At 67.2% G+C, this 115,343-nt stretch carries 95 protein-coding genes, 1 pseudogene and 1 riboswitch (1 of these 97 running past the window's edge); of the genes and pseudogenes, 42 read left to right on the top strand and 54 right to left on the bottom strand.

The window, feature by feature from the left end; genetic code table 11:
* From BIU82_RS12350 to BIU82_RS12320, 8 genes are all read left to right on the top strand, one after another.
* On the top strand, window positions 1-304 hold the 3' end of the coding sequence (locus BIU82_RS12350) for a DUF6596 domain-containing protein (protein WP_070349758.1). 1,031 nt of this gene lie to the left of the window's left edge; the window shows 304 of its 1,335 coding nt (coding positions 1,032-1,335); its start codon lies off the left edge, out of view; it ends in the stop codon at window positions 302-304.
* Window positions 301-732 carry a pyrimidine dimer DNA glycosylase/endonuclease V gene (locus tag BIU82_RS12345; protein ID WP_070349757.1) on the top strand — a complete coding sequence of 144 codons (432 nt, stop codon included), beginning with the start codon at window positions 301-303 and terminating at the stop codon, window positions 730-732. Before BIU82_RS12350 ends, BIU82_RS12345 begins: the two co-directional genes overlap by 4 nt.
* Window positions 733-848: 116 nt before the next feature.
* Window positions 849-1,004 (top strand): hypothetical protein, encoded by a 156-nt coding sequence (locus tag BIU82_RS19905; protein WP_171906539.1) that lies wholly within the window; start codon window positions 849-851, stop codon window positions 1,002-1,004.
* A gap of 360 nt (window positions 1,005-1,364) precedes the next feature.
* A complete protein-coding gene (locus BIU82_RS12340) occupies window positions 1,365-2,999 on the top strand; it encodes an ATP-binding cassette domain-containing protein (RefSeq protein WP_070349756.1) in 1,635 nt (544 codons plus the stop codon).
* A 48-nt stretch (window positions 3,000-3,047) separates the two neighbouring features.
* Complete coding sequence (locus tag BIU82_RS12335; protein ID WP_070349755.1) at window positions 3,048-3,716, top strand: ATP-binding cassette domain-containing protein; 669 nt, start codon at window positions 3,048-3,050, stop codon at window positions 3,714-3,716.
* The gene (locus BIU82_RS12330) at window positions 3,713-4,411 is read left to right on the top strand and encodes an ATP-binding cassette domain-containing protein (protein WP_070349754.1); all 699 of its coding nucleotides are present in this window, start codon (window positions 3,713-3,715) and stop codon (window positions 4,409-4,411) included. The genes BIU82_RS12335 and BIU82_RS12330 overlap by 4 nt, the downstream gene beginning before the upstream one ends.
* Window positions 4,412-4,497: 86 nt before the next feature.
* Entirely contained in the window at window positions 4,498-6,021 is a 1,524-nt protein-coding gene (locus BIU82_RS12325; protein ID WP_139146609.1) for an ABC transporter substrate-binding protein, read from the top strand.
* Window positions 6,008-7,801, top strand: a complete 1,794-nt coding sequence (locus BIU82_RS12320) for an ABC transporter permease subunit (RefSeq protein WP_070349752.1) — start codon at window positions 6,008-6,010, stop codon at window positions 7,799-7,801. The genes BIU82_RS12325 and BIU82_RS12320 overlap by 14 nt, the downstream gene beginning before the upstream one ends.
* Here the strand turns inward: BIU82_RS12320 and BIU82_RS12315 are convergent.
* Both BIU82_RS12315 and BIU82_RS12310 read right to left on the bottom strand, forming a co-directional pair.
* Complete coding sequence (locus BIU82_RS12315) at window positions 7,798-8,550, bottom strand: glycosidase (RefSeq protein WP_070349751.1); 753 nt, start codon at window positions 8,548-8,550, stop codon at window positions 7,798-7,800. The two genes, BIU82_RS12320 and BIU82_RS12315, sit on opposite strands and share 4 nt — an antisense overlap.
* 133 nt (window positions 8,551-8,683) lie before the next feature.
* A complete protein-coding gene (locus BIU82_RS12310; protein ID WP_070349750.1) occupies window positions 8,684-9,697 on the bottom strand; it encodes an adenosine deaminase in 1,014 nt (337 codons plus the stop codon).
* Window positions 9,698-9,785: 88 nt separating this feature from the next.
* Between BIU82_RS12310 and BIU82_RS12305 the strand changes: the two genes are divergently transcribed.
* From BIU82_RS12305 to BIU82_RS12295, 3 genes are all read left to right on the top strand, one after another.
* Window positions 9,786-11,354 carry an HNH endonuclease signature motif containing protein gene (locus tag BIU82_RS12305; protein WP_083292312.1) on the top strand — a complete coding sequence of 523 codons (1,569 nt, stop codon included), beginning with the start codon at window positions 9,786-9,788 and terminating at the stop codon, window positions 11,352-11,354.
* A gap of 349 nt (window positions 11,355-11,703) precedes the next feature.
* The gene (locus BIU82_RS12300; protein ID WP_070349749.1) at window positions 11,704-12,363 is read left to right on the top strand and encodes a transglycosylase family protein; all 660 of its coding nucleotides are present in this window, start codon (window positions 11,704-11,706) and stop codon (window positions 12,361-12,363) included.
* A gap of 76 nt (window positions 12,364-12,439) precedes the next feature.
* Complete coding sequence (locus BIU82_RS12295; protein ID WP_070349748.1) at window positions 12,440-13,327, top strand: MSMEG_6728 family protein; 888 nt, start codon at window positions 12,440-12,442, stop codon at window positions 13,325-13,327.
* An 18-nt stretch (window positions 13,328-13,345) separates the two neighbouring features.
* Here the strand turns inward: BIU82_RS12295 and BIU82_RS12290 are convergent, their stop codons facing one another.
* From BIU82_RS12290 to BIU82_RS12280, 3 genes are all read right to left on the bottom strand, one after another.
* Window positions 13,346-15,109, bottom strand: a complete 1,764-nt coding sequence (locus BIU82_RS12290) for a gamma-glutamyltransferase (RefSeq protein WP_171906546.1) — start codon at window positions 15,107-15,109, stop codon at window positions 13,346-13,348.
* Window positions 15,110-15,357: 248 nt separating this feature from the next.
* Window positions 15,358-16,752, bottom strand: a complete 1,395-nt coding sequence (locus tag BIU82_RS12285) for an OFA family MFS transporter (protein WP_070349746.1) — start codon at window positions 16,750-16,752, stop codon at window positions 15,358-15,360.
* A gap of 126 nt (window positions 16,753-16,878) precedes the next feature.
* Window positions 16,879-19,296, bottom strand: a complete 2,418-nt coding sequence (locus BIU82_RS12280) for a Tex family protein (RefSeq protein WP_070349929.1) — start codon at window positions 19,294-19,296, stop codon at window positions 16,879-16,881.
* A gap of 81 nt (window positions 19,297-19,377) precedes the next feature.
* Between BIU82_RS12280 and BIU82_RS12275 the strand changes: the two genes are divergently transcribed.
* Window positions 19,378-19,674 (top strand): hypothetical protein, encoded by a 297-nt coding sequence (locus BIU82_RS12275; protein ID WP_070349745.1) that lies wholly within the window; start codon window positions 19,378-19,380, stop codon window positions 19,672-19,674.
* Between the two features lie 22 nt (window positions 19,675-19,696).
* Here BIU82_RS12275 and BIU82_RS12270 read toward each other — a convergent pair whose 3' ends face one another.
* Window positions 19,697-20,134 (bottom strand): CBS domain-containing protein, encoded by a 438-nt coding sequence (locus tag BIU82_RS12270; protein WP_070349744.1) that lies wholly within the window; start codon window positions 20,132-20,134, stop codon window positions 19,697-19,699.
* Between the two features lie 358 nt (window positions 20,135-20,492).
* Here BIU82_RS12270 and BIU82_RS12265 point away from each other — a divergent pair, with 358 nt between their 5' ends.
* The gene (locus tag BIU82_RS12265; protein ID WP_070349743.1) at window positions 20,493-22,838 is read left to right on the top strand and encodes a hypothetical protein; all 2,346 of its coding nucleotides are present in this window, start codon (window positions 20,493-20,495) and stop codon (window positions 22,836-22,838) included.
* Window positions 22,839-22,926: 88 nt separating this feature from the next.
* On the top strand, window positions 22,927-26,517 hold the full coding sequence (locus tag BIU82_RS12260) for a TM0106 family RecB-like putative nuclease (RefSeq protein ID WP_070349742.1): 3,591 nt from the start codon (window positions 22,927-22,929) through the stop codon (window positions 26,515-26,517).
* Here BIU82_RS12260 and BIU82_RS12255 read toward each other — a convergent pair.
* From BIU82_RS12255 to BIU82_RS12245, 3 genes are all read right to left on the bottom strand, one after another.
* Window positions 26,514-27,593, bottom strand: a complete 1,080-nt coding sequence (locus BIU82_RS12255; protein WP_070349741.1) for an alkene reductase — start codon at window positions 27,591-27,593, stop codon at window positions 26,514-26,516. The two genes, BIU82_RS12260 and BIU82_RS12255, sit on opposite strands and share 4 nt — an antisense overlap.
* A 184-nt stretch (window positions 27,594-27,777) precedes the next feature.
* Window positions 27,778-28,833, bottom strand: a complete 1,056-nt coding sequence (locus BIU82_RS12250; protein ID WP_070349740.1) for a 2,3-butanediol dehydrogenase — start codon at window positions 28,831-28,833, stop codon at window positions 27,778-27,780.
* Window positions 28,834-28,847: 14 nt separating this feature from the next.
* Window positions 28,848-30,638, bottom strand: a complete 1,791-nt coding sequence (locus BIU82_RS12245) for an NAD(P)/FAD-dependent oxidoreductase (RefSeq protein ID WP_070349739.1) — start codon at window positions 30,636-30,638, stop codon at window positions 28,848-28,850.
* Between the two features lie 153 nt (window positions 30,639-30,791).
* On the opposite strand from BIU82_RS12245, the gene BIU82_RS12240 reads away from it, so the two are divergent.
* Window positions 30,792-32,120, top strand: coding sequence for a helix-turn-helix domain-containing protein (locus BIU82_RS12240; protein WP_070349738.1), 1,329 nt, complete (start codon window positions 30,792-30,794; stop codon window positions 32,118-32,120).
* Between the two features lie 28 nt (window positions 32,121-32,148).
* Here BIU82_RS12240 and BIU82_RS12235 read toward each other — a convergent pair whose 3' ends face one another.
* Window positions 32,149-33,888: a hypothetical protein gene (locus BIU82_RS12235; RefSeq protein WP_070349737.1), complete on the bottom strand. Its 1,740-nt coding sequence runs from the start codon at window positions 33,886-33,888 to the stop codon at window positions 32,149-32,151.
* A gap of 202 nt (window positions 33,889-34,090) precedes the next feature.
* On the opposite strand from BIU82_RS12235, the gene bioB reads away from it, so the two are divergent.
* Window positions 34,091-35,083, top strand: coding sequence for a biotin synthase BioB (bioB, locus tag BIU82_RS12230; protein WP_070349736.1), 993 nt, complete (start codon window positions 34,091-34,093; stop codon window positions 35,081-35,083).
* A 257-nt stretch (window positions 35,084-35,340) separates the two neighbouring features.
* On the opposite strand, the gene BIU82_RS12225 is transcribed toward bioB, so the two are convergent.
* A complete protein-coding gene (locus BIU82_RS12225) occupies window positions 35,341-35,829 on the bottom strand; it encodes an SRPBCC family protein (RefSeq protein ID WP_070349735.1) in 489 nt (162 codons plus the stop codon).
* 107 nt (window positions 35,830-35,936) lie between these two features.
* On the opposite strand from BIU82_RS12225, the gene BIU82_RS12220 reads away from it, so the two are divergent.
* Together BIU82_RS12220 and BIU82_RS12215 are read left to right on the top strand one after the other, a co-directional pair.
* Entirely contained in the window at window positions 35,937-36,485 is a 549-nt protein-coding gene (locus BIU82_RS12220) for an ABC-F family ATP-binding cassette domain-containing protein (RefSeq protein WP_070349734.1), read from the top strand.
* Window positions 36,486-36,505: 20 nt separating this feature from the next.
* On the top strand, window positions 36,506-36,937 hold the full coding sequence (locus tag BIU82_RS12215) for a very short patch repair endonuclease (protein WP_070349733.1): 432 nt from the start codon (window positions 36,506-36,508) through the stop codon (window positions 36,935-36,937).
* A 6-nt stretch (window positions 36,938-36,943) separates the two neighbouring features.
* On the opposite strand, the gene BIU82_RS12210 is transcribed toward BIU82_RS12215, so the two are convergent.
* The 4 genes from BIU82_RS12210 to BIU82_RS12195 are packed head-to-tail and all read right to left on the bottom strand — an operon-like array spanning window position 36,944 to window position 39,213.
* Window positions 36,944-37,453 carry a hypothetical protein gene (locus BIU82_RS12210; protein ID WP_070349732.1) on the bottom strand — a complete coding sequence of 170 codons (510 nt, stop codon included), beginning with the start codon at window positions 37,451-37,453 and terminating at the stop codon, window positions 36,944-36,946.
* Window positions 37,450-38,016 (bottom strand): signal peptidase I, encoded by a 567-nt coding sequence (locus tag BIU82_RS12205; RefSeq protein ID WP_070349731.1) that lies wholly within the window; start codon window positions 38,014-38,016, stop codon window positions 37,450-37,452. The genes BIU82_RS12210 and BIU82_RS12205 overlap by 4 nt, the downstream gene beginning before the upstream one ends.
* A gap of 7 nt (window positions 38,017-38,023) precedes the next feature.
* Complete coding sequence (locus tag BIU82_RS12200; RefSeq protein ID WP_070349730.1) at window positions 38,024-38,638, bottom strand: hypothetical protein; 615 nt, start codon at window positions 38,636-38,638, stop codon at window positions 38,024-38,026.
* Window positions 38,639-38,685: 47 nt separating this feature from the next.
* Window positions 38,686-39,213, bottom strand: a complete 528-nt coding sequence (locus BIU82_RS12195) for an alternate-type signal peptide domain-containing protein (protein ID WP_070349729.1) — start codon at window positions 39,211-39,213, stop codon at window positions 38,686-38,688.
* A 154-nt stretch (window positions 39,214-39,367) separates the two neighbouring features.
* On the opposite strand from BIU82_RS12195, the pseudogene BIU82_RS20310 reads away from it, so the two are divergent.
* Window positions 39,368-39,730, top strand: a pseudogene (locus BIU82_RS20310) (Hpt domain-containing protein); the annotation flags it as partial.
* Window positions 39,731-39,848: 118 nt separating this feature from the next.
* Here BIU82_RS20310 and BIU82_RS12190 read toward each other — a convergent pair.
* Window positions 39,849-40,589, bottom strand: a complete 741-nt coding sequence (locus tag BIU82_RS12190) for a response regulator transcription factor (RefSeq protein ID WP_070349728.1) — start codon at window positions 40,587-40,589, stop codon at window positions 39,849-39,851.
* Window positions 40,590-40,686: 97 nt separating this feature from the next.
* Between BIU82_RS12190 and BIU82_RS12185 the strand changes: the two genes are divergently transcribed.
* Window positions 40,687-42,357 (top strand): PAS domain-containing sensor histidine kinase, encoded by a 1,671-nt coding sequence (locus tag BIU82_RS12185; protein WP_070349727.1) that lies wholly within the window; start codon window positions 40,687-40,689, stop codon window positions 42,355-42,357.
* Here BIU82_RS12185 and BIU82_RS12180 read toward each other — a convergent pair.
* From BIU82_RS12180 to BIU82_RS12170, 3 genes are all read right to left on the bottom strand, one after another.
* Complete coding sequence (locus BIU82_RS12180) at window positions 42,335-42,580, bottom strand: hypothetical protein (protein ID WP_070349928.1); 246 nt, start codon at window positions 42,578-42,580, stop codon at window positions 42,335-42,337. The two genes, BIU82_RS12185 and BIU82_RS12180, sit on opposite strands and share 23 nt — an antisense overlap.
* A gap of 122 nt (window positions 42,581-42,702) precedes the next feature.
* Window positions 42,703-43,893, bottom strand: coding sequence for a restriction endonuclease (locus tag BIU82_RS12175; protein ID WP_070349927.1), 1,191 nt, complete (start codon window positions 43,891-43,893; stop codon window positions 42,703-42,705).
* Window positions 43,894-44,014: 121 nt separating this feature from the next.
* Complete coding sequence (locus BIU82_RS12170) at window positions 44,015-46,246, bottom strand: AAA family ATPase (protein ID WP_070349726.1); 2,232 nt, start codon at window positions 46,244-46,246, stop codon at window positions 44,015-44,017.
* 209 nt (window positions 46,247-46,455) lie between these two features.
* On the opposite strand from BIU82_RS12170, the gene BIU82_RS12165 reads away from it, so the two are divergent.
* Complete coding sequence (locus BIU82_RS12165) at window positions 46,456-46,947, top strand: GNAT family N-acetyltransferase (protein WP_070349725.1); 492 nt, start codon at window positions 46,456-46,458, stop codon at window positions 46,945-46,947.
* Here the strand turns inward: BIU82_RS12165 and BIU82_RS12160 are convergent.
* The 10 genes from BIU82_RS12160 to BIU82_RS12115 all read right to left on the bottom strand — a co-directional run bounded on the left by BIU82_RS12160 (window position 46,944) and on the right by BIU82_RS12115 (window position 59,681).
* Entirely contained in the window at window positions 46,944-47,690 is a 747-nt protein-coding gene (locus BIU82_RS12160) for a copper homeostasis protein CutC (protein WP_070349724.1), read from the bottom strand. The genes BIU82_RS12165 and BIU82_RS12160 overlap by 4 nt on opposite strands.
* A 68-nt stretch (window positions 47,691-47,758) precedes the next feature.
* Window positions 47,759-48,178, bottom strand: a complete 420-nt coding sequence (locus tag BIU82_RS12155; RefSeq protein WP_070349926.1) for a thioesterase family protein — start codon at window positions 48,176-48,178, stop codon at window positions 47,759-47,761.
* A gap of 107 nt (window positions 48,179-48,285) precedes the next feature.
* Window positions 48,286-50,301 carry an ABC transporter ATP-binding protein gene (locus BIU82_RS12150; protein ID WP_070349723.1) on the bottom strand — a complete coding sequence of 672 codons (2,016 nt, stop codon included), beginning with the start codon at window positions 50,299-50,301 and terminating at the stop codon, window positions 48,286-48,288.
* Window positions 50,298-52,031: an ABC transporter ATP-binding protein gene (locus BIU82_RS12145; RefSeq protein ID WP_070349722.1), complete on the bottom strand. Its 1,734-nt coding sequence runs from the start codon at window positions 52,029-52,031 to the stop codon at window positions 50,298-50,300. The genes BIU82_RS12150 and BIU82_RS12145 overlap by 4 nt, the downstream gene beginning before the upstream one ends.
* A gap of 206 nt (window positions 52,032-52,237) precedes the next feature.
* On the bottom strand, window positions 52,238-54,262 hold the full coding sequence (locus BIU82_RS12140; RefSeq protein ID WP_070349925.1) for an MDR family MFS transporter: 2,025 nt from the start codon (window positions 54,260-54,262) through the stop codon (window positions 52,238-52,240).
* 40 nt (window positions 54,263-54,302) lie between these two features.
* The gene (locus BIU82_RS12135; protein WP_070349721.1) at window positions 54,303-54,836 is read right to left on the bottom strand and encodes a MarR family transcriptional regulator; all 534 of its coding nucleotides are present in this window, start codon (window positions 54,834-54,836) and stop codon (window positions 54,303-54,305) included.
* Window positions 54,837-55,010: 174 nt separating this feature from the next.
* Window positions 55,011-56,711, bottom strand: coding sequence for a thiamine pyrophosphate-binding protein (locus tag BIU82_RS12130; RefSeq protein ID WP_070349924.1), 1,701 nt, complete (start codon window positions 56,709-56,711; stop codon window positions 55,011-55,013).
* A gap of 5 nt (window positions 56,712-56,716) precedes the next feature.
* Window positions 56,717-57,781: an agmatinase gene (speB, locus tag BIU82_RS12125; protein ID WP_070349720.1), complete on the bottom strand. Its 1,065-nt coding sequence runs from the start codon at window positions 57,779-57,781 to the stop codon at window positions 56,717-56,719.
* A gap of 345 nt (window positions 57,782-58,126) precedes the next feature.
* Entirely contained in the window at window positions 58,127-58,858 is a 732-nt protein-coding gene (locus BIU82_RS12120) for a hypothetical protein (protein WP_070349719.1), read from the bottom strand.
* 67 nt (window positions 58,859-58,925) lie between these two features.
* Entirely contained in the window at window positions 58,926-59,681 is a 756-nt protein-coding gene (locus tag BIU82_RS12115; protein ID WP_070349718.1) for a hypothetical protein, read from the bottom strand.
* A gap of 265 nt (window positions 59,682-59,946) precedes the next feature.
* Between BIU82_RS12115 and BIU82_RS12110 the strand changes: the two genes are divergently transcribed.
* Window positions 59,947-61,926: an APC family permease gene (locus BIU82_RS12110; protein WP_070349717.1), complete on the top strand. Its 1,980-nt coding sequence runs from the start codon at window positions 59,947-59,949 to the stop codon at window positions 61,924-61,926.
* A gap of 9 nt (window positions 61,927-61,935) precedes the next feature.
* Here BIU82_RS12110 and BIU82_RS12105 read toward each other — a convergent pair whose 3' ends face one another.
* Window positions 61,936-62,511, bottom strand: a complete 576-nt coding sequence (locus BIU82_RS12105) for a helix-turn-helix domain-containing protein (RefSeq protein ID WP_070349716.1) — start codon at window positions 62,509-62,511, stop codon at window positions 61,936-61,938.
* A gap of 218 nt (window positions 62,512-62,729) precedes the next feature.
* On the opposite strand from BIU82_RS12105, the gene BIU82_RS12100 reads away from it, so the two are divergent.
* Window positions 62,730-64,247 (top strand): sodium:solute symporter, encoded by a 1,518-nt coding sequence (locus tag BIU82_RS12100; protein ID WP_070349715.1) that lies wholly within the window; start codon window positions 62,730-62,732, stop codon window positions 64,245-64,247.
* Window positions 64,248-64,367: 120 nt separating this feature from the next.
* Window positions 64,368-64,487: riboswitch (SAM riboswitch) on the top strand.
* Window positions 64,488-64,502: 15 nt separating this feature from the next.
* Window positions 64,503-64,808 carry a hypothetical protein gene (locus tag BIU82_RS12095; RefSeq protein ID WP_070349714.1) on the top strand — a complete coding sequence of 102 codons (306 nt, stop codon included), beginning with the start codon at window positions 64,503-64,505 and terminating at the stop codon, window positions 64,806-64,808.
* Between the two features lie 6 nt (window positions 64,809-64,814).
* On the opposite strand, the gene BIU82_RS12090 is transcribed toward BIU82_RS12095, so the two are convergent.
* The gene (locus BIU82_RS12090; RefSeq protein WP_070349713.1) at window positions 64,815-65,003 is read right to left on the bottom strand and encodes a hypothetical protein; all 189 of its coding nucleotides are present in this window, start codon (window positions 65,001-65,003) and stop codon (window positions 64,815-64,817) included.
* A 233-nt stretch (window positions 65,004-65,236) separates the two neighbouring features.
* Between BIU82_RS12090 and BIU82_RS12085 the strand changes: the two genes are divergently transcribed.
* Window positions 65,237-66,352 (top strand): VIT1/CCC1 transporter family protein, encoded by a 1,116-nt coding sequence (locus BIU82_RS12085; protein ID WP_253182765.1) that lies wholly within the window; start codon window positions 65,237-65,239, stop codon window positions 66,350-66,352.
* A gap of 39 nt (window positions 66,353-66,391) precedes the next feature.
* Window positions 66,392-67,345, top strand: a complete 954-nt coding sequence (locus BIU82_RS12080) for a matrixin family metalloprotease (RefSeq protein ID WP_083292309.1) — start codon at window positions 66,392-66,394, stop codon at window positions 67,343-67,345.
* A gap of 115 nt (window positions 67,346-67,460) precedes the next feature.
* Here BIU82_RS12080 and purU (BIU82_RS12075) read toward each other — a convergent pair whose 3' ends face one another.
* From purU (BIU82_RS12075) to glyA, 6 genes are read right to left on the bottom strand one after another with little or no spacing between them, the layout of a single operon-like run.
* Window positions 67,461-68,360 carry a formyltetrahydrofolate deformylase gene (gene purU / locus BIU82_RS12075; RefSeq protein ID WP_070349711.1) on the bottom strand — a complete coding sequence of 300 codons (900 nt, stop codon included), beginning with the start codon at window positions 68,358-68,360 and terminating at the stop codon, window positions 67,461-67,463.
* A complete protein-coding gene (locus BIU82_RS12070) occupies window positions 68,360-68,998 on the bottom strand; it encodes a sarcosine oxidase subunit gamma family protein (protein WP_070349710.1) in 639 nt (212 codons plus the stop codon). The genes purU (BIU82_RS12075) and BIU82_RS12070 overlap by 1 nt, the downstream gene beginning before the upstream one ends.
* Complete coding sequence (locus tag BIU82_RS12065; protein WP_070349709.1) at window positions 68,991-71,936, bottom strand: 2Fe-2S iron-sulfur cluster-binding protein; 2,946 nt, start codon at window positions 71,934-71,936, stop codon at window positions 68,991-68,993. Before BIU82_RS12065 ends, BIU82_RS12070 begins: the two co-directional genes overlap by 8 nt.
* The gene (locus tag BIU82_RS12060; protein ID WP_070349708.1) at window positions 71,933-72,253 is read right to left on the bottom strand and encodes a sarcosine oxidase subunit delta; all 321 of its coding nucleotides are present in this window, start codon (window positions 72,251-72,253) and stop codon (window positions 71,933-71,935) included. Before BIU82_RS12060 ends, BIU82_RS12065 begins: the two co-directional genes overlap by 4 nt.
* Window positions 72,254-72,282: 29 nt before the next feature.
* The gene (locus tag BIU82_RS12055) at window positions 72,283-73,515 is read right to left on the bottom strand and encodes a sarcosine oxidase subunit beta family protein (protein ID WP_253182764.1); all 1,233 of its coding nucleotides are present in this window, start codon (window positions 73,513-73,515) and stop codon (window positions 72,283-72,285) included.
* Window positions 73,512-74,855, bottom strand: coding sequence for a serine hydroxymethyltransferase (gene glyA / locus BIU82_RS12050; RefSeq protein WP_070349707.1), 1,344 nt, complete (start codon window positions 74,853-74,855; stop codon window positions 73,512-73,514). Before glyA ends, BIU82_RS12055 begins: the two co-directional genes overlap by 4 nt.
* A gap of 152 nt (window positions 74,856-75,007) precedes the next feature.
* Between glyA and BIU82_RS12045 the strand changes: the two genes are divergently transcribed.
* Window positions 75,008-75,679 (top strand): GntR family transcriptional regulator, encoded by a 672-nt coding sequence (locus BIU82_RS12045; RefSeq protein ID WP_070349706.1) that lies wholly within the window; start codon window positions 75,008-75,010, stop codon window positions 75,677-75,679.
* Between the two features lie 75 nt (window positions 75,680-75,754).
* Here BIU82_RS12045 and BIU82_RS12040 read toward each other — a convergent pair whose 3' ends face one another.
* Entirely contained in the window at window positions 75,755-76,303 is a 549-nt protein-coding gene (locus BIU82_RS12040) for a hypothetical protein (RefSeq protein ID WP_070349921.1), read from the bottom strand.
* Between the two features lie 179 nt (window positions 76,304-76,482).
* Between BIU82_RS12040 and BIU82_RS12035 the strand changes: the two genes are divergently transcribed.
* Together BIU82_RS12035 and BIU82_RS12030 are read left to right on the top strand one after the other, a co-directional pair.
* On the top strand, window positions 76,483-77,067 hold the full coding sequence (locus tag BIU82_RS12035; protein WP_070349705.1) for a GNAT family N-acetyltransferase: 585 nt from the start codon (window positions 76,483-76,485) through the stop codon (window positions 77,065-77,067).
* Window positions 77,068-77,185: 118 nt separating this feature from the next.
* A complete protein-coding gene (locus BIU82_RS12030; protein WP_070349704.1) occupies window positions 77,186-77,995 on the top strand; it encodes an IclR family transcriptional regulator in 810 nt (269 codons plus the stop codon).
* 51 nt (window positions 77,996-78,046) lie between these two features.
* Here the strand turns inward: BIU82_RS12030 and BIU82_RS12025 are convergent, their stop codons facing one another.
* On the bottom strand, window positions 78,047-78,982 hold the full coding sequence (locus BIU82_RS12025) for a LysR family transcriptional regulator (protein WP_070349703.1): 936 nt from the start codon (window positions 78,980-78,982) through the stop codon (window positions 78,047-78,049).
* A 159-nt stretch (window positions 78,983-79,141) separates the two neighbouring features.
* On the opposite strand from BIU82_RS12025, the gene BIU82_RS12020 reads away from it, so the two are divergent.
* From BIU82_RS12020 to BIU82_RS11995, 6 genes are all read left to right on the top strand, one after another.
* Window positions 79,142-80,446: an aromatic ring-hydroxylating dioxygenase subunit alpha gene (locus BIU82_RS12020; protein ID WP_070349702.1), complete on the top strand. Its 1,305-nt coding sequence runs from the start codon at window positions 79,142-79,144 to the stop codon at window positions 80,444-80,446.
* The gene (locus tag BIU82_RS12015; protein WP_070349701.1) at window positions 80,443-81,852 is read left to right on the top strand and encodes a ferredoxin reductase; all 1,410 of its coding nucleotides are present in this window, start codon (window positions 80,443-80,445) and stop codon (window positions 81,850-81,852) included. The genes BIU82_RS12020 and BIU82_RS12015 overlap by 4 nt, the downstream gene beginning before the upstream one ends.
* Before the next feature lie 467 nt (window positions 81,853-82,319).
* Window positions 82,320-84,254 carry a BCCT family transporter gene (locus tag BIU82_RS12010; RefSeq protein WP_070349700.1) on the top strand — a complete coding sequence of 645 codons (1,935 nt, stop codon included), beginning with the start codon at window positions 82,320-82,322 and terminating at the stop codon, window positions 84,252-84,254.
* A 3-nt stretch (window positions 84,255-84,257) separates the two neighbouring features.
* Entirely contained in the window at window positions 84,258-85,187 is a 930-nt protein-coding gene (purU, locus tag BIU82_RS12005; protein ID WP_074466435.1) for a formyltetrahydrofolate deformylase, read from the top strand.
* A 33-nt stretch (window positions 85,188-85,220) separates the two neighbouring features.
* Complete coding sequence (locus tag BIU82_RS12000) at window positions 85,221-87,728, top strand: FAD-dependent oxidoreductase (protein ID WP_070349699.1); 2,508 nt, start codon at window positions 85,221-85,223, stop codon at window positions 87,726-87,728.
* A gap of 87 nt (window positions 87,729-87,815) precedes the next feature.
* Window positions 87,816-88,856 carry an NAD(P)-dependent alcohol dehydrogenase gene (locus BIU82_RS11995; RefSeq protein ID WP_070349698.1) on the top strand — a complete coding sequence of 347 codons (1,041 nt, stop codon included), beginning with the start codon at window positions 87,816-87,818 and terminating at the stop codon, window positions 88,854-88,856.
* 106 nt (window positions 88,857-88,962) lie between these two features.
* Here the strand turns inward: BIU82_RS11995 and BIU82_RS11990 are convergent, their stop codons facing one another.
* Window positions 88,963-89,451, bottom strand: coding sequence for a hypothetical protein (locus BIU82_RS11990; protein WP_139146597.1), 489 nt, complete (start codon window positions 89,449-89,451; stop codon window positions 88,963-88,965).
* A gap of 187 nt (window positions 89,452-89,638) precedes the next feature.
* Complete coding sequence (locus BIU82_RS11985) at window positions 89,639-90,526, bottom strand: LysR family transcriptional regulator (protein WP_070349696.1); 888 nt, start codon at window positions 90,524-90,526, stop codon at window positions 89,639-89,641.
* Window positions 90,527-90,612: 86 nt separating this feature from the next.
* Here BIU82_RS11985 and BIU82_RS11980 point away from each other — a divergent pair, with 86 nt between their 5' ends.
* Window positions 90,613-91,479, top strand: coding sequence for an EamA family transporter (locus BIU82_RS11980; protein WP_070349919.1), 867 nt, complete (start codon window positions 90,613-90,615; stop codon window positions 91,477-91,479).
* A gap of 77 nt (window positions 91,480-91,556) precedes the next feature.
* On the opposite strand, the gene BIU82_RS11975 is transcribed toward BIU82_RS11980, so the two are convergent.
* The 7 genes from BIU82_RS11975 to BIU82_RS11945 all read right to left on the bottom strand — a co-directional run bounded on the left by BIU82_RS11975 (window position 91,557) and on the right by BIU82_RS11945 (window position 101,713).
* Window positions 91,557-93,863 carry an FdhF/YdeP family oxidoreductase gene (locus tag BIU82_RS11975; RefSeq protein ID WP_070349695.1) on the bottom strand — a complete coding sequence of 769 codons (2,307 nt, stop codon included), beginning with the start codon at window positions 93,861-93,863 and terminating at the stop codon, window positions 91,557-91,559.
* 76 nt (window positions 93,864-93,939) lie between these two features.
* A complete protein-coding gene (locus BIU82_RS11970) occupies window positions 93,940-94,557 on the bottom strand; it encodes an MBL fold metallo-hydrolase (RefSeq protein ID WP_070349694.1) in 618 nt (205 codons plus the stop codon).
* Window positions 94,557-95,642, bottom strand: a complete 1,086-nt coding sequence (locus BIU82_RS11965) for an S-(hydroxymethyl)mycothiol dehydrogenase (RefSeq protein WP_070349693.1) — start codon at window positions 95,640-95,642, stop codon at window positions 94,557-94,559. The genes BIU82_RS11970 and BIU82_RS11965 overlap by 1 nt, the downstream gene beginning before the upstream one ends.
* A gap of 192 nt (window positions 95,643-95,834) precedes the next feature.
* Window positions 95,835-97,397, bottom strand: coding sequence for an APC family permease (locus BIU82_RS11960; RefSeq protein WP_139146608.1), 1,563 nt, complete (start codon window positions 97,395-97,397; stop codon window positions 95,835-95,837).
* A gap of 198 nt (window positions 97,398-97,595) precedes the next feature.
* Complete coding sequence (locus BIU82_RS11955) at window positions 97,596-99,101, bottom strand: aldehyde dehydrogenase family protein (protein ID WP_070349691.1); 1,506 nt, start codon at window positions 99,099-99,101, stop codon at window positions 97,596-97,598.
* A 4-nt stretch (window positions 99,102-99,105) separates the two neighbouring features.
* Complete coding sequence (betA, locus tag BIU82_RS11950) at window positions 99,106-100,809, bottom strand: choline dehydrogenase (protein ID WP_070349690.1); 1,704 nt, start codon at window positions 100,807-100,809, stop codon at window positions 99,106-99,108.
* A gap of 319 nt (window positions 100,810-101,128) precedes the next feature.
* Window positions 101,129-101,713 carry a TetR/AcrR family transcriptional regulator gene (locus BIU82_RS11945; RefSeq protein WP_070349689.1) on the bottom strand — a complete coding sequence of 195 codons (585 nt, stop codon included), beginning with the start codon at window positions 101,711-101,713 and terminating at the stop codon, window positions 101,129-101,131.
* A 301-nt stretch (window positions 101,714-102,014) separates the two neighbouring features.
* Between BIU82_RS11945 and BIU82_RS11940 the strand changes: the two genes are divergently transcribed.
* From BIU82_RS11940 to BIU82_RS11930, 3 genes are read left to right on the top strand one after another with little or no spacing between them, the layout of a single operon-like run.
* The gene (locus BIU82_RS11940) at window positions 102,015-103,064 is read left to right on the top strand and encodes a glycine betaine/L-proline ABC transporter ATP-binding protein (protein WP_070349688.1); all 1,050 of its coding nucleotides are present in this window, start codon (window positions 102,015-102,017) and stop codon (window positions 103,062-103,064) included.
* Window positions 103,061-105,112 (top strand): ABC transporter permease subunit, encoded by a 2,052-nt coding sequence (locus tag BIU82_RS11935; RefSeq protein WP_070349687.1) that lies wholly within the window; start codon window positions 103,061-103,063, stop codon window positions 105,110-105,112. Before BIU82_RS11940 ends, BIU82_RS11935 begins: the two co-directional genes overlap by 4 nt.
* 2 nt (window positions 105,113-105,114) lie before the next feature.
* Window positions 105,115-106,089: an ABC transporter substrate-binding protein gene (locus BIU82_RS11930; protein WP_070349686.1), complete on the top strand. Its 975-nt coding sequence runs from the start codon at window positions 105,115-105,117 to the stop codon at window positions 106,087-106,089.
* Between the two features lie 88 nt (window positions 106,090-106,177).
* On the opposite strand, the gene BIU82_RS11925 is transcribed toward BIU82_RS11930, so the two are convergent.
* A complete protein-coding gene (locus BIU82_RS11925) occupies window positions 106,178-107,323 on the bottom strand; it encodes an LOG family protein (RefSeq protein ID WP_070349685.1) in 1,146 nt (381 codons plus the stop codon).
* Between the two features lie 61 nt (window positions 107,324-107,384).
* On the opposite strand from BIU82_RS11925, the gene BIU82_RS11920 reads away from it, so the two are divergent.
* A complete protein-coding gene (locus BIU82_RS11920; RefSeq protein WP_070349684.1) occupies window positions 107,385-108,161 on the top strand; it encodes a gamma-glutamyl-gamma-aminobutyrate hydrolase family protein in 777 nt (258 codons plus the stop codon).
* On the opposite strand, the gene BIU82_RS11915 is transcribed toward BIU82_RS11920, so the two are convergent.
* The 3 genes from BIU82_RS11915 to BIU82_RS11905 all read right to left on the bottom strand — a co-directional run bounded on the left by BIU82_RS11915 (window position 108,158) and on the right by BIU82_RS11905 (window position 111,165).
* The gene (locus BIU82_RS11915; protein WP_070349918.1) at window positions 108,158-109,141 is read right to left on the bottom strand and encodes a Gfo/Idh/MocA family oxidoreductase; all 984 of its coding nucleotides are present in this window, start codon (window positions 109,139-109,141) and stop codon (window positions 108,158-108,160) included. The two genes, BIU82_RS11920 and BIU82_RS11915, sit on opposite strands and share 4 nt — an antisense overlap.
* Window positions 109,142-109,300: 159 nt before the next feature.
* On the bottom strand, window positions 109,301-110,068 hold the full coding sequence (locus tag BIU82_RS11910; protein ID WP_070349683.1) for a TIM barrel protein: 768 nt from the start codon (window positions 110,066-110,068) through the stop codon (window positions 109,301-109,303).
* A complete protein-coding gene (locus tag BIU82_RS11905) occupies window positions 110,065-111,165 on the bottom strand; it encodes a Gfo/Idh/MocA family oxidoreductase (protein ID WP_070349682.1) in 1,101 nt (366 codons plus the stop codon). The genes BIU82_RS11910 and BIU82_RS11905 overlap by 4 nt, the downstream gene beginning before the upstream one ends.
* Window positions 111,166-111,335: 170 nt before the next feature.
* Between BIU82_RS11905 and BIU82_RS11900 the strand changes: the two genes are divergently transcribed.
* Window positions 111,336-112,313, top strand: a complete 978-nt coding sequence (locus BIU82_RS11900) for a LacI family DNA-binding transcriptional regulator (protein WP_070349681.1) — start codon at window positions 111,336-111,338, stop codon at window positions 112,311-112,313.
* 15 nt (window positions 112,314-112,328) lie between these two features.
* Here BIU82_RS11900 and BIU82_RS11895 read toward each other — a convergent pair whose 3' ends face one another.
* Both BIU82_RS11895 and BIU82_RS11890 read right to left on the bottom strand, forming a co-directional pair.
* Window positions 112,329-113,330 (bottom strand): sugar phosphate isomerase/epimerase, encoded by a 1,002-nt coding sequence (locus BIU82_RS11895; RefSeq protein ID WP_070349680.1) that lies wholly within the window; start codon window positions 113,328-113,330, stop codon window positions 112,329-112,331.
* 10 nt (window positions 113,331-113,340) lie between these two features.
* Window positions 113,341-114,528, bottom strand: a complete 1,188-nt coding sequence (locus BIU82_RS11890) for a Gfo/Idh/MocA family oxidoreductase (protein ID WP_083292307.1) — start codon at window positions 114,526-114,528, stop codon at window positions 113,341-113,343.
* Window positions 114,529-114,634: 106 nt separating this feature from the next.
* Between BIU82_RS11890 and BIU82_RS11885 the strand changes: the two genes are divergently transcribed.
* Window positions 114,635-115,343: MFS transporter (locus BIU82_RS11885; RefSeq protein ID WP_253182763.1), on the top strand; the 709-nt coding region annotated here is incomplete at its 3' end.

The following is a 115,343-nucleotide window of genomic DNA, read 5'->3' as shown; positions in this document are numbered from 1 at the left end:
GTACGCGGCACTGAACCGGGTGGCACCAACGTTGGGTTCGCAGATTGCGGAGGCCGTGGTGCTCGGCCGGCTCGACGGACCCCTGGCAGGACTCAGGCGCCTGGATGAGCTGGCCGCAGCCCGCCGCTCTGACTGCGAGCGCTTCCAGCCGTACTTCGCGGCCCGGGCCGAGCTCCTGGCATCCGCGGACGAACCGCTCGAGGCCGCAGAGTACCTCCGCACGGCCATCAGCCTGAGTACGGAGCAACGGGTCCGGGAGTATCTGCGCGCTAAGCTGCACAGCATGACCGAAAGCGCATCATGAGGATCTGGTCCCTGCATCCGCGCCAGCTGGACCGGGCCGGGCTCGTCGCCTGCTGGCGCGAAACCCTCCTCGCGCAGGCGGTGCTCGCCGGCCGCACCAAGGGCTACCAAAACCACCCACAGCTCGTGAGGTTCCGTGCGGATGCGGAGCCGCTGGCCGCCGTCGGCTCCTATCTCAGCGGAGTGGCCGCGGAGGCGGCTGCGCGCGGCTACAACTTCGACGCCGGCAGGATCATCGAACCCGGCGCGTTCAGCCGGCGCATCCCGGTCACGCAAGGCCAGCTCGACTACGAATGGCAGCACCTCGGCGCCAAGCTGCAGCGCCGCAGCCCCGAGGACGCCGTGCGCTGGTCCGAAACGGAACCGGCACCGCACCCGCTGTTCTTCGTGGTGGACGGCCCGGTGGAGGACTGGGAACGGGTGCGGTAAGAGCCGGCCTCGAAAAATGTCCGGCCTCACCGCTACGCTGCCTCCATGATTCACATGCTTCCTCCTGAGCTATCCCGCCCATCCGGGCGGGTGTTGTTCCGGAGAAGGAAGCTGCCATGGCACATTCACCTCACCGCCGCAATAAGGGCTGCGGACTTTGCAAGCCCCATCAGTGGAAAGGACAGGGCAAGGCCCGTCGCTCTCCGTGGGCCGTCAACCGCAAGATCGGACGCAAGCGCCGGTGGAACCGCCGCATCGAAGGCGAGGAATAGGTAAACACCGTGCAGGGCCCCATCCAGCGGGCCCTGCACACCTCTTTCGGGCCGGCCCACGTACCCCGTGTGGTAGCCTCGTCCGCATGGAGATTGAGGTCGACAGAATCTAGCCGCCGGAATTCCGGTGGCCATCGCCCGAGTACCTGAGCACCCGCTGCGAGCATCGCCGGGTCCCTTTCCAGCTCATCGGCATGCGCCGCTCCCCGTTTTCGTGATTTCGCGCCACGGCATCTGCCTGGCACGTCCCGGAATTCCGCGCCCCTGATTCACACCATCAAGCGATCAACGCCGCCCTCCCCTGCCCGGGCCCGCCCCGGGATGTGCGCAAACGCGGCGCTCCGGACGAAAGACCACTCCATGAAATCAGCGATCTCCCTTCACAACCTCAGCTTCTCCTGGCCGGACGGAACCCCGGCCCTCTCCGGGCTCAACGGCAGCTTCACCCCCGGGCGCACGGGCCTGGTGGGCCGCAACGGCAGCGGCAAGTCCACCCTGCTCAAGGTCATTGCCGGACTGCTGGAACCAAGCGGCGGCCGGGTTGAGCGCAGCGGCGAGGTGGGGTACCTGCCGCAGAACCTCACCCTGCGGGGCGATACCACCGTGGCGGAGCTGCTCGGCATCGGGCACATCCTCGACGCCCTGCGGGCCATCGAATCCGGGGACGTCGGCGAGGATCATTTCGACGCGATCGGCGACAACTGGGACATCGAATCCCGGGCCGACGAGGAACTGCAACAGATCGGCTTCTCGGCCGCGGACCTGCACCGGCGCGTGGCCGAGGTCTCGGGCGGGGAAGCCATGCTCATCGCCGTCACCGGGCTGCACCTGCGGCGCACTCCCATCACCCTCCTGGACGAGCCCACCAACAACCTGGACCGCCCCACCCGCCGCCAGCTGACCCGGATGGTGGACAACTGGCCCGGCACGCTAGTGGTGGTCAGCCACGACCTCGAACTCCTGGAGCACATGGACGCCACCACCGAGCTGCACGCCGGTGAGCTGGAAACCTTCGGCGGCCCCTACAGCGAATGGAAGGCCTACCGGGAACAGGAGCAGGCCGCGGCGGTCCAGGCGGCACAGTCCGCCCAGCAGGCACTCAAGGTCGAAAAGAAGCAGCGCGTCGAAGCCGAAACCAAGCTCGCCCGGCGGGAACGGACCGCGAAGAAAACCCAGAAGGACGGCGGCATTCCGCGGATCCTCGCCGGAAACCGGGCCAGCAACGCCCAGGTGGCGGCCGGGAACCTGCGCGGCACCCTCGACAGCAAGATCGCCGCTGCTCAGGCCGCCGTCGACGCCGCAGACGCGAAGGTCCGGGACGAACAGCACATCAGCCTCGAGCTGCCGGACCCGCAGGTGCCGCGCGGCAAGCGGATCGCGGAACTGCAGTCCGATGGACGGACCTTCGTCATCCAAGGCCCCGAACGCGTGGCGCTGGTGGGCCCGAACGGCTCCGGCAAGTCCACCCTGCTTGCCCGGCTGCTGTCCGGCAGCCCGACGCCGGAAACGGGCACCGCCGTCGGCTCACCTCCCAGCGGTCCCGGCGGAGTGCTGCTCACCGGCCGCGTCGGCTACCTGCCGCAGCGGCTGGACGGGCTCGACGACGCCGCGAGCGCCATGGAGAACGTGCAGGCCGTAGCGCCGTCGACGCCGTCGGGAACCATCCGCAACCGGCTGGCCAGGCTGCTGCTGCGCGGGCCCGCCGCGGACCGGCCGGTGGGCACGCTGTCCGGCGGCGAGCGTTTCCGGGTGAGCCTGGCGAAACTGCTGCTGGCGGACCCGCCCGCACAGTTGCTGGTGCTGGACGAGCCGACGAACAACCTGGACATCTCCAGCGTCGGGCAGCTGGCAGAGGCCCTGGACGCCTACCGCGGCGCGGTGCTGATCGTCAGCCATGACTTCGCGTTCCTTGAGCGGCTGGGCATCGATACCGTGCTCGAACTCGGGAAGGACGGCCGCCTGCGGCAGCTGCGCGGGCTGGAGGAGACTGCGTAAGGCCGCAACATTTGGCAGCGGCACCGCTTATTGATAATGATTATTATCATGAAAAAGAGCGGTGCCGTCCTTCCTCCCTGCCCGGCGACAGGCCGAACGGCGTCCGCACCCCTCGTCTCGCTCCAGGACGCACGGGTCCGCAAAGCCGACGGCACCGTCCTGTTGTCGGTAGCCGAGCTGACGGTGATGCCCGGCGAGCGCGTGGTTGTCACGGGCCCGTCCGGCAGCGGCAAGTCCCTCCTGCTGGCGAGCCTGGCCGGGCGCTGGGCGCCGGGCCTGGCCTTCGAAGGCCGGCGCAGCGCGTCTTTCGCGAGGGTCGGATTCGTGCCGCAGCGCGGGCTCGACGCCCTGCACCCGCTGATCCCGCTGGGCCGCCAGCTGCGCCGGGTCACGGACGCCAGCGCGGCCCGCGTCACAGAGGTCCTGGCCGCCGCGGGGCTGCCCGACGCCGGACTCCAGCACCGCAGGCCGGCTGAACTTTCCGGCGGACAGGCGCAGCGCGCCGCCGTCGCGCTCGCAGCCCTGAGCGACGCTCCCCTGGTCCTGGCCGACGAGCCCACCAGCGCCCTGGATCCAGAGTCCCGGGACCTGGTCCTGCGGCTGCTGGACGAACTGATCGGAGCGGAACGGACCCTGGTGGTCTCCACGCACGATGAGGAGGTCGCGGACGCCCTGGCCACGCGCCGGATCAGGGTGGCGGAGGGCCAGTCAGCATGAATGCTTCACATGCGGTCCTCGAACTCACCGGGGTCACGGCCGTCCATGGCGAAGGCAAACGGGCCCGGACCGTGCTGTCCCCCACCAGCCTGGCGGTCATGCCGGGCGAATCCGTCGCCGTCGTCGGGCGCTCCGGAGCCGGCAAATCGACCCTCGCGGACATCGCGCTCGGCCTGCGGCACCCGGCATCGGGCACGGTCCTCGTCCAAGGCACGGAATGGTGCACCGCCTCGCGCCGGCCGCGGCCGGACCGCCGGCACCTCGTCCAGGGCGTTCCGCAGGATCCGGCCGCGGCCTTCGTGCCCCGCAGGACGCTGCGCCGCTCGATCGAACAGGCCGTGCGCAGGCTCACCGGAGAGGCAAACCCCGCCGAGCGGATCCGCCGTGCCGCCGAACTCGCCAGCCTGGACCCGGCGCTCCTGGACCGCAGGCCGGGCGAACTCTCCGGCGGCCAGGCCCAGCGCGCGGCACTGGCGCGCGCACTCGCCGTCAAGCCCGTCCTCTTGGTGGCCGATGAACCCAGCAGCGCGCTCGACGCCGCAACCGCCGCCGCGGTCTCCGCATCCCTGCTGTCGCTGGTGCAGGACACCGGTATCGCGCTGCTCCTGGTGACTCATGACCCCGCGTTTGCCGCGCGCTGCACCCGGACCGTCACGCTCACCGCGCCGGCTGACGCTTCCGGCCTGGCCGCGTAAGCACCCACAACGTCCGCCCGGCCTTCTCCAGCCGGGCACCCTTCCACTCCGCTTCGCATCCCCGAAAGGAAACACCCATGGCAACCATGACAAGAACCCGCCGTGCCCTGGCCCTGGCCGTACTCCCCGCAACCCTCCTGCTGAGCGGCTGCTTCGCGCCGTCAGGGCAAAGCACAGGCACGGGTGGCAACGGTGACGACCGCGTCTCCATCGCCATGCTGCAGCCGCCGCGTTCGGGCCTGAGCCCGCTCAGCGACGACGCGTTCAAGCTCTCGCGCTGGGCCACCGCCGAAACCCTGGTGGTCCTCAACGACGCCGGCGAAGCCGTCCCCGCGCTCGCCACCGAATGGAAACGCAGCAACAGCACCACCTGGCACTTCACCATCCGTTCCGGCGTGCGCTTCCACAACGGCAAGGAACTCAGTGCCGCCACCGTGGTGAACTCGCTGCAGCACGCCATCAAGGCCACTCCCCTGCCACGCATCCTGGACGGCGTGGACATGAAGGTCCGCGCCGAAGGAAACCAGGTGGCGATCAGCACCGCCAAGCCCGATCCCCTGCTGCCGCACCGCCTGTCCAGCCCGCAGCTGGCCATCCTGGACACCGCGGCGTACACCGGCAAGACCGTCAACCCGGTGGGTACCGGCAGCGGGCCCTTCGAACTGGTCAAGGTGAACGGCGTCGTAGGCGCCACGCTCAACCGCTTCGACGGCTACTGGGGCACCCCCGCGAAGGCGGGCGGAGTCGACGTCGCGTTCGTCCCGGACGGCACCGCCCGAGCGGCCGCCCTGCGCACCGGCGAGGCCGACATCGTGGAAGCCATCCCCGCGGGCCAGGCAGCCTCGATTGACAAGGACCTGATCGTCGAGGTGCCCATGCCGCGCACCAACACCCTCTACCTGAACACCAAGGCCGGTCCCTTCGCGGACCCGGCGGTACGCGCTGCGGCGCGTGAAGCAGTGGACCGGGCGGCGATCGTGCAGTCCGTCTATGAAGGAAGGGCCGACGTCGCGCAGGGGCTTTTGGGCCCGGCCCTGCCGTGGGCGGCAGGCGGCCGTGAGGATGCCGAGTACCGCAAGCTCCTCGCCGCGCGCCCGGCGCCGGCCAAGGTCAAAGGCGTGAAGATCACGCTGGGCACCTTCACGGACCGCGCGGAGCTTCCCGAAGTGGCCGTGATGCTCGAACAGCAGCTTGAAGCCGCGGGCTTCGTGGTGCAACAGGACGTGCGCGAATACCAGTTCATCGAGGCGGACGCCCTGGCCGGCAAGTTCGACGCCTTCATCCTCTCCCGTGCCACCGTGCTGGACTCGGGAGACCCCGTGGCCTACCTCGCCTCGGACTTCAGCTGCAAGGGCGGCTTCTCCATCTCCCAGCTCTGCACGCCGGAAGTGGACCGGGCCATCGCCGCAGCATCCGAAGCCGAAGCCGGTGACGCCCGCCGCCGCGCAACCATGCTGGCCGAAGCCCACGTGCTGGCCACGGACGCCGCCATTCCGATGCTGCACGAACGCGTGATCCAGGGCGAAACCTCCGGCGTGGAGAACGCTGCCCGGGATCCGCGCGAACGCATCCTCGTCACGGGCGAGACCCGCGTCAATGCTGCGAAGTAGCGGCCTGGGCCTGCTCTCCCGCGTGGTGAGCGGCCTGGCGCTGCTGTTCGTTGCCGGGGCCCTGCCGTGGCTCTCCCAGCGGGACCCCGCTGCATCGATCCTGCGTGCCCGGTACGCCGAGCTCGAACCCACGCCCGAGGCACTGGATGCCATCCGGGCGCAACTCGGCCTGGAAGGCGGCCCCCTCCCGACTGCCCTCCGCTGGTGGGCCGGCGTCTTCCGCGGCGACCTCGGAAACTCCTGGGTCAGCGGCGGTCCGATCGGTCCCGGCGTGTGGGCGGCGCTGGGGGTTTCGGCGACGCTGACGGTGTTCGCCGTCGTCGTCGCCCTGATGGTGGCGTCCGCGCTGGTGGTTCCCGCCGCCCGGCGGGTGCTGCGCGGGGCGCCGCAGCGCGGCTCCGGCCCGGTGGGCGTGGCCCTGACCGCCCTGCCCGAGTTCCTCCTGGCGAGCGCACTCCTGGTGGTGGTGGCCGTACAGCTGCGATGGTTGCCGCCCTACGGCTGGTCAGGCCTGCACACCGCGGTGCTGCCCTCGCTCGCGCTGGGCATTCCGGCCGGCGGGCTGCTGGGCCGTTTGGTGGCCGACGCCGTCGCCGGAGTTGCGGATGAACGCTGGGTTGAGGTGTGGCGGCTTGCCGGCGCCCGCCCGTCGGTGATCCTCGCCGGGGTGCTGCGCCGCGCGGCCGCCACGGTGGTCGACCAGCTGGGCCTGGTGTTCATCGGGCTGCTCGGCGGTGCGGTGGCGGTGGAGCAGGTCTTCGCCATCCCGGGCCTGGGCCGGTACCTGCTGGGTGCCGCCAACGCGCAGGACCTCCCCGCGCTGCAGGCGGGCGTGCTACTCATGGCGCTGGCCGCCGTCGTGCTCGGACTCCTGACAGGAGTTGCGCGCCGGGCGTTGCTGGGCGGTCCGCTGGCCGCGGGCACCCTGCCGGCCCCGCCCGAACCGCGCGGCGACGACCGCGCTGCGCGCTGGACCGCGGGCACCGCACTGGCGGCGCTGCTGCTGTTGCTCGCTGTGGGCCTGCCGCGGGATCCGTATTCAATCGTGCATCCGCGGCTTGCCCCGCCAAGCGGTGATTTGCCGTTCGGGGCGGATGCCAGCGGGCGCGACCTGCTGGCACGGGTAGCGCACGGCACGCTGGGCACCCTGTTGCCGTCGCTGGGCATCGTGCTGCTGGGCATTGTCACCGCGCTGCTGCTGGCCGCCCTGGGCGAACTGTCCCGGGGACCTGCCGAAATCGCGAACGCCACCCCGCCCATCCTGGCCGGCGTCATCATCGCGGCGCTGCTGGGTCCCTCCGTGGGCGGCGCGGCGCTGGCCGTCCTCTGGGTCACCTGGCCTCCGCTCACCACCCACGCGGCCGCCCTGCTGGACGAGGCACGCGCCATGCCGCACATCAGGTGGCTGCCGCTGGCCGGGGTGCCGCCCCTGGAAATCTGGTTCCGGCACGTGCTGCCCGCGACGCTTCCTCCGCTCCTGCGCCACGGAATGCTGCGCCTGCCGGGCGTTGCCCTGGCCCTCGCGGCCCTCGGCTTCCTGGGCCTCGGCGCGCAGCCGCCCCTGCCGGAATGGGGGCTGCTGCTCTCCGAAGGGATCGACTACGTGGAACGTGCCCCGTGGACCACGCTGGCGCCGGCCACCGCCCTGGTGCTGACCTCGGTGCTGGCGGTGGCCCTGGCGGGATTGCGGCCGCGGCAGCGTGCGCGGCGGCAGGTGGGGCCTGGAACGAAGCGCTCGGCACCGGCAGGAAGCGCCCACCAGGCCACCCAGCCAAGCTAGCCGGCGACGATGTCCCGGGTGGCGTGGCTGTACGTGAAGGTGACCTTGCCGCCGTCGTGCTTCAACTCGTGGTTGACACCGTCACGGACGCCGAACGCTCCGTAGTTCTCATCCCACGAGCGGTTGAGCGCGATTTTGTACGTGTAGAAGCCGGCGGGCAGGTCCGCGGTGAGGGACCACAGCTTCTTGCGGGCGTTGTACTTCATCTGGACTTCGTCGTACTGCGGGGCCCAGTCCTCCGGCGCGCCCAGCAGGGTGCTGAAGTCACCGGCGACGGCGACGGCGGAGGGCTGCTCGAGCTTCGGCTCCTTCGCCGCGTCCTTGGCCGGGGTCTTGGCAGCCGTCTTGGCGGGGGCCCGCTTGGCGGCCGGCTTCTTCTTGGGCGCCTCGGGCAGCGGGGTGCCCTCCGGCACCGGGGTCCCTTCCGCGAGGGCCGTGGCGAAAGCTTCCGGCTTCGCGAACGCGACCGTGGCCCGCAGACCGTCTTCCGTAATGGTCCAGCCGGAGCGGCCCTTCACCAGCCAGCCGGCCTTGACCAGCCTGGCGGTGGCCGCGGTCAGGGCCTTGTGGCCGCGCGGAATGCCGCCGCTGAGGAGCTCGGATTCGTGGGCGCTGAAGGGAACGCGGGAGGCTGCTTCGGCCAGGACTTCGCCGGCATTCAACTTGTTTTCGGACCAGGTTCCCTCGGCCAGGACGTCGAGGACGGTCTTAAGACGGACAATGCTGTTATCGGCGGCGGACTTGGCCATGTGGCTCCTTCTGCGGCGGGTAGTTGCATTTGCAGTTTGCCAAGTCTGTGTAAATTCCGGCCACTGCCGCGGGTTAACACCGTGTGTCGTGACCCACTGTTACGGGTTTCGCGGCCCAAGTGAGTGCGGGGTCTCAGCTGCGCACGTGCGCTGCGATTTCCCACGCCCGAATCTGGCCCAGCAGTTCAGCCTTCCGCGCGTCTGAGGCGAACGACGAGCGGATCGAGTTCGCGGCCAAGGCGGCCTGCTGGTGGGTGGTGAGGCCGTGGACGCTGCGGAGCTGGCTGAAGTTGTCGTCCACGTAGCCGCCGAAGTACGCGGGATCGTCCGAGTTCACGCTGACGTTCAGGCCGGCGCTGAGCATAGCGGGCAAGGGGTGGTCCGCGAGGGTATCCACGGCGCGCAGGCGGACATTGGACAGCGGACAAACGGTCAGAGGAACCTGGTCACGGACCAGGCGCTCCACCAAGGCGGCATCCTCCATGCAGCGGATGCCGTGGTCGATCCGTTCCACGCCCAGCAGGTCCAGGGAGTCGCTGATGTACTGCGCCGGGCCCTCCTCGCCCGCGTGCGCGATCCGGTGCAGTCCGGCCTCGGCGGCGCGCCGGTACAGGCGGACAAATTTCGACGGCGGATTGCCCACCTCAGCCGAGTCCAGGCCGATACCGGCGATCGGTGCGTTCATCGCCAGGAGCTGCTCAAGGACAGCCAGCGCGTCATCCTCCGGCAGGTCCCTCAGGAAAGCGGCAATCAGGAGCGTCGAGACGCCGAACTCTTCCTCCGACGTCGCGAGCGCCGAGGCCACACCATTCACGCAGGTCTCCAACGGAACCCCGCGGGAAACGTGCGCCTGCGGGTCCATCATGACCTCGACGTGCCGCACGCCGCCTTCCGCCGCGCGGGCCAGGTAGGCGCGGGTCATGTCCGCGAAATCCTGCTCGGTCTGCAGCACGGCCATGTTGGCGTAGTAGAGGTCCAGGAAGGACTGGAGGTCCGTGAATTCGTAGCGCGAGCGGAGCTCGTCCAGGTCCCCGTACGGCAGCTCGATGCCGTTCCGTTCCGCGAGGGAGAAGATCAGCTCCGGTTGGAGCGTCCCCTCGATGTGCAGGTGAAGTTCGGCGACCGGAAGCGCTGGGTTCGTATCCACCCGACAAGGCTAGCGGACAGCCGCCGGGTTTCACGGGTGCCCTTTTTGGGGTGCTTATTTTGTCGGTGGGTGGTGGCAGAGTCGGGTTATGGAGGCAATCGCGCAGTTGGGGCAGTGGAGGGACCGGTACCGGGTCCCGGTTTCTGCTGCGCTGGAAACGCTGCTGGATGATGCGCGTTCGCTGGCGGACACCGCGTTCGGGGACGTCGGCGGGCTTGGCCTGGATGTTGCCGCGTTGTTCGCCTCCCGGGTCGAGGAGCTCTCCCGGACGGTTGAGTACCTGCAGCTCGTCGCCGCCGGGCGCCTCGACCGGCTCAGGACCGAGGCTGCGGCGGCGCCGGAGAAGGCTCGCGCCGGGCGCGGATGGGTGACGGGATGGACCAGCAAGGACACCGACGACGGCGGCGCCAGCGGGCGGGCAGCGGCGCCACTTGGTGGGTCCGGGTCAGCCCGCGAAGCCGGGCCTGCGGGGCGGGCGGGGTTTGCGGGCGAGTTCCGCTCCACCACCGAGTACCTGCGCGTACTGCTGCGCATCAGCACCGGCGAAGCCAGGCGACGCCTCGCCCTCACCGAAACACTCCTCCCCCGCCAAGGGATCACCGGAGAACAGATCGAGCCCGTGCACCCGGCCCTGGCCACCACGGTGGCCTCAGGGACCGTCAGCACCCGCGCCGCCACCCTCATCACTCTCACCCTGGACAAAATCCCACGTTCCGTCCCCACGGAAACCGTCACCCGGGTGGAACAGGCCCTCACCTCCGCGGCCTGCGAGTACGACCCGGACTTCGTGGGCCGGCTCGCCCGACGCTGGCTCGACGGACTCGACCCCGACGGCACCGAACCCAGCGAAGAGGACCTCCGCCGTTTCCAAGGCGCCTTCATCCGCAAACCCAAAAACGGCCTCAACCACCTGGAAATCTTCGCCACCCAAGAGCAATACGAGAGCCTGCTCACCGTGATGAATGCCGCCACCAACCCACGCCTCACCCCGGACGGCTGTGGTGGTCCTGCCGCGCACCCTGATCACCCCAGCGGGGCTGGCGGGCTTCAGGGAGGTGGCCCGGGAAACCTGGACCGGCGCTCCCGGCCCCAAAAGCTCCTCGATGGCCTCATCGGAGCATGCCAATCTGCGCTGGCTTCCGGCGGCATTCCCGCCAACGGTGGCCTCCGGCCCCAGCTCATGGCCACCATCAACTACGAACAACTCTTCGAAAAAGTCACCGGCACGGGAAACAACAGCACCGGCACCTTCACTTTCACCGGCCCCGTCCCCGCCGCCACGCTCCGCAAACTCGCCTGCGACGCCGACATCATCCCCGCCGTCCTCGGCAGCGAAGGACAAATCCTGGACATCGGCCGAACGTCCCGGATCTTCCCGCCCCATATCCGCAAAGCCATCGCCGTCAGGGACCAGGGTTGCGCGTTCCCGGGATGCACCATGCCCGCACCCTGGTGCGAAGCCCACCACATCACCTACTGGTCACACGGCGGACCCACCAGCACGGACAACGGCACCCTCCTCTGCAGCCATCACCACCACCTCATCCACAAAGAACACTGGAAAATCACCATCAAAACCGGCATCCCCTGGTTCACCCCGCCACCCCACATCGACCCCCAACAAAAACCCCGCAGAAACCACTACTTCCGCTGCTGAGGCGCCGTCATTTCCTGATCGCCCAGGCCCCGCCGCACTGAGCCCTGCCCTCTCCCGGAAGAATCCTGGGAATTCTCTACACGAAACCCCGTAAGTTCGCCTGTCAAAAGTGCCTGATATTGATCTCGATTTGACAACGATTGAACGTATGGCCACCCTAGACAGGTGCCCATCCCCTCGGGCACGGTGTTGCAGCCTCTTGCTGCAGCTGGAATGCCGGGTGCTGCCACCACCTCTTCACTGTCCGAACGGCAGACACCGCAATGACCTCGATTCGTCAGAGGAGGACAGTGGTGCGTCGACGCCCGGGGACGGGCAGAGCACGAGGTGGCCTTCGGGAGCATCAACCATGACCAAGAACACCCTCCGTACTTCCGCACGCGCCGGTTTTGCTGTTCTCGCCGTAACCGCCGCCGGCATGGGCTTCACCGCCACAAGTGCGAACGCCGCAACCTCCACCACCGTCTGGGACCAGCTTGCCCAGTGCGAGAGCGGCGGCAACTGGAGCATCAACACCGGCAACGGCTTCTCCGGCGGCCTGCAGTTCACCCCGTCAACCTGGGCGGCCTACGGTGGCACCGGCGCACCTGAGAACGCCACCCGCGAACAGCAGATCGCCGTGGCCGAACGTGTCCAGGCCGGCCAGGGCTGGGGCGCCTGGCCTGCCTGCTCGGCCCAGCTCGGACTGAGCGGTTCCCCCGCAGCCGTCGCCCCGGCCGCCGCGGCACCTGCCGCCCCGCAAGTCCAGGTCCAGGCACCGGTCCAGCAGTACGTTCCGGCCGAAACGGCCCCGGTCCAGGCTGCTCCGGCGCAGGCAGCCCCGCGCCACGTGGCCACGGTCCCGCTGAGCGGTGAAAAGTACACCGTCAAGAGCGGCGATACCCTCAGCAAGATCGCCGAGCAGCTCAAGATCCCTGGCGGTTGGGAACTGCTGGCAGACGCCAACGCGGACACCATCGCAGATCCGAACCTGATCTTCGTGGGCCAGGTCCTGAACCTTCCGGCCTAGTCAATCCGGCACTCCGCGGGGCGGGGCCGGTCCATCCAAGTTGGTGATGGACCGGCCCCACCCGCAAACTAAAGGGATGCAGACCTTCCTCCCCTTCCCCGATTTCACGCAGAGCGCCGCCGCCCTGGACACCGACAGGCTCGGCAAGCAGCGCGCCGAGGTCCTGCAGATCCTGCGCACCCTGGTCATCCCGGAGTTCGGCCGCACCAGCCACCCGGCCATCCGCATGTGGATGGGCCACGTTCCCGCCCTCACCCTGTACGGCCTGGCCATGATCGACGAGTGGGAATCCCGCGGCAACCCGGACAAGCTCCGCGCCGACATCACCGAATTCGCACCGCAGGCCGCGCACCCCGATTACGCCGCCAAAATCCCCATGCCCAGCTGGCTCGGCGAACCCGACCTGCACCTGAGCCACCGTTCCAAGCTGCTCCAGAAAGACGCCGCTTTCTACGGCGAGGCCTTCGCCGGAACCCCCACCGGCCTCGGCTACGTCTGGCCCGAACCCGCCATGGACCTGGTCCCGGAAGATCCCGAAGAGGACTTCCTGTGGGTGGTCCGCTCCGCCCACACCGGAACCGACCCCGAAAAGATCCGCACCGTGGGCCTGCCCGCGGTCGGCAAGGCTGCGGCACACAACGAAACGGCCGCCGTCGGGACCTCCGAAGATGGCGCCCCGGCCGCAAAGGAACCGCAGCGGGCAGTGAAGAAGCCCACCGCCCGACGCAAGCGCCAGGAAGAAATTTTCCGCACCCTGCCGGGCAAGACCCCGGTACTGATCCCGCTCGAGGACGGCCGCACGCTGGCCCTCGGCAAGCTGGTGGGCCGCCCGATCACGCTGGAGGACGGCCGCTTCGGCCGCAACTTCGAGCTCGACCAGGTGGTGGAACGCGCCGACCTCCCCAACCCCGCGCTGATGCAGGACCCGCGGATCTTCTTCCCGATCTCGGACCCGGAATTCTAGGCCCGGCGCGCCAAGCCGCTACCGCCCGGCGGCGTACCCCTGTGCGCCGCGGGGGTTCGCGGCGGCCTGCAGTATCCCGGTGCGGGGATCGCGGACGACGGCGGACAGCCGTCCCAGCGCCCAGTCGCCGGCGCGGGTGATCCGGTGTCCGCGGCGTTCCAGTCCTGCGATCACCCCGTCTCCCAGCCGGTCCTCGACGACGGCGCCGCCGGGCTCCCAGGTACGCGGCCAGAATGAGCCGGGCATGGAGGTGGTGTGGAAGGCGGGCGCGTCGATTGCCTGCTGCGGCGAGTACCCGCCCACGATGGTCCGCAGCAGGTAGAGCAGCTGCCATTGGTCCTGCTGGTCACCTCCGGGCGACCCCAAAGCCACGACTGCCGCGCCGTCCCTCAGCACGAGCGTGGGTGTGAGGGTGGTGCGCGGCCGCTTACCCGGCGCCAAAGCGGACGGCGATCCGGGTTCCAGCCAGCTCGTCTGCAGCCGGGTGCCCAGGCAGAATCCAAGCTCCGGAATCGCAGGCGAGGACTGCAGCCAGCCGCCGGACGGCGTGGCCGAAACCATGTTGCCCCAGCGGTCCACCACGTCCACGTGGCAGGTATCGCCCCGGGTTTCCCCGGACGGCGGGACGGTCGGTTCACCGGTTCCCGCCGCCGACGCACCTGCGGTGCTCTGCGCTTCGGTACGCAGTTCCGGAATGTACGGTTCGTACCCGGGAACGCGACCGGGCCGGAATTCATGGGACGCGGTCTCCGTGATGAGCGCCCGCCGGGAAGCCGCGTATTCCGGTGACAGAAGCACGTCCAACGGCACGCCGCCGTCGCCGTAGTAGGCTTCGCGGTCCGCGAGCGCGAGCTTCATGGCCTCAAGGATGGTGTGGGCGCCGAGCTCGGTGGACGGGTCCAGGCGCTCGTCGTCGAAGCCGTCCAGGATCGCAAGCGCCTGCAGCAACGCGGGCCCCTGTCCCCACGGCCCGGTCTTCGCGATGGTGTGGCCACGGAAGTCCAGCGTGGCCGCGGTCTCGTAGCTTGCGGTGAACGCGGCCAAGTCCGCGCTGTCCAGCACGCCCCGGTGGTCCGTGCCAGTGGAGTGCCGGTGCGGCTGCCGTACGGACTCCGCCACCGCCCGCGCCACGAAACCTTCGCGCCATTCCCGGCGGGCGGCGTCGATCCTTTCCTCCCGGCTGTGCGCCGCGGCGCCGCCGGCTTCGCCCAGCCCCGCACCCGCCTGGACCAGCCGCTGGAGCGTGCGGGCGTAGGCCGCATTGGTGACCAGTTCCCCCGGCTCCGGGATGCGGCCGTCCGGCATCCACAGCGCGGCCGACGCCGGCCAGTGCTCCCGGAACAGCTCGGCCACCGAGGCGATGGTGGACACCACCCGCCCCAACACGGGATGGCCGTCCCGAGCGTAGTGGATGGCGAAGTCCAGGACCTCGGCGATTTCCCAGCTCCCGTGGTCGCGCAGCAGCAGGAGCCAGGCGTCGACGGCGCCTGGAACCGCGGCGGCCAGCGCACCCGATCCGGGCACCAGGCTGAGCCCTTCCGCGCGGAAGTGTTCCACGGTGGCCCCTTGCGGAGCGGGCCCCTGCCCCATCAGGACCGTGGCCTGTCCGGGCTCGACGGCGGTGCTGAAGATCCCGGTCATGTCGCCGCCGGGGCCGTTCAGATGAGGTTCCACCACATGGAGAACGAAGGCGGCGGCCGTTGCGGCGTCAAAGGCGTTGCCTCCACGTTCCAGCACCGCCTGCGCCGTGGCCGTCGCCAGCCAGTGCGTGGAGGCCACCATGCCGAAGGTGCCCTGGAGCGTAGGCCGGGTGGTGAACGCGCCGGGTTCAGTGAAGGTACTGGGCTGGCTGGAGGTTCCGGGCTTCGCGAAGCTCATTGCCACACTGTAGGCGCGTCCGACCCCGCCGGCGGGGAGACCCGCGGCCTCAGCCGAAGAGCGCCGCCACCCGGGTGAGCGTCTGGATGATGCCGTAGAGCAACGGGATTCCCACGATCGACCATCCGAATGCCAGTTTCAGCGGACTCATCTCAGGCCTCCATCGCGGGTTCTTCGGTACGGACAGCGCCCGGCCGGGGTTCGTGGAAACGGGCGTCAACAGGCTTGACCAGCAGGTTCGCCACAAAGCCGAGCACCAGCAGCCCCACCATGGTGAGCAGCGCCGGCTGGTACGCTCCGGCGTCGAGCTTTCCGGGTGTCCCCTGGGCGTCGAGGAAGGCGTTGACGATCAGCGGACCGGCGACGCCGGCGGCAGACCACGCGGTCAGCAGCCGGCCGTGGATGGCCCCCACCTGGAAGGTGCCGAAGAGGTCGCGCAGGTACGCCGGCACGGTGGCGAAGCCGCCGCCGTAGAAGGAGATGATGACGAAGGCCAGGAGCACGTAGAGCGCCGTGGTGGCCGAACCCGCCAGGGCCAGCACCGTGTACAGCACCGCGCCGACGCCCAGGTACACCATGTAGATCCGCTTGCGTCCCGTGACGTCCGAGGTGGCGGACCAGGCGAAGCGGCCGGCCATGTTGCCGATCGACAGCAGGCCGACGAAACCGCTGGCGACGGCGGCACTCACCAGGGAGACGCCGTCGGACTGCCGGAAGAAGTCCTGGATCATGGGCGCGGCCTGTTCGAGGATGCCGATGCCCGCGGTGACGTTGCAGAACAGCACGATCCAGACCAGCCAGAACTGCTTGGTCTTGATGGCGTTGGCGGCCGAGACGTTGTCCTTGGTGACGAGGGTGGCCGCCTTGACCTTGGAGGGGTCGAAGCCTGCGGGCTTCCAACCGTCGGCCGGAACTTTCACCGTGAGCGCACCGAACACCATGTACGCCAGGTAAACGAGGCCGAGGGTGAGGAAGAGCTTGCCCACCGCGTCTCCGCTGGCCACCCAGTTGGGCGCGTCCGAGCCGGGATCGTAGAGCTTGAGCAGTGCGGTGGACACCGGGCTGGCCATCAGGGCGCCGCCGCCGAAGCCCATGATCGCCATGCCGGTGGCCAGACCCGGGCGGTCCGGGAACCACTTGATGAGCGTGGAGACGGGCGAGATGTAACCGATGCCCAGTCCGATGCCGCCGATGAATCCGTAGCCGAGGTAGACGAGCCAGAGCTGCCCGCTGAAAATACCAAGCGCTCCGAGCAGGAAGCCGCCCACCCAGAACATCGCGGAGGTGAACATGGCCTTGCGGGGCCCGTTGCGGTCCACCCAAGTGCCCATGACGGCCGCCGACAATCCCAGCATCACGATCGCGATCGAGAAAATCACGCCGATCTCGGTCAAGCTGGCATTGAAGTGCTTCACCAGGGCTGTCTTGTAGACGCTGGTGGCGTAGACCTGGCCGATGCACAGGTGCACCGCGAGCGCTGCCGGAGGCACCAGCCAGCGGTTGAACCCCGGCGGGGCAATGGTGCGGTCGCGGTCCAGCCAGTTCATGTTCGTCCTCCCCAACAAGGTTCGCCCCGTGACCTCATTGCCCCGGCGCCCTCCGGCCATTATTCGGCCGGAGGGCGCCGGCGGGGAGCGGAAAGCGACGAGCGGTAGGAAATCAGCGACGAACGGCTATTTCGCCAGGCCTGCCCTGCGCAGGGCGTCCGCGAGCGCGGTGTCGGCGGCCGGGGCCGGCCGGGCCTGGCCGCGCTGCTGCTGGTTCTGTCCGCGCTGCTGGCTCTGCGGCCCGCGCCGATCCTGTCCGCGCCGTTCCGGCCCGCGCCGATCCTGTCCCCGCCGTTCCTGTCCCCCGGCACCCGCCGCACGTCCGCCCGGAACTGCCGCGTCGTCGTCGAGCCTCAGGGTCAGCGAGATGCGCTTCCGCTCCGGATCGGCTTCGAGGACCTTCACTCGCACCACCTGCCCGGACTTCACCACTTCGCGCGGATCAGAGACGAACTTGGTGGACATCGCGGAAACGTGCACCAGCCCGTCCTGGTGCACCCCGACGTCCACGAACGCCCCGAACGCGGCCACGTTGGTGACCGTGCCTTCCAGGATCATGCCCGGAACCAGGTCGGAGATCTTCTCGACGCCCTCGGAGAAACTCGCGGTCACGAAGGCAGGGCGCGGATCCCGGCCGGGCTTTTCGAGTTCGGCCATGATGTCCCGCACAGTGGGAACACCAAAGGCTCCGTCTACGAAGTCCTGCGGGTCCAGGGTGGAAACGGGCGCCCCGGAAGCCGCGGCCAGGATCTTCCGGGCCACGGAGTACGCCTCGGGGTGCACGCTGGAGGCGTCCAGCGGTTCGGCTCCCCCGGTAATCCGCAGGAAGCCGGCGCACTGCTCGAAGGCCTTGGCACCCAGGCGCGGCACCTTCTTCAGCTCGGAACGCTTGGCGAAAGGCCCGTTCTCATTGCGGTAGGCCACGATGTTCTCGCTCAGCAGCGGGCCCACGCCGGCCACCCGGCTCAGCAGCGCGGGCGAAGCGGTGTTGAGGTCCACGCCGACGGCGTTCACGCAGTCCTCCACCACGGCATCCAGCGAGCGGTCCAGCTTCGCGGCGGTGACATCGTGCTGGTACTGGCCCACGCCGATCGACTTGGGTTCGATCTTCACCAGTTCCGCCAGCGGGTCCTGCAGGCGCCGGGCGATCGAAACGGCTCCGCGCAGCGAGACATCCATGCCGGGCAGTTCCGCGGCGGCCAGCGCGGACGCCGAGTACACGGACGCCCCGGCCTCGGACACCACCAGCTTCTGCAGTGCCGGCCCGCCGGAGGCCTTGACGGCCTTGATCAGTTCACCGGCAAGCTTGTCCGTTTCGCGGGAGGCGGTGCCGTTGCCGATCGCCACGAGTTCGACGCCGTGCTGCGCCACCAGCCGCGACAGGCTCGCCAAGGCGTCGTCCCACTTCTTCATGGGTGCGTGCGGGTAGACCGTGTCCGTGGCCACCACCTTGCCGGTGCCGTCGACGACGGCCACCTTCACGCCCGTACGCAGCCCCGGGTCCAGGCCCAGTGTGGCGCGGTTGCCGGCGGGCGCGGCGAGGAGGACGTCGCGGAGGTTGGCGGCGAAGACGCGCACGGCCTCGTCCTCGGCCTGGGCGAACAGCCGCCCGCGCAGGTCGTTGGCCAGGCGGTCCAGGATCCTCGAACGCCAGGCGATCTGGGCGGTCTGCATGAGCCAGCTGTCGGCGGGCCGGCCGCGCTCTGCGACCCCGAGGCAGGCGGCCACAGCGTTCTCGTAGCGGGTGCGCGCGGCGGCCAGGGCGTCGTCGTCGGCGGGTTCTGCCTCGGCGAGCTGCAGCTCCAGCACGTCTTCCTTTTCGCCGCGCAGCAACGCGAGCACCCGGTGACCGGGCATCTTCGCGGGCAACTGGGAGAACTCGAAGTAGTCCTTGAAGTTCTGGCCCTGGGCTTCCATGCCCTTCTTCACCCGGGACACCATGCTGCCCTGGGTCCACAGCCGTTCGCGGAGGGTTTCGGCGAGGTCCGCGTCCTGGGAGACGCGCTCCACCAGGATGGAGCGGGCACCGGCGAGCGCTGCGGCGGCGTCGTCAATGGAGTGCTCGCTGTTGAGGTACTTGGCGGCCTCGGCCTCGGGGCTGAGCTCCGGGTTGGCCAGCAGTGCGTCGGCCAGCGGTTCCAGGCCTGCCTCCCGGGCGATCTGCGCCTTGGTGCGGCGCTTGGATTTGTAGGGCAGGTAGATGTCCTCGAGCCGGGACTTGGTGTCCGCGCCGACGACGGCGGCCTCCAGTTCCGGAGTCAGCTTGCCCTGGGCGGCGATCGCCTCCAGGATGGTCCGCTTGCGCTCTTCGAGTTCCCGCAGGTACCGCAGCCGTTCCTCCAGCTGGCGGAGCTGGGTGTCGTCCAGGGTGCCGGTCACTTCCTTCCGGTAGCGGGCGATGAACGGAACGGTGGAGCCGGCGTCGAGGAGTTCGACGGCGGCCCTGACCTGCCAGGCTTTGACGCCGAGTTCTTCGGCGATTGTGGCGTGGATGGCGGCCTCGGGCGAGGCGGTGTTTGCGGTACCGGGAGGAATCTGAGTCACCAAGACAGTTTGCCCTACCGAAAGCAGCACACGCGTGCTGTAGTGGGAGGACTCTGTGGAGCCGCGAGGAAGGGGCACACCATGCAGGAACTGCTCGTCATCCTGCAGGACGGGTTCGACGGCGATGACGTCACCATCACGGTCAACGGCAAGGAAGCCCACCGCGAACCGGAGGCGTCCACCAAAATGCTGCTGGGCATGGCCGCCGAAATCTCCGTGGAGCTGCCGGCGAAAGGGGCGACGGTCGGCGTCGAGATCCCGTCCCGGGAACTGTCCGCGGACATCACGGTGCACGGCCGGCCGAAGAGCGTCCTCGCCTCGGTGGAGGACGGGGAGCTGGTGCTGCGCGAAGGCACCGGCCGCGAGGCGTTCCTCTAGGCCCGGTGCCTTCCTGCTTTCCTTAGCCCATGGGCGTCATCGGAGTCCTGGCGGACACGTGCTCCACCAGTTCGCCGACGCGCTGTTCGGTGTAGTTCCGGGCGATATCGCCCTGGCTGATGATGCCCACCAGCTTGTGGTCGGTGATGACCGGGAGGCGGCGTACCTGGTGCTTCTCCATCAGGTCGATCGCGGCATCGACGCTCGCGTCGGCGTCGATCCAGATTGGCGTGCCCTCGGCTAGCTCGGATGCCTTCACATCGGCCGGCATTCCGCCTTCGGCGACGCACTTGACCACGATGTCGCGGTCCGTGATGACGCCTTTCAGCTTGCCGTCATTGCCGCAGATCGGCAGGGAACCACAGTCCAGATCGCGCATCATCACGGCCGCTTCCTGCAGCGACTGGCCTTCCTTCACGCATTGGGCATTGGTGGTCATGAATTCGCGTACAACACTCATGAGTCCTCCTTGATCGATTGGTATCGACGCGGACCCCCCTCGGCACCGACGCCGATGATGCCAGCCTACGCCTGGGCGGGCCCGGGGGAACCCTGGTCTAGCCCACCATTTCAATAGTCCAATCGCTGGAGTATTGTTCCCCTTGTCTGTTCTACTACTTGGTTGCTTCACGGATTCCGGGCGCGGGCCACATTCTTCAAGGCTGGGATTCACAACGCACTCGCACCGCCCGCCCCGCTCCGTCTTTCCGCCGGCCCCTCCACGGCGCCGCCCCACGGGCATTACGCCCGCCGCGCCGCCCTGCCGCCCCGGCGAACGCCTCTTTGAAGCCGCGCTTGAGCGAGAAAGAACCACCGCCATGGACACCCCCAACAGTCCTTATCCGTCCTACGCCCCTGTCCCGGACAGCCCCGTTCCGGTGCCGCTGCCGCCGTCGCCGCTTAACAGCCCCGTTCCGGGAGCGGGCCCGACGCCGGCACCCGGCCCCCTGCCCGGCCCCGCCCCGTTGCCTGGCCCGGTTCCCTTCCCGCCGCCGGGGCCACTGCCCCTGCCGCCCGAGCAGGACTGGTGGCGCTGCTGGCGGAACGCCGCCGTCAGCGGACGCTACGAAGGACGCCAGGCCGGCACTTCCTTGATCGGCAAGTCCCTGGACCTTCGCCTGGACGTGGACCGCCGCAACAACGCCGAATCGCCCATCCTGAACAAGGTCAGCGGCGACATTTACACCACGCGCTACGCCCGGGTGGGCGGCCGCTTCCAGCTGGTCACCAGCTACCTGGAGTCCTGGATCGTGGACAACCCCGTGGTCACGTGGTCGCATTGCCGGGTGCGGATCAGCGGCACGGTCCGCTACTGGCAGGGCGTGCACCCGCCCACCACGGTGGAGATTTCCGTGGGCTGGTTCCTGGGCGCCATCAACCCGGCCACCGTGGTCTTCACCGTGGGCGGCACCCCGGAGGCGGCGTACACCTGCGCGTACCGTTCCGATTGCTTCCGCAGGGTGAACCTGGAAATGGATTTCTGCAGCTCGGTGGACGTGGACCCCAAGACGCCGTCCTACAACACCCACAGCCACAACAACCGCCCCGCGGACCTGGCCGAACGCACCCTGGACCTGGAAACCACGTACCGGGATGCCGGGGTGGATGTACGGATCGACTCCGTGCACACCGTGATTGACGACAGTGCCCCGGCCTTCGTCTCCTGGAACGTCGGCGAACTGCACGATGCCATGGAAACGTCCTTCAGCCGTTTCACGTCCTCGTGGCCGGCCTGGAACCTCTGGGGAATGCAGGCCGGGTTGTTCGACAGCGCCGGTGTGGGCGGCATCATGTTCGACGCCGCCGCCGGCTTTGGCGGGGCGGGCCGCGGCCCCGAACGGCAGGGCTTCGCCGTGTTCCGCAACCACTCCTGGTTCACCAACCTGGTGGCCGGAGTAGCCGCCACCCAGGCGCAGGCCTGGGCCCAGCGCCACTACCTGTACACCTGGGTGCACGAGGCCGGGCATGCCTTCAACTTCCTGCATTCCTGGGACAAGGCCCGCCCGGATTCGCTGTCCTGGATGAACTATGACTGGCGCTACGACCAACGCAACGGCGCGGACCAGTTCTGGGCGAACTTCCGCTTCCGTTTCGACGACGACGAACTGCTGCACATGCGCCACGGCGACCGCGCCTCGGTGATCATGGGCGGCGATCCGTGGTCCTCGGGCGGGCACCTCGAATCGCCGCCCGGCGCCATGACGGTGTCCGGCCCGGACAGCGACGTGGAACTGACCGTGACCGGCAAAAACCACTTCGACTTCATGGAGCCCGTGGCGCTGGAATTCCGGCTGCGCAACCTCAGCGACGCCCCGGTCACCGTGGACCGCCGCCTGGATCCGCGCTACGGAAACACCACCGTGTATGTGCAGAAACCCAACGGCACCACGGTGCTGCACGAATCGGTGGTCTGCTACTACGGCATCCCGGAGCCGGTGACACTTGGCCCGGCGGTGGAGGCCGGCGGCACGGAAGGCGAGGACCGGTACAGCGAACTGGTCCAGCTGGCCTACAGCACGGGCGGCTTTGTGTTCGACGAGCCCGGGCAGTACCTGGTGCGCGTGGTGTACGGCAGCGAAGGCGTGGTGCAGGTATCCAACACCTTCGCGCTGCGCGTGGGCTTCCCCGTCACCAAGGAAGAGGACCGTTTCGCCCCGGACTTCTTCCGCCGCGAAGTCGGGCTCACCCTCGCCTTCGAAGGCTCCATGTCCCCCTACCTCAGCAAGGGGCTGGATGCCCTCACGGAAGCAGCCGAGCGGTTCAGCGGCGAGCCTTTGGGCGTGAAGGCGGCCACCGCCGTCGCGCAGTCCATCGGTGACGACTTCTACCGGCGCGAGGACAGCACCCTGGTCAAGGCGCACAGCGCGGACCCGGAACGGGCCCTGGCCCTCACCGATCCCGGCCTGCAGCGTTACCGGGAGTCCGCGACGCCGTCGGGCAACCTCGCGTACCGCGAACTGGTGCAGTTCCGCACCGGCCTGCACCTGGCCGCCGATGACGCAGCCGCCGCGAACAGCGAGGTCGAAACGCTGGCGAAGGACCTGGGCGAGCGCGGCGCCAACCCGGCCGTCGTGGCCCAGGTGCGGGAACTGATGCCGCTCGCGGCGGAGAAACCGGGCGGTACGGCAGCGAAGGCACGCCGGTCTCCGCGGAAACGGAGCTGAGCAGTTGATCGGTTGACCCGGCGTCGCACGATATTGTCAGCCCCCGCTGATAGCTTGGCTTCAACAATCAAGCCGCATTGGGGGCGCCATGTTCTTCCTCGACGCCGGGGCTTCCGCTGAGCCTCAGGAGCTGGTTTTTTCTGCCAGTGACCTCGTCATCGCTGCCACGTGCGAGTACCAGGTCCTGCGGAAACTGGATGAGAAGCTCGGCCGCAGCGCCCCGGCGGAGTTCGCGAAGGATCCCATGTTGGACCGCGCTGCCACACTCGGCGATGTCCACGAGCACAAGGTGCTGGATGAGTTCATCGCGGAGTTCGGCAGCTGGGATCCGGCGACCGGGCGTGGCGTGTACGACGTCGTTCCCGCCAAGGCGATGGACCGCGCCACCCTGCAGGCCAAGCACGTGGAATCGATCGGTGCGCTCCGGGCCGGGGCGGATGTCGTCTTCCAGGCCGCGTTCTTCGACGGGCAGTTCCACGGCCGCTCGGATTTCCTCGTGAAGCGGGCCGGGAACAGCTACGCCGTGTTCGACTCCAAGCTGGCCCGGCACGCCAAGGTGACCGCCCTGCTGCAGCTGGCCGCCTACGCCGAACAGCTCCTCAAGGAAGGCATCACCCCGGATCCCACGGTCACGCTGGTCCTGGGCAACGGGGTCCACAGCAACCATGTCCTGGCGGACATCCTGCCGGTGTTCCGCGAACGCCGGGACCGTTTCCTCGCCATGACCGCCGGGCATATCGCCGACGCCGGCCCGGTGGAATGGGGAGATCCGCGGTACTCCGCCTGCGGGCGCTGCGACTACTGCGCCGAACAGGTCCAGCTGCACCGGGACCTCCTGATGGTGGCGGGCATGCGCGTGAACCGGCGCAAGAAACTGATCGAATCCGGAATCACCACCATCGACCACCTGGCCGCCGCGCCGCCGGACGGTGATGCCACCTACCGGCGCCTCCGCGAACAGGCCCGGCTCCAAACCGGCACGGGACTGGCCGACGGCACGGTCCATTACACGGACAAGGCCGGCGAGGCGAAGGCCGTGAGCTACACCGTGTTGCCGGACAACACCCTGGACCGGCTCCCCGCGCCCGATCCCGGGGACATCTTCTTCGACTTCGAAGGCGATCCCCTATGGCAGGACCCCGCCGGCGTATGGGGCATCGAGTACTTGTTCGGCGTGGTTGAAAATCCTTCTGTTCCTGGAGGAGAACCTGTGTTCCGGCCGTTCTGGGCGCATTCACGGGCGGAGGAAGGGCAGGCCTTCCGCGACTTCCTGGATTACGTTGCCGAGCGCCGCACGAAGTATCCCGGGATGCACATCTACCATTACGCGGCCTACGAAAAGACGGCGCTGCGGAAGCTGTCCCTGAGCCATGTCACCGGCGAGGCCGCGGTGGACGAACTCCTGCGCGACGGCGTGCTGGTGGACCTCTACGACACCGTCCGCCACAGCCTGCGCATTTCCGAGAACTCGTACGGCATCAAGAAGCTGGAACCGCTGTACATGGGTGAACACCTGCGCTCCGGCGACGTCACCGACGCCGGAGCTTCCGTGATCGCCTACGCAAACTACTGCACGGCACGGGACACCGGCCACCCGGAGGAGGCCGCGGCCATCCTGGCCAGCATCTCCGACTACAACGAGTACGACTGCCTCTCCACCCTCGAGCTCCGGAACTGGCTCCTCGGGCTGGCAGCGGAACGGGCCAGCACCGTGGGCGGCGGTGCGGTTTCCGTTCGGGAAGCCGCGGTGGCTTCACCTGCGGAAGATACAGACCGCTACGAGGCAGCTCCGGAGGAAACAGCGCTCCTGGACTATCTGGCCGCGCTTCCAGGTGAAGACCAGCTCTCCGACGACGCCCGGGCCATTGCCTTGGTGGCTGCGGCGGTCGGGTACTACCGCCGTGAAGACAAGCAGTATTGGTGGGGCCATTTCGACCGCTTGGACAAGCCGGCCTCGGAGTGGGAAGACACCCGGGATGTGTTCGTCGCCGAGCATGCCGAGGTGGTCCAGGACTGGGCCAAGCCCACGCCGCGCAGCAACCCCGCCCGGACGGTCCGGCTGGTGGGCCGTGCTGCGGAGGGTTCCGATTTTTCGCCCGGACGGACGTTCTTCCGGATGTACGGCCCTCCCCTGCCCCCATGCCTGCAGGAGAAGGACGATGCTGCCGGCCTGTTCTCGGCGCTGGGCCGCTCCGGCTGGACGGGTACGGAGGTGGTGGACAGCGGCGAATCGGACGGGCAGGAGTTCGTGGTCATCACCGAGCGGCTCCCACGCGGCGCCGAGGAGTTCTCCGAACTTCCCATCGCATTGACCCCGGACCGGCCGATCCCCACCGACGGGCAGAAAGCCTCCTTGTCCAGGCTCGCCGTCGAGCTGAGGGACGCACTGCCCGGGTGGCCCGGCAATCCCTCCTTGGACCTCTTGCGCCGCCGGCCGCCTCGGCTGCGGACGCTCTCTGCATTGCCGGCGGTGGTTGATGGCCCTGACGGGTACGTCGACGCCATCACGGAGGCGGTGGCGGACCTCGACCGTTCCTGCCTCGCCGTCCAGGGTCCGCCCGGAACGGGCAAGACCCACGTGGGGTCGCATGTGGTGGCCCGCCTCGTTTCGCGGGGCTGGAAGGTGGGCGTGGTTGCCCAGTCGCACGCCGTCATCGAAAACATGCTGTGCGCCGCGGTACTCAAGGCCGGCGTCGATCCCTCACTGGTCGCGAAGGAAGTGAAGCACAACGATCCTCTGCCCTGGCAGCAGCGCGGCAAGTCCGACGTCGAACGCCTTCTGGCGGAACCCGGCGGCGCGCTGATCGGCGGCACCGCCTGGACCATGACAGGCAACGGCGTTCCCGAAGGTTCCCTGGACCTGCTGGTCATCGATGAAGCCGGGCAGTTCTCGCTGGCCAACACCATGGCAGTCAGCCGGGCGGCAAAGCGGCTGCTCCTGCTGGGTGACCCGCAGCAATTGCCGCAGGTCACCCAGGGCAAGCACCCGGAACCAGTGGACGAATCAGCCCTCGGCTGGTTGTCCCAGGGCCATCACACCCTGCCGCCGGAGCTCGGCTACTTCCTGGCCACCTCGTGGCGGATGCACCCCGAGCTGTGCGCAGCAGTGTCCGAGTTGTCCTACGATGGCCGCCTCCGCGCTGCTCCTGCGGCCGCGGCGCGGCACCTCGAAGGGCTGCCGCCCGGCGTCGGCTGCGTGTACGTGCCGCACCGCGGAAACTCGACCACATCACCCGAAGAAGCAGCCGAGGTGGTCCGGCAGGCTCGGGCGCACCTTGGGCTCGCCTGGCAGCACTCCGCGGAAGGCGAGGGCCCCCGGCCGCTCACCAGCCAGGACATCCTGGTGGTCGCCGCCTACAACGCCCAGGTCCAGCTCATCCGGCACAGCCTGCGCGACGCCGGGCTGGACGACGTCCGTGTGGGCACCGTGGATAAGTTCCAGGGCCAGGAAGCGCCGGTCGTCATCGTGTCCATGGCGGCGTCCGCCGCAGCGGAGGTGCCGCGCGGCATGGAGTTCCTGCTCTCCCGGAACCGGATCAACGTGGCGGTATCGCGCGGGCAGTGGCGCGCCGTCGTCGTCCGCTCACCGGAGCTGAGCAACTACCTTCCCGCCCACCCGGAAGGCCTGGAGCAGCTGGGCGGCTTCATCGGCCTGTGCCGGAGGGCGGGCGGGAACTAGTTGGCGGATGCCTCGTAGAACGGGTAATCCGTGTAGCCTTCGGGGCCTTCGCCGTAGAAGGTGGACGGATCCATCTCGTTGAGCGGCAAGCCGTCGCGCCAGCGGCGCACCAGGTCCGGGTTGGCGATGGCCGGGCGGCCCACCACCACGGCGTCGGCATGCCCGCCGGCCACCAGCTCGATGGCTTCCTCCCGGCCGGTGACGCTGGCGAAGCCAGTGTTCACCAGGAAGGTGCCCTTGAAGCGTTCGCGAAGGTCCTGCACCAAGGCGCCCTTGGGCTCGTGGTGGAGAATGCTCAAGTACGCCAGCTTGAGCGGGGCAATCGTGTCCACCAGCACCTCATAGGTGGCGCGGACGTCGGCCGGGTCCGTCTCCTCGATCTGCTGCACAGCGTGTTCCGGGGAAATCCGGATGCCCACGCGGCTGGCGCCAAGGGCTTCGACCACAGCCTGCACGGTTTCGATCACGAAGCGTGCACGGTTCTCCGGGGAGCCGCCATAGCTGTCCGTGCGGATGTTGGTGTTGGGTGCCAGGAATTCGTGCAGCAGGTAACCGTTGGCGGAATGGAGTTCGACGCCGTCGAACCCTGCCTCGATGGCGTTCCGCGAGGCGGTGACGATTTCCTGGATGACCACGGGAAGTTCCTCGGTGCGCAGTTCGCGCGGCACGGGGTGGGGCTGCTTGCCGTTCGGGGTGCGGACCTCGCCGTCGATCGCGACGGCGCTCGGCGCCACGATCTCGTCGCCTCCGGTGATGTCCGGATGGGACACGCGTCCGCCGTGCATGATCTGGGCGAAGATGCGGCCGCCCTCGGCGTGGACGGCGTCGGTGACCTTCTTCCAGCCGGCGATCTGCTCATCGGTGACCAGGCCCGGCTGCCCGGGGTAGGACTGTCCGGCCGGAGTCGGGTAGGTGCCCTCGCTGACAATCAGGCCAAGCGAGGCGCGCTGGCGGTAGTGCTCCACGAGCAAGGGGCCGGGAATGCCCTGCTGGCCTGCGCGGACGCGGGTCAGGGGTGCCATCACCAGGCGGTTGGGGATTTCCAGCTCGCCGACGGTCAGGGGTGAGAACAGCATGCGCAGGACCTTTCACACGGGATTCGTTTCCGATGTGGGCAACTACCGCGCGCTTGCAACTATTCCGGGTGTGGTGCGGATCATGGGGCGCAATCACCTCGGCCTTCGTTGCGCAGGCGGGCTGCCTGCGCAACGAAGGCCGGGTTCACAGCGCCACAGCGCCGCGCCGCCACCGAAGCACCGGCTACGGGTGAACGATGATCTTCACCGCGGTGTCGTTGTGGTTGATCAAGGTATCGAAGCCTTCATCCACCAGGTCCTCCAGCACGATCCGCCCGGTGATGAACGGCTTGAGGTCCACCTTCCCGTCCTGCACCAGGCGGATGGCGGCGGCATGGTCCCCGCGGTAGGCGATGGTCCCGCGGAGGTCGATCTCCTTCAGGACAATCTTCTGCATGTCCACCGTGGCGGGCCGTCCCCAGATGGATACGTTCACCACCACGCCGGCCGGCCGGACGACGTCGAGCATGGTGTCCAGCACGGCATTCACCCCGGCACATTCGAATGCCGCGTCCGCCCCGGCGCCGTCCGTCAGCTCCAGGACCCGCGCCGCGACATCGTCCTGCGAGGGGTCGAGGACGTGGTCCGCGACGCCGGAGCTGCGGGCCTTTTCCTTCCGTGCCGTCGACAGCTCGGTGAGGATGGTGGTGATGCCCAGGCCCTTGAGGACGGCGGCGGTGAGCAGGCCGATCGGCCCGGCGCCCCCGACGACGGCGACGTCACCGGCCGTGAGCTCCGCCCGCGAGACGGCATGGTACGCCACGGAGAGGGGCTCGATCAGGGCGGCTTCGTCCAGGGGGATGTCCCCCACCGGGTGCACCCAGCGGGCATCCACCACAATCTTTTCGCTGAGGCCGCCACCGCCGCCGGCCAGGCCGATGAATCCCATCCTGGTGCACAGGTTGTAGTTCCCGGCTTTGCAAGGCCCGCATTCGTCGCAGACAAAATAAGGCTCCACCACCACGCCGTCTCCCACGGCGAGGCCCGTGACGCCTTCGCCGAGTTCCTCGACCACCCCTGAGAACTCGTGCCCCATGGTCACCGGGAGGTCCTCCCCGGCCAGCGGGTGCGGATGGCCGGGATGCGGAATGAAGATGGGACCTTCCAGGAATTCGTGCAGGTCGGTACCACAGATTCCACACCAGGCGACGGCGATTTTGACCGCGCCCGGCCGGATCTCCGGCTCCGGAATGTCCTCCACGCGCAGGTCCTTCTGCCCATGGAAACGTGCCGCTCTCATAACAGTTCCCCCTTTCAGCGCGTGTGGTGGGAGGGCTGGAGCTCGTATACCGGCGTGGGCAGCCCCTCCATGCGGGCCTTGAGCTGCAGCGCCAGGTAGTTCGAGTAGTGCCTGCTCTGGTGCAGGTTGCCGCCGTGGATCCAGAGGTTCTCCACGTTGGTGGGCTTCCACATATTGCGCAGTTCGCCCTCCCAGGGCCCCGGGTCCTTGGGGGTATCCGAGCCGAAGCCCCAACACTTGCCCACTTTGTCCGCAACCTCGGGCGAGACGAGGTCGGCCAGCCAGGCATTCATGGAGCCGTAGCCCGTGGCGTAGACGATCACGTCCGCTTCAAGCTCGGTGCCATCGGCCATGACCACGGCGTTGCCGGTGATCTTCTCGACCTGGCCGGATGCCAGCTTCACCCGGCCGTCGATGATCAGCTGGGATGCGCCTACATCGATGTAGTAGCCGGAGCCGCGCCGCAGGTACTTCAGGAACAAGCCGGAACCGTCGACGCCGAAATCCAGTTCAAAGCCGGCAGCCTCAAGCTGCGAATAGAACTCCGCGTCCCGCTTGGCCATCTCCTGGTACACGGGAACCTGTGCCTCGGGCAGGATGCGGTACGGCAGGGACGCGAAGAGCAGGTCCGCCTTCTCCGTGGTCACCCCGTTGGCGAGCGCCCGTTCGGAGTAGAGGTCGCCGAGGGCCAGGTCCATCAGGGATTCGCTGCGGGCGATGTGCGTGGAGGAGCGCTGCACCATGGTGACGTCCGCGCCGTGCTCCCACAGGTCCGCGCAGATGTCGTGGGCCGAGTTGTTGGAGCCGATCACCACCACCTTCTTGCCCGTCCAGTCTCCACCGCCCGGGTGCTTGGACGAGTGGTACTGCTCCCCCAGGAAGGATTCGGCGCCGTCGAACACGGGAACGTTCGGGTAACCGGACACGCCCAGCGCGAAGACCAGTTGCTTGGGGCGCAAGGTGACGGGCTCGCCGTCGCGGATTACCTGGACCACCCACTCCCGGGCGTCCTCATCCCAGCGGGCATTGGTGCATTCGGTGCTGCTCCAATAGTTCAGCTCCATGATGCGGGTGTAATGCTCCAGCCAGTCCCCGATCTTGTCCTTGGCGGCGAAGACCGGCCAGTCGTCCGGGAACTTCAGGTACGGCAGGTGGTCGTACCAGACGGGGTCGTGCAGGTGCAGGGACTTGTACCGGTTCCGCCAGGAGTCGCCGGGCCGGGCGTTCTTTTCCACGATGATCGTGGGCACCCCGAGCCTGCGGAGCCGCGCCCCCAGGCCGATGCCGCCCTGGCCGCCGCCAATGATCACGGTGTACGGCTGCTCCTCGTAGCCGAGCCGTGCTTCCTGTTCTTGCTTGCGTTCCAGCCAGGATTTGCGGCCCTTCTCGATCCGGTGGGCCACGCCCTGTTCACGGTTGGGGCCCTTTCTCTCTTCGAAGCCCTTGAGTTCCTGCATGGTGGTCAGCAACGTCCAGCATTTGCCGTTGCGCAGCCGCAGGTGGGCGTGGCCCCTGGCCTGGGCGGTTTCGAAATTCACCCAGGCTTCGGTGGCGGCGGCATCACCGGTGGCGTCCTCGGCGAGGGTCCAATTGCTTGGTTGTACGTCGCCGAGCGTAGCCCCGAGCATGCGCTCGATTTCGGCCTTGCCTTCCATCGTCTTGAGGTTCCAGGTGAAGGACACGAAGTCGCGCCAGTACGGTTCGTCGTCGAACAGTTCCAGGACGGCCCCGGTGTTGTTGCTGCGCAGCGCCTCATCGAACTGCGCCAGCCAGGCCGCGGCTACGGCGTTTGCGGTTTCAGGCATCTCTCCTCTTTCCATCGCTGACCGTGGGATCCGGCGGGTCGGGAGCGTGACCCGCATCACAAGTAGACGCGGCCGGGGGTTACAATCGGGTTGCACCGGATCCGCGGCATCCGCGGACGGCAGCAATCCATTCAAGGGCGAAGGAGTTGGCGCATGGGCACTATGCCGGCCGCCGACCCCACCCTGCGGTTCTCGGCTCCGCGCGAATACGCCAAGGCCCTGCGCAATGCCCACGACGCAACGTTGTCCGGCGCCCCGGATCCTGCTTTCACGCCGTCGTTGCTGGAATCGTGGAAGCGTTCGCTCGCGCTGGGCATCAACCCCGAAGAGCACCGGCCCATCCATCGCCATGACGTTGCGGAGGCCCGGGCCATCGGCCGGGAGCACCGGCTGGCCGCCGTGGTCCCGGCACTGTCCCAGCTTTTGGCGGACGAATCCGCGGCCGGGCGGCACTTGTTGATCGTCACCGACCACCACGGGGAGGTCCTCTGGCGGCTCGGCAGCAGTTCCGCGCTGCGTCAGGCGGATTCCCTGGAGTTCGTCGAGGGCGCCGATTGGTCCGAGGCAGGAATCGGCACCAACGCGATCAGCGAAGCCCTTGTCACCGGGGACGCCGCGCAGTTGTTCTCGGCCGAACACCTGGTCCGCACCCATCACGAATGGGCATGCACCGCAGCCCCCATCCGCGATCCCTTGAGCGGCGAACTGCTCGGGGTCCTGGACGTGTCCGGCCCCATCGATTCCGTCACCCCGGACAGCCTGCGGATGGTGCGCTGCGGCGTGCGCCTCGCGGAGGAACTGCTCCGCTCAGCGGGCGCGCCGAAAGGCCCAGGCCGGGCCGCCGTCGGGCATTCGGGAGGAGCCGGGCATTCGGGAGCAGCCGGGCGGCCTGCGTCAACGCTGTTCCTGCGGCTTTTGGGTGACAAGCCGACGGCGGAGCTCGACGGCGGCAGAACAGTTCCGGTCACGCTGCGGCGGGCGGAGATCCTGGCGCTGCTGGCGTCCAGGAGCCAGGGCTGGAGCGCTGAGGAGCTCGCGTACCAGCTGCATGGCGAGGATGGCGCTGCGGCGACGATCCGCACGGAAATGCACCGGATCCGGGCTTCCCTCGGCCAGCTGGTGGAGCCGAACCCGTACCGCTTTGCCGAGAACGTGCAGGTGGTTTCCGACGCCGGGCTGGTGGCCGGGCACCTGCGTGCCGGACGGATCCGCGAGGCCCTGGCGTCCTACACAGGGCGGCTGCTCAACCGCTCAACCACCTTGGCCGTCGAGCTCATGCGGGACGAGCTCGACCAGGCCGTAGCGGCGTCGGTGCGTTCGAGCGGGGACCCCGGGCTGATCGCCCAATGGTGCGCCACGGACATGGGCCACGGCGACTCGGAAGCGGCACGGGAACTGGCGCGGCTCGCGGTGCCCGGCGATCCCCGTTTCGAACTGGCCCGGGCCAGGCTGGAACGGCTCGACCGCGAACTCGGGGCCTAGGGCCGCAGGCCGCGCCAGCCCGCGCCGGCTACTTTTGCGCCGGCAGCACCAGTTCCCCGGTCTTGTCCGTGGACAAGGCGAGCGACGAGATGTACTGGGGTTCGCCGTCGGGCCCGTCCTGGGCCGAGCGGAGCATGTCCGGGCGTTCGAACTCGATCCCGGTCACGTGGCACAGCAGCTTGGCTTGGCTGGGGTTGCCTTCGGAGTCGAGCATGGCGAGGTCGATGCCGTCGTCCGTGCGGCGCAGGTAGTACTTCCCGCGGGTCAGCACGGCCAGCAGCGGCGGGAGCACCAGCGCCAGGCCGACGGCGAAGATCGGCGAGTACGGCTGAACGGACGGACCAAACGCCCCGAAGAACACCGCGATGGAGACGCCCGCGGAAACCAGCATGGACACGAAGCCCACCGGGTTCACGGCGTACAGCATGCCGCGGCGGAATTCGGGAAGCTTCGGGGAGATCTTCAGCAGGTACTTGTTGATGGCGATGTCCGCCGCCACCGTCACCACCCAGGCGATGGCGCAGTTCGCGTAGAAGCCCAGGATGGTGTTGAGGAACTCGAACATGTTCGCTTCCATCAGCACCAGCGCAACAGCCAGGTTCAGGATGACAAACACCATGCGGCCCGGATAGGTCTTGGTGATGCGGGTGAAGCTGTTGGTCCAGGCCAGGGAGCCGGAGTAGGCGTTGGTGACGTTGATCTTGATCTGCGAGATGACCACCAGCACCACGGCCAGGGTCATGGCCAGCCAGGCGGGCATCATTTCGCGGTAGACGCCCAGGAACTGGTGCACGGGTTCGTTGGCGTGCGCCGAGGCCGCCGGATCCAGGGTGGCGATCAGGTAGACGGCGATGAACATGCCCACGATCTGCTTGATGGCGCCGAAAATCACCCAGCCGGGTCCGGCCAGGATCACGGCGCGCCACCAGGCGCCCTTGTTCGCGGCGGTGCGCGGGGGCATGAAGCGAAGGTAGTCGATCTGTTCGGCGATCTGCGCCATCAGGGACAGGCACACGCCTGCGGCGAGCATCACGGAGGCCAGGTTCATCCCGGAATCGCCGGACTTGCCCGTGTACGCGAAGAAGGAATCGATGCTCTCCGGATGCGAAACCACAAGGTATCCCACCGGAATGACCATCAGCAGCAACCACAGCGGGGTGGTCCACACCTGCAGCTTGGCCAGGGTGTTCATCCCGTAGACCACCAGCGGGATGATGATCACGGTGGACGCCGCGTAACCGATCCATTGCGGGATCCCGAGGCCCAGTTCCAGGCCCTGCGCCATGATGGAGCCTTCCAGGGCGAAGAAGATGAACGTGAAGGTGGCGAAGATGACGTTGGTGACCACCGAACCGTAGTAGCCGAAGCCCGAGCCGCGCGTGATCAGGTCCAGGTCGATGTTGTACCGGGCCGCGTAGTACGCCAGCGGAAAGCCGGTGGCGAAGATGACCGCAGCGGCCACCAGCACACCGAGGATCGCGTTGCCCGTGCCGTAGGAGATCGCGATGTTCGCACCGATCGAAAAATCCGCGAGGTAGGCGATTCCGCCAAGCGCACTCGTGGCCACCACTCCGGCGCTCCACTTCCGGTAGGAGCGCGGCGCGAAGCGCAGCGTGTAGTCCTCCAGGCTCTCCTTCGCGGCGCTCATCGCGTCGCTGCGCGCGGCTCCGGCCTTAACGGCGGGCTCGCCGCCGGAACCGTCGACGACGGCGCTGCCGCCCGCCGTCGAACGCTCAAGAATCTGTGTTGTCCGTTGTTGTTCAGTCATCCCCGGTTCCTTCTCCAACGTGGTCTGCGTTCCGGCCCGACGCTATCGGCGGGAATCGACGGCGGGGTCACCACGGTGTTTCGTGGCTGTAAAACCGGCCCAAGACGGGCCGCGGGGATTTGTGGACGTCCAACAAAATCGGCTCGGCACAGGGTGGCTAGCGTCAGTGAAGAGGCATTAACCATGGAAACGAAGGAGCAGCATGACCATCCTCGACACCGCCCGCGAACAGGTCCTTCAACGCGGAATCGGACTGAACGAAGGGCAGCTGCTGGAGGTCCTGCAGCTCCCGGATGAGGACATTCCGGCCGCGCTGCAATTGGCGCACGAGGTCCGCGTGGAGCACTGCGGCGAAGACGTGGAGGTGGAGGGCATCATCTCCATCAAGACCGGCGGCTGCCCGGAGGACTGCCATTTCTGCAGCCAGTCCGGGTTGTTCGACTCCCCCGTGCGCGGCGTCTGGCTGGACATTCCCGAACTGGTGAAAGCCGCCAAGGAAACCGCGGCCACCGGCGCCACCGAGTTCTGCATCGTTGCGGCCGTGCGCGGGCCGGACATCAAGCTGATGAACCAGATCAAGTTCGCGATCGACCGCATCAACGAGGAAGTGGACATCAACATCGCCTGCTCCCTGGGCATGCTCACCCAACGGCAGGTGGATCAGCTCGCCGAATGGGGCGTGCACCGTTACAACCACAACCTGGAAACCGCGCGCAGCTACTTCCCGCAGGTGGTCACCACGCATACGTACGAGGAGCGCCTGGAGACCTGCGCCATGGTCAAGGAAGCAGGCATGGAACTGTGCTGCGGCGCCCTGATCGGCATGGGCGAATCCCTGGAACAGCGGGCTGAACTCGCCGCGCAGCTCGCGGCCCTGGACCCGCACGAGGTCCCGCTGAACTTCCTCAATCCGCGCCCCGGAACGCCTCTGGAAAACCAGGGCATCATGGACGGCAAGGACGCCCTCCGTGCCATCGCCGCGTTCCGGCTCGCCATGCCGCGCACCGTGCTGCGCTACGCCGGCGGCCGCGAGCTCACCCTGGGCGACCTGGGCACGCGCGAGGGCCTGCTGGGCGGCATCAACGCAGTGATCGTGGGCAACTACCTGACCACCCTGGGCCGCCCCGCCGACGCCGACCTGCAGCTGCTGGTGGAGCTGAACATGCCCATCAAGGAACTCCAGAAGACGCTGTGAGCGGGGACATCGGTGATCGAGCTTGTCGAGATCCCGGGGTTTCGACGGTTTCGACAGGCTCAACCAGCGCCTCAACCACCGGGGAGGCTTACTGCGGCCACTGCGGCGGTGACATCCCGACGTCGGACGCTGGCCTTGGGAGCGACGCCCACCGGGACTGCCGCATGCGCCTGGCCATGGAACCGCCGCGCTATTGCGCGCAGGTCCGCCGCCGGATGAAGGTCCAGGTCACGCCGTTGGGCTGGAGCGCCGAGTGCTCACGGCACGGGATCCTGGGCGGGTGAGGCGACGACGGCGCCGAGTCGGTCGAGCCCTTCCGGCCACGCCACGTTTGCGAAGAAGTCGCGGAGCTCGGCCGCCGGGAAGCCGCTGTGTTCCACGGTCACCCGGGTGCCTCCACCCATCGCCTCGAGGGTCATCACGATGCGGGACTCAAGGGCCGGCATCTGCTGGCCCTCGATGGCCGATTCCCCAACGAGGTCGGTGACAATCCGATGCGGACGATCGATCTCGCGGTAGGTGTGCACATCGTGGACGAGCGTCTGCGGATTCGGCCTGAACCGAGCCTCCCAGGTGCCGCCGACACGCAGGTCAACCGTGGTTTCCACCGCCCCTTCCTCAGGCCCGAGGGCCGATAGCCACATCCGCTGCTTGGCGGGATCCGTGAACGCATCGAACACTTCCTCAGGAGTGCCCGGCAACTCGCGATGCAGCGTGAGCCCAATGGTTTCGTCGTTCAGGTCCATGGGAGTGCTCCTTCTTCTCTCAGCGAGGCTTGCACTACAAATATAGTGATCTGGATACTACAAAGATAGTGCTTTTCTGAACCGCGGCGTGGCATAGGCTCGGAGTCATGAGCAGTACACGACGCCGGGCCCTCGATGCCGCCGTGACCCTGGTGGGTACCGAAGGAATCCGGGCGCTCACCCACGGCAGGGTGGACGCAGCAGCCTCCCTGCCCTCAGGCTCCACTTCCAACTTCTTCCGCACCAGGGCCGCACTGGTGGCAGGAGTCACCGAGTGGATTGCGCAGCAGGAACTAGGCGACGCGGGCGTCCCCGAGATCGGCTCACGGGAAGAGCTCATCAGGGCGCTCGTCCGGATGATCGAAGTGCAGTCCGGTCCCCTGGCGGCGCGCACGCGGGCGCGGTACGCGCTGTTCCTCGAAGCCGACGCGGATGCCGTACGGCCCCTGCGCGAGCAGCGGATTGGCATCGAAGCCTGGCTGCGCAGCATCCTGGCCAGGCTCGGAGGCGAGGCTGCGGCCGAACACACCACCTTCGTCATGGCCGCGGGCGACGGGCTCCTGCTGCACCGGATCACGGTGGACCCGGACGCCCCCATCGAAGCCGTCATCACGCGTGCCATCGACGCCGCCCTGGCGCCCGGACCGCCCGTGTGACGCCTGGCTAGACTCGAAGCATGGGCGAAAGCCGTGACCTGCTCACACCGGAGCAGCGCAGCCGGAACATGTCCAGGATCCGTGGCAAGAACACCAAGCCCGAGCTCCTGGTCCGCCGCCTGCTGCACGCCAAGGGATACCGGTACCGCTTGCACGGCATGGCCGCAGGCGGAAAACTCCCGGGAAGCCCGGACCTGGTGTTTGCTGGCCGGCGCAAGGTCATCTTCGTGAACGGTTGCTTCTGGCACTTCCATGACTGCCCGGCAGGCCTGCACGCCCCGGCCGCCAACGCCGAGTTCTGGGACGCCAAACGGCGCCGCACCCGCGAGCGCGACGCCGCCCAGCGCGAACTGCTGGCGGCCGCCCGTTGGGAGGTGCTCACCGTATGGGAATGCGATTTGAAGGACGCCAGTGCCTTGGAGGAGCAGCTGCTGACGTTCCTCGGGGAATGAACCGGCCTAGCTACAGTTCAGTTTGGTTCCGGCACCCGTGATTTTCAGGTGGTCGTACTCACCGAAGGTGGTGGTGCCGCTGGCCGAAACCGCGGTGACTTTGATGACGACGTTCCGGTTGGCTGCCCCGGCAGTCAGGAGGACGGGGCTCAACGGGGTGAGGTCGACGTGCGTGGCAGTGGGGGCCAGCGGGAATGACGCACCATAGCTGCCGCCCACGACCTTCGCCGCGATTGACAAGCCAGCCGGCGATCCTGCCCCCGTAATGCCGATGCCCACGGTGTTGTTGCCGGGGTCGGTGCAGAGCAAAGTGAGTCCGGCGGGCTGGTTGCTGGGGATCGGCGTCGGGGTGGGGCTCGGAACAGGGACGGAGGTAGCCGCACGGACTGTCATGGTGGCCGTCGAACGTTGCTCCCAGAGGGCGACGGCGGACGTGCCCCCAATGCCCGTCAGCACGGTCATGCAAAAAACCCCGAGGGCGATGATGCCGGCCGAGGGTCGGGAGTTCTTCGTCATGCTGTCCGCACCTTCCGTTCAGCTTTGCTGCCTGTGTCCTGTGCACCGCGGTCCCGGGCCCCGCGGTCCCGGGCCCCGCGGACCACGGTAAAACCGCCATAGGCGATCAAGGCGAAAGCCCCCGCCATGAGCCACAGGGAGCGGTCGGCGGTCCCGAGCGCATTCGCCACGTATCCCACATACGGCACCGCGTAGAAGAGCTTGCCCCGGATCTGGACCTCGCGTACGGTCCCCGGGTCCGCTGTGTCGTTGTTGTCGCCCTTGGTGGTAAGGACCTTCTCCCCTGTCTGCAGGAACCCGAGGCCAACGATCCGGTGTGTGACGACCGCCGGTTCACCGGACTTGATCTGGTAGGTCACCACGTCCCCCACCTTGAGTTCTCCGAACGCCGCCGGACGCACCACCAGGAACGTTCCCGGCGCGTATTTTGGCGCCATGGAGTTGGTCAGCACCGAATAGCTCTGCGAGCCGCTGGCCCGCGGCACCACGATCAGGACGGCCACCGCGAAGACGGCCAGGGTAAGGAGCGCGACGCCGGCCAGCCGTGCGAGGCGGGCAACCATCCGATTACTAGGCACAGCCATTGGGCACCCCGCATTGCTGGCGGGCGTGCAGCGGGATGCTGATGGCCACGGAATTTCCTTCGACGCTGAGGGGTGCGGCCACGTCCAGGGTGACCTTGAAGCAAAGCACTGCGGTTCCTCCTTTGGCGATGGCTGGAGTGGTGACCCCGGTGGCCAAGGGCTGGTATAGGGCCACCGCACAGGACGCCGGGGAAGCTGCCCGCGCTGCACTGATGCTCAGATACGCGGCGAGGTTTCCGCCGTCGGCGTTGCTCACGGTTGGCGCAGATGCGGTGACGGCAACGTCAAAGGTGCCGCCGGCGTCGCTCGCGTTGGTGATGGTGAGCGGGGTATAGACCGAACCGCCGCGGATGAGCTCCTGCAGCGGCGCTTGCGCCGTCGTGAGCGCCAGCGTGGTCGGCTGCCCGTCTACGGTCATGGGGACGGGGGTGGTGGACGCAGTTCCCGTGAGGTTCACAGTGAACGTCGCGGCCCTGACGGTTCCGGGGGTAGCCGCGGCCGTGGCTGCCCACAGCGCATAGCTCCCCTGCACTGCCGCGAGGCCCAGGAGCACCGCGGCGAGCAGCAGGCCTGCCGTCCGGATGCTCCTGGGGATCCTCATGGTGTCTCCTGATAGTGGAATTCTTCGGTACCGGGCTAAAGGCAGGGCTACTGCAGGCCGGGCTGCTGGATCTGCTGCAAGGTGAAGGCCACGCTGCCCAGGTCCATGCTCTTCCCGACGTCGGTGCGGGCTGCGGTGGTGGACTTGAATTCGAAGGTCATGCTCGCGGTGACGTGCTGCGAGCTGGTGAGCGGATTGGCGATCGGCTGGCCGTCCACCGTGAGGCGGGGAGCGGAGACCGTCACGCTGGCCGGATCGAAACCATCAGCGGCGCCGGTGCGCTCCGCCACGAGGTTGGCGGCCATCTTGCTGCCGGAGAGGGTGACGTCCAGGTCCTGGCTGTAGGTGAGCAGGTCACCCGGCACCACGCGGTACGTGTTGATGTTGATGGTGTTCCCGGCCCGGTCGGTCCAGACCCCGGCGCCGGCTTCGACGTTGAGGTTTCCGGAGATGATGGTGCCCGGGGTCGCTGCGTCGGCGGCGTTCCACCAGGCAAGGGTTCCACCGCCACCGAGGAGCAGGGCGCCACCGACGGCGATGGCTGCTGCGCCTTTGAGCATCGTTGTGTTCTTCATGATGGTCCCTGCTTCCTTGATCTTGTTGCGGCTTCTCTGCCTGCAAGTACTCTCCCGTCCTGCGCTCAAGGAGCAATGCGGGTTCCGCTCAAGATTTGCTCAAGGTTTCGGCGAATCGCCGCCGGGAAGGCGGGGGCCACCCTAGTGTTGATTCGTGACGCTGCGTGAAGGGGAAACGAAGCCTGCATCCGGGCCCGGGGATTGCTCCGGCACGTTCGTGGATGCGGCTGTTCTTCACGAGCTCCAGGAAGAGCTGGGCGGAGACCCGGACATCGTCAGTACCCTGATCCGGAACTACATCGGAATGCTTCCCTGGCGGATCGCGCGGCTGCACAAGGCCATCGCCCAGCCGGGTCCGGACGGGCTCGACAGGGATGATGCCTTGGACGCGGTGCTCAGCCTGAAGACTGCCAGCGAAATGGTCGGAGCCATGCCCATGAGCCGCCTGGCGGCCGCTCTTGAAGAAGGGCTGCGGGTTCCGGCCAGCCCTGACCCGAATGAGCTCGACGCCAAGGTTCAGGCATTGGATCGCCACGTTTGCGGGACCGTCGCCGCTTTGGTGGCTGCCGGCCGGCTGGCACCTGGTTCAACGGCCGGGCTGGCGGGCTCCGGCGGACAGGTGGGCGCGGCGGCAGTCAGCGGGTCGGCGCAGCCGGCGCGAGCCGGTACCCGACGCCGCGGACAGTCTCCAGCCAGCGCGGACTTTGGGTGCTGTCCCCCAGCTTCTTGCGCAGGTTGCCCATGTGGACCTCGACGGCCCGTTCGTCCGAATCGCTGACGTAACTGCCGACGTCGTACGGTTCGTTGCGGAGGCGCCGGGCAAGATCCGCCTTGCTCCGCACCACCCGGCCTGACTCCATCAGCGCCAGCAGCAAGTCGAATTCGGTGCGCGTCAAGCGCAGTTCCACGCCGTCGACCACCGCGGAACGCGATGCCGCGGAAAGGTCCAGGCCGTTGTGCCGCAGCACAGACTCGCCCGGGGCGCTGTCCGTAGAGTTCGACGACGACCGCGGCCGCCGCATCATGGCCTCCACCCGGGCACGCAGCTCGCGCGGCCGGAAAGGCTTGGTGAGGTAGTCGTCGCCGCCGGCTTCGAGCCCCATCAAGGTATCCAGCTCCTCCGTGCGGGCGGTGAGCATGATGATGTAGGCATCCGATGACTTGCGGATGCGGCGCGCCACTTCGAAACCATCGATGTCCGGAAGGCCGAGGTCCAAGGTGATGACATCAGGATCCAATTGCCGGGCCGAATCCACGCCCGCAGAGCCCGTGGCGGCTACATGGACGTCGAAACCGGCCTGGGACAGCACGGACCGGATCAACTCGCGGATGTCCTGGTCATCTTCAATAACCAAACCAACCCGTGCGTCACTCATCGCAGCCCCTCAGCCCCCTCGATATCCACAGAAGTATAGCCGCCGGTGGATAGGCTGGCTCCATGCGCCTACTCGTTCCTGCCGCTTTGGAGGCGATATGAAACGCCCCGGCTTCTGGGATCTCGACAATGGCAGGCGGCTCCTGTTCTTCAGGCGCTCTTTCCATGAGCACACCCTGCGGATGCGCGTGGTGCTCAGCCAGCTGCCGCTGTCCATTACGGTCTGCATCGCAGCAGTCCTGGTCCTGCTGTTCTTCCCCGAGACCTTGGCCAATCCGCTGTTCCAGATCTTCCTGCTCAGCCAGGCCGCGCTCATGGGCATCTGCCTGGCCGTCCCCTGGCACCGGCTGCCTTTCCCCAGTTTCCTGGCCATCCCTGTCCTGGACATGGTCTCCATCGCCTTTGGCCGCGAGGGCGGTCAGGAGTCGCTTACCGGCCTGAGCGTCCTGGTGGTCCTGCCGGTGTTCTGGCTTTGTGCCTCCGGTTTGTATCCGCGGACCGCCATCCTTTTGTCATTCCTGGGACCTCTGGGCATCGTCTGGGCGCCGTGGTTCATCAAGGGCTCGTTCACTGCCCAGGACCTCACCCGTCCCTTCCTGTTCCCGATCCTCATGGTCGGAATCGGGGTGTCCGTGAGCGTGATGACGTTGAGCATGGTCCGGCAGCAACGGGCATTGGAGGCCAAAGACGCGGCCCTCAAGGCCGCATTCGACACCAGCAAGCGCCAGGAACGGCTGCTGAACACCGTGATGGAAGCGCTCCCCTTGGGAGTCGTGGCCGTCGACGGCGGCGGGCACGACATCCTGATGAACCACCGCCAACGCCGGACACACCGCTTGGCCACCCCCGCGGACATCGCCGATCCCAATGAATCCCAGTTGCTGGTGTTCGAAGAGGACAGGACCACGCCGGTTCCCGCCGAGCGGCGTCCTGTCCGGCGTGCAGTGCTCGGCGAACAGTTCACGGACCAGCTGGTCTGGATCGGCAGCGGGCCGGAGCAGCGCGCCTTCACCGCCAGTGCGCAGCCCATGTTCGACGACGACAACACCTTCGCGGGTTCCGTGGTGGTTTTCAGCGATGTCACGGAGCTCGTCAACGCCTTGGCGGCGAAGGACGACTTCGTATCCAACGTGTCCCATGAGTTCCGTACCCCGCTGACCTCCATCCTCGGGTACTTGGAGCTCATCCTGGACGAACCGGACGGTCTCGATTCCACGGCCAGGACCCATCTCGGAGTGGTCCAGCGCAATGCCGAGCGGCTGCTTGCCCTCGTCTCGGACCTGTTGTCCGTCCGTTCCGGGCACGTGATCATCCGGCCCCAAGCGGTTGACGTGGCGGAGCTGGTGCGGGCGAGCGTGGCTTCGGCCGGGCCACGCGCCGCCCAGGCAGGTATCCGGTTTTCCGTGGACGCCCCGGATAGCCTCGAGGCCCACGTGGACGCGTCAAGGATGTCGCAGGTGCTGGACAACCTCATCTCGAACGCCATCAAATACTCGCCCGACGGCGGCGACGTCACAGTGACGGTGTGGCAGGAGGATTCGGAGGTGCTCTGCCGCGTCGCGGACACTGGCATGGGCATGACCGAGGACGAACAGGATCAGGCCTTCGCCAAGTTCTTCCGTGCACGCAGCGTCAGGAACAGCACGATTCCCGGTATCGGCTTGGGGCTGCCCATCAGTAAAGCGATCGTCGAAGCCCATGGCGGCAGCATCACGCTGCGCAGCACTCCCGGAGAGGGCACCTCGTTTACCGTGAGGATGCCTGCGTGACGGTGCCACGGCGCCGCCCCACCAGGAAGTAACCCACCGGGCCAAAGAAGTTGATGAAGCTTGCCGCCCGCCAGAAGGCCTTGCTTCCGCGGATCCGTTCCGGCGGGGTGTTGGTGATGCTGCGTTGGGCCGCGAGCATCAGTGCGAACTCCAGGACGCCGGCCACGATCGCGGTACGGCGCTGCCCCGGGGTCATGTCCTTCCAGGACTTCTTCTTCCGCATGCCGCCCATGCTTGCCTCCATCCTGTTCGACCGTCGGAAGCGGTCTTTTCTCAGGCTAACCCTGTTGCAGGCCGGGCGGAACAGGCGCGGAACAGACCTCGAAACAGCCGCCGAAAGCAGGGCTACCCGCGCGCCTGGCGCACTACTTCGCCCCAGGATTGTTCGGCCAGTTCAGCCACCGATTGCAGGATGTCCGCGGGCGGCAGCGACAGGTCCAGCGGGTACTCCACCACGTCGATATCCGTGTTGAGGATGCGCCGCAGCTTCATTTCGCCGGCACCGGCGTAGACCAGCCATGCGGTGGGCACGCGCAAGGCGGTGCAGTAGGCCAGCATCCGGTAATGGTCGGCGTTGAGCGACGCCCCGGTGTCAGGGCCTGCCGTGTAGTTGGCGCCGTAGACCACCACGGGCCGGCCGCCCAGGAAGTGCACGGCATCCGGGCGGACGGTGATCCGGTCCGAATCCCGCACAGCCTCGTTCAGCATGGTGCCGTAGCGGAGCCGCGTTTCGCCGGGGTGGGCGCGCATGGCCTCGCGCAGGGCCACGCCCACGAACTCCTTGAATACGGTGGACATGTCCACCACGAACGCGGCGCTCTGCTGCTTGCCGTCCCCGGCTTCGGCAGAGCAGTTCCGCAGGATCACTTCCGCCAGGCGCAGGGCGGCATGGAAGCGCAGGTTCATGCGCGTGGCCTGCCACGGCGGCAGGGGCGCGCCGGGCGTCAGGGGCGCGGCGCCGTCGAGCTTTCCACCGAGGCGGCGCAGGCGGCTGAGGACCTCCGGACGGACCCCCGGAACCTGGGCCATGCGGGTAAGCGCGGCACGCAGGATGCGGTTCTCGGCGATGTCCTCGCTGAACTCGTCGTAGGACACCTCCAGCGGCACCATCATGCCCGGCCGCCGCGAAATCTGCTCCGACATGCGGATACGGCCCTTGACGGTCCGCAGTGATTCGTCCACGGTCACGTAGCCGTTCAGTGGCCCGCGGCTCAGTGCGCGCTCGGCCAGTTGGGCGAGGGATTCCGCCAGCGCGCTCCACAGATCACGGTGTTCGACGGCGGCAATGGAGTCCTCGCGGAAGCCCTGCTCCCCCGCGTAGCTGAGCAGGAACAGCAAGCGGCGCAGGCCAAGGCGGTCCTTGGGCCGCACCTCGAACTGCACCGTCGGGGTGCGCACCGAGCCCACCTTGCCCACCGGCTCAATCCGGTACAGGCCCATTCCCATGGGCGCGGCCTTCGCCAGGCCGCTTGAGTTCAGGAAGGCCGCCGACGCCGGGTCAAGCCGCTCCACGATGCCCTGCGATTGCTCGTCCAGCACGATGTGGCGCACGCCGGGAGCATGCCGCGGCCGGGGCGGAACCGACACGGGGCGCCTGCCGGCGGAGTGCCGCTCAGCGGAGTGCCGCTCGGCCGGGCGCCGCTCAGCGGGGCCCTGCTCAGCGGGAGGCAAGGCGCGCCAGCAGCTGGTCCAGCCCGAAGCGCTCTTCCAGCTGCGCCCGGTTCAGCTGCCCGTGGTAATGCTCCTCGAGGAGCGGCATGAGTTCGTACTTCCAGATCCGGCGCAGCCCGGCCGGGGTCTGCGCGGCGGCCTTCATGAAGTAGGACGGGCCGATCATCAGATCCCGGTCCCAGTCATCGATCGCCTCGTTGAGCGCATCGAGCAGATCCGCGTTCAGGGTGTCCAGGCCGCGGGCCTCCAGGAAGCGCCGCAGCGTGCCGCGGATCGGTTCCACTCTCGGGTGCAGTTCAACGAAGGCGAAGCGGCGGCGGATGGCGGCGTCCATCATGGCGATGGAACGGTCCGCCGTGTTCATGGTGCCGATGATGTACAGGTTGTCCGGCAGGCTGAAGGGCTCGTTGGGGCTGTACTGCAGGTAGATCCTGTCGTCCCGGTACTCCAGGAGGAAGTACAGTTCGCCAAACACCTTGGCCAGGTTGGCGCGGTTCATTTCGTCGATGATCAGGAAGTAGGGCTTGGCCGCGTTCTCCGGCTTCGCGGCCTCCTCCGCCAGGCGCCGCAGCGGGCCGGCTACGAGCTTGAAGGACACCTGGCCGTCGTCGGTCTTGTCGGGGCGGTAGCCCTCGAAGAAGTCCTCGTACGCATACGACGGGTGGAACTGCACCAGCTTCACGCGCTCATCGGTGCTGTCGCCGGCCAGTTCGGCGGCCAGGTGCTTGGCCAAGAAGGTCTTGCCGGTGCCGGGCGGACCGTACAGCACCAGTTGGCGGTTCTCCTCCAGCAGCCCGGCGATTTCCTGCAGTGGCTCCAGGTCCATGTGCAGGGAGGCGGCGAATTCCTCGGTAAGCGGGCGGAACCCTTCGGGAACGGGCTCGACGGCGGACTCCGGGGCGGCGGTGTCCTCCCCGTCGGATTCCGCTTCCGGGGGCAGCAGGGCCTGCAGCAGGCTCAGCACCTTGGTCACGTCCACAACGATCCCGGGCGTGGACAGCTGGCGCTGGACGTGCCGCGGCGCCTCGGCGATCGCGTGGGCTTCCTCGAACCAGCGCACCTTCCGGCGCAGCTGGCGCTTGCCGCCGTCGTGCTCGGCCTCGCCCAGCACCACGCCGATCCGCACCGAACCCGCGTGCTGGAACAGTGCCAGGTCGCCGGGCTTCATCACGGTCAGGAAGGCAAAGACGGCGGTCTTGGTGTCCTCGCGTTCCACGTAGCCCAGGTGCTTGCAGTCCTCATCGACCGCGTGCTGGACCACGCCTGCCGCCACGCCGGGCTGCAGTTCGCGCAAGTGCTCGACGTCGAGCGTCGCCTTTTCCTCGTCCTGCCAGGCGGCCAGGAGCTCGGCGGAGTCGTGGTGGGTGCGCAGCAGCCAGGCTCGGCGTCCGGGATCGCCCACTTTGCGCCACTGGCCCACGAGCTGCCGGGAGTACCAGTCGATGCGCTGGCCGGCCTGTTCGTCCAGGTGCAGGCGGATGCGGTGGATGTCCGCGGTGATGTCCTCTTCGCTGTCGCCCTTGGCGCCGCCCACCAGGGAGGCGAAGGCGTCCCGGATTTCCCGGCGCTCCACATCTGCCACCACGGGCTCGAAGTAGCCCGGCCATGCCAAATACTCGATGCTGCGACGGATGGCGGGCTGGTCGCCCGGGGTTCCCGCGGCAAGCTTGTGGAACTTCAAAGGGTCGGCGAGCGCCTTGGTGATGGCCGCCGTCGGCTGCTTGTCCACATGGGCCACGAAACGGCAGAGCCAGGCGAGCTGGTCACGGATGGTCCAGTTGAATTCGGCCGTGCGGTCCCTGATGACGCCGTGGTCGGTCATATCCCGGTACAGCTCTTCGGGAAGCTCAAGCGGCGGCTCCAACCAGGATGCGGCCTCGGCTACCCGGGCACGTTTGACCTTCAGGGACTTCACCTCGTGGGCCAGCGGCAGGGACTGCAGGAACAACAGCTCCACGGCCAGGAGCTTGGCTTCCCGGCTGGCGCCTTCCAGCTTGTTCCGGAGGTTGGTCATCATGGGCGCCTTGCTGTCCTCGGCACCGTTTTCCAGGCGCTCGAGCAGTTCAGTGGCGGCCTCGGTGGTCCACGTGTGCGTGCGTCCGTCCAGCGCGGACGGCTTGCCGTTCAGGGCCGGTTCCAGCACAAACCACGCCGCGTCCTCGATCTCCTTCGAGATTCCGGGCGCGCGGGAAACAGTGTTTTTGCTGGAGGGAGTCACCCAGCAAACTTACCTTGTTTGGCCGGGCATTTCATGGGCGGTCCCGTTCCCCGGCCCTGTCCGGACACCCACCCCGCTCCCACCTGCGCGAACGTACACTTGGGGCCCTTTTCGAGCACTTGGGGCCCTTTTCGAGCGATTTTCGGGGCCGCAACTGTACGTTCGCGCTGTTTACATGCCGGACATACGCGGCCGGTAGATTGTCCGGCATGATCGACATCAGCCTGGATGATCCCGCCCGCGACGACGTCCGGCAACTCCTGGAGGAACACCTGGCCGACATGTACGCCACCTCGCCGGCCGAGAGCGTGCACGCCCTGGACCACTCCGCCTTGTCCGGGCCGGACATCACCTTCTGGACTGCGCGTGAAGACGGAGTGCTCCTCGCCTGCGGTGCGCTGAAGGAACTCCCGGCTGCCGAGAACGGCACCCGAGAAGGCGAACTCAAGTCGATGCGCACCGCGGTTGGAGCGCGCGGCCGCGGCATCGCCGGCCTGCTGCTGGCCACGATCACTGATGAAGCCCGCTCCCGCGGTTTCGCCCGCCTCTGCCTGGAAACCGGCAGCGAGGACTACTTCGCCGCCGCACGCCGGCTCTACCTGCGCCACGGATTCACCGAGTGCCCGCCGTTCGCGGACTACACCCTGGATCCGAACAGCGTGTTCATGAGCCTGGACTTGGCTCCCGCGGCGGTCTCCTAGCCGGCGTCGACGGCGCGCCTCGCCGCCCGGACGATCTCCCGGTCCGTGACCATGTACGACGCCGGTCCCCCGCCCGCGCTGCCCGACCCGCCGCCGTCGGGGGTCACGATCCGCTTCGCCGACAGGTGCACGGCGTCCACGCCCGCCTGCCGCATCAGCGGGATGTCGCCGATCGCCAGCCCGCCGCCGGCCATCACCTGCAGCTGTCCAGCGGCGCTGCGGACCATCCGTGAGAGCACCGGCAGTCCGGTGCCCGCGTCTGCCGCACCGCCGGAGCTGAGGACCCGGGTGAAGCCGAGTTCCACGAGCTGCCCGACGGCGGCCGCGGGGTCCGGGGTTTCGTCCACGGCCCGGTGGAAGGTCAGCTCGGCGTCGGGGTTCGTGCCCCGAGCGGCATCCGCGAGACGACGGGCCGCGTCCAGGTCCAGTTCGTTGCCGGCGCCCAGCGCCCCGATCACCACGCCGTGGGCTCCCTGGGCCAGGAGGGCCCGGATTTCACGGACCATCGTGGCCAGGTCGTCGTCCGAATAACGGAAATCGCCGGGGCGGCAACGGATCAACGGGTGGATCTCCATGCTTCCCCCACCGATTCCGGCCACGGCGTCAAGGCAGGATTCCATGAGGCCCTGGCTCGGCGTCAACCCACCCAGTTCCAGGGCGCTGCACAGCTCGATCCTGTCTGCGCCTTCCCCGGCAGCAACAACAGCGCCCTGCACGCCCACCACGGCGATCTCGAGTTTCATGCTGAAACTCTACGGCCATGCGGGCGCACAGGGCGCTGGCAGTCAGCGGCTGTAATGCCTGCGGGCGGCTAATGGGCCCGGTAGGGTTCCAGCCGCTCCTTCTGTTCGGGAGTCAGCCGGCGGACCCGGCCCGTTGCCTCGTCCACGAAGGCCAGGTGGGTGCTGGCCTTCACGCAGTCCTCGCCGGTCACGGGATCCTTGATGAGGTAATGCAGGTCGAAGCTTGCACCCTTCACGGCACCCACCCAGATCTCCACCACCGCCGGGATGTTGCGGTAATCGAGAGTCCGGACGTAACGGACCTTGTGCTCCACCACGAGGGTCATGACGCCCTCCTCAACATCGCTGAAGACCGCCACCGGCGGCTCAATCCCGGGCAAGCCGGTGCCGCCGGGCGGGCCGAAGGCAGCGATGCGGGCTTCTTCGAGCATCCGGACGATCTGGACGTTGTTGATGTGGCCGTAGGCGTCCATGTCGCCCCAGCGCATCGGCACGGAGACCGTAATGCGCCGCGGCACCGAAGCTTCCTGGGCCGCAGCTTCCTGGCCAGCGGAACCTTGGGCCGTGGTGTTTTCCTCTGCGGTGCTGGTCATGCTTAGCCGTGCACCGCCGTCGTGTCATCCACCGGAGTCTCCTCTGCGTCTTCACCGGCGAACTGTGACATGTACAAGCGGTAGTAGGCGCCCTGCATGGCGAGCAGTTCGCTGTGCCGTCCCTGTTCCACGATGCTGCCGTTTTCCATCACCAGGATGGTATCGGCATCGCGGATGGTGGAAAGGCGGTGGGCGATCACGAAGCTGGTGCGGTCCGTGCGCAGCGCGGCCATGGCCTTCTGCAGCAGCAACTCGGTACGCGTGTCCACGGAGCTGGTGGCTTCGTCCAGGATCAGCAGGGACGGGTCCGACACGAACGCGCGCGCGATGGTGATGAGCTGCTTCTCACCGGCGCTGACGTTGGTGCCTTCCTCGTCGATCACGGTCTGGTAGCCGTCCGGCAGGGCGCGCACGAAGCGGTCCACGTAGGTGGCCTTGGCCGCCTCCATGACCTGCTCTTCGGTGGCATCAAGGTTGCCGTACTTGATGTTGTCGTAGATGGTTCCGCCGAACAGCCAGGCGTCCTGGAGCACCATGCCCACCTTGGAGCGCAGCTCGGAACGGCTCAGCTCCTTGATGTCCACGCCGTCCAGGGTGATCCGGCCGCCGTTGAGCTCGTAGAAGCGCATCACCAGGTTGACCAGCGTAGTCTTGCCGGCACCGGTGGGGCCGACAATCGCCACGGTGTGACCCGGCTCCGCGCTGAAGGACAGGTCTTCGATGAGGGGCTTGTCCGCCACGTAGCTGAAGGACACATTCTCGAACTCCACGTGGCCGTCCGTGCGGGCCGGAAGGTGCTTGGCGGCATCTTCGGGAACCTGTTCGTCCGCGTCCAGGAATTCGAAGACGCGCTCGGCCGAGGCAACACCGGACTGCAGCATGTTGGCCATGCCGGCGATCTGGCCCAGCGGCTGGGTGAATTCACGGGAGTACTGGATGAACGCGGTGGCGTCGCCCAGGCTCATGGAGCCGGAGGCCACGCGCAGGCCGCCGACGACGGCGATGCCCACGTAGGCGAGGTAGGAGACGAAGTTCATGGCCGGGAAGATGATGCCGGAGACGAACTGTGCACCGAAGGAGGCCTTGTAGAGGGCTTCGTTACGTTCATCGAAGCGCTCCAGCATGTCCGCGTCGCGGCCGAAGACCTTCACCAGTTCATGGCCGGAGAAGGACTCTTCGATCTGGCCGTTGAGGGCGCCGGTGTTCTTCCACTGTGCTGCGAACAGCTTCTGGCTGCGGGAACCGATCACGCCGGCCACGATGCCCGAAAGCGGCAGGGCGATCAGCGCGATCAGTGCCAGCTCCCAGGACACGATGAACATCATCACCACGATGCCCAGGACCGTGAGGACAGAGCTGACCAGCTGCGCGAAGGCCTGCTGCAGGCCCTGCTGGACGTTGTCGACGTCGTTGGTCACGCGGGAGAGGATGTCGCCGCGCTGGCGGGTGTCGAAGTAGTTCAGGGGCAGGCGGTTGAGCTTTGCCTGGACGTCGTTGCGGAGGCGGTTGATGACCTTCATGACGATGCGGTTCAGGATGTAGCCCTGGGCCCACAGGAAGATGTTGGCCACGAAGTACATCACCAGCACCACGGAGATCAGGAACGTCAGCCGCGGGAAGTCGATCCCGTTGGTGAGCTCGAGCTTGGCGAGCATGTCCGCGTAGTCGTTCTGGCCCTGCTGGCGGAGAACCTCCACGAACTGGTCCTGGGTCATCCCTTCGGGCAGTTGCTTGCCCATGTAGCCGCCGAAAATGACGTCCATGGCGCCGCCCAGCACCTTCGGGGCGATCACGTTCAGCACCACGGACACCACCACGAGGCCGATCACCAGGACCACCCCGCCGGATTCCGGTTTCAGCAGGCCCATGAGCCGCTTGGCGGAAGGCCAGAAGGCTTTGGCCTTCTTCGCGGGCATGTCGCCGAACATGCCGCCGTCGGCTTCGGTGGGCGTGTACTCAGGCTCCTCGAAGTCGTCGTCGTCCACGGCGGTCACGGATTCGTTCTTGGACTCGCTCATGCCACTTCCTCCGCGCTCAGCTGGGACTCGACGATTTCCTGGTACGTGGGTGAGGTTTCCAGGAGTTCCTCGTGGGTGCCGCGGTCAACGATCCTGCCGTTGTCCAGGACCAGGATCTGGTCCGCGTCGGCGATGGTGGAGACGCGCTGGGCGACGATGATCACCGTTGCGTCCTTGGTCTTCTCCTTGAGTGCACGCCGCAGGCGGGCATCCGTAGCCACGTCCAGGGCGGAGAAGGAGTCATCGAAGAGGTACACCTTGGGCTGCGTGACCAGGGCCCGGGCGATGCACAGGCGCTGGCGCTGGCCGCCGGAGACGTTGGTGCCGCCCTGGGCGATCCGCCGGTTCAGCCCGGCGCTCTTCTCCTGCACGAAGTCCTTGGCCTGCGCGGTTTCCAGGGCATCCCAGAGTTCGTCATCAGTCGCGTCGGTCTTGCCGAAACGCAGGTTGTGCTCGATGGTGCCGGAGAAAAGGTAGGGCTTCTGGGGCACCGTGGCCACGCGGCTGGTGATCTCGTCCCGGTCCAGTTGGGTGACGGGAACGCCGTCGAGCAGCACCTCACCGGAGGCCACATCGTAAAGCCGCGGCAGCAGGGACACCAGCGTGGTCTTGCCGGCGCCGGTGGAACCGATGATGGCGAGCGTCTGCCCGGGCTCCGCCGAGAAGGAAATGTTGCTCAGCACGGGCTCCTCGGCACCTGGGTACTTGAAGGTGACGTCCCGGAACTCCACGCGGCCCTTCTTCTCCGCCGGGGCTACCGGGGATGCCGGGTTGTGGATGGAGGGTTCGACGTCGAGCACCTCGCCGATGCGGTCCGCGCACACCGAAGCGCGCGGGATCATCATGGCCATGAAGGTGCCCATCATGACGGCGATCAGGATCTGCAGCAGGTACTGGAGGAAGGCCGTCAGGGCGCCGACCTCCATGTCGTTGGAGTCCACCCGTTCCCCGCCGAACCACAGCACGGCCGCGGTGGAGAGGTGCAGGATCATGCCGATGGCCGGGAACATGAGGACAAACAGGTTGCCGATCTTCACCGAGACCTCGGTGAGGTCCTTGTTCGCGGCGCCGAAGCGCTTCGCCTCGTAGGGTTCGCGGACGAAGGCACGCACCACGCGGATGCCGATGATCTGTTCGCGCAGGACACCGTTGATGGCGTCGATCTTCGCCTGCATGGAGCGGAAGAGCGGCATCAGGCGGACCACCAGGTACCCCACCACGGCGACAAGCACGGGCACGGAAACCCACACCAGCCAGGACAGGCTGAGGTCTTCCTGCAGGGCCATGATGATGCCGCCTACGCACATGATGGGCGTGGAGACCATGAAGTTCAGGCCCATCAGCATGAGCATCTGGACCTGCTGGACATCGTTGGTGCCGCGGGTGATCAGGGTGGGTGCCCCGAAGGAGTTGACGTCCTTGGCGGAGAAGCTGCTGACTTTGCGGAACACGTCCCGGCGGAGGTCGCGGCCCATGGACATGGCCACGCGTGAACCGAAGTACACGCCGGCCACCGCGGTGATGACCTGTCCGAAGGCGACGGCGAGCATCAGGGCACCGGTCTGCCAGATAAAACCGGTATCGCCCTTAGCGACTCCCTCGTCAATGATTTTGGCGTTGAGGCTGGGGAGGTAGAGCGTCGCAATGGTGGACGCCAGCTGGAATATGATGACGGCCAGAATTTGCGGCAAATACGGCTTGGAGTAGCGCCGTATCAGGGTGAGAAGCATGCCCACGGATCCTTAAATAGAAGTGCGCGGATGGAGTAAGGAAAGTAGTAGCAGCAGGCGCTGACAGTTTTAGCCTTCCAACTGTACGAAATCCGTTGCCTCAGCGAAATATTCTCGGACAAAGATCATCCCTGCGGCGTACCGGACGCCGCAGGGATGCTCCCCAGGGATTCAATTTTCGGCGCGGACCGCGCCCGTGAGGCCGGTCAGCCCGCGTGCCGCCCGTGCTCTTTGGCTGAACTGCCCGACGCCGGCCCGGCGGAGGACGCGCCCGTCACCAGGAGCAGGGCCGCGCCTTCGAGGCGGCGGCGTTCACGCTTGAGTTCCTTCCGCAGCGCCGCCAGTTCGGCCGCGGTCCGTGCCTGTTCTTCGGCGGTGGCCCGCTGGGCGGCGAGGCCGGCCTGCAGTTCACCTTGCGCGCGGCTGAGGCCGGCCAGCTGCTCGGCGAGCAGCTGCTGCGTCCGCGCGAGCTGTTCCTGCACCTGCTGCAGGCCGTCGACGGCGGCGGGCCGGGCGCCGTCGGGCAGCATACCCTCGGCGGGCACTCCGGCGGCGGGCCGGGCGCCGTCGGGCAGTCCGGGACGTTCCCCGGTCAGGATCCGGGCGAATTCGAGATCGAGGTCCTCATTGGCAAGTGGAGTTTCCGGCGCCTTTTCCTGCGCGGCGCCAGTAGCCACCGCATCAACAGTCCGGCGCAGCGGGACTTCTTTGATGAACAGCACGGCGAGGAAAGCCACCACTGAAATGGCAGCGGCAATCAGGAAAATCAGCGCTGTGGCGTCGCCGTAGGCGGCACGCATGACCTCGCGGATGGGTGCCGGCATATCGGCGAGGTCCATGCTGGCACCGTCCGCACCCCCGGTGACCGGGATGTGCGCGGCCGCGAGCCCTTCCGCCGCCAGGTCCTTGACGTGGTTGCTCATGACGGCGCCGAGCACCGACACACCGATCGCGCCACCCACGGAACGGAAGAACGCCACGGACGCACTCGCCGAGCCGATGTCCTTGGCCCGGACCGTGTTCTGGACCGCGAGCACCAGGTTCTGCATCAGCAAGCCCAGGCCGAGGCCGAACACGGCGGTGTAGATGGAGGTGATCCAGAGTTCGGTGGTGTGGTCGATGGTGCCGGCCATGGCCAGGCCGCCGATCAGCAGCACCGAGCCGCCCAGCAGGAAGCCCTTCCACTTGCCGTGGCGGCTGATCAGCTGTCCGGATACTACGGAGCCCACCAGGTTGCCCGCGATCATCGGCAATGTCAGGAGGCCGGCCTCAGTGGGCGTGGCGCCGCGGGCCACCTGGAAGTACTGGCCCAGGAAGGTGGAGGAACTGAACATGGCCACGCCCACCGCCACCGAGGCGACAATCGAGAGAGCGGTGGTGCGTTCACGGATGATCTTCAGCGGGATGATGGGCTGCTCCACCTTGGACTCAACCAGTACCAGCAGCGCCAGGAGCAGCACGCCGCCGCCCACCATCGCGGCGGACTGCCAGGAGATCCAGTCGTAGTAGTCCGGGTTGCCTGCAAAGGACACCCAGATCAGGAGCAGGCTGACGCCCGCGGTGAGCAGGATGGAGCCGAGCCAGTCGATCTTCGCCGGACGCTTGATGTGCTGGATCTTCAGCGTCACCTGGAGCAGGAGGAGCGCGACGACGGCGAGCGGCACGCAGACGAAGAACGTCCAGCGCCAGCCCAGCGGGCTGTCCACGATGAAGCCGCCGAGCAGCGGACCGCCCGCGGTGCCCACCGCCATGACGGCGCCCATGTAGCCGGAGTACTTTCCGCGGTCCCGCGGCGGGATCATCGTGCCGATGATGGCCTGGGCCAGGGCGGTGAGCCCGCCGAGCGCGACGCCCTGGACCACGCGGGCCACCAGCAACAGCGCAATGGAGTCCGCGAAACCGGCAAGCACGGAACCGGCCACGAAGATGATGATGCTCAGCTGGACCAGGAGCTTCTTGTCGAAGAGGTCGGCGAGCTTGCCCCAGATGGGAGTGGTGGCGGCGTTGGCCAGCAGCGCGGCGGTGATCACCCAGGCGAAGTCGGTCTGCGTGCCGTGCAGTTCGGACATGATGGTAGGCAGGGCGTTCGCCACGATGGTGCTGCTCAGGATCGCGGTGAAGAAGGCAGCGAGCAGGCCGGTAAGGGCCTCCATGATCTGGCGGTGGCTCATCTGTGCCGTGTCCCGGGGCGCTGCTTTTTCCGGCGCGGCGTTTTCCGGCGCTGCGTTCACGGGCGCGGTGCCCGCTGTGGCGGGTGCCGCCGTCGGGCTTTCAAGCGGTTGCTTCGGCAAGGCGTGCTGCCTCCTCTGTTGTGTCGTTCGTTGCTGCGGAGCCGGCCGCCTTTGCCCGGCTGGAGTGCTGTTCCCGGACGGACCGGGACAGGGAATCGGTGAGCTTCCCGAGGACGCGGGCCGCCTCCAGGGCGTCCTCCTCGCTCCATTCGGCCAGGTAGTCACGGAGCCTGGCGCTGCGGTGTTCCTCGAAGTCACGCACTTGCTGGAGTCCTTCTTCGGACAACGCCACCAGCTGGGCGCGACCGTCCGCCGGGTCCGGACGCCGGACCACCAGCCCGAGTTCCTCGAGCTCGGCGATGTGGCGACTCAGGACAGGCGGGCTCACGCCGAGCCGTGCGGCGAGGTTCGTTGCCCGCGACTCACCCTCCCCGATGAAGCGCAGGACCCCCTGCAGGGCGAAGCCGACCTGGGCATCGCGTGAAATGTTGCTGCTGACGATGCAGCGCAGCACCCGTTGAAGATCGAAGATCCGATGGACGAGCCCGGTAGCGGTGCCGGATGCAACGGACATGTGAACCACCTCGATTGTTTGCCTAAAGCAACTATACGCCTAAAAGGTTGCTTTGGGAAACTAACTGCGAAGGAGGCCACTTAAACGCCAAGCGCGAACGTACACTTGGGGCCCCAAATCCGGCGGAAATGGGGCCCCAAGTGTACGTTCGCGCTAAAGGAACGCCGGGAAGTGTCAGTCCAGATGGGTCGGGGCGAACATCTTCAGCAGGGTTTCAACCACGACGACGTTGGGGCCGTCCGCGGCGAAGCCCTCCTTGAGGGCCTCCCCCACGTTCTCCGGGGCAACCCGGCGGGCCGGGACACCGAAGGATTCGGCCAGTTTCACGAAGTCGGGGCGGGCAAGCTCGGTGGCCGTGGCCTTGCCGAAGGCGCCCACCATGTATTCACGGAGGATGCCGTAGCCGCCGTCATCCACGATCAGCCAGGTGACCGGAATGTTGTGCTGCTTTGCCGTGGCGAGCTCGGAGATGGAGTACATGGACGATCCGTCGCCGGACACCGCCAGCACGCGGGCAGGCTTGCCGGTGGTTTCCAGGCCCACGGCGCCGCCGATCGCAGCCGGGAAGCCGTAGCCGAGGCCGCCAGCGCCCTGGGCCGAGTGGAATTCGCCGTCGCGGGAATCCCAGCAGCTCCAACCCCAGTACGCGGAGATGGTCATGTCCCAGAAGGTCTGCATGTCATCCGGCACGGCCTCGCGGATGTCCGCCATGAACTTCAGTTCCTTGGCCAGGTCCTGCGATTCCAGGCGCGCCTTGACCTTGGCCAGGGCATCCTTGACGGTTTCCTCCGGAGTGGCGCCGTGCCAGTTGCGGACAGCGGCCGAGGCCGCGTCGGCGTCAGCGAGGGCTTCATCCAGCGCCGCGAGGGCCTGGCCGGCGTCGGCACGGATGCCCAGGCCGGGACGGTTGGATTCCAGCACGCGCGGTTCGGCGTCGATCTGGATGATCCGGCCGCGGGGTTCGAAGGTGAAGTAGTTGGACGTGACTTCACCCAGCGAAGAACCAATGACCACCAGCACGTCGGCGTCCTCGAGGAGGTCCGTCATGTAGCGGTCCTCGATCCAGGACTGCAGGGACAGATCGTGGTTCCACGGGAACGCCCCGTTGCCGCCGGGCGTGCAGATCACGGGGGCGCGCAGCTGCTCGGCAATCGACAGCAGCGACTTTTCGGCCTTGCCCCGCCGGGTACCGCCGCCGGCGATGATCGCCGGGCGCTCCGCCGTCGACAGCCACTTCACGGCCTCGCGCACCAGTTCGACGCGCGGCGGGTTGTCCGCAGCCTCGGCCAGGGCGTCTTCCACAGGCGGTACCACGATCGGATCGAGCAGCACGTTCTGCGGAATCTCGATCCACACCGGGCCCTGCGGCGAGGAGATCGCCTCGGTCCAGGCGTCCTGGATGGCCGAGGGGATGCCGGAGGCGTGCTGGATGAGGCGCTGGCTCTTGGTGACGTTGGCCGCGGAGGCCTTCTGGTCGTCGAGCTGGTGGAGCATGCCCTTGCGGCGCGCTCCCAGGCCTTCCAGCGGAATCTGGCTGGCCACGACCACCATCGGCACGCCCGTGGCGTACGCCTCCTGCAGGCCGGCCAGGGAAGTCAGCGCGCCGGGGCCGGTGGACAGGAACAGCACGCCCACCTCGCCGGTGGCACGGGAGTAACCGTCCGCGGCGAACGCCGAGTTGTTCTCCACGCGGGAGGACACGAACTGCAGGTTTCCGCGGCCCATGGCGTCAAAGAGGCCCAGGGCATGCTGGCCCGGGATGCCGAAGACGGTCTTCGCGCCGAGCGCTTCGAGGGTCTCGACGACGAGGTCCCCGCCGTTGCGCTGCTCAGTGCCCTTGGTGGGGGCTGCCGTTCCGGGATCGAAGTCGATCATGGCCACTACTCCTTGACGGCGGCCGCGAAGCCGGCCGGACGGCGGACTGCCTGGCCCAGCGCCTGCTGCGCGTAGCCGTTCGGGGCGCCGTGGCGGTTGCCTTCGACGGCGTTGTCCGCCAGGAGGGTGACGAGTTCGTAGGCCACGTGGCTGGCGGCGACGCCGGTGATCTCGGCGTGGTCGTAGGCCGGAGAGACCTCGACGACGTCGGCGCCCACGAGGTTCATGCCGCGGAAGCCGCGGATGATCTCGAGCAATTCGCGGCTGGTGATGCCGCCGGCTTCCGGCGTGCCGGTTCCGGGTGCGTGGGCGGGGTCCAGGACGTCGATGTCCACGGAGATGTAGAGCGGGCGGTTGCCGATACGGTCGCGGATCTTCTCCACGGTCTCCAGCACGCCCTGGTAGTAGACGTCCGCGGAAGTGACAATGCCGAAGCCGAAGCGGTGGTCGTCGTCGAGGTCCTTCTTGCCGTACAGCGGGCCGCGGGTACCCACGTGGCTGATGGCCTCGGTGTCCAGGATGCCTTCCTCGACGGCGCGGCGGAACGGGGTGCCGTGAGTGTACTCGGCGCCGAAGTAGGTGTCCCAGGTGTCCAGGTGGGCGTCGAAGTGCAGCATGGCGATCGGTTCGCCGGCACGTTCGGCGGCCGCGCGGAGCAGCGGCAGGGCGATGGTGTGGTCACCGCCGAGCGTGACGAGCTTGCTGCCGTTGGCCGTGAGGTCCAGGGCATTCTGCTGGACAGTCTCGATGGCCTCGTTGATGTTGAAGGGGTTCACGGCCATATCGCCGGCGTCAGCCACCTGGACGTTTTCGAAGGGGCTGACGTCCCAGGCCGGGTTGTACGGGCGCAGGAGGCGGCTGGCTTCGCGGATGTGGTTGGCGCCGAAGCGAGCGCCCGGGCGGTAGGACACACCGGAGTCGAAGGGGACGCCCACCACGGTCACGTCCGCCTTGGCAACCTGGTCCAGGCGCGGGAGACGCGCGTAGGTGGCGGCACCGGCGTAACGCGGGATGCGGGATGAATCAATGGGGCCAAGGTTTCCGTTGGCTTCGATGCGGAGCTCTTCCAAAGCGGCCTCTCTCCTTCGAGATCGAGTCGGGGGTGTGACTGCCATCATACACTCAAAGTTTCCTTATATGCATCACATGTTTACAGGCCTCGACAGGCTCGACCACCGACAGACAGGCTCGACCACCGACAGACAGGCTCGACCGCCAACAGACAGGCTCGACCACCGACAGAAAGGCCTACCGGCAGACAGGCCTACCGGCAGGCGCGACGGCGGCCGGCCACCTCGGGTGACCGGCCGCCGTCGCGCCGTATGGCTGTTAAGTCGAGCCGCCGCTTCCCTGCCGCTGGCGTGACCCGGGAAGCGGAGAAACTCAGAGGCGGAGAAACTCAGAGGCGGAGCAGCTCAGGATGCGGTAAGGCTCAGCAGGACCGCTTTGGCCTGCTGGCCCTGGGCGGAGGCCCACCAGGCCTTGGCCCCGGCAACGCTGCCGCACTTCTCGACCTCCGCCGCCAGTTCAAAGCCGATGAAGTACGGCATGGACTGGTCCTCCGGCATCGGCGAGGGCACCGGCGTCGGGCCCTCCACGGGCAGGCCGCGCAACTGGCCCAGGCCGTCGTTCGGGACCTTCTGGAGTACCGAAGCCGTGCACACGGCCCCCGGCCCGCCCGGACTCTGCGGCTCTTCGACATAGAAGGCGTACTTCATCGGAGGGTTCCAGTCCCCCGAGGCAAGTCCGGGAAGTGCGCCCGACTCGATCACGGTACGCTGCACGGGCCATGCGTAGTCGTACGTGCTGGAGTTGATGCTCACTGCCAGCACCGCTTTCCCTGCTGCGTCAGTGAACGCCGCGGTTTCCGCAGTGACCGTGCCGAAGGGGAAGGTGTCCGTCTTCACGGTCCACTCCTTCGGATAACGCAGCGAAAGCTTTTCGGTGGTGAAGGTGAACGCTTTGCTTTCCGCGGTGGGTGCCGCCGTCACGCTCGGCGCCGGCGTGGGAGTTTCGCTGACCGTTCCGATCACGGGACTGCCCGACGGCGCCGTGCCGGGTGCCGCTTGTGGCATTCCGCAGGCGGCGAGGACTGCCGTGAGCATGAGTCCTGCTCCCGCGGCGGCCAGGCGAAGTGATGTGTTCATGGCCTTTCCTTTCTTGCGGGTCCACGGGCGGAGCCGTCAGGCGACGGCCCCGCCCGTGGAACTGGTCCTACTTGTAGGTGACGCTCATCAACATGGACTTGAACTGCGCGTATTCGGCAGTGGCCATCCAGGCCTGGGCTTCGGCGTCGTTGGCGAGCTTTCCGGAGTCGATGTAAACCCGGAAGACACCCACGCCGTTGGGCAGGAGCACCTGCGGCATTCCCCCGCTGATGCTGCCGGAGACGGCCTCCGAGGCCCTGCCGATGGTCATGAAGTAGTGGTCGTTGACGTCGCCGTAGCTGTCCTTGAAGAAGGCGAACGTGGGATCGTCCTCGGAGACGGCCAGGCCCGGTACCAGCGCCGAATCAAAGACCGTGCGGTTCACCGGCCCTGCCGCCCCATCGCCGTAAAAGCCGCTGACCATGACGGCGATCGGCTTCCCCTTGCTCATGATGTTGGCTTCGACGCACTCCGCCGGGCCGCCGGGAATCGTGGGGCATTCCGCCGTACGTACGGACCAGCCGGCCGGGTGCTGGAAGGAAATGTGCCCGTCCGGGAAGGTGAAGGTCTTGACGGGCTTGGGCTTGGCGGCAGGCGCCGGATCCGTCGACGCCGCCAGGGCGACGGCTTCCACGGCGGTGCGGTCCGCCGTCGGGCCCGCCTGCACGGATCCGGTGGAACCCGCCTGCGCAGGCCCGGCCGAGGGCACCGGAGCACATGCGGCAACCGAAGCGCCCAGTGCGAGGGCGAAGGCAGCCGCCGCGGCGGCCTTGCCGAGGGTGGTCTTTCCGCCGGCGGTCTTTCCAAATGCTGCTGAATGCATGGTCTTTCCCCATTCGTGAACGAAGTTGCTTGTAGTGCAAGGCGCCCCGCGAAGGTCCGGTCCGTCCGGTTCGAAGTGCCCTGTCACCCCATAGGTTTCCCGCCGCAGCCGTTTACTTACATCGATTGGAAAAAATCTTTAAGGACATCCAAGGAGACGCCGCTCACACCCCGCGTAAGGATTCCGTAAAGACCGGGTTTACGGCGTGTGCGCGGGTCTTACGCTCCTTTCCGGAGCAGTCCCCCGGGCTGCGTGAAAGGACATTGTGAGCACCCTGATGCGGCCGCCGGCCGATCCCTCCAATCGGCACAAACCCAGCGGAAGCTTCAAGCACTGGCTGCTTGAAGGCATGCCGGATCCCGCCGGCCGGAAACGGCATGGAGCGCAGCGGACACAGGCGGCCAAGGACCACAAGCCGCAGTCCTGGTGGAAGGTCATGTGCCTGACCGGCGTCGACTACTTCTCGACCCTCGGCTACCAGCCGGCCATCGCAGCGCTTGCCGCGGGCATGGTCTCGCCGCTGGCCACGATCGTCCTGGTGGCCGTCACGCTGCTTGGCGCCCTGCCCGTCTACCGCCGCGTCGCGTCGGAAAGCCCGCGCGGCGAAGGCTCCATCGCCATGCTGGAGAAGCTGCTCCCCCGCTGGGGCGGCAAGCTGTTCGTGCTGGCCCTGCTCGGCTTCGCGGCGACCGACTTCATGATCACCATGACTCTGTCCGCCGCGGATGCGAGCGCCCACGCGGTGGAAAACCCGTTCGCGCCCGAATGGATGCACGGCCAGGAGGTTGCCATCACGCTGGCCCTGATCGCCGGCCTGGGCATCGTCTTCCTGCGCGGCTTCAAAGAGGCCATCAACGTGGCGGTCCTGCTGGTCGGTGCGTTCCTGCTCCTCAACGCCGTGGTTGTGGTGGTGGGCCTGTTCCATGTGGCAAGCGAGGCGCATGTTGTCACCGACTGGTGGGTCGCCCTGAACCAGCAGCACGGCAACCCGTTGGTGATGATCGGCATCGCGCTGCTCGTGTTCCCCAAGCTCGCACTTGGCTTGTCCGGCTTCGAAACCGGCGTGGCCGTCATGCCCCAGATCAAGGGCGAGCCGGACGACACCGAAGAGCACCCGGCGGGCCGCATCCGCGGCGCCCACAAGCTGCTCACGACGGCGGCCCTCATTATGAGTGCCTTCCTGGTGGCCTCCAGCTTCATCACCACCTTCCTCATCCCGGCCGCCGAATTCGAAGCCGGCGGCAAGGCAAACGGCCGCGCCCTGGCCTACCTGGCACACCAGTACCTGGGCGATGCCTTCGGCACGGCGTACGACATCAGCACCATCGCCATCCTCTGGTTCGCCGGCGCCTCAGCCATGGCCGGCCTGCTGAACCTGGTGCCGCGCTACCTTCCCCGCTTCGGCATGGCTCCGTCATGGACCCGGGCCGTCCGCCCGCTGGTCCTGCTGTTCACCGCCATTGCCTTCCTGGTCACCATCGTTTTCGAGGCCGACGTCGAAGCGCAGGGCGGCGCGTACGCCACCGGCGTGCTGGTGCTGATGACCTCCGCGTCCATTGCGGTGACACTGTCCGCCAAGCGTCGCCGGCAGCGCGTGAAGACCCTGGCGTTCGGCGCGGTAGCACTCGTGTTCAGCTACACCACGGTGGCCAATGTGGTGGAACGGCCGGACGGCATCCGGATCGCCGCCATGTTCATCCTCGGCATCGTGGTGGTGAGCTTCGCATCCAGGATCCGGCGCTCCTTCGAACTGCGGGCCACCCACATCAAGATGGACGAACAGGCCCTGGAGTTCACAGCAGCCAATGACGAGGGCCCCATCCGGATGATCGCCCACGAACCCAAGCGGGCCGGCGTCGAGCGCTACCGGGAAAAACTGGAGCACGCGCAGCAGGCCAACCACCTGCCGGTGGACTGCAACGCCCTCTTCATCGAGGTGATCGTGGATGACAGCTCGGACTTTGAACAGGAACTGCTGGTGGAGGGCAAGCATCGGCACGGGTTCCGGGTCCTGGAAGTCCACAGCAACAACGTACCCAACACACTCGCGGCGGTCCTCCTGCACATCCGCGACGTCACCGGGCTGATGCCGCACATCTACTTCCGTTGGACCGAGGGCAATCCGATCGCCAACTTGAGCAAGTTCCTGTTCTTCGGCGAAGGGGAAATCGCGCCCGTCACCCGGGAAGTGCTCCGCGAGGCCGAACCGGACGTCACCCGGCGGCCCTGGGTGCACGTAGGCTGACGCGGGAAATCAGCGGCTGGCCGCCGGGACCAGGATCCAGAGCACCTCGACGGTGTCGTCGGTGGGATTGACCCAGGTGTGCGGCTCCCGGCCGGGGAAGGACAGGGTATCCCCTTCTTCGAGCTCGTACTTTTCGTTGCTCAGGATCAGCTGGATCCGGCCTTTGATAACGTGCAGCACGTCCACGTCGCAGTCCACTGCGTAGAGCTCGGATTCGCCGCGGCCACGCGGTTCGATCACGGCCTGGATGATCTGCAGGCGGCGTTCGGAGCGGGCAGTGAGGAGCCGTTCGACGATTCCTTCGCCGCCGAGGGAAATCTTCGGTCCGTCGTCGCGGCGCGTCAGGTGCGTCTCGGGCGCCGCGAAAAGATCGCCGATGGACACGGACAGGACCTGGCACAGCGTGACCAGGGAAGCCACGGACGGCGAGGTCAGATCGCGTTCAACGCGGCTGAGGAAGCCTTTGGTCAGCCCGGTGGCTTCGGCAACCTGTTCGATGGTGAGCCGCTGGGACTGGCGGGCAGCACGGATCCTGGACCCGATGGCAAGTGGAACGTTGCTGGGTTCAACGGGAAGAGCCTTCATTCACGAACCTTTCAAGGCCGATAAGACGCGGCCCGTACCTGTGGGCCATAGTAGCGGGCGTCACCTTGAAGCCCCGCCCGCCGCCCGGCGTCATCCTTGACTGTTACGCCCATCACTACATATCCTTGCATGCAACAAGTGTTGACTTCCAGGCAATATTCCAAGGAATTGCCGAAAAAGCCGGAACACAATCTCCCCAAAAATCCCCAGGAGCCTTCATGGACTCGACGTTCATCAACATCGCCATCGTGGTGGTGTACCTCCTCGCCATGCTGGCCTTCGGCTGGTGGGGCAAGTCCCGCACCAAGAACAACAGCGACTTCCTGGTGGCCGGCCGCCGCCTGGGGCCGTTCCTCTACACCGGCACCATGGCCGCCGTCGTCCTGGGCGGCGCCTCCACCGTGGGCGGCGTGGGCCTGGGCTACAAGTTCGGCATCTCCGGCATGTGGCTCGTGGTGGCCATCGGCGCCGGCGTGCTGCTGCTCAGCCTGCTTTTCGCCGGCACCATCCAGAAGCTGAAGATCTACACGGTCTCCCAGATGCTGACCCTTCGCTACGGCAGCAAGGCAACGCAGACCTCCGGCATCGTCATGCTGGCCTACACCCTGATGCTCTGCGCCACCTCCACCGGTGCCTACGCCACCATCTTCGTGGTGCTCTTCGGCTGGGACCGTTCCCTGGCCATCGCCATCGGCGGCGCGATCGTGCTGGTGTACTCCACCATCGGCGGCATGTGGTCCATCACCCTGGCCGACCAGGTCCAGTTCGTCATCAAGACGGTGGGCATCTTCTTCCTCATGCTGCCCTTCTCCCTGACCGCCGCCGGCGGGCTGGACGGCATCCGCCAGCGCGTTGACGAAAGTTTCTTCCAGATCGACGGCATCGGCCTGCAGACCATCATCACCTACTTCGTGGTCTACACCCTGGGCCTGCTGATCGGCCAGGACATCTGGCAGCGCGTCTTCACCGCCAAGACGCCCACCGTGGCCCGTTGGGGCGGCGCCACCGCCGGCGTCTACTGCATCCTCTACGGCCTGGCCGGCGCCCTGATCGGCATGGCCGCCAACGTAGCCCTGGCCGGCATCGAGATCAAGGCCAAGGACGACGTCTACGCCGAGGTCGCCATGCACCTGCTCCCGATCGGCATCGGCGGCCTGGTGCTCGCCGCTGCCGTGGCCGCCATGATGTCCACTGCATCCGGCGCCCTGATCGCCGCCGCCACGGTGGCCCGCGCCGACGTCCTGCCCTTCGTGGCCAGCTGGTTCGGCAAGGACATCAGCACCGAGGACACGGACAACCCCGAGCACGACGTCAAGGCCAACCGCTACTGGGTGCTGGGCCTGGGCATCGTGGCGATCATCATCGCGATCACCACCAAGGACGTGGTCGCCGCCCTCACCATCGCCTACGACATCCTGGTGGGCGGCCTGCTGGTTGCCATCCTCGGAGGCCTGGTCTGGAAGCGCGGCACCGGCGTGGCGGCGGCAGCCTCCATGGCGGTCGGTTCCGTGATCACGCTCGGCACCATGATCGTGCTGGAGATCAATGCCAAGGCTCCGCTGGACGGCATCTACGCCAACGAACCGATCTACTACGGCCTGGTCGCCTCCGCCGTGGTCTACATCGCGGTGTCGCTCCTCAGCAAGCCCACCGATCCCGCGGTCATGCAGGCGTGGAACGCCCGCGTTGCCGGCACCCGGATCGCGGACGAGGACGTCCCCGCGCCCACCGCCTAGCGGCAGCGTACTCCCTGGACGCCCGACGGCGGCGCCTCCTTTCGCAGGAGGCGCCGCCGTCGTCGTTAAGCCGGCTTGGCGTTCACCGCGCCGCGGGCGCTGCGCTACAGTAAGTTCCAGCTTCAAGAGATGTGGCGCCAAGCTCCGACTGGCCACGCACCAACCCCATGTTCACGGGTGGTTCGGATGAGGAAGCGGCCTGTACCGGACCCGAGACAACCGGCCAGGCAAGAGCAACTCCCCCAGGAGAAGGCCATGCCTTTCGATGCCGCCACCGGCACCACCATCCACGCCGATGCGCCCGCGGTGGACACCAACCCTTTAGCTGACCCCACGCCTCGGCGCGTCCTCCCCTGTGTCGACGCCGGTAGCGGCTGGGTGCTGCTGTTCACCGGAGGCAACCCCGAACGCTACCGCTGCGCGGAAGCGGACGTCCTCCTGCAGGCGCTGGCCCGCGCGGTGCGGCCCGCGCTGTGGTTTCCGGCCGAACGGAAGCTGCTCCTCGCCGTCGCCGCACGCGGTTGCCGCTCCGGCAAGGAGCTGCCGTTCATCCTGGACTAGCGCAGGCTACTCCTCGTCCTCTTCTTCGCGGTGTTCGTCGATATCGAGCGGGACCACCCGTTCCTCTTCATCGATGGCGTCGTCTTCCTCGTCCCAGTCCTCGTCCACGGCGATGTCCTCGCTGTAGTCGTAGGCGGGATCCGACTCCACGGTGGGACGCTCGGGATGCCAGGCGTGCGTTTCGGTACTGTTCACGGTGCAACCTCCCGTTGGCAATCTGCTGGTTCCTCCATCTGAGCACTGCCCCTGCCGGGGGTCAAGGCACCGGATACAGTGCGCGGTCTTTGAGGCGTACCGAAACTTCCGGCTGAGGATCGCCAGCCAAAAATCCGCGGAAATTGGCGCTATGGTGGGGGTTGCAACGGGGCGACGACCATCCGCCCGCGCCAGCCAGGAGCCCATCACAAGTGCCAACGCCAAAAGACCCAGTGGACACACAAAAAGACACCCCGCCGAGGGAAACCCCCTCCTCCGCAGACATCAAGCGGTGGCGGCAGTACCTCGCCGACGAACGTGCCGAAGCTGCCGTGTACCGCGAGCTTGCCCAGCGGCGCGAAGGCGAGGAACGGGACATCCTGCTGGCACTCGCCGAGGCCGAAGGCCGCCACGAAGCCCACTGGCTGCGCCTGCTGGGCGATCACGCGGGCATGCCGAAGGCCGCCTCGATGCGCAGCCGGATGCTGGGTTTCCTGGCCCGCCACTTCGGTTCGGTGTTCGTATTGGCCCTCGCCCAGCGCGCCGAAAGCCGCTCCCCCTACGCCAACGATCCCTCGGCCACCCGTGCCATGGCCGCCGACGAACAGATCCACGAAGAAGTGGTCCGCGGCCTGGCAACCCGCGGGCGCAACCGTCTTTCGGGTTCCTTCCGGGCCGCCGTCTTCGGCGCCAATGACGGCCTGGTCAGCAACCTGTCCCTGGTCATGGGCATGGCGGCCACCGGCGTCCCCACCACCGTGGTGCTGTTCAGCGGCATCGCGGGCCTGCTGGCCGGCGCCTTGTCCATGGGCGCCGGCGAATATGTCTCGGTCCGTTCGCAGCTGGAACTGCTGCGCGCGACCCGTCCCACGCAGGTGACCCTGGCCGCCGCACCGTCCCTGGACATCGAGCACAACGAACTGGTGCTCGTGTACCTGGCCCGCGGCATGAGCCGCGAGGCCGCCGAGCACCGCGCCGCCGAACGCATGGGCACCTTCTCCTGCGACTGCGATCCCTCGCTGTCCCTGCACCCCGAGGCGGAAGAAGAAGGCGGCAACGAGCACGAGGCCGTCGGCTCGGCCTGGGGCGCCGCGCTCTCCAGTTTCTGCTTCTTCGCCTCGGGCGCCATCGTGCCCATCCTGCCGTTCATTTTCAGCATGGGCGGTTTCGCTGCCCTCGTGGCGGCCGGTACGCTGGTGGGCGTCGCGCTCTTGGGGACGGGCGCCGTCGTCGGTCTGCTGTCCGGCACCTCGCCGCTCACGCGCGGCCTCCGGCAGCTCGCCATCGGCCTTGGTGCCGCCGCCGCAACGTACGCCCTGGGCCTGCTCTTCGGCACCGTCGTCGGCTAAGCGGCACTGCCGCCGTTCGACCACAACGCAGGGAGTTGGATGTACCCGGAAATAGAGCCCGACGGCGGCCGGCCGCACAGGCGGTCCGGCACCGCGCGCGCCGTCTTCCGGAACCTGCTGGTGGTCGCTGTGGCGGCAGTGGTGGCGCTGTTGGTCAGCGGCTTCCTGCGCGGCGATCCGAGGATCACTTCCTTGTTCCCGGCGTTGCCGGGTGCTGAACACAGCACTGAGCACGAAGCTCCCTCTACCCATGCCGGCAAGGCCCCGGCTTCGCAACCCGGCAAAGCCACCGACGTGCCGAAGCAGGCCGCGAAGCAGGGCGACGACGCTCCGCCGCCGGGACTCGAAGAAGCCGGCAAACCGCTCCTCACTCCCGCGAAACCCGCGACGGAGAGCGGCTCCTACAAGTTCCTGGCCACCAATCCGGACGGCACGCCCGTGGGCTACTCCCCCTGCCGGCCGGTGCACTACGTGGTGAACGCCGAACTCGCCCCGATCGGTTCCGAGGGCCTGCTGGAGCAGGCAATCGCGAACATTTCCGCCGCCACCGGGCTCAAATTCATCAACGACGGCGCCACCAAGGAAAAACCCTCGGAGAAGCGCGAGGCCTACCAGCCCAAGCTGTACGGTGAGCGCTGGGCTCCGATCCTGGTTTCCTGGACCACCCCGGAGGTGGCTCCCACCCTGGCGGACAAGGTGATCGGCACCGGCGGCAGCACCGCCTACAGCTTCGGTTCCGGGCCCCGCAGCTACGTTTCCGGCCGCCTTGACCTGGACACCCACCAGATCGCCGAGCTGCTCGGTATGCCCGGCGGTTCCGACTACGTCCTGGCGGTCATGCAGCACGAGCTGGCCCATGTGGTGGGTTTGGACCATGTGGACGATCCTGTCCAGCTGATGTACCCGGAGATCGGTGCCCCGGACGGGCTCAAGGACGGCGACCTCACCGGCCTCTACAAGCTCCATTCGGCGCACTGCCGGAAGGACCTCTAAGCGGCCCGCCTTAAAAGCAAGATGCCCGACGGCGGTGCGAACCGCCGTCGGGCATTTCCTGTTTTCCCCCTGAGCACTTTCGTTCCAGAACAGGATTTGTTGCTGGGAACCGGCCTTACTTAAGTACGACCGTCCGGTTGCCCTGCAAGATCACGCGGCCCTCGCAGTGCCAGCGCACCGCGTTGCTGAGGGCCTTGCATTCGGAGTCGCGGCCGGCGGCCACGAGGTCCTCCGGACCGTAGGTGTGGTCAACCTCCAGCACCTGCTGGGAGATGATCGGCCCCTCGTCCAGTTCGCCGTTGACGTAGTGCGCCGTGGCACCCACCGTCTTCACGCCGCGGGCGTAGGCCTGGTGGTAAGGCTTGGCACCCTTGAAGCTCGGCAGGAAGGAGTGGTGGATGTTGATGGCACGTCCGTCCAGCTTGCGGGCCAGATCGTCGCTGAGCACCTGCATGTAGCGGGCCAGGACCACCAGTTCCACATCCAGTTCGTCGATGATCTCGAGCAGGCGGGCCTCGGCCGCCGGCTTTGTCTCCGCGGTGACGGGCACGTGGTAGAAGGGGATGCCGTGCCAGACCACCAGGCCCTGGTGGTCCATGTGGTTGGACACGACGCCCACGATCTCGATGGGCAGTTCGCCCACCCGTGCACGGAACAGCAGGTCGTTGAGGCAGTGCCCGAACTTGGACACCATGATCAGGACCTTGCGCTTGGAGCCGTGGCGTTCCAGCTGCCAGCGCATGCCGAACTTCTCCGCGATGGGCCCGAAGGCCTCGCGCAGGGTCTCCAGCGTGCCCTCGTCTCCCGGGGAGGAGAAGTGCACACGCATGAAGAAGTGGTTGTCATCGCGGGAGCCGAACTGCTTGTTGTCCACGATGTCGCAGCCCTGTTCCAGCAGGAAGCCGGAGACCGCGTGGACGATGCCAGGGGTTTCCGCGCAGTCCAGGGTGAGGACGTGCTCAACGGTGGTTTCCTTGGCGGCGCTGTTGCCGCGCTCGGTGACAGGAGCGGTCATCACGGCACCTCCGGCGAAGCGAATTCACGCATGCCGTCCACCAGCCAGCGGCCGAGGAAGTCGGTGAAGGAGGCCCGGGGCAGCACCTTGAAGGTGTCCTCCCCGCTCTTCCACAGGATCACCGGGATGTGGCCGATTTCGGTGGAGAGGGCAGTGCCGGCCTTGAGGACGCGCGGGTGCAGGTCCAGGGAGCAGCCCTTCTCCAGGACGTCGCGGGCACGGACGCCGGAGAGTTCGAAGACGGTGCGGTTGGCGGAGAGGTCCACCACCTGGCCCTGGCCGTCGCCGAGTGCTTCGACGAGGGCCGGGACCAGGTCCCCGCCCAGCGATTCGTGGGCGTTCTCCGGAGCCACCACCAGGAACTCGGCCGGGCCGAGCCACAGGGTGGCGACGCCGTCGCGCTCCACGACCTCGCCGCAGGCCGCCGGCAGGCCGCCGGTCACCGAGGCGACGCGCCGGCCCTCGTCCGAGTCGCGGCGGACGCGGATGCCCGCCATGGTCTGGAACGGGATTTCCCGGATCTCCACAATGCCTTCGAGCGAAGCGGCCTCAAAGATTCCGGCCAGGTGGGCTGCCGGACTGCGGCGGGCCTCACGTACTCCGTTGGTGTTTGCGGTTGCTGCTGCTGTCTCAACCATCTTTGCGGTTCCCTTCAGGGTCGAAAAGTACTGTTTCGCCGACCGTCACGTCCACGAGCTGATCGCCGACGGCGGCCACGAGGGTTTCGCCGATGCGGTTGCGGCCGTTGCGGATCAAGGCCAGGCCGAAGGAACGGCCAAGTGCTGCGCTGTGGTAGCTGGAAGTGACGAAGCCTTCCATGGGGACCGGGCTGTTCGCGGGGTTCACCTCGATGCCCTTCTCCACCAGCTGGGTGCCTTCCGGCAGCTTCAGCGAGCCGTCCACCGGGAGCACGCTGACCAGGTGCTTACGGTCTTCGCGCTGCTGGTCGACGCGCGAGTAGGAACGCTTGCCGATGAAGTCCTTGGCCTTGGAGACGATCCATTCCATGCCGGCGTCCTGCGGGGTGACCGTGCCGTCGGTGTCCTGGCCGACGATCGGGTAGCCCTTTTCGGCGCGCAGCACGTGCATGGTCTCGGTGCCGTACGGGGTGATGTTGAACTCGGCACCGGCCGCGGCAACAGCTTCCCAGGTGTTCAGGCCGTACCAGGACGGCACGTTGATTTCGTAGGCCAGTTCACCCGAGAAAGAGATGCGGCAGACGCGGGCGGCCACACCGGAGGCCAGGATGGTCTCGCGGAAGGTCATGAACGGGAAGTTCTCCGCGGTCAGGCCGCCGTCGACGGCCAGCTGCGGGGCGACCTTGGCGATCACTTCGCGCGACTTCGGGCCGACAACAGCGATCGTGCTCCACTGTTCCGTCACGGAGGTGCAGGCGACGTCCAGCTCCGGCCATTCGGTCTGGTGCCACTCTTCAAGCCAGTCCAGCACCTTGGCTGCGCCGCCGGTGGTGGTGGTCATGAAGAAGCGGTCCTCGTCCAGGCGGAGGGTCACGCCGTCGTCGAAGATCATGCCGTCCGGGCCGCACATGACGCCGTAGCGTGCGGAGCCCGGGGCGAGCTTCTTGAAGGCGTTGGTGTAGACGCGGTTGAGGAACTCGCCCGCGTCCTTGCCACGGATCTCGATCTTGCCGAGGGTGGTGGCGTCCATGAAGCCCACGGACTCGCGGACGGCGGCGCATTCGCGCAGCACGGCGGTATCCATGTCTTCACCGGCCTGCGGGTAGTACCACGGGCGCTTCCACTGTCCGACGTCCTCGAAGAGCGCACCCTTTTCCACGTGCCACGGGTGGATGGAGGTGACGCGGGCGGGGTCGAACAGTTCGCCGCGCTGGCGTCCGGCCAGTGCCGCGAAGGCCACCGGGGTGAACGGCGCACGGTAGGTGGTGGTGCCGATCTCGCCGATGCCGGCGGCAGCGGCACCTTCGGCCTTCAGCGCGGCGGCGATGACGCCGATCGCGTTGACACCGGAGGTCTTGCCCTGGTCGTTGGCGGTGCTGATGGAGGTGTAGCGCTTGACGTGTTCCACCGAGCGCATGCCGGCACCGGTGGAACGGAGCACATCCGCCACGGACTGGTCGCGCTGGAAGTCCACGAAGTGGTTGTGCCACTCCCCTGCCGTGCCGCTCTGGCCCGGGACCAGCCACAGCTGGCGGGTGGGCGCGGAGGCCACGGGTGCCTTGAGCTCTGCCGGAACGGTTTCGCTGCTGAAGCCTGCGGCGATCGCTGCGGCGGCGCCGGCGCTGATGCCCTCGGCCAGGCAGTCGGCCAGTTCGTAGCTGCCGCGGCCCGAGCCGATCACCTGCTGGTCCTTGACCACGGTGCTCGGCACGAAGCCGGCCAGCTCGTCATCCCAGCGCAGCTTGCCCTGGCGCTGGCTGTGGAGGTGGACCACCGGGCTCCAGCCACCGGAAACTGCCAGCAGGTCGCAGGCGAACTGTTCGACGCCGGAGGTGAGTTCGCCGTCGTCGTTGATGCTGCGGACGGTGACGCCGTCCAGGCGGCCGCCTTCACCGTTGCCGGTGGTGTCTGCCACGGCGCTGCCGATCAGCACGCGGACGCCCTTTTCGACCGTTGCGGCGGCAACGGCGCTCAGCTGCGGACGGGCGTCGACGACGGCGGCAACCTTGACTCCCGCTGCCAGCAGGTCCGCTGCGAGTGCGTAGGCGGAGTCGTTGGTGGTGCTGATGACCACGCGGGACCCTGCGGCGACGGCGTAGCGGTTGAGGTAGCTGCGCACGGCCGAGGCGAGCATGATGCCCGGGCGGTCGTTGTTTTCGAACACCAGGGGGCGCTCGTGGGCACCCGGAGCCAGGACCACCTGGGCTGCGCGGATGTGCCAGATGCGCTGGCGGGAAACACCGTCTGCTGCGGGGGCGTTCAGGTGGTCCGTGCGGTTCTGGGCGGCGATGACGTAGTTGGCGTCGTAGGCGCCGAAGGCGGTGGTGCGGTTCAGCACGGTGCATTCGGCGGCGGACACCAGTTCGGCCTCGACGTCGGCGACCCATTCGAGTGCCGGCTTGCCTTCGATTTCCTCGGCCAGGCCAGGAGCGGTGGAGCCGGACAGCAGGGCGCCGCCGAGCTCGGGCTGGTCATCGATCAGGATGACGCGGGCGCCGGTGCGGACTGCTTCACGGGCAGCAGCCAGGCCGGCGACGCCGCCGCCGATCACCAGGACGTCGGTGTGGACGTACTTCTTGTCGTATTCGGCCTTGTCCTCGTTGGGATCGAGCTTGCCCAGGCCGTTCAGCAGTTCCACCTTCAGCCCGTCCACCAGGGAAACGGTGGTGGCGGGAAGCATGGACTCGGCCACGTGGCCCGGGAAGCGCGGGGCGATCTTCACCAGGGCGTTGGATTCCTCGACGCCGGCGGACATGATGCCGCGGGCACGGCGCTCGTAGAGCGAATCGCCCACCGTGACCCGGCCGTTGGCGAGCATCGCGGAGGCCAGGGTGTCGCCCGGGTGGCCGGTGTATTCCTGGCCGTCAACGGTGAACCGCCAGGAGATGCTGCGATCGATGCGGCCGCCGTTGGCGAGGCGTGCGTTCTGGGACGTCACTTGCTTGCTCCTTCCGGGGCCTGTGCGTTGGTAGTGGGTGCGGCGCTTCCGGGCGCCGTGGCGCCCATGGGGTAAATCGCCTGGATTTCGTAGGTGACGGTGTCCCGGAGCATGTTGAACCACTGGCGGCAACCGGTGCTGTGGACCCAGCGTTCGGCGTAGGCGCCCTTGGTGTTGTCCCGGTAGAACAGGTACTCAGCCCATTCGCGGTCGTTCAGTGCATAGGGATCTTCGGGGTAGGCCACGTGGGCCTGGCCACCGTAGTGGAATTCGGTTTCGTCCCGTGGCCCGCAGTTCGGGCAGGAGATGAGGAGCATGTCCGGCTTCTTTCTGTGTGTTCTGCGGGTCAGTGGGCGACGGCGGCAGCGCCGTGTTCGTCGATCAGGGCGCCGGTTTCGAAACGCTCCAGCGAGAACGGCTCGTTGAGCTTGTGCGGCGCGCCGGTGGCGATCGTGTGGGCGAAGGTGAGGCCGGCCGCGGGAGTTCCCTTGAAGCCGCCGGTGCCCCAGCCGCAGTTGACGAACATGTTCTCCACCGGGGTGGTGCCGATGATCGGCGAAGCGTCCATGGTGGTGTCCACGATGCCGCCCCAGGTGCGCAGCACGTGTGCCCGGGCGAAGATCGGGAAGAGTTCGACGGCGGCGGCCATCTGCTCTTCGATCACGTGGAAGGAGCCGCGCTGGCCGTAGCCGTTGTAGGAGTCGACGCCGGCGCCCATCACCAGTTCGCCCTTGTGGGCCTGTGACACGTACACGTGCACGTGGTTGGACATGACCACCGTGGGGTGGACCGGTTCGTGCAGTTCGGAAACCAGTGCCTGCAGCGGGTGGGACTGGATGGGGAGGCGGAAGCCTGCCATCTCGGCCAGGACGCTGCTGTGGCCGGCGGCTGCCAGGCCCACCTTTTCGGTGTGGATGGTGCCGCGGTTGGTCTTGACGCCCACCACGCGGTTGCCGTCCTTGAGGAAGCCGGTGACTTCGCAGTTCTGGATGATGTCCACGCCCATTTCGTCGCACTTGCGGGCGAAGGCCCAGGCCACGTGGTCGTGCTTGGCGATGCCGGCTCGCGGCTGGTACGTGGCGCCCATGACGGGGTAGCGGATGTTGTCGCCGATGTTCAGGATGGGGCAGAGTTCCTTGACCTGCTCCGGTTCCAGCCATTCAGCGTCCACGCCGTTGAGCTTGTTGGCGCCCACGCGGCGCATGCTTTCGCGGACGTCGCCCAGGGTGTGCGCCAGGTTCATGACGCCGCGCTGGCTGAAGAGGAAGTCGTATTCGAGCTCTTCCGGCAGCACTTCCCAGAGCTTGAGGGCGTGCTCGTAGATGGCAGCGCTCTCGTCCCAGAGGTAGTTGGAGCGGATGATAGTGGTGTTGCGCGCCATGTTGCCGCCGGCCAGCCAGCCCTTTTCCAGGACGGCGATGTTGGTCATGCCGTGGTTCTTGGCGAGGAAGTACGCCGTGGCCAGGCCGTGCCCGCCGCCGCCCACTACGACTGCATCGTAGGAGGACTTGGGCTCCGGGTTGCGCCAGAGGAAGTCCGGGTGCTCCGGGAGGTGCAGGGGATCGTGGTCCTGGCTCACTTGGCTGCTCCAATCATTTCTGCTGCGAGTTCGGTGGCCGAGCCTTCGGTTCCGAGGTGGGGGTAAAGCGGGAAGCGCTCCGCCAGCGCGGTAACGCGGGCGCGGAGTTCGACGGCGGTGTCCTCAGCGAGGGTGCCATCAGCTGCTGCGCCGATGAGCGCCGTCGCGATGATGTCTGCGACCTCGGTGAATTCGGCAGCGCCGAAGCCACGGGTGGCCAGGGCAGGGGTGCCGATCCGCAGGCCGGAGGAGACCATCGGCGGGCGCGGGTCGAACGGCACGGCGTTGCGGTTCACGGTGATGCCGATGTGGTGCAGGGCATCCTCACCCTGCTGGCCGTTCAGCTCGGAGTTGCGCAGGTCCACCAGGACCAGGTGCACATCGGTGCCGCCGCTGACCACGGAAATGCCGGCCTGGGCAACGTCGTCCTGCAGGAAGCGCTGGGCCAGGATCTTGGCACCTTCCAGGACGCGTTCCTGGCGCTCCTTGAATGCAGGCTCGGAAGCGAACTTGAAGGCAACTGCCTTGGCAGCAATCACGTGCTCCAGCGGTCCGCCCTGCTGGCCCGGGAAAACGGCGCTGTTGATCTTCTTGGCGATTTCGGCGTCGTTCGTCAGGATGATGCCGCCGCGGGGGCCGCCCAAAGTCTTGTGGGTGGTGCTGGTGACGACGTGGGCGTGCGGCACCGGGCTCGGGTGCAGGCCCGCGGCCACCAGGCCGGCGATGTGTGCCATGTCCACCATGAGGTACGCGCCCACGAGGTCCGCGATGCGGCGGAACTCGGCGAAGTCCAGCTGGCGGGAGTAAGCGGACCAGCCGGCCACGATGAGCTGCGGCTTGTTCTCGAGCGCGAGGCGTTCCACCTCTGCCATGTCGATGGTGTGGGTGTCTTCGCGGACGCTGTACGGGACCACGTTGTAGAGCTTGCCGGAGAAGTTGATGCGCATGCCGTGGGTCAGGTGGCCGCCATGGGCCAGGTTCAGGCCCATGATGGTGTCACCCGGGTTGATGAGCGCGTGCATCGCCGAAGCGTTGGCCTGGGCACCCGAGTGCGGCTGCACGTTGGCGTATTCGGCGCCGAAGAGTGCCTTCAGGCGGTCGATGGCGAGCTGCTCGATGACGTCCACGTGCTCACAGCCACCGTAGTAGCGCTTGCCCGGGTAGCCCTCGGCGTACTTGTTGGTCAGCACCGAGCCCTGCGCCTGCATCACGGCAGACGGGGCGAAGTTTTCAGAGGCGATCATCTCAAGGGTGGACTGCTGCCGGATGAGCTCCTGCGCAATCGCCTGATCAACTTCCGGGTCCGCCTCGGCCAGCGAACGGATCAGCGGTTCAACCATGTGCTCTGCTCCTTGCAATCGTTATAGTCACCAACTGTTAGGCAACTGATATATCAGAACTGCATTCATGGTATGTTGTAGATCACAAGGACGTCAACCGTCCTTCGCAAGGCTTCTGCGCAAAGATTGAATGACCGCAAGCGGAGAGAGCAATGAGCACAGTTTTGGAAGCACTGGATACCAGCCCGCAGGGCGCCTCCCTGGCCGAAAACGCCTACCTGCTCCTGCGGGACCGCCTCATCATGCTGGACATCAAGCCCGGCGATCCGATCAATGACGGACAGATCGCGGGCGAGCTTGGCATCGGACGCACTCCGGTGCGTGAAGCGATCAAGCGCTTGGAGAGCGACCACCTGGTGGTGTCCTATCCCCGCCGCGGCACCTTCGCCACCGGCGTCGACATCACCCAGCTGGCGGACATCTCCGAAATCCGCGAACTCCTCGAACCCCTTGCGGCCCGCCGCGCCGCAAGGATGGCGCCCCAGCGCCTCCGCGAAGAATTCCGGGACATCGCGCGGAGCATCAGCCTCCTTGGCGACGGCGACGCCGGACAGCACGAACTCATGCGCTACGACATCCGCGTGCACCGGCTCATCTACAAGGCCGCGGCCAATGCGCACCTGGAAGACGTGCTGATCCGCTATGACAACCTGGCCACCCGGATCTGGTGCCACATGCTCGAAAAGATGCCCTCGGTCACCGGGCACATCGCTGAGCACGTCGAGCTCCTCAACGCCATCGCCGACGGTGACGAAGACACGGCCGCCAGCCTCGCCCTGCACCACGTGACCAGCTTCGAAGAAACCGTCCGCAAGGTCCTTTAAAACCCAACGCGGGGTCACTTACGGCCCATGTTTCCGCCATACATGGGCCGTAAATGACCCCGCGTTGGTGTTAGCTCAGCGTCCGCCTCCCCCGATCACGCCCTTCTCCACGGCTTTGGTGACGGCGTCGGCTTCGGCCTGCGTCAGCGTTCCGTCGCTCACAGCCTTGTCGAGTCGGGTCTTCAGCGTCTCGGCCCGTTCGGCCTGCGCCTCGCTGCGGATTTCCTCCAGGGCCGCGGTGACCTTGGCTTCGTCAACCCCGAGCTTTTCCGCCAGGGACTTGGCCAATGCGGCGTCCATCGCGGCACGGTCGGGCCTGGTACCTTCGGCCGGCGCAGTGCCTTCGGCCGGCGGGGTGGTGGGTTTATTCTCCTCACGGAATGTCTGGAGAGCCTCCGTCACCTTGGCTTCCTCGACCCCGAGCTTGGTGGCGAGGTCCGCGGCGAGCTGTCCGCGGTCTCCGCCATGCCCGCCATGGCGGCCGAAGCCGCCCGCAGGGGCGCTTTCGGTGACGGCCGGGCTGGGGGTGGTGGCCGCCGTCGCCACCCCCGTGACGCCCAGGCCGGCGCCGAGCGCCAGCGCACCGGCGGCGATGCCGAGGGTGATTCTCTTGGTAGTTGCCATCATCAGTCTCCTCATTTCGTAGACCGGCGACTGGTGTGCCGCCTTGCTTCCACGATCGCCGGACGAGGTCAGCGGGGCCTTTCCGGAAGCTGTCATTGGGCTGTGAAAGCCGGGGGAAGCCTGTGAAGCGGCGGGTGGCTAGGATCGGTAGGAGGAGCAGCCGAGAGGATGTCGCTGACATGGCAATCACCATCCGCCCCGCACGGGACTTCGAGGACGTCCGCACGCTTGTCGGGCCGAAGAAGAGCCTGGACTCCAACGTGTGCTGGTGCCTGAGCTACCGCATTCCCGCCAAGCAGAACCTGGCCCTGCAGGGCCGGCAGCGGGGCGAGTTCGTCAAGGAACTACTGTCCGCTGAGCTGCCGCCCGGGATCCTGGCGTACGACGGCGACGAGCCGGTCGGGTGGGCGGCTGTCCATCCGCGGGCGGACACCAGCTTTGCCCGGAGCCGGAAGATTCCCCTGCTGGACGAGCAGGCGGCGTGGTCCGTCTGGTGCATCCGGGTGCGGCCCGGGCACCGGGGCAAGGGCATCTCGCACGCACTGCTCGCCGGTGCGGTTGACTTCGCCCGCAGCAACGGCGCGCCCGTCCTCGAGGGCTACCCGGTGGACAACGGCGGCGAGCATGTGGACCTCACCATGGCGTATGTGGGCACCCGGAAGCTTTTCGAGGATGCGGGCTTCAGCAAAGCAGCAGACACGGAGTCGGTGATCAACGGGTTCCCGCGGGTCCTGATGCGGCTTGATCTGTGTCAGCCGGGTTAACTCTGTGTCACCTACGTCACACGCTCCCGCTAAGGATCGGCTAAGTTGAAGTAAGCGAAGGGGCATTACACAACCCTGTGGCGGTCGCTGGCCACAGAAACTACCTGAAAGATGGAGCATGGTTTCAAACGTTGACGCCGAACCGGATGTTGAGGCAGACGGCGGGCAGCATGGCGGCGTCCAGTCGGTTGACCGGGCGCTGGCGGTGCTGGAGATCCTGGCCAGGGACGGCCATGCCGGCGTGAGTGAAATTGCCGAGGAGATGGGCATTCACAAATCCACGGTGTCGCGCCTGCTTGGTTCCCTGGTCAGCCGCGACATGGTCCATCAGAACAGCGAGCGCGGCAAGTACCAGCTTGGCTTCGGCATCCTGCGCCTGGCCAGTTCCATCCCCGGCAGACTGAGCCTGGTACGGGAAGCGCGGCCGGTCCTCGAGGCCTTGGCCGAAGAGTTCAAGGAAACCGTCAACCTGGCGGTGCTCCGCTCCAACTTCGCCGTGAACGTGGACCAGGCCATGGGCCCGTCCACCCTTGCCACCTACGACTGGGTGGGCAGCCTGACGCCGCTGCACGCGACCAGCAGCGGCAAGGTCCTGCTCGCGGGGCTGCCTGCGGACGAGCGCGCACGGATCCTGAAGGAAACCGGGCTGCCGGCCCGTACGCCGCGCACCATCACGGACAGGAAGGTCCTCGAAACCCAGCTGCTCGACGTCGCCCGCCAGGGTTACGGCGTGGTGAGGGAGGAGTTCGAGATCGGACTCACCTCGATGTCCGTCCCGGTGTTCAACCACGTGGGCGCGGTCATCGGGGCCGTCAGCATCTCCGGCCCCGCCTTCCGCTTCGATCCGGAAACCGAACCGGGGGTGCTGGACGGGCTGAAGGAAGCCGGGCTGAGGATCAGCGCGCGCATGGGTTACGCACGGCGCTGACCCTTGCGCCTTTCGCCGGGCTCCGCGCCGGCGGCGCCGGGCACAACACGCTCAATGGTCCTCTTCTTCGAGCCGGGCGGTAAGGATCCGGTCGGCGTTGGCCTGCAGGATGCCCAGCGACTCCTGGATCAGCGGCGAGGTGATGCTGCCGCGCCGCACCGCGGCCACAATGCGGCGCGCGGGCTTCCCCTTACCGGTAATTCGCAGCCGAACCACGTTGTCCGCCCCATGCAAAGGCGCCAGCCGCGGCAGCAGGCCAACGCCAAGCCCGGCGCCCACGAACGCGATGAGGGTCTCCCATTCAACGGCTTCATGGGCAATCCGCGGCGTCACGCCTACTGCCGTGAAGGCCGCAGTGAACAGCGAATGGTAGGTGGAGCCGGCGGCCTCGGTAATCCACGGCTCCGAGGCCAGCTCGTCGAGCGTCACTGACGACCGGGAGGCCAGCGGATGGTTCCCGGGAATAATCACGTCCAACGGATCATCGAGCAGCACGGTCTGCTCGAACCGAGGATCATCCTCGCCATAGGAGTCGGACTGCATGGCGACAATGACCGCAAGGTCGATCCGTTCAGCCACCAGCAAATCGAAGCAGCGGGCCGGATCGGCTTCAAGAACCTGCACCTCCAGTTCAGGACGCGTCGAGCGCAGCGTCGCGGCAAGCGGCGCGAGCAGCTGGGCGGCGGCACTGGAGAAGCCGCCGATGCCGAAATGCGGTTGCACCTGGTCTCCGGCCTCCATGGCCGCGGCGCGCAGGCTCTCCCACTGGGCGATAAGAGGGTCCGAACCCGCCACCAGGAAGCGGCCCGTGGCGGTCAGCCGCACCCCCCGGCCGTCCTTCGTCAGCAGCTGCATTCCAAGCACGCGCTGAAGCTCCCGGAGCTGCGCCGAGACGGCGGACGGCGAATAACCTGTGAGCTCCGCAGTCGCACCGATAGTGCCGCAACGGGCGAAAACCCGAAGTGTGATGAGTCTCGCATCGATCATGCACCTATTTTGCATGGTTATCATCGAATTCTTGCGCTTTTGTTGCAGCGCAAGTGATCCTAATCTCATTCAATAAGGACTTCGAGCACGCCGCTTGCACCCACATGCCCGTGATCGACACGCAACACCCATTCACCCATGCCTCCCGGGAGGAAACCCATGACTACTTCAGTGAACGCGCCCCTGAATTCACGCGGAAAGCTCGCTTCAACCCTGCCTGCCGAGCAGCTGGCAGAAATCACCGCGTTGTTTGAGTTCCGGCGCACCGGCTACTCCCTGGATGCCCCGTTCTACACGGACCCCACGATCTTCAGCCTCGACATGGAGGCCATCTTCGGCCAGCACTGGATCTTCGCGGCCAGCACCGCTGAACTGCCCGAGCCCGGGGACTACGTCACCGTCGACTACGGCCCCTACTCCCTGATCGTGCTGCGCAATGACGACGGCGGCGTGAACGTCCTGCACAACGTCTGCCGACACCGCGGTGCCCGCGTCCTGACCGAAGCCACCGGCTCCACCGGCAACCTGGTCTGCGGCTACCACTCCTGGACCTACTCCCCCGAGGGCAACCTGATCCACGCCTCGGCACCGGGTGAGACCAAGTTCGACAAGAACTGCTTCGCGCTCAAGCGCGCCCACGGCCGCGAAGTCGCCGGCCTGATCTTCGTCTGCATCGCCAGCGAGCCGCCCACCGACTTCGACGAGACCTCGAAGATCTTCGAGCCCTACCTCGCGCCCCACGAGCTGGCGAAGACGAAGATCGCCTACCAGCAGAACATCATCGAAGAGGGCAACTGGAAGCTCGTCATGGAGAACAACCGTGAGTGCTACCACTGCGACGGGCACCCGGAACTCGCCTGCTCCCTCTTCCCCACCTGGGGCCTGACCGAGGGCCTCATCCCCACCCACCTTGAGGAAGTGTGGGAGCGCAACAAGCAGGCCCAGGCCGATCTCGAGGACCGCTGCCGCCGCTACGGCCTTCCCTACGAGGTGGTCGAGCAGCTGGACACCCGCGTCGCGGGCATCCGCATTTCCCGTGAAGCCCTCGACGGCGACGGCGAGTCATTCTCCGCCGATGGGCGCCGCCTCTCCAAGAAGCTGCTCGGCGACCTGCGCGACTTCCGCCTCGGTCGTTGCTCGATGCACCTGCAGCCCAACAGCTGGTTCCACTTCATGGGCGACCACGTCATCACCTTCGGCGTCTTCCCCATCAACGAGCACCAGACCCTGGTCCGGACCACCTGGCTGGTTGCCGACGACGCCGTGGAAGGCGTTGACTACGACCTGGACAAGCTCACCTACGTGTGGAAGCAGACGAACATCCAGGACAAGGCGTTCGTGGAGCTGTGCCAGCAGGGCGCCGCCAGCCCGGCCTACGAGCCCGGCCCGTACATGAAGAGCGAATACCAGGTGGAAGCATTCATCAACTGGTACGTACAGCGCGTGCAGGAGCACTTGGCATGATTGAGCTCCTCCCCGAAACGGCAATCCTGGAGCCACAGCGCATCCGCGGCCTTGAAATGCCGTGGAACAGGGTAATGGGCGGCACCGAAGTGCCTGCCCGCGCCGCCCACGCCCTGGGCCCCTGGCACCCACAGGAGTTCATGGCCGAATGCGTCGAGACCGTTCCCGAGGCCGGCGGAATCATGACCTTCGTGTTCCGCCGCTGCGACGGCGCGCCCCTGGCGTTCCGTGCCGGCCAGTACGTGAACGTCGCTTTCCCGCTGCACGGCGAGGACGCGGACCCGGTGGACCGCAGCTACTCGCTGTCCAGTTCGCCAACGCAGCCATGGACCTTCAGCATCAGCGTCAAGCGCGACCCCGCGGGACTTGTCTCGCCGTGGGTCCACGAAAACGTCAAGCCCGGTACCGTCCTTGAGATGCTCGGTCCGGTAGGCGCATTCCACCTGCCCGACGCCGACCGCCGGGCCCGGTACCTCCTGCTCGCCGCCGGCGCCGGCATCACTCCCATCATGTCGATGGTGCGGACCATCCACTCCCTGCCCGGGCTGGCGGATGTTGTGGTGCTCTACCACGGCTCCGAGGCCGGAGGCTTCGCCTTCGACCGCGAGCTGGCGCACATCGCCTCCGTGGATTCGCGGTTCCGGGTCTTCTACTCCCTTGGTGACCGCGGCCGGCCCGACGATTGGGAAGGACTCAGCGGTCGGCTGTCGGCGGCCATGCTCAACGAAGTGGCTCCGGATGCCAACGGCCGCCAGGTGTACGCCTGCGGCCCCGAGGGGTACCTGAACGGAGCCACCGAGCTCCTCAAGAAAGTCGGCGTCGACGATACCTCCATCTACATGGAGTTCTTCTCGGGCGACCGCCAGACGCTCCTTGAGTACCAGACGGAACTCGCCCTGGCTGAAAACATCGCAGAAGAAATCGCGGAGGAGATCGCCGAATCCGCCGAGGACTACTACGAGAGCCAGCCCGCAGCGTTCGGACTCTACGAGCCCGGATACGACGCCAACGGGCCCCTGGAAGCTTCCGGGCTGCCGCTGGAAGTGGCTGTCCCGGAGGAACCGGGTTCCAAAGCCTCCGACGGCGGCGCGGCGCCTGAGGCGGCCGCTCCCGATGCGTCGGGCTTCAACACCGTGGGCACCGGCAGCCTCACCATGTCCTTCATGCGCACCGGCATCAATGTGCGGATCGACCCCAGTGAGCCCATCCTCGACGCAGCCCAGCGCGCAGGCGTCAGGATCGGCGCGAACTGCAAGGAAGGCATGTGCGGCTCCTGCAAGGTCGTCAAGCTTTCGGGAGAGGTCGACATGAACCACCAGGGCGGAATCCGCGCGCGGGAAATCGCAGCCGGCAAGTTCCTGCCCTGCTGCTCCACTGCGCAGACAGACCTCGTCATCGACGCCTGAGCACCATTCGGGCCCGGCCTCTTTCGTGCGGAAAGAGGCCGGGGCCCGGACGGGGCTTGGCGGCAGGCATGTTCTTTCGGCTTCAGCACGTTTTCATGAATGAGCTGAGGCGGAAAGGACATGCCTGTTCTGTTTCAAGGGTGTTCGCCCGCGAGACACCCTGCAAAATGCCCGTTGCGCAACAGTCTGCGCGATACGCAACACGGGATGAACGGCTGATTTCCTGTCAAACACAAGCAAAAACCCGCGAAATAGGGCTTAAGACTTCGGAAAAACCTTGACAGAGGGCTGTGACTCGGGCCACTCTGTTGCTTATTGCGAGACGTGTTGATCTTTGCGGAACAAACGCTCAGGTCAAAACCAGCGCTGACTCTGTCCACTGAAAGCCAGGAAGCCCCCACCTTCCGCCCGGCCCGTGGAGCCCGGAGTGCAGCGCCAGCCCATGAATCCAAACCAGAGGACTTGACATGGCTTTGAACGACATCCGCCCGGATGCCAAACCTCCCGTTGAGCCGGAGGAGCTGCAAGAGGCTCCTGCTCCGGAGAGCACTTCTTCTTCCCAGGAAACCCCCGACGCGCACGAAGCAGAGGACACCCAGCAGATCCTCCAGGAACTCCGGCAGAGCAAGACCGAACGCGCGGTGACCGAACGCCGCAACCGCAAGCTCGTGCTGGACAAGTGGACCTTCGGTATCACGGGCGTCATCGCCCTGGCCTTCGTCGCCTGGGGCTTCCTCGGCCGCGACAGCCTGGCCACGGTCTCCACGAACGCCCTCGGCTGGGTCATGGAATACACCGGCTGGCTGTTCATGGTCCTGGCATCGCTCTTCGTGGTGTTCGTGCTGTGGCTGGCCCTCGGCCGCTTCGGCAATATCCCGCTGGGCAAGGACGGCGAGAAGCCTGAGTTCCGGACGGTCTCCTGGATCGCCATGATGTTCGCCGCCGGCATGGGCATCGGCCTGATGTTCTACGGTGTGGCCGAGCCGCTGTACCACTTCATCTCGCCGCCCCCGGGCACGGTGGACGGCCACACTCCCGAGGCGATCCAGACGGCCATGGCCACCTCGATCTTCCACTGGACCCTGCACCCCTGGGCGATGTACGCCGTCGTCGGCATCGCCATGGCCTACGGAACGTACCGCCTGGGCCGCCGCCAGCTCATCTCCGCCGCCTTCACCTCCATCTTCGGAGTCCGGACCGTCGAGGGCCCGGTGGGCAAGTTCATCAACATCCTCGCCATCTTCGCCACCCTCTTCGGCACCGCGGCTTCGCTGGGCCTGGGCGCCCTGCAGATCGGCAGCGGCATCACCTCCAACGGCTGGGCCGGTGAAATCGGCACCCCTGTGCTGGTGGTCATCGTGGCCATCCTGACCTTCTGTTTCGTGGCCTCCGCGGTGTCCGGCATCAGCCGCGGCATCCAGTGGCTGTCCAACATCAACATGGTCCTGGCCGTGGTGCTCGCGCTCATCGTGTTCGTCGCCGGCCCCACCCTGTTCATCCTCAACCTGATCCCCTCCGCGGTTGGCGACTACGTCCGGGACCTCGCCGAGATGTCCACCCGCACCGAGGCGGTCGGCGACGAAGCCCTGCGCGCCTGGTTGTCCGGCTGGACCATCTTCTACTGGGCCTGGTGGATCTCCTGGACGCCGTTCGTGGGCATGTTCATCGCCCGGATCAGCCGCGGCCGCACCATCCGCCAGTTCGTCACGGGTGTGCTTCTGGTTCCGAGCATCGTGAGCGTCATCTGGTTCGGCATCTTCGGCGGCACCGCGTTCCAGGTCCAGCAGCAGGCGGACAAGACCGACGACCCCGCCGACGGCATCGCCAAGATCGTCGACGGCGCCTCCACCATCGACTTCGACGGTGCACTTTTCGATCTGGTCAAGAACCTGCAGATGCCCGGTTGGGCCGTCGCCGCCGTGATTGTCCTGGCCATGGTCCTGGTTGCCATCTTCTTCGTGACCGGCGCCGACTCCGCCTCGCTGGTGATGTCTTCCCTGAGCTCGAACGGCTCCAGCGAACCGCGCCGCGGCCTGGTGATCTTCTGGGGCAGCCTGACCGGCGCCGTCGCAGCAGTCATGCTGCTGGCCGGCGGCGATGAACCGTCCGAAGCCCTGTCCGGCCTGCAACGCATGACCATCGTGGCCGCCCTGCCGTTCGTGCTGGTGATGTTCCTGCTTTGCTTCGCCCTCACCCGGGACCTGCGCCGCGACCCCATTTCGCTGCGCCGCCGCCTGGCCGACACGGTCGTGGAGCGCGCCATCCGCAGCGGCGTGGACCAGCACGGCGGCGTCCAGTTCGACCTCGTCACCAAGCACCAATGCGACCAACACTGTTCGGACGACGGCCGTTGCCCGGCGTCCGCCACTGACACCCAAGCCACTGTAAAGAACCAGGAGTAGAGCATGACCACCGTCCTCGAAAGCCGCCCCACGGGTGGCGCAACAGCCGAAGCCGGCGCCGTCCCCAGCGTCCGCGGTACCAGCACCGCGCAGTACGTCCTCACCCTTGCCTGCCCGGAGCGCCCGGGTATCGTCCGGGCCATCACGGGCTTCCTCGCCGACCGCGGCTTCGACATCGTCGAACACCAGCAGTTCGATGACCACATGAGCGGCAAGCTCTACCTGCGCACCGCCTTCACCACCGGGGACAAGGAAGTTTCCGCGGAGGGCCTGAGCGCCGAGTTCGCCGCCGTCGCCGAAGAGTTCGAGATGGAGTTCGCGATCCACGACGGCCGCCCCCAGCGCCTGCTGGTGATGGTCTCGAAGTTCGGCCACTGCCTCAACGACCTCATCTTCCGGTGGCGCGCAGGCAGCCTGGGTGCGGAGATCGCCGTCGTGGTTTCCAACCACGAAGACCTCCGCCCGATGGCGGAAGCCGCAGGCCTGCCGTTCATCCACGTGCCGATCACCGCGGACACCAAGCCCCAGGCCGAGGCGCGCCTGCTGGAACTGGTCGAGGAATACCAGGCAGACCTGGTGGTCCTGGCCCGTTACATGCAGGTCCTCTCGGATGAGCTCACCACCAAGCTCCGCGGCCGCGCCATCAACATCCACCACTCCTTCCTGCCCGGCTTCAAGGGCGCCAAGCCCTACCACCAGGCCTGGGACCGCGGCGTGAAGCTCATCGGAGCCACCGCCCACTACGTCACCGCAGACCTGGATGAGGGCCCGATCATCGAGCAGGAAGTTTTCCGGGTGGACCACAGCCTGGATCCGAACGCCCTGGTCACCGTCGGCAGGGACGCCGAGTCCCAGGCACTGTCCCGCGCAGTGAAGTGGCACTGCCAGCACCGGGTCCTGCTCAACAACACCCGCACCGTCGTCTTCCGCTAACGCGAACACCAAGCAACAGGAGAAACAACACCCATGAGCGCATCACCACGCGTCGTCATCATCGGCGCCGGCATCGTCGGCACCAACCTCGCGGATGAACTGTCCAGCCGCGGCTGGACCAACGTCACCGTCGTTGAGCAGGGCCCGCTGGAACTTGCCGGCGGCTCCACCTCGCACGCGCCGGGCCTGGTGTTCCAGAACAACGGCTCCAAGACCATGACCGAATTCGCCACCTACACGGTGAACAAGCTGCTCTCCCTGAGCAAGGACGGCCAGTCCTGCTTCAACCAGGTGGGCGGCCTGGAACTGGCAACCACCCCGGAGCGCCTCGCCGAGCTGAAGCGCAAGATGGGCATCATGACCTCCTGGGGCGTGGAAAGCCGCATCATCGACGCCGATGAGTGCGAGAAGATCTACCCCCTCCTGACCACCGGCAAGCTCTCCGGCGGCCGCGAAATCCTGGGTGGCCTGCACATCCCCACCGACGGCCTGGCCCTGGCCGCCCGCGCGGTGCAGCTGCTGATCGAGCGGGCCGGCGAGCGCGGCGTGACCTTCATCGGCAACACCACCGTCACCGGCATCGCCCAGGAGGGCGGCAAGGTGACCGGTGTGGAGACCAACACCGGCGTGATCCCGGCGGACATCGTTGTCTCCTGTGCCGGTTTCTGGGGCCGCGAACTCGGCAAGATGGTGGGCCTGGAAGTCCCGCTGCTGCCGCTGGCACACCAGTACGTCGTCACCACCCCCCTGGCCGAACTTGAGGGCGTCAACGAGCTCCCGAAGGGCGCCAGCAAGCCCATCCTGCGCTACCAGGACAAGGACCTGTACTACCGCGAGTGGGGCAACAAGATCGGCATCGGCAGCTACGCCCACCGCCCCATGCCGGTGGACATGTCCGCCCTGCCGAAGGTGTCCTCCGAGGACATGTCGGACCACAACATGCCCTCCCGCTTGGAGTTCACCCTGGAAGACTTCCTGCCCGCGTGGGAAGACAGCCAGGACCTGCTGCCGGCCCTGCGCAGCACTGCGATCGAGGACGGCTTCAACGGCATCTTCTCCTTCACCCCGGACGGCGGCCCGCTGATCGGCGAGCACCCGGACCTCACCGGTTTCTGGGTAGCCGAGGCTGTCTGGGTCACCCACTCCTCCGGTGTGGCCAAGGCCGTGGCCGAGCTCCTCGTCGAGGGCCGCTCGCGCACCGACCTGCACGGCACCGAGCTCACCCGCTTCGAGAAGGTGCAGACCTCGGACGCCTACGTCTCCGAGACCTCGCAGCAGAACTTCGTGGAGATCTACGACATCCTGCACCCGCTGCAGCCCAAGGAGTCCCCGCGCGACCTGCGCGTGAGCCCCTTCAACGTCCGCCAGAAGGAACTCGGCGCCTTCTTCCTGGAGTCCGCCGGCTGGGAGCGCCCGCACTGGTTCGAAGCCAACCGCGGCCTGCTTGAGAAACTGCCCGCCGAATGGCAGGCGCCGGAGCGCGACTCCTGGTCCAACATGTTCCACTCCCCCATCTCCGCCGCGGAAGCATGGCGGACGCGTACCGCCGTCGGGCTCTTCGACATGACGCCGCTCAAGCGCCTGCAGGTGGTCGGCCCCGGCGCCGAGGCGCTGCTGCACCGCCTCAGCACCGGCAACATCACAAAGAAGCCGGGCGCCGTCACCTACTGCCTCCTGCTGGAGCACGACGGCGGCATCCGCAGTGACGTGACTGTTGCCCGCCTTGAGCAGGAGAAGTTCCAGCTGGGCGTCAACAGCAACGTGGACTTCGACTACCTGCGCGTGGAAGCCCGCAAGCAGTCGGCCGAAAACCCGGCACAGTGGGTGCACGTCACCGACATCACCGGCAGCACCTGCTGCATCGGCCTGTGGGGCCCGCTGGCCCGCGAGGTCATCGGCAAGCTCAGCGACGACGACCTCAGCAACGACGGCCTGAAGTACTTCCGCACCAAGGAAATCTCCGTGGGCGGCATTCCGGTCAGCGCCTGGCGCCTGTCCTACGTGGGTGAACTCGGCTGGGAGCTCTACACCACCGCCGAATACGGCCTGAAGCTGTGGGACCTGCTGTTCGAAGCCGGCCAGGAGTTCGGCATTGTTGCCGCCGGCCGTGGCGCGTTCAACAGCATGCGCTTGGAGAAGGGCTACCGCCTCTGGGGCACGGACATGAACACCGAACACGATCCGTACCAGTCCGGCCTGGGCTTCTCCGTGGCCAAGGACAAGACGGGCTTCGTGGGCGCCGAGGCACTGGCCGCCCGCAAGGCCGAGCCGGCCGCCAAGACGCTGCGCTGCCTGACCATCGACGACGGCACCTCGGTGGTCCTCGGCAAGGAACCGGTGTACGTGGCCGGCGAAGCCGCCGGCTACGTCACCAGCGCCGCCTACGGCTTCACCATCCACAAGCCGATCGCCTACGCCTGGCTGCCGTCCTCGCTCTCCGAGGGCGACTCCGTGGAGATCGAGTACTTCGGCCAGCGCATCCCGGCAACGGTCAGCGCCGAACCGCTGTACGACCCCACCATGGAGCGCATCCGCGGCTAGCGAAAAGCGTTCAGGGACTTAATTCCCGCTGACAGGGGTACGGACAGGGCCTCCCACGGCCCGTCCGTACCCCTTAGGTTTTTAAACATGATTACTGCCAAGGCCTACGCCGCTGTGTCCGCTACGGAACCCCTTGTCCCCACCACCATCGAACGCCGCGCCCTCGGTCCCAACGACATCCTGATCGACATCAAATTCGCAGGCATCTGCCATTCGGACATCCACACGGTCCGCGGCGACTGGGGCAAGGTCCCCTACCCGTTGACGCCCGGCCACGAGATCGCCGGCGTCGTGTCCGCCGTCGGCAGCGAAGTGACCCGCCACGCGGTGGGCGACCGCGTGGGCGTCGGTTGCCTAGTGAACTCCTGCCGCGAATGCGAACAGTGCCTGGCCGGGCAGGAGCAGGACTGCCTGAATGGCAGCATCGGCACCTACGCTGCCACCGACCGCGACGGTTCCATCACCCAGGGCGGCTATTCCAGCCACGTGGTGGTGGATGCGGACTTCGCCGTGCGGATCCCGGAAAGCCTGGAGCTCGACGTCGCCGCTCCCCTGCTCTGCGCCGGCATCACCACCTACTCGCCGCTCCGCCGCTGGGGCGCCGGCCCCGGCAAGAAGGTGGCCGTGGTGGGCATGGGCGGGCTGGGCCACATGGCCGTCAAGCTGGCCCACGCCATGGGCGCCGAGGTCACCGTGCTGTCCCAGTCGCTGAAGAAGCAGGAAGACGGCCTCCGCCTGGGCGCCGAGCACTACTACGCCACCAGTGATGAAGCCACCTTCCAGGACCTGGCCGGCAGCTTCGACCTCATCATCAACACCGTCAGTGCCACGATCTCCCTGGACGACTACATGGGCCTGGTGAAGCCGCACGGCTCCCTGGTGTGCGTCGGCGCCCCGGGCGAACCCTTGGAGCTGCGGATCTTCAGCCTGATCATCGGCGGCAAGTCCCTGGCGGGCTCCAACATCGGAGGCATCCGCGAAACCCAGGAAATGCTCGATTTCTGCGCCGAGCACGGCATCGGTTCAGAGATCGAGGTCATTTCCGCGGACCGGATCAACGAAGCCTATGAGCGCGTCCTCGCCTCGGACGTGCGGTACCGCTTCGTGATCGATACCTCCACGCTGTAGGGGTTTCCTCGCTGGAAGCGCTGCAGGCGCGGCCTTCCTGACCCTTTTTGGGGACCCGACGACGGCGACACGCGGCAAAGTGCCGAGTGTCGCCGTCGTGCGTTGCTCAAAGGAGGTCAGGAGTGCTCGTGCGTGCCGGCACATGGCCGATCAGCGCGAGCGTGTTTCCGAGCCGCGAGAACCCCATCCTTTGGAAGAAGCCGAGCTGGCTTGGTGCCGTTGCCACGACTCCGAGGCACGTTCCCTCTGGACACAGCCCCATCAGGACCTGATTGACGAACGCTTCCAGTTCCTGCGGCGTGACCGCCGGGTCCGCAGCGAGGACGGACACATACCGGAACCCCGCCGGCGACGCTTCCCAGGGCTTCAGCGCCCGCATTGCGCCGTACTCGTCTAATCCAAGCGGCCCGAGCATGACCAAGAAGAAAGTCAGCAGACCAAGCACCGCAAGCAGAATCAGCCCGGCATAAACGGGGAAATGGCCCATCATCCATATGAAGCCGGGCACCAGGACGGCCATGCCGATCAAGCTCACGAGCCCTGACAGGACAAGTCCGCGAACCAGCTGCGAGGCGCTTTCTTCCTTGGACTGCACGCCGACGACCATCCTCCGGGAGGCGTCCGTCCACAGAAACGCCGGTCCGGCAGCGGAAGCCAAGATCCCGGCGAGGAAGCTGACTCGTCGTTGCACGGGTCGGACCGGCGGCCCGCCCGTGGAAGCCTCTGCGATCAGCCAGGCAAGCCATGGTAGATCCTTGAAGCCAGCTTTCCGTACTCCCCCATCAACCATCCCCACGATGCCTTTCTCGGTGTTCGTCCCCTGAACGGTACAGCTCCGCCAGCAGGGCAATCAGCTTCTGTCCGGCCGGCGCCAGTTCGCCCTTGATCCAGGCAGCATGGACCGGCACCGGCGGGGCATCCCGCACCGGCCGGTAGACGAGGCCGCGGCGGCGGTACTGGTGGGCTGTGGCCTCGGCCGTGACGCCCCGGGCCTTCCCCGCCGCGATGAGTGTCAGCCAGTCGTCCACGCTGTGGATCTCCACGGTCTTCGCGGGCGCGGCACCCGGCGGCCAGAGGTCCAGCGTCGTGCTCCCCGTGCGCACGTCCACGGCCAGGGGACGGTCGGCGATCTGTGCCAGGCCCACACTGCGCTTTCCCGCGAGGGGATCGTCCGCGGCCATGGCGCAGTACCGCTTCTCTTCTCCCACCTGTTGCAGCTCCACGCGCCGTGCGGACGGCTTCCTCCGGAGGATCGCGAGGTCGCTGGCGCCCTCAAGCAGCCCCGCCGTCGGGCTGTTTTCCATCACCAGCTCAAGCTCGGTTTCCGGGCATTCCGCCGCCCAGCGCCGCTGCAGCTCCAGGGTGTGCCGGCCAAGGGCGGACCATGCGTATCCCAGCCGCAGCCGTCCGCCGCCTTGGGCAGCGCCTTCAAGCCCGACGACGGCGGCAAGCACCCGGCGCGCGTGCGGCAGTGCACGCTCCCCCGCCTCCGTCAGTGAAACGCTGCGGGTAGTGCGCTGGATAAGCCGCGCACCAAGGTGTTCTTCCAGGGCGGCAAGGTTCCGCGAGACAGCGGTTTGGGAGATCCCGAGGCTGATGCCGGCGTCGGTGAAGCTACCTTCCTCCACCACCGCCACGAAGCAGCGCAGCTGCCGCAGTTCCACGTCCATGGGGCGATTCTATTCATGCAGTGTGCGCATGAATAGCACGGTCCATGCATTGTGCGGAAAGCCCGGGCGGGGCCGATGATTTCCGCATGGACAACAGCGAGGGGAACGAGAGCAAAAACGGCACCGCGCGCGGGGTGGCAACGCTGATGGCCAGTTCCCTGTCGAACCAGCTGGGCGCGGCAACAGGCTCCCTGGCGTTTCCCGTGATCGGCCCGCTGGGCGTGGTGGCGGTGCGCCAGTTGATCGCTGCCGCCCTACTGCTGCCCATCGCCCGGCCCCGGTTCAGGAGCTTCACCCGGGCCCAGCTGTGGCCGGTGTTCCTGCTCGCGGTAGTGGTCGCCACCATGAACCTTGGCCTGTACTCGGCCATCGAGCGGATCGGCCTGGGCCTGGCTGTCACCTTGGAGTTCCTGGGGCCGCTGTCCATTGCCCTGTACGGCGCCCTGGCGGGTGCCCGCAGCACGGCCGGTGCCCTGTGCGCCCTTGCAGCGGCAGCGGGCGTCCTCGCCATCACGCAGCCGGGACCCAGCACGGATTACCTCGGCATAGGCATGGGCCTGGTGGGCGCGGCGAGCTGGGCCGCCTACATCCTGCTGAACCGGACCATCGGCGCACGTATCCCGGGCATCCAGGGCACAGCCGCCGCCCTGGCCGTCTCCGCGGCGGCGTTCCTGCCGGTCGCCGTCGTGATCCTGCTCAGCCGGCCGGTCAGCTGGTTCACCATCCTCTGCGCCGCGGCCGCGGGCGTGCTGGCCTCGGCGGTCCCGTACATCGCCGACCTCCTTGCCCTCCGCCGGGTGCCTGCCGGCCTGTTCGGCATGCTCATGAGCGTCAACCCTGTCTTCGCGGCGTTGATCGGCCTGGCGATGGGCCAGGCGCTCAACCCGCTTCAGTGGGCGGGCATCCTCGTGATCGTGGGCGCTAACGCGGCGGTGCTGCGGCTGGGGCGGTAGAGCCAGCAGCTAACGCGTTAACGCACGACGGCGACACGCGGCAGAGTGCCGGGTGTCGCCGTCGGACGCTTGAGGGCTCAGCCCTCCACGTGCGGTACGAAACGGACGAACATCGCCTTGAACCCGGGGGTGTTGGACACGCGTGCCACGTTCTCCTTGTGGACGAGCGCGTTGGCTTCCGGGAAGTACGCGGCGGCGCAGCCCTCTGCCGTGGGGTAGGCGACCAGCCGGAACTTGTCCGCCCGGCGTTCCGATCCCTGGAAAACGCTGATGACGTCCACCAGGTCCCGGTCCTGGAAGCCCTGCGCGGCCAGGTCCTTCGGGTGGACCAGGATGACGCGGCGGCCGTCCGAGATGCCGCGGTACCGGTCATCGAGGCCGTAGAAGGTGGTGTTGTACTGGTCATGGCTGCGCATGGTCTGCAGTACCAGGTGGCCGGGCGGCGGGGTGAGGTACTCCAGCGGGCTCACCGTGAAGCGGCCGCGGCCGATGTCGGTCTTGAAGGAACGGGTGTCCCGCGGCGGATTGGGCAGCACAAAGCCGGCTTTGTTCCGCACCCGGGTGTTGAAGTCTTCGAAGCCCGGGATCACGCGGGAGATGTGGTCCCGGATGACGTCGTAGTCCTCGGCCATGGCCCGCCAGTCCACGGGGTGTTCCGGGCCGAAGGTGGCTTCGGCCATGCGGGCAACGATGACCGGCTCAGCCAGCAGATGCTCGGACACCGGCTGGAGCCTGCCCTGGGTGGAGTGCACCACGGACATGGAGTTTTCCACGGAGAGGAACTGGATGCCCTTGGCATGCTTGTCGTCGCGGTCCGTGCGCCCCAGGGTGGGCAGGATCAGGGAGGTCTTGCCGTGCACGATGTGCGAACGGTTGGGTTTGGTGGAGATGTGGACCGTGAGACCGGCGCGCTGCATGCCGGCTTCCAGGGCTTCGGTGTCCGAGCCAGCAGCGGCGAAGTTGCCGCCCATGCAAACAAACACGTCCACGTCACCGTTTTCCAAGGCGTGCTGGGTCTCCACGGCGTCATGGCCGTGCTCCCGCGGGGAAACGATTCCGAATTCACGGTCCAGGGCTTCCAGGAGCGGCTCGGCCGGCTTTTCCCAGATGCCCATGGTGCGGTCGCCCTGCACGTTGGAGTGGCCGCGCACCGGGCAGGCACCGGCGCCGGGCTTGCCGAAATTGCCCTGCAGCAGCAGGACGTTGACCATTTCCTTGATGGTGTCCACCGAGTGTGGCTGCTGCGTGACGCCAAGAGCCCAGCAGAAAATGGAGGCCTTGGAACGGATCAGCATCCCGGCAACGGTCTCGATCTGTTCGCGGGACAGGCCAGTGGCTTCCTCGGTGACCTTCCAGTCCAGGGTGGCACGGGCTTGGGCGTAGGCTTCAAAGCCGTCGGTCTGGGCCTCGATGAACGCGCGGTCGACGACGGTGCCCGGGTTGCGCTTCTCCTCTTCCAGGAGCAGGTGGCCCAAGGCCTGGAACAGTGCAAGGTCGCCGCCCACCTTGATCTGCAGGAACTCATCGGCAATGGGGGTGCCGTTGCCCACCACGCCGGAGAAGGTCTGCGGATCCTTGAAGTTGAACAAGCCCGCCTCGGGCAGCGGGTTCACGGCCACCACCTTGCCGCCGTTCTCCTTGCATTCCTGCAGGGCGCCCAGCATGCGCGGGTGGTTGGTGCCCGGATTCTGGCCCACTACAAAGATCAGCTCGGCCTCGTGCAGGTCCTCCAGGGACACCGTGCCCTTGCCGATACCGATGGTGGGGTTCAGCGCAGAGCCGGACGACTCGTGGCACATATTGGAGCAGTCCGGCAGGTTGTTGGTGCCGAGCGCACGGGCGTACAGCTGGTAAATGAACGCCGTCTCGTTCGCAGTCCGCCCGGAGGTGTAGAAGACGCAACGCTCCGGCGTACTTGCCCGGACGTGCTCTCCGATCAAGGCGAAGGCATCCGCCCAGGAGATCGGCGAATAGTGCGTGTCACCCGGGCGGATCACCACGGGTTCACTGAGCCTGCCCTGGCTGCCCAGCCAGTATTCGGTCTTGTCCCGCAGTTCCTCGATGGAGTGCTGCGCCCAGAATTCGGCGCCAACAGTCCGCAGCGTGGCTTCCTCCGCCACAGCCTTGGCACCGTTCTCGCAGAACTCGGCGGCCTTGCGCTTGCCGTCCGTTTCCGGCCAGGCGCAGCCCGGGCAGTCGAAGCCGCCCTTCTGGTTGAGCCGGAACAGGGACTGCACCGAACGGGTCACGCCGGCCTGGGCGACGGCCCGGTCCAGGGCGACCATGACGGCCTTGACGCCGGCGGCTTCCTTCTTGGGCTTGTGGACCTCAAGCTGCGTTTCGTCGATGTCCGCGACGGGCGCAGGCTGCTTGGTGAATTTCATGCCGGGAGTGCCTCACTGTGGAACTGCGGTGTACAACGGTGTACTTCGGTGGCCGGGACCCCGGCCGGATGGACTGTTACGCCAACTGCGCGAGGGTCTCGCGTTCGGCGCCGATGGTGGTGTTGTCGCCGTGGCCGGTACGCACCACCGTTTCGGCCGGCAGCGTCAGGAGGCGCTCCCGGATCGAGGACAGGATGGTCGGGTAGTCGCTGAACGAGCGGCCGGTGGCCCCGGGGCCACCGTTGAACAGCGTGTCCCCGGTGAAGACGGTGCCTTCGCTTTCCAGGTAGAAGCAAGTGGATCCCGGCGAGTGGCCCGGGGTGTGGATCGCCTTCAGCGTGGCGCCGCCCACCGTGAATTCCTGGCCGTCGGAAAGGAACTGGTCCGGCTGGACGTCCGGGTAGACCTGCTTCCACAGGACCATGTCTTCCGGGTGCAGGTGGATGGGGGCGCCGACGGCGGCAGCCACCTCGCGTGCCGCGCCGATGTGGTCGTTGTGGGCGTGCGTCATCAGGATGGCCAGCACCTTGCGGCCACGGACCTGCTCCACGATCGCGGCGGCGTCATGCGGGGAATCGATGATGACGCATTCCTCGTCATTGCCCACGATCCAGACGTTGTTGTCCACGTCCCAGGTGCCGCCGTCGAGCGAAAACGTGCCGGAGGTGACCCGGTTCTCTACGGTGACGGCCATCAGATTTCCACCACCGAGCGCAGGACCTCGCCGCGGTGCATCTTCTCGAAGGCGGCTTCCACGTCGCCCAGGCCGATGCGTTCGGTCACGAAGGCATCCAGCGGCAGGCGGCCCAGGCGGTACTGGTCCACGAGCATCGGGAAGTCACGGGACGGCAGGCAGTCGCCGTACCAGGACGACTTGAGCGAGCCGCCGCGGCCGAACACATCCAGCAGGGGCAGTTCGAGGGTCATTTCCGGCGTCGGGACACCCACCAGTACCACGCGGCCGGCGAGGTCGCGGGCGTAGAAGGCCTGCTTGTAGGTCTCCGGGCGGCCGACGGCGTCGATTACGACGTCGGCGCCGTTGCCGTCGGTGAGTTCGCGGATCGCTTCGACGGGGTCGGTGTCGCCGGAGACGACGCCGTGGGTGGCACCGAGGGTCTTGGCGAGTTCCACCTTGGCGGGGTCGAGGTCGACGGCGATGATCGTCGTCGCGCCTGCCAGCTTGGCTCCGGCGATGGCGGCAATGCCGACGCCGCCGCAGCCGATGACGGCGACAGACTCGCCGCGCTTGACCTCACCGGTGTTCATGGCGGCGCCGATGCCGGCCATGATGCCGCAGCCGAGCAGGCCGACAGCGGCGGGGTCGACGTCGTCATCGATCTTGGTGCACTGGCCGGCTGCCACGAGGGTCTTCTCGGCGAAGGAACCGATGCCCAGCGCCGGGGAAAGCGGAGTGCCGTCTTCGAGGGTCATCTTCTGGGTGGCGTTGTGGGTGGCGAAGCAGTACTGCGGCTGGCCCTTGGCGCAGGCGCGGCAGTTGCCGCAGACGGCGCGCCAGTTGAGGATCACGCGGTCGCCGGGCTTGAGGTCCGTGACATCGGGGCCCACCTGGCTGACGACTGCGGTGGATTCGTGCCCGAGCAGGTACGGGTAGTCGTTGCCGATGCCGCCGAGCTTGTAGTGCAGGTCGGTGTGGCAGACACCGCACGTCAGGACATCGACCAAAGCCTCGCCCGGACCCGGTTCCGGGACCAGGATGGTCTCGATGACGGCGGGGGCGTTCTTTTCCTTGACGACTACCGCCTGGACCTTATGAACCACGTTTCCTTGTTTCCTTCCGTTGACCGGGCGCAAGCCCCGATACGACTTACCCATGGTATGAGCTGAAAACCCGGCACCCGGCTACCCAAAGGGGTAGCCGGGTTGCTCGAAAGGGTAGCTCCACACAAGCCTCGTCTAATTGCGTATTACACAACACGATGCGCATGGCGCGTTATTGAAATATGGCAGGGGTCACACCCGGGTGTCAATCCCGGCCTTCTCCGTGACCACCGCTTCCGTAGGAGGGCCCGAGGACGGGTGGGCAGCGACCGCGGCTGCGTGCTCGGCGAGCACGCCGGTCTGGTGCCGGATCTTCAGGCGGTAGAGCAGGATGCCGGCAACGGCCACGGCCCCCACGAAGAAGACGCCGCCCCACTGCAGGTACCACTCGAACGGCGGCACGGAGTTGTAGATCTCCTGGCGCGGCCAGATCAGGTTGATCGTCATGGCGGCGCCCCACAGCACCGCCAGGAGGTTCACCACGAAGCCCCACTTGCCGAGGCTGAAGCCCACCTCGGTGCCGTCGTCCGGCAGCGGCCACTTCTTCAGGAAGCGGCGGCGCAGCATCGGGACGGTGACCAACAGGTAGGACAGGTAGATCAGGACGATGCTGATGCTGGAGAGGATGGTGAAGATGGCCGGCTGCGCCACGTTGACGAGCAGCGGGATGATGGCCAGGACACCGATCACGATCGCAGCAACGGTGGGGGTCTTGCGGACCGGGTCCACCTTGCTGAGCTGGCGGCTGAACGGCAGGTTGTTGTCACGTGCCATGGCGAACATCATGCGGATCGCCGCGGCGTGGACGGCCAGGGTGCAGACCACCACGGCCACCACGATGCAGGCCAGGAACGCCTTGCCGAAGGGGCCGCCCAGGACGGACAGCACGATGTACTGCAGGCCGCCGTCGGCTGCGCCGAGCTTGGGATCGTTGAGGTCCGGTGCGGCGAGGATGCCGCCGAAGAGCATCAGGCCGCCGAGCAGGAAGGACGCGGTGACGGCGCGGATGATCGCCTTCGGCGCGGTCTTCTTGGGGTCCTTGGTTTCCTCGCCCAGCGAGGAAGCGGTGTCGAAGCCGTACATGACGTAGCCGGAGGCCATGGCGGCGATCAGGAAGACGCCGAAGAAGCCCATGGGGTGTTCCTCACCGAAGCCCGAGGTGTCGAAGAGGACTTCCGGGCCGTTCACGACGTGCCAGAACAGGGCCACGATGAGCAGGGCGGCCGCGATCAGCTCGACGAACACGCCGATGCTGTTGATCTTGGTCATCAGCTTCACGCCGAAGGCGTTGATCAGGGTGGAGATGGTGATCATGATCGTGGCCAGCAATACGCCGTTGGCCGCGAAGTCGAACGGGCCGGTGCCGTCGCCGACGATCTGGAACCCCTCCCAGAGCTGCGGCAGGGTGATCTGCAGGGCCAGGGCCACGGAGCCAAGTGCCACGATCGAGGAGATCAGCAGCAGCCAGCCCGAAAGCCAGGCGAAGGTGCCCGTCGTGAGCCGCTTGGCCCAGTTGTAAACGGAGCCGGCCACCGGGTAGCGCCCGGCGAGTTCGGCAAAACAGAGTGCGACCATCAACTGGCCGACGAAAACAATGGGCCAGGACCAGGCATAGGCCGGTCCGGCGGTGGAGAAGCCAAAGTAAAACAGTTGGAAAACGCCGGTCAGGATGGAGATGTAGCTGACGCCGGCGGCGAAACTTGCGAACTTTCCGATGCTGCGGTCGAGTGTCTGGGCGTAGCCGAACTCGTCCATTCCGCTGGTATCAGCGGTCTTGCTTGTGCCAGTGCTGCGCATTTCTGACATCTGAGCTCCTAAATCGAATGGCACGATCTTTCCCGCCGCGCCTGGAGGCGGCGGAACCGGCCGGGCATGCCTCATTGCACGCCCGGCCCGTGTCCCCCTTGGGTGGGTGCTGCCTGCTGTACCCGTCCAGCTTTCTGCGGGCGGGTCTTAGGCGGGCTGGCCGAACCAGCCGCTGGGAGCGGGCTGGATGTTCTGCCAGATGTGTTTTGCCTCGCGGTATTCGTTGAGGCCGGCGCTGCCAAGTTCACGGCCGATGCCGGACTTGCCGAAGCCGCCCCATTCCGCCTGCGGCACGTACGGGTGGTAGTCGTTGATCCACACCGTCCCGTGCCGGAGGGCACTGGCTACACGCTGCGCCTTCGAGCCGTCCGAGGTCCAGACCGCACCTGCCAGTCCGTATTCCGTGTCGTTGGCGATGGCGATGGCTTCGTCTTCGCTCCGGAAGGTCTCCACGGTCAGCACCGGACCGAAGGATTCCTCCTTCAGCACGCTCATGCCCGAACGGCAGTTGGCGAGCACCGTGGGCGGGTAGAAGAAGCCATCGGCCAGCACGCCGTCGTCGGGGATGTACCCGCCGCACAGCAGCTCGGCGCCTTCCGCGATGCCCGCCTGGACATAGGCGTGGACCTGCTCGCGGTGCTTCGCGGAGATAAGTGGACCGGTTTCCGCCTCGGGATCGAAGGGTCCGCCCATCCGGATCTTCTTGGCCCGCTCCACCACCTCCGCGACGAAGCGCTCGGCGATGGACTCCTCGACCACCAGCCGCGCGCCGGCCGAGCACACCTGGCCGGAGTGCAGGAACACCGCGGTCAGGGCGTTGTCGACGGCGGAGTCCCAGTCAGCGTCCGCGAAGACGACGTTGGGATTCTTCCCGCCGAGTTCGAAGGCGACGCGCTTCACGGTGTCCGCAGCCGCTGCCATGATGGTCTGCCCCGTGGCCAGGCTTCCGGTCATGGACACGAGGTCCACCCGCGGGTCCGAGCTCAGCACCGGGCCCACCTTGGAACCCTTGCCCGTGACCAGGTTCGCGACGCCGGCGGGAACGCCCGCCTCTGCCAGCGTTTCCATCAGGAGGATGGACGTCGACGGCGTCAGCTCGCTCGGCTTGAGCACGAAGGAGTTGCCGGCGACGAGAGCCGGGGCCACCTTCCAGGCTGCCTGGAGGAGCGGGTAGTTCCACGGTGCGATGAGGCTGCACACGCCGAGCGGTTCGTAGACCACGCGGCTGATGGCGTTCGGCCGGCCGGTGTCGATGACCCGGCCGGCGTCGAGGCCGGCCACCTTGCCGTAGTAGCGGAAGCAGGCGGCGATGTCGTCGATGTCGTACTCGGCTTCGACAAGGCGCTTGCCCGTGTCCAGCGACTCGGCCCGGGCATAGATCGCCTTGTCCCGTTCGAGCAGCCCGGCGATGCGGAGCAGCACCTCACCGCGTTCCAGGTCCGTCATCCGGCGCCAGGGGCCGCCGTCGAACGCGGCACGTGCGCTGGCGATCGCCCGCTCCGCGTCCTCGACGGTGGAGGAGGCGACAACAGCCACCTCGCGCCCGTCCGCCGGGCAGCGCACAACGGTCGTCCCGCCGTCGGACGCCTCGTGCCAGGCGCCGTCGATGAAGATGCCGCGGACGGTCTTCGTTTCGGTTTCCGTGATGGTCATCGCCTTAGCCCTTCACTGCCTGGCTTGCGGACTTGTCCCGCTCCAGCGGGGAGATGCCGTGGCGGTAGAACTCGGTGTGCTGCGCCGCGAGCGGCGTCTTGCCGAGGATGAGGTCCGAGGCGCGCTCGGCCAGCATCATCACCGGCGCGTAGATGTTGCCGTTGGTGACATACGGCATGGCGGAGGCGTCCACCACGCGCAGGCCCTTGGTGCCGTGCACGCCCATGGTCAGCGGATCGACCACTGCCATCGGGTCCGATGCCGGGCCCATCTTGGCGGTGCAGGACGGGTGCAGCGCGGTCTCGGCGTCCTCGGCAACCCACTCCAGGATCTCCTTGTCCGTCTGGACGCGGGGGCCGGGAGAGATCTCGCCGCCGTTGAACGGTGCCATGGCGGACTGGCCCAGGATGTCGCGGGAGATGCGCACCGCTTCGACCCATTCGCGGCGGTCCTGGTCGGTGGAGAGGTAGTTGAAGACCATGGACGGGTGGACCGTGGGGTCCGTGGACTTGATCTTCAGGCTGCCCCGGGCGTCCGAGTACATGGGACCGATGTGCACCTGGTAGCCGTGCTTCGCGTCCGCCTTCTGGCCGTCGTAGCGGACCGCGACGGGCAGGAAGTGGAACATGAGGTTCGGGTAGGCCACGTCCTCGTTGGAGCGGACGAAGCCGCCGCCTTCGAAGTGGTTGGTGGCCGCCGGGCCGGTGCGGCCGAAGAGCCACTGCATGCCGATCCACGGCATGCGCCAGACGTCCAGGGCGGGCTGCATGGACACCGGCTGGGTGCAGGCGTGCTGGATGTAGACCTCCAGGTGGTCCTGCAGGTTTTCGCCGACGCCGGGCAGGTTGACCACCGGGTTGATGCCCAGGGACTTCAGGTGCTGGGCATCGCCCACACCGGAAAGCTGCAGCAGCTGCGGGGTGTTGATGGCGCCGCCGGACAGGATGACCTCGCCTGCGTTGACGGTGTGCAGCTTGCCGTTGCGGCGGAAGGTGACGCCGGTGGCCACGTTGCCCTTGAAGTTGACCTTGGTGACGAACGCCCGGGTGAGGACCTTGAGGTTGTGGCGGCCGGTGTTGGGGCGCAGGTACGCACGGGAGGCCGAAAGGCGCTGGCCCTTGTGGACGTTGCGGTCGAAGGGAGCGAAACCTTCCTGGCGGTAGCCGTTGACGTCGTCCGTCAGCGGGTAGCCGGCCTGCTGGGCTGCCTGGAAGAAGGACTGGAACAGCGGATTGGTGGCCGGGCCGCGCTCGAGCACCAAAGGGCCGTCGTGGCCGCGGAACTCGTCCTCGGGATCGGCGGCGAGGGTGTTCTCCATGCGGCGGAAGTAGGGAAGGCAGTGCGCGAAGTCCCAGGTCTCCATGCCGGCGTCGGCGCCCCAGCGTTCGTAGTCCATGGGGTTGCCGCGCTGGAAGATCATGCCGTTGATGGAGCTGGAACCGCCCAGCACCTTGCCGCGGGCGTGGGCCACGCGGCGGCCGCCCATGTAGGGCTCCGGATCCGACTGGTAGCGCCAGTCGTAGAACGGGTTGCCGCTGGGGAAAGTCAGCGCTGCCGGCATCTGGATGAACAGGTCCCACGGGAAGTCGCTGCGGCCCGCTTCAAGGACCAGGACACTGCGCGTGCCGCCTTCACTCAAACGGTTGGCCAGCACGGAGCCGGCGCTTCCCCCACCTACGATGACGTAGTCGTAGCTACTCTCGGTCATTCTGAAAGTCTCCTTGTACCTCGGGCGGATGCGGCCTGGCACCAACCACAGACCATGGCGCGGCACGTGCCGCAGGCCCAGGCGGCCTCTTCTCCGCGGGACCCCGCCAGTGTGGCGTAGGTCATACATTCGAGGTTAGCCGAGGTTGAACAAGTGTTCAAGAGTTAATTTGGACATCTGTTCAAACGGTGCAGGATCCCGGCTTTTTGAAGCCTTGAATGACGACGCGGAAGCCCGCATTCCGGGCACGCCAGGGCCCGCAGTCATAAAGCGTCAGGAGAAGCCGCGGCCACCATGCGCGGCCATGCAGCAACAACCGCTAGTCGGCGAAGGCGATTTCTTCGGTGCGGACGATGCTCCGCTCGATGGAGGACTTGTCGATCCCCAGCAGGGAGGTCAGCCACATGCCGTTCTGTACCACCACGATGTCCGCAGCCCGGTCCTTGCACTCTTCCGGCGAGAGTCCGGGCTTCGCGTTGCCGATCAGCGCGGCAAGGCCATCCAGGTATTGGTCGAACGCTTCGGCGTTGATCGCGGCGAACTCTTCATCGGCCTGAGCAAGCGCCCAGAGATGCAGCCGGAGGGACAGGTACTGCGTGGTGAGGATTTCCGGCGCGGCGACCCGCCGCAGGGCATCACGAAGCTGCTCATCAGGGAGTGCCTCCGGATCGGGAGACACCAGCCTCATATCGCTCTCGCCGATCCTGCCCAGCACCGCACGGATCAGGCTCGGCTTGTCCGCGTAGTAGTAGTTGACAAGCCCGAGCGCGACGCCGGCCTCGCGGGCCACTGCCCGCATGTTGACGCCGGAAATTCCATGGCGCGACAAGAGTTCGAGTACCGCATCCAAAATGCGGGACTGCCTGTCCACCTGCTCCCCGGCGTTCACTGTCTTGGTATCCACCCGGCCAGACTATGGCGAAAGCAGCACCGCTGCATCCTCGCGCGCCCCGCAGCGGCCGTCATAGCCGCACGATGCGCAACAAATTTCAGATGGCGCGTCGAAGCCGAATCAGATCCTTCTGTTCAACGCAAGTCACGAAGCGGAACAAGTGGGGCGAATGCTTGACAAGACGATGTGAGCTACGTCACCGTGTTGCGTATTGCGCAATGGTTGCACATTAAACAACCTCGGCAATCCAAGCTTTTCCTTGGCTTCCCCAATGTGATCCCCGGCTGACGCCGAACCCGGCAGGAGTGCAGGCATGACCAGTTCCGACATATCGGTACGCAATCTTTGGAAGGTCTTCGGCGCAGGTGGTGCGAAGATTCCCCTGGACCCGGAGCTGTCCGCTTTGCCGTCCTCGCAGCTGCTCGAACGCACCGGATGCGTGGCCGCTGTAAAGAACATGAACTTTGACGTGGCCAAGGGCGAGGTGTTCGTGATCATGGGCCTGTCCGGCTCGGGCAAGTCCACCCTGATCCGTTGCCTGACCCGCTTGATTGAGCCCACCTCCGGAAGCGTCACGATCGGAGGGCGGGACATCCTCCAGGCCCGTCCCGCGGAGCTGCGTGAGCTTCGGCGGCAGAAGATGTCCATGGTGTTCCAGCACTTCGGCCTGCTCCCGCACCGGACGGTGCTGGACAACGTTGCCTACGGCCTGCAGATCAGGGGCGCTGCCAAGAACGAACGCTACGCCCGCTCGCGGGAAGTGATCGAACTCGTGGGCCTCAAAGGCTACGAAAGCCACTTCCCGGAGCAGCTTTCGGGCGGCATGCAGCAGCGCGTGGGACTCGCCCGCGCCCTGGCCGGAGACCCGGACGCCATCCTGTTCGATGAGCCGTTCTCCGCGCTGGACCCACTGATCCGCCGCGACATGCAGGCAGAGGTCATCCGGCTCCACAAGGATATGGGCAAGACCATGGTCTTCGTGACGCACGATCTTTCGGAAGCGCTCAAACTGGGCGACCGGATCCTGATCATGCGCCACGGTGAAGCCGTCCAGTGCGGCACCGGCGACGAACTGGTCGGATCCCCGGCCAACGACTACATCGCCGACTTCGTCTCCGAAGTCCCGCGCTCCGACGTCCTGACCCTGAAGTGGATCGCAGATCCCGTAGCTGCCGGCACGCCCGGCGACGCCCCGGTGCTGAGTTCGGACACCATCATCCGCGACGCGATCTCCACGGTGATGCACTCGTCCAGCCCCGTACTGGTCGAGGAATCGGGCACCATCATGGGCCAGATCGACCGGGACAGCATCCTGTCGGTCCTGCACGGCGCAGTACCGCACGGCACGAGAGCAGCGGCATGAGCGCAACCCTCCTCGGCGCGGAGAAAGCAACAAACACCCCGGCCGCACCGCCAACCGTCCCGCGCAGGCGCCTGAGCCGCAGGGCGCTCCTCCTCATCAGCGCCGCCGTCGTCTGGACCGTGGGGTTCGTCTTCCTGCACGGCACCGGAACGCTCGCCCTTCCGACGTCCGAACTCACGGACCTGCACCGCTCCCTGAACCAGTTCAATTCGTGGGTGGCGTCCAACCGCGACGACAACCCGGTGTTCCTCTACCTGCTCTCGCCCCTGCGTTCAGCCGTGGACGCGGTGGCCGCCGTCTTCACCACCGTGTTCGCGGCCAGTTCCACGGGGTTGGGGCTGCCGGAAATCGGCTGGCTGGGAACCGTCGCGCTCCTCGGCTGGCTCGCATTCGCCGTCGGGAACGCACGCGTGGCGCTGCTGACCGTCGCCGTCTTCACCTTCTTCGGCCTGCAGGGCCTTTTCGTCGAAGCCGCGCACACCTTCGCTCTCGTGGTGACCTCCGTCCTGCTGTCGCTGCTCGTCGGCCTGCCGCTCGGTGTCCTGGCCGGCATCAGCAGCCGGGTGGAGAAGATCATCACGCCCGTCCTGGACTTCATGCAGATCCTCCCGACGTTCGTCTATCTGGCACCGCTGGCGCTGGTCTTCCTCATTGGCCCGGCGTCCGCCGTCATCGCCACTGTGATCTATGCGGCGCCCCCGATCATCCGCCTGACCGCGCACGGCATCAGGGGCATCCCGGAGAACACCCGCGAAGCGTCCGACTCACTGGGAACCACTCCCCTGCAGCGGCTGTTCACGCTCCAGATCCCCATGGCCAAACGGACCATCGTGATGGGCATCAACCAGGGCACCATGGCGGCCCTGTCCATGGTCACCATCGCGGCGCTGATCGCCGCGCCCGGCCTGGGACAGGTGGTGGTCCGCGCCCTGCAGTCCCTGGACGTCGGCACCGCGGTGAACGCCGGCCTGTCGATCGTGCTGATGGCGATCGTGCTGGACCGTGTGACCACGGCGGCCAGCGAGCGGGCACGGCCGGCAACCCAGCGACGGCGGAGCGCCCTCCCGCGCAGGACACGCATGATCCTGGTCGGAGCCACTTTTGCCCTGGCCCTGGTGCTGGTCCAGCTGTCCAGGACCATGCTGTGGGCCGCGCGCTTCCCGCAAGAGATCAACATCGGGCCCGCCATCACCAGTGGCGTGGACGCCGCCAGCGAATGGCTGCAGACCCACTTGTTCCTGCTGACCGGGGCCTTCCGCGAAGCCGTCACCGTCGCTTTCCTCAACCCCTTCCAGACCGCGATCACGGACACACCGTTCTTCATCATGTTCGCCGCGCTCGCCCTCGTCGCGTACGCGTTCGGCGGCTGGAAACTGACGGCGCTGGTCCTGGCCTGCCTCACGGTGATCGTCTACCTCGGCCTTTGGGGCGATGCCATGGTGACCCTGGCCAGCACGCTCGTGGCCACGGTGATCGTCATGGTCCTGGGCATTGTGTTCGGCGTGGCGATGGGCCGCTCGGAGCGTTTCGACAAGCTCATGCGGCCAGTGCTCGACGCCGGCCAGACCCTTCCTGCCTTCGTCTACCTCGTGCCGTTCCTGGGCCTCTTCGGGGCAACCCGCTTCACGGCGATCATCGCCGGCGTCATCTACGCGGCACCTGCCGCCATCAAGATCATGGCGGACGGAATCTCAGGCGTCTCGCCCACTGTGGTCGAGGCCGCCGTCGCGAGCGGTTCGACGCCCTGGCAGGTCATCACGAAAGTCCAGCTGCCCATGGCACGCAAGTCCCTCGGGCTGGCCGCCAACCAGGGCCTCATCTACGTCCTGGCCATGGTGGTGGTCGGTGCCCTGGTGGGCGCCGGCGGCCTCGGCTACGACGTCGTGGCGGGCTTCGTCCAAAGCTCCCTCTTCGGGAAGGGCCTGGCCGCCGGCCTCGCCATCGTCTTCCTGGGCATCCTGCTTGACCGCATCACGCAGGCCGCCGCCTTCAGCGCACCATCCAGATCCCGTTCTACCGCACCATCCGCTACCACCAAGGAGGCTTGACCATGACAAGAAACGGCTCCGTCTTCAAACGGCTCGTTCCCGCACTCGCCGGGGCTGCGGCCGCAGCCATGCTCCTCACCGCCTGCGGCGGCTCGTCCGTCAACCAGGCCGCCGCGGCCGACGGTTCGAAGGCCGCCTGCGGCACCGTCAACGTGGCGATGAACGCCTGGGTCGGCTACACGGCGAATGCCGCCGTGTACAGCTACGTGGCCAAGGAAAAGCTCGGCTGCAACGTGGTCCAGAAGGACCTCAACGAGCAGATCGCCTGGCAGGGCTTCAGCTCCGGCGAGGTCGACATCATCATCGAAAACTGGGGCCACGAGGACCTCGTGAAGCAGTACATCACCGATCAGGCCGTGGCCGTGGACGCCGGCCCCACTGGGAACAAAGGACGTATCGGCTGGTACGTGCCGCCATGGCTGGCAAAGGCCCACCCGGACATCCTGGACAGCAAGAACCTGAACAAGTACGCCTCGTTGCTGAAGACCTCCGAGTCCGGCGGCAAGGGCCAGCTCCTGGACGGCGATCCGGCGTTCGTGACCAATGACGAAGCCCTGGTCAAGAACCTCGGACTGGATTTCAAGGTGGTCTACTCCGGTTCGGAGGCCGCCCTGATCCAGTCGTTCCGCGCCGCGGAGAAGAACAAGACCCCGCTGCTGGGCTACTTCTACGAACCCCAGTGGTTCCTGGCCGAGGTTCCGCTGGTGAAGGTCAATCTTCCCAAGTGGACCCCGGGTTGCGACGCAGATCCTGAGAAGGTGGCCTGCGACTACCCGGACTACACGCTGAACAAGATCATCTCCAAGAAGTTCTCGGACAGCGGCTCCCCCGCCGCGAAGCTGGTCAAGGCGTTCACGTGGACCAACGCGGACCAGGACTCCGTGGCCACGGACATCCAGAACGGCATGACGCCGGAAGCCGCCGCCAAGAAGTGGGTGGATGCCCACCCGCAGCAGGTGGAGGCGTGGCTTAAGTAACCCCTCGCCATCAATGAAGCTCCCCGGATCCTGGATCCGGGGGAGCTTCATTGCGTTAAGGGGGGCTGGGTCCGACGCCCGCACCGCGCTACCTGAGCACCGCCAACGCCTCCTCCACCGTATCCACCAGGTGCACATGGTCCGCCATCGGCTTGCCCGCTGCGAGGCCCTGGAGCATGGGCCAGGCCGGGTACGTCTCCTGCCAGTGCCGGCGGCCCACCAGCACCATGGGCGTGACGGTCTCCGGCGCGCCGTAGTAGTTTTCGCACGCGTCCTGGAAGATTTCCTGCACCGTCCCGGCCGAACCCGGCAGGAAGACCACGCCGCCTGTGCACAGCTCCAGCAGGATCGCTTCCCGCACCGAGTTCGCGAAGTACTTCGCGATATGCGTGGCGAAGAGGTTGGGCGGTTCGTGCCCGTAGAACCAGGTGGGAATGCCCAGTGACGCCGTGCCTCCCGGGTGTTGCCCGACGACGGCGGCCGCCGCCCGCGCCCATTCCGTCACCGAGGGGCGGAAACCCGGCACCGCCCCGAGCGCCTCGAGCGCGGCGGTGAAGCCGGCGTCGGGCAGTCCGCTGAGGTAGGCGCCGCAGTTCGCCGCTTCCATGGCGCCGGGTCCGCCGCCGGTGGCGACGGTGAAGCCTTCCCGGGCCAGGAGCCTGCCGAGCCGTGCGGCGTCGGCGTACTCGATGGTGCCACGCTGTGCGGCGTGGCCGCCCATGACGCCCACCATGCGGGTGCCGGCGAAGTCTCCGTTGGAGAGGGCTTCCTCGAGGGCGTCGCCGATGGCGTGGTCGTGGAGCGCCGCGGCGAGCGTGGCGTCCAGGCTGCTCCGTTGTCCGGGGAGGATGCTCCACTGGTAGATCCGGGCGTCCGGGGTGGCCTCGTACTCGTGTCCGGCGATGTCTTCGTAGAGCTCGCGGGAATCGTAGAGGCTGCCGCGGTACGGGTTGAACGGGACACCGTGCAGCTTGGGGAAGATCAGCGCGCCGCGGCTGCGCAGGCTGTCCTCCACGCCGTCGTCGAAGGTACAGCCCAGGAAAATGGCGCCCTGGGCGTCGAGCGCGGTCAACTCGCGGCTGCGGCCCCGCAGGTCCAGGGACTGGGCGTGCCAGCCGTGCATCGTGCCCGCGCCCGCGGTGACCAGGCGGTCGAAGTGGGCCACGCTCTCGACATCCAGGGTGCGCGGGCTGGGGTTCAGCGTGGTGTGTGTCCGTGGGTCGGGCGGAGTCATTTCCCCAGCTTAGGCATCGCGGCACGCGCCCCCTAGCAGGGTGCCGTAGCAGAATGGGGCCATGCAGGCACATGGTTCCCCGCGCATCGGCGTTCCCGTCCGGCTCAGCAGCTCCGAAGGCGCCGATCCGCGCGTCGGCAAGGCCAACCACCTCTTTGAACTCATCGTCGAGCTGCTCCGGCAGGCGGGGGCGGAACCCGTGCTGTTGGATTCGCTTGTTGAGCCCGGCAACGGCGGCGCAGTCCGCGAGCTCGACGGCGTGCTGTTGCCCGGCGGCGGCGACCTGGACCCCGGCCTCTACGGCGAGGAGCCCGGGCCCGAACTGTACGACGTCAACCCCGCGCAGGACGAGCTGGACATGTCCGTTGCCAAGGCGGGCATCGCGGCCGGAATCCCGGTGCTGGGCATCTGCCGCGGCCACCAGCTCCTGAACGTGCTCTACGGCGGCACGCTCATCCAGGACATGCACCCTTCGCCGGTGGTGCATCGGGTGGTGGCGGGCGAGCCTGCACCGGATCCGGAGCACGAGTGGGCTGAACATTCATGGGCGTGGCACGACGTCGGACTGACCGCGGGTTCGCGCCTCGCCGCGCTGTACGGCGGCTCGGCCCCTTCCGTGCGGATTGCCTCGGGCCACCACCAGGCCGTGGCCCGTGTGGGCAACGGGCTGCTGGTGACCGCGGTGGCCGACGACGGCACCATCGAAGGCCTGGAAGACCCCGCACGCTGGGTGGTGTCCATGCAGTGGCACCCCGAGGCCGCCAGCCTGCCGGAAGAACAGCGTCTGGCGCCGTTCCGGGCCTTCGTTGAGGTGTGCCGGGAGGCTGGCGGGGGCTAGGCCGGCTGGACCACTTTGACGGGCACGCCCGTGGCGAGGGATTCCTGGGCGGCGTCGGCCACCCGGGAAGCCGCGACGGCGTCTTCCGGCGTGCAGGGGTTCTCCCGTTCCCCCAGCACCAGCTCAATGAACGCGGCCAGCTCCGCCCGGTAGGCGGCGTCGAACCTTTCGGCGAAGGTCCGGTGGCTTTCACCGTCCGGGAATGCCACGCCCGGTTCGGCGGAGCGCAGCGCCGCCTTCGCGTCCAAGCCCACCATCACCGAGGACTTGGACCCTTGGATTTCGAGGCGGACGTCGTGGCCCGCCCCGTTGTATCGGGTGGCTGAGACTGTGCCCACCGTGCCGTCGTCGAAAGTCACGACGGCGAGCGCGGTGTCCACGTCGCCGACCGCACCGATGGCGGGGTCGCCGTTGTTCGAGCCGCGGGCGTAGACCTCGACGATCTCGCGGCCGGTCAGCCAGCGCAGGATGTCGAAATCGTGGACGGAGCAGTCGCGGAACAGGCCCCCGGAGGTGGCCAGGAACTCGACCGACGGCGGGAACATATCCCCGGTGATGGCGCGCAAGGAGTGGATCCAGCCGAGGTCACCGGCCTGGAACCGGCGCTTGGCCTCGAGGTAGCCGGCGTCGAAGCGGCGCTGGTGGCCGATCTGCACCACCCCGCCCTTGGCTGCGATCGCTTCCAGCACCGGCCGGGACTCGTCGACCGATGCCGCCACGGGCTTTTCACAGAACACGGGCACGCCGGCATCCACCCCGGCGAGGATGAGGCCCGGGTGGGTCTGCGTTCCGGTAGCAATGAGCAGGGCATCCACGCCAGATGCCAAAAGGCCCTCAGCGCCACCGGAAACGAATTCCGCGCCTGTCTCTTCTGCCACCGTACGGGCGTGCTCCTCGGCCACATCCGTGAGCTTGAGCCGCAGCTGGACGTTCCTTGCCGCGAACTGCCCGGTGATGGCGGCGATGTTGCGGGCATGCATGACCCCGATCCGGCCAACGCCGATCAGTCCAAGGGTCACGGTTCGCGTGGGAACGGCTTTCACGGGGGCACTCCTTCGTGTCGGGGATCAGTGGAACCGTAGAGGAGTATTCCCGGCCCGAGCCCCCACCGTCAAGATATGTCTGGACAAATTGACAAATTAGCGTCCGAAGGCTGCTCCGAACGCCCGCAATGCTTCATCCGGATCCCCGGCGGCCCACGCCTCCATGCCAACTGCGCCCTCGTAGCCCAGCCCGGAGAGCACACGGTGGACCGCGGCGTAGTTGATCTCCCCGGTACCGGGTTCGCAACGGCCGGGCACGTCGGCCACCTGGATTTCGCCCGTCCACGGAAGGGCGCGGCGCACGAGCTCCACGAGATTTCCTTCGCCCATCTGCGCGTGGTAGAGGTCCAGCATGAGCCTGACGTTGGGATGGTCCACGGCCTGGACCATCGCCAGGGTGTCCTTCGCCCGGCCGAGGGGAATGCCCGGGTGGTCCAGGACGGTGTTGAGATTTTCCAGGGCGAAAACCAGCCCGTACCGCTCCCCCAGCGCACCCAGCTTCTCAAGGGTTTTCGCGGCGCTAAGCCACATCTCCCCCGTTGCCCGCAGCTGCGGGCGGGCCGCCTGCCCGTCGATCAGCTCGGCCGGGTGGACAACCATTCTCTCGATGCCGAGTTCCAGCGCCACGGGGACCAGCTTTTCCGCGCTGCGCACCACATCGCCAGCGGTGTCCGGTTCCACCAGCGAACCCGCCGAATACCCGGTCATCGAGGAGAACCGCGCGCCAGTGGCCTTGAGCGCTGCAATGTCCTTGCCCCGCGAATCCCACAGTTCAACGTCGAAGCCGGCCGCATGGATACGCTCCACGCGCTCCACGAACGGCAGCTCCGTGAAAACCATTTCGGCACAGACCGCAAGCCTCATGCCCGCACCTCCACCGCGGGCGAGGCGGCGGCAACAGCTGCAGGAGCGCCGGTTTGCGCCGATTCGATGCAGGCGAGCGCGACGGCGAGCGCCCGCCGCGCGTCGGGCAGTCCGGGCGTCAGCTCCACGCCACAGTCCGGGACGGCGGTTCCGTCCCGGCGGGCGCGGACCACGGCGGCAAAGTCGGCGAGCTCGTCCGTGTAGGCCTCGGCGAAAAGCTCGATGTTCAGCCGTGGAGTATCGGCCGCGAGCCCGGCGGCGGTGAAGCGCCGCGCCGCCGTCTCCGTGGCGCGACCGGCCTGCACCATGCCTGCCGAACCGAAAACCTCGCCGCGGCAGTCGTAGCCGTAGAGCGCCGAGAAGTTGGCTTCGGCCACGGCGATGGCTCCGTTGCTGTAGCGCACAGCGACCACGGCGGTGTCCAGAAAGCCCTGCTCCTTGAACCCGGGTTCCACGAGGGCATCCGCCGTGACGTGGACGCTCACGGGCTCCGCACCCGGGTTGAACCAGTTCAGGGTGTCGAAGTCGTGGATGAGGGTTTCCAGGAAGATGGTCCACTGCGGGGTCCGGGCGGCATGCGGGATGCTGCCGTTACCGGGGTCCCGGGTGAGGGAGCGCAGAAGCTGCGGGGTTCCGGCCACGCCGGCGTCGATGTCCCGGCGGGCGGCGAGGAAGTCCGAGGCGTAGCGCCGGTTGAAGCCGATCTGCCAGTGGACGCCGGCTTCCTGCACGGCGGCCTCGACGGCGGCGAGTTCGTCCAGGGTGAGGGCGCCGGGCTTCTCGCAGAAGACGTGCTTGCCGGCACGGGCGGCGTCGATGGACAACCGGGCATGGAAGCGTGCGGGGCCGGCGATGACGACGGCGCCGATCTCCGGATCCGCGAAAAGGTCGGCGGCTTCGGCGGTCACCTTGGCCACCCCCAGCTCGGCAGCGAGTGCGGTGGCGGCGTCGGTGGCAGGGTCTGCGATGGCGGCCAGTTCGGCGCCCGGAATGCGAAGGGCGAGGCTGCGGGCGTGGTAGGCGCCCATCCACCCGGCGCCGATGAGGCCGACACGCAGGGGCACGGGACGGGTGGAGGTGACGGAAAGGTATGGCATGGAAGGGTCCTTACGGTGATTCAGCTCAGGGTTCGGATCACAAGGACTAGATCGTTCTAGTTCTTGCTCCCGGGGACGAGTTTCGCAGAACCCGCCGCTTTAATCTAGATCGTTCTAGAACTTTTCTGCTTGGATGGATCCAAGCATCGGAACGACAGCAAGGAGCGGACGTGCCGCGACGCATCACGCTGGCCGACGTCGCCGCGGAGGCCGGCGTCTCACGGGCATTGGCCTCGATCGTCATGCGCAAGGCGCCCGGCGCCAGCGATGCCACCCGGGCCAGGGTCATGGCCGCCGCGGAACAGCTCGGCTACCGCCCGGACACCCGGGCACGCCTGCTGCGCAGTTCACGGACCGGTTTGCTCGGCGTCGTCTTTGCGCTGGACGGCGCGTTCCATGCGGACGTTGTCGAGGCCCTCTATCCCGCCGCCGAGGCCGAAGGAATGCAGCTGGCCCTGAGCGCCCGGGGACCGCGCCGCACGGAAAGCCAGGCCATCGATTCACTCCTGGACCTGGGCGCCGAGGCCCTGCTGATCCTCGCTCCGGACTCCGCAGCGAAGGATCTCGCAGGGCTCCCGGTTCCGGTCACCTCGCTGCTTGCTCCTGCGACGGGTCTTTCCAGCGCCAGCACCGACGAAGCCTTGGGTGTCCGGCTCGCGGTCGAGCACTTGCGCTCTCTCGGGCACCGGACGCTCGCCCATCTCGACGGCGGGAAGGCAGCCGGAGCCACCGCCCGCCGTCGTGAGTTCAAGCGCTTGATGTCCGACGCCGGCCTGCCGCCACATGTGATTGCCGGCGGACCCGCGGAAGGGGACGGCATCAAGGCGGCCGGGCAGGCGGCGAGGCTGCACGAAGAGGGAGTGACCGCCGTCGTGGCTTTCAACGATGCCTCGGCCGCTGGACTCATCCACGGCTTGTCCGGGCATGGCATCGGTGTGCCGGCGGGGCTGTCCGTGGTGGGGTTCGACGACTCCCACCTCGCAGCCATGGCGCAGCTCTCCCTCACCAGCGTGCGCCAGGACCCGGACGCCTTGGCCGAGGCCGGGCTCGCTGCCGCACGCGCGGCACTGGAGGGACGGCGCACGGTTTCGAACGTGCCGCCGTCGCTGACGGTCCGCAGCAGCACGGCGCCCGCACCCACCCCTTGACCTTGCGCGGTCAGGTCAAACTCCAGCCTGCTCCGCGGCGTCCAGCAGCACCTTGGCCGCGATTTCCAAGCCCTCGATGCGGCCCAGGGAGACATCCTCGTGCTCGATGTTGACCATCATGTCCGGATCCACCTCATGCAAGGCCCGGAGGAACTCCGCCCAGTAGGCGGTGTCATGCCCGCGGCCGAGCGCCACGAAGTCCCAGGCGGAGTCCTTGGGCCACTCGTTGGCCCATTCGTCGCCGCCGAGGTTGGTGCGCGGCTCATCCGGGGAGAGCCGGCGGAAGCGGTTATCCAAAACGCCGTACAGCCGGGCATGTTCCGTATTGACCCGCACGTCCTTGGCCGCGGCATGGAACACCAGGGGTCCCAGCTCGCGGACTACGGCCACCGGATCCATCTGCTGCCAGAACAGGTGCGAGGCATCCAGCTCCACGCCGACATTCGTGGCGCCGGTCAGCTCCACGAGCTTGTGGACATCCGCCGTGTTGAAGACCAGGTTCTGCGGGTGCAGTTCGAGGGCGACCTTGACGCCGTGATCGGCCGCGAGCCGGTCCGTTTCGCGCCAGAACTTTGCCGCCACTTCCCATTGGTAGTCCAGCACGTCCAGGGCCGCGGAGTTCCAGGCGTTGACGATCCAGTTGGTCACGCTCGCACCGGGCTCGCCGCCGGGAAGCCCGGACATGGTGACCACCCGGTCCTGCCCCAGGCGTTCGGCCAGCCGGATGGATCGGCGGACGTCCTCGGCATGCTTTTCGCCGATCTCCGCCTTGGGATGCAGCGGGTTGCCGTTGCAGTTCAGGCCCGCAATGGAGACCCCTGTTCCTTCGAACAGAGCCAGGTAGTCGTCCCGGGCGGCATCGCTGACGAGGATCTGGTCCATGGCGGGCACGTGGACCGCGGGCAGGAAGCCGCCGGTATTGATCTCGATTCCCGTGAGGCCAAGGTCAGCGATGACCTTGAGGGCGTCCCCAAGCGGGCGGTCGTGGAGGATGGCGTTGTAGACACCGAGTTTCATGCGCTTGTCCTTAGAGGCTGACGCGGATGCCGTGTCCGGCAGCCGAGCGGGCGACGGCGTCGAGGACCTGCATGTTGCGCAGGCCTTCATCGAAAGTGGCACAGCGGGGAAGCGATTCCTCGGCGGAGAGTCCGGCGAGCTCCTCGAGGAAGGCCCGGGCCTGGAACGTGAAGGCCTCGTTCTGGCCGAAGCCGACGCCGGGGGCGTCCATGGGCAGACCGCCGGCGAGGTAGGGGTGGCCCGGGCCGAGCAGGACCTGGCGGAAGCCGTTCTGCTCGTAGGGGCCGTGGTTCAGGTACAGCCCGATCTCCGAGGGCCGGTCCTGGTTGAAGAGGGCGGCGCCGTTTTCGCAGAAGATTTCGAAGGTCAGGGAGTTCGGGTGGCCGGCGGCAACCCGGGACACCTCGAGGCTGCCGATGCAGCTTTCGAATTCCGCGGAGAAGGTGGCGTAATCATCGTTCTCCACTTCCTCGAAGACATCGCTGACGGCCGCATGGTCGTGGCCCATCACTGCGCCCAGCGGCAGCGGACGCTTGGCGATCGCGGTGTGCAGGCGGCCGCCGGACACGGCTTTGGTCTCCCCGCACAGGAATTCAGCGATGTACGTCAGGTGGCTCCCGACGTCGGCCAGGGCGCCGGAACCTGCCCCGCCCTTATAGCGCCAGCTCATCGGCGCGTCCGGGCTGCAGGAATAGTCGGTCCAGTAGCGGCCGGAGAAGTGCAGCGGCTTTCCCAGCGTGCCGTTGCTGACAAGTTCACGGATGGCAGCAATCCCTGGAGTGCGGCGGAAAGTGAAGCCGATGCGGCCCAGGACTCCGTTCTCCTCGGCCGCACGGGCGGCAGCTGCCATCGCTGCCGCGTTCTCCAGGGTGTCCGAGAGCGGCTTCTCGCACAGCACGTGCTTGCCGGCGGCAAGGAGGCCCTCAACCACTTCGCGGTGCAGGGAGTTGGCGACCACCACGGAGACAACGTCGATATCTTCCGCTTCCGCAATGGCCTGCCAGCTGGAGTCGTGGCGCTCATAGCCAAAGCGATCGGCCGCGGCCTGGCCGAATCCGGCGTTTACGTCGCCGATGGAGACGAGCCGGATCTCCGGCAGGCTTGGAGCAAAAACGGTGCTCGCACTGCGGTAGGCCGCGGCGTGGGCCTTCCCTGCCATTCCGGCACCGATGACGGCAACGCCGAGGGGCTTGTTCATGGGGTTCCTCCTTTGGAATCCAAGGTGGGCTCGCCAAAATTTGGAGCGCTCCAAACGAGCGTAGGACGCTAAACTTTGTCCTGTCAATGCATCAAGGAGGCTTCATTTGCAGCAGATCCCACGAGCGGCGGCCCCACCGGCACCCAAGGCCCCCGGCCGCGGCCTCGCCACGCTCGTCGCGGCCGCGTTTTTCATGGAGTTCCTCGACGGCACGGCACTGGCTACCGCCCTGCCCGCAATCGGGCATGACTTCGGCATCGCACCGGCCGATGCGAACGTAGCCATCACCGCCTACCTGCTCGCCGTCACCATGGGCATCCCCGCCAGCTCCTGGCTGGCCGAACGGTTCGGCGCCCGGCGGGTCTTCTGCACCGCCATCGCCGTCTTCACCCTGGCCTCCCTGCTGTGTTCACTCAGCCCCGGCATCTGGGAACTGACGGCCTTCCGCGCCCTCCAAGGCTTCGGTGGCGCCCTGATGGTTCCGGTGGGCACCCTGGTGGTCCTCCGCGATACCCCCAAGGAGCAGCTCTTCAGGGCCACCGCCTACCTCGTCTGGCCGGGGCTGGTGGCACCCGTCCTCGCCCCTTTGGTGGGCGGCATGCTGACGCAATACCTCTCCTGGCACTGGATCTTCCTGGTCAACCTGCCCCTGGGGGCGGCCGCCTTCCTCGCCGCACTGCGCCTGGTGCCCCGCGGCGGCCACGACCGCAGCCGCAGGATGGACTGGCCCGGCCTCGCGCTGGCCACCCTCGGAGTCGGCGCCTTCGTGGTCGGGCTCGAACTGCTGTCCGGCCACGGCGGCGGCGCGGAAGGCA

It is taken from the genome of Arthrobacter sp. SW1 (genome assembly GCF_001766675.1).
GTDB lineage: Bacteria > Actinomycetota > Actinomycetes > Actinomycetales > Micrococcaceae > Arthrobacter.
Note: the sequence above shows the minus strand (reverse complement) of the source record. Positions and strands in the feature narration are given on the sequence as shown.

Bases quoted from the DNA above. Each gene is read 5' to 3' on its own strand.
- BIU82_RS12195 (WP_070349729.1), bottom strand. From the start codon at position 39,213: ATGAAGAACACAACGATGCTCAAAGGCGCAGCAGCCATCGCCGTCGGT.
- BIU82_RS12135 (WP_070349721.1), bottom strand. From the start codon at position 54,836: ATGTCCGTTGCATCCGGCACCGCTACCGGGCTCGTCCATCGGATCTTC.
- BIU82_RS12100 (WP_070349715.1), top strand. From the start codon at position 62,730: ATGGACTCGACGTTCATCAACATCGCCATCGTGGTGGTGTACCTCCTC.
- BIU82_RS12295 (WP_070349748.1), top strand. From the start codon at position 12,440: ATGCAGACCTTCCTCCCCTTCCCCGATTTCACGCAGAGCGCCGCCGCC.
- BIU82_RS12330 (WP_070349754.1), top strand. From the start codon at position 3,713: ATGAATGCTTCACATGCGGTCCTCGAACTCACCGGGGTCACGGCCGTC.
- BIU82_RS12190 (WP_070349728.1), bottom strand. From the start codon at position 40,589: ATGAGTGACGCACGGGTTGGTTTGGTTATTGAAGATGACCAGGACATC.
- BIU82_RS12120 (WP_070349719.1), bottom strand. From the start codon at position 58,858: ATGAACACATCACTTCGCCTGGCCGCCGCGGGAGCAGGACTCATGCTC.
- BIU82_RS12040 (WP_070349921.1), bottom strand. From the start codon at position 76,303: ATGGCAACTACCAAGAGAATCACCCTCGGCATCGCCGCCGGTGCGCTG.
- BIU82_RS11890 (WP_083292307.1), bottom strand. From the start codon at position 114,528: ATGAACAAGCCCCTCGGCGTTGCCGTCATCGGTGCCGGAATGGCAGGG.
- BIU82_RS12245 (WP_070349739.1), bottom strand. From the start codon at position 30,638: ATGCCTGAAACCGCAAACGCCGTAGCCGCGGCCTGGCTGGCGCAGTTC.
- BIU82_RS12305 (WP_083292312.1), top strand. From the start codon at position 9,786: ATGGAGGCAATCGCGCAGTTGGGGCAGTGGAGGGACCGGTACCGGGTC.
- BIU82_RS11955 (WP_070349691.1), bottom strand. From the start codon at position 99,101: ATGACCATCACGGAAACCGAAACGAAGACCGTCCGCGGCATCTTCATC.
- purU (WP_074466435.1), top strand. From the start codon at position 84,258: ATGACCACCGTCCTCGAAAGCCGCCCCACGGGTGGCGCAACAGCCGAA.
- BIU82_RS12235 (WP_070349737.1), bottom strand. From the start codon at position 33,888: ATGACTGAACAACAACGGACAACACAGATTCTTGAGCGTTCGACGGCG.
- BIU82_RS12010 (WP_070349700.1), top strand. From the start codon at position 82,320: ATGGCTTTGAACGACATCCGCCCGGATGCCAAACCTCCCGTTGAGCCG.
- BIU82_RS12335 (WP_070349755.1), top strand. From the start codon at position 3,048: ATGAAAAAGAGCGGTGCCGTCCTTCCTCCCTGCCCGGCGACAGGCCGA.
- BIU82_RS12315 (WP_070349751.1), bottom strand. From the start codon at position 8,550: ATGGCCAAGTCCGCCGCCGATAACAGCATTGTCCGTCTTAAGACCGTC.
- BIU82_RS11935 (WP_070349687.1), top strand. From the start codon at position 103,061: ATGAGCGCAACCCTCCTCGGCGCGGAGAAAGCAACAAACACCCCGGCC.
- BIU82_RS12045 (WP_070349706.1), top strand. From the start codon at position 75,008: ATGAGCACAGTTTTGGAAGCACTGGATACCAGCCCGCAGGGCGCCTCC.
- BIU82_RS12345 (WP_070349757.1), top strand. From the start codon at position 301: ATGAGGATCTGGTCCCTGCATCCGCGCCAGCTGGACCGGGCCGGGCTC.
- BIU82_RS12070 (WP_070349710.1), bottom strand. From the start codon at position 68,998: ATGGTTGAGACAGCAGCAGCAACCGCAAACACCAACGGAGTACGTGAG.
- purU (WP_070349711.1), bottom strand. From the start codon at position 68,360: ATGACCGCTCCTGTCACCGAGCGCGGCAACAGCGCCGCCAAGGAAACC.
- BIU82_RS11910 (WP_070349683.1), bottom strand. From the start codon at position 110,068: ATGAGGCTTGCGGTCTGTGCCGAAATGGTTTTCACGGAGCTGCCGTTC.
- BIU82_RS12240 (WP_070349738.1), top strand. From the start codon at position 30,792: ATGGGCACTATGCCGGCCGCCGACCCCACCCTGCGGTTCTCGGCTCCG.
- BIU82_RS11905 (WP_070349682.1), bottom strand. From the start codon at position 111,165: ATGCCATACCTTTCCGTCACCTCCACCCGTCCCGTGCCCCTGCGTGTC.
- BIU82_RS12300 (WP_070349749.1), top strand. From the start codon at position 11,704: ATGACCAAGAACACCCTCCGTACTTCCGCACGCGCCGGTTTTGCTGTT.
- BIU82_RS12285 (WP_070349746.1), bottom strand. From the start codon at position 16,752: ATGAACTGGCTGGACCGCGACCGCACCATTGCCCCGCCGGGGTTCAAC.
- BIU82_RS12260 (WP_070349742.1), top strand. From the start codon at position 22,927: ATGTTCTTCCTCGACGCCGGGGCTTCCGCTGAGCCTCAGGAGCTGGTT.
- BIU82_RS12150 (WP_070349723.1), bottom strand. From the start codon at position 50,301: ATGAGCGAGTCCAAGAACGAATCCGTGACCGCCGTGGACGACGACGAC.
- BIU82_RS12270 (WP_070349744.1), bottom strand. From the start codon at position 20,134: ATGAGTGTTGTACGCGAATTCATGACCACCAATGCCCAATGCGTGAAG.
- BIU82_RS12155 (WP_070349926.1), bottom strand. From the start codon at position 48,178: ATGCGCTGGGGCGACATGGACGCCTACGGCCACATCAACAACGTCCAG.
- BIU82_RS12200 (WP_070349730.1), bottom strand. From the start codon at position 38,638: ATGAGGATCCCCAGGAGCATCCGGACGGCAGGCCTGCTGCTCGCCGCG.
- BIU82_RS19905 (WP_171906539.1), top strand. From the start codon at position 849: ATGGCACATTCACCTCACCGCCGCAATAAGGGCTGCGGACTTTGCAAG.
- BIU82_RS12290 (WP_171906546.1), bottom strand. From the start codon at position 15,109: ATGGTGGCCTCCACGCACTGGCTGGCGACGGCCACGGCGCAGGCGGTG.
- betA (WP_070349690.1), bottom strand. From the start codon at position 100,809: ATGACCGAGAGTAGCTACGACTACGTCATCGTAGGTGGGGGAAGCGCC.
- BIU82_RS12080 (WP_083292309.1), top strand. From the start codon at position 66,392: ATGTACCCGGAAATAGAGCCCGACGGCGGCCGGCCGCACAGGCGGTCC.
- BIU82_RS12095 (WP_070349714.1), top strand. From the start codon at position 64,503: ATGCCTTTCGATGCCGCCACCGGCACCACCATCCACGCCGATGCGCCC.
- BIU82_RS12325 (WP_139146609.1), top strand. From the start codon at position 4,498: ATGACAAGAACCCGCCGTGCCCTGGCCCTGGCCGTACTCCCCGCAACC.
- BIU82_RS11895 (WP_070349680.1), bottom strand. From the start codon at position 113,330: ATGAAACTCGGTGTCTACAACGCCATCCTCCACGACCGCCCGCTTGGG.
- BIU82_RS11930 (WP_070349686.1), top strand. From the start codon at position 105,115: ATGACAAGAAACGGCTCCGTCTTCAAACGGCTCGTTCCCGCACTCGCC.
- BIU82_RS12185 (WP_070349727.1), top strand. From the start codon at position 40,687: ATGAAACGCCCCGGCTTCTGGGATCTCGACAATGGCAGGCGGCTCCTG.
- BIU82_RS11925 (WP_070349685.1), bottom strand. From the start codon at position 107,323: ATGACTCCGCCCGACCCACGGACACACACCACGCTGAACCCCAGCCCG.
- BIU82_RS12000 (WP_070349699.1), top strand. From the start codon at position 85,221: ATGAGCGCATCACCACGCGTCGTCATCATCGGCGCCGGCATCGTCGGC.
- glyA (WP_070349707.1), bottom strand. From the start codon at position 74,855: ATGGTTGAACCGCTGATCCGTTCGCTGGCCGAGGCGGACCCGGAAGTT.
- BIU82_RS12115 (WP_070349718.1), bottom strand. From the start codon at position 59,681: ATGCATTCAGCAGCATTTGGAAAGACCGCCGGCGGAAAGACCACCCTC.
- BIU82_RS12020 (WP_070349702.1), top strand. From the start codon at position 79,142: ATGACTACTTCAGTGAACGCGCCCCTGAATTCACGCGGAAAGCTCGCT.
- BIU82_RS12215 (WP_070349733.1), top strand. From the start codon at position 36,506: ATGGGCGAAAGCCGTGACCTGCTCACACCGGAGCAGCGCAGCCGGAAC.
- BIU82_RS12015 (WP_070349701.1), top strand. From the start codon at position 80,443: ATGATTGAGCTCCTCCCCGAAACGGCAATCCTGGAGCCACAGCGCATC.
- BIU82_RS12060 (WP_070349708.1), bottom strand. From the start codon at position 72,253: ATGCTCCTCATCTCCTGCCCGAACTGCGGGCCACGGGACGAAACCGAA.
- BIU82_RS12340 (WP_070349756.1), top strand. From the start codon at position 1,365: ATGAAATCAGCGATCTCCCTTCACAACCTCAGCTTCTCCTGGCCGGAC.
- BIU82_RS12105 (WP_070349716.1), bottom strand. From the start codon at position 62,511: ATGAAGGCTCTTCCCGTTGAACCCAGCAACGTTCCACTTGCCATCGGG.
- BIU82_RS12255 (WP_070349741.1), bottom strand. From the start codon at position 27,593: ATGCTGTTCTCACCCCTGACCGTCGGCGAGCTGGAAATCCCCAACCGC.
- BIU82_RS11975 (WP_070349695.1), bottom strand. From the start codon at position 93,863: ATGAAATTCACCAAGCAGCCTGCGCCCGTCGCGGACATCGACGAAACG.
- BIU82_RS12180 (WP_070349928.1), bottom strand. From the start codon at position 42,580: ATGCGGAAGAAGAAGTCCTGGAAGGACATGACCCCGGGGCAGCGCCGT.
- BIU82_RS11940 (WP_070349688.1), top strand. From the start codon at position 102,015: ATGACCAGTTCCGACATATCGGTACGCAATCTTTGGAAGGTCTTCGGC.
- bioB (WP_070349736.1), top strand. From the start codon at position 34,091: ATGACCATCCTCGACACCGCCCGCGAACAGGTCCTTCAACGCGGAATC.
- BIU82_RS11920 (WP_070349684.1), top strand. From the start codon at position 107,385: ATGCAGGCACATGGTTCCCCGCGCATCGGCGTTCCCGTCCGGCTCAGC.
- BIU82_RS11995 (WP_070349698.1), top strand. From the start codon at position 87,816: ATGATTACTGCCAAGGCCTACGCCGCTGTGTCCGCTACGGAACCCCTT.
- BIU82_RS12225 (WP_070349735.1), bottom strand. From the start codon at position 35,829: ATGGACCTGAACGACGAAACCATTGGGCTCACGCTGCATCGCGAGTTG.
- BIU82_RS11915 (WP_070349918.1), bottom strand. From the start codon at position 109,141: ATGCATGCCCGCAACATCGCCGCCATCACCGGGCAGTTCGCGGCAAGG.
- BIU82_RS12205 (WP_070349731.1), bottom strand. From the start codon at position 38,016: ATGGTTGCCCGCCTCGCACGGCTGGCCGGCGTCGCGCTCCTTACCCTG.
- BIU82_RS12250 (WP_070349740.1), bottom strand. From the start codon at position 28,833: ATGAGAGCGGCACGTTTCCATGGGCAGAAGGACCTGCGCGTGGAGGAC.
- BIU82_RS11980 (WP_070349919.1), top strand. From the start codon at position 90,613: ATGGACAACAGCGAGGGGAACGAGAGCAAAAACGGCACCGCGCGCGGG.
- BIU82_RS12210 (WP_070349732.1), bottom strand. From the start codon at position 37,453: ATGACGAAGAACTCCCGACCCTCGGCCGGCATCATCGCCCTCGGGGTT.
- BIU82_RS12160 (WP_070349724.1), bottom strand. From the start codon at position 47,690: ATGAAACTCGAGATCGCCGTGGTGGGCGTGCAGGGCGCTGTTGTTGCT.
- BIU82_RS12025 (WP_070349703.1), bottom strand. From the start codon at position 78,982: ATGATCGATGCGAGACTCATCACACTTCGGGTTTTCGCCCGTTGCGGC.
- BIU82_RS11985 (WP_070349696.1), bottom strand. From the start codon at position 90,526: ATGGACGTGGAACTGCGGCAGCTGCGCTGCTTCGTGGCGGTGGTGGAG.
- BIU82_RS12130 (WP_070349924.1), bottom strand. From the start codon at position 56,711: ATGATCGACTTCGATCCCGGAACGGCAGCCCCCACCAAGGGCACTGAG.
- BIU82_RS12275 (WP_070349745.1), top strand. From the start codon at position 19,378: ATGCAGGAACTGCTCGTCATCCTGCAGGACGGGTTCGACGGCGATGAC.
- BIU82_RS12165 (WP_070349725.1), top strand. From the start codon at position 46,456: ATGATCGACATCAGCCTGGATGATCCCGCCCGCGACGACGTCCGGCAA.
- BIU82_RS12145 (WP_070349722.1), bottom strand. From the start codon at position 52,031: ATGCTTCTCACCCTGATACGGCGCTACTCCAAGCCGTATTTGCCGCAA.
- BIU82_RS12030 (WP_070349704.1), top strand. From the start codon at position 77,186: ATGGTTTCAAACGTTGACGCCGAACCGGATGTTGAGGCAGACGGCGGG.
- BIU82_RS11960 (WP_139146608.1), bottom strand. From the start codon at position 97,397: ATGGACGAGTTCGGCTACGCCCAGACACTCGACCGCAGCATCGGAAAG.
- BIU82_RS12320 (WP_070349752.1), top strand. From the start codon at position 6,008: ATGCTGCGAAGTAGCGGCCTGGGCCTGCTCTCCCGCGTGGTGAGCGGC.
- BIU82_RS11970 (WP_070349694.1), bottom strand. From the start codon at position 94,557: ATGGCCGTCACCGTAGAGAACCGGGTCACCTCCGGCACGTTTTCGCTC.
- BIU82_RS12265 (WP_070349743.1), top strand. From the start codon at position 20,493: ATGGACACCCCCAACAGTCCTTATCCGTCCTACGCCCCTGTCCCGGAC.
- BIU82_RS12035 (WP_070349705.1), top strand. From the start codon at position 76,483: ATGGCAATCACCATCCGCCCCGCACGGGACTTCGAGGACGTCCGCACG.
- BIU82_RS12220 (WP_070349734.1), top strand. From the start codon at position 35,937: ATGAGCAGTACACGACGCCGGGCCCTCGATGCCGCCGTGACCCTGGTG.